General features: G+C 67.4%; 109 protein-coding genes, 2 tRNA genes and 1 other RNA gene (2 of these 112 running past the window's edge). 54 read left to right on the plus strand and 58 right to left on the minus strand.

From position 1 onward, the window contains the following. Positions 1–2,656 carry the 5' portion of a formate dehydrogenase gene (gene fdh, locus A5688_RS18570; protein ID WP_165606904.1) on the minus strand. 614 nt of this gene lie to the left of the window's left edge, so 2,656 of the gene's 3,270 nt are visible here — the first part of the coding sequence; its start codon is at positions 2,654–2,656; the stop codon falls past the left edge of the window. Positions 2,657–2,711: 55 nt separating this feature from the next. Next, positions 2,712–3,713: a selenide, water dikinase SelD gene (gene selD / locus A5688_RS18580; protein WP_431602637.1), complete on the minus strand. Its 1,002-nt coding sequence runs from the start codon at positions 3,711–3,713 to the stop codon at positions 2,712–2,714. A gap of 45 nt (positions 3,714–3,758) precedes the next feature. Between selD and A5688_RS18585 the strand changes: the two genes are divergently transcribed. From A5688_RS18585 to A5688_RS18595, 3 genes are all read left to right on the plus strand, one after another. Beyond that, positions 3,759–3,853, plus strand: a tRNA-Sec gene (locus A5688_RS18585). A gap of 18 nt (positions 3,854–3,871) precedes the next feature. Further along, complete coding sequence (gene selA, locus A5688_RS18590) at positions 3,872–5,173, plus strand: L-seryl-tRNA(Sec) selenium transferase (protein ID WP_067907987.1); 1,302 nt, start codon at positions 3,872–3,874, stop codon at positions 5,171–5,173. Continuing rightward, positions 5,161–6,855, plus strand: a complete 1,695-nt coding sequence (locus A5688_RS18595; protein ID WP_067907990.1) for a selenocysteine-specific translation elongation factor — start codon at positions 5,161–5,163, stop codon at positions 6,853–6,855. Before selA ends, A5688_RS18595 begins: the two co-directional genes overlap by 13 nt. A 9-nt stretch (positions 6,856–6,864) precedes the next feature. Here the strand turns inward: A5688_RS18595 and A5688_RS18600 are convergent, their stop codons facing one another. Beyond that, positions 6,865–7,329 (minus strand): GatB/YqeY domain-containing protein, encoded by a 465-nt coding sequence (locus tag A5688_RS18600; RefSeq protein ID WP_067831941.1) that lies wholly within the window; start codon positions 7,327–7,329, stop codon positions 6,865–6,867. Between A5688_RS18600 and A5688_RS18605 the strand changes: the two genes are divergently transcribed. From A5688_RS18605 to A5688_RS18625, 5 genes are read left to right on the plus strand one after another with little or no spacing between them, the layout of a single operon-like run. After that, entirely contained in the window at positions 7,328–8,704 is a 1,377-nt protein-coding gene (locus A5688_RS18605) for a hypothetical protein (protein WP_207546693.1), read from the plus strand. The genes A5688_RS18600 and A5688_RS18605 overlap by 2 nt on opposite strands. Positions 8,705–8,727: 23 nt before the next feature. Beyond that, entirely contained in the window at positions 8,728–9,381 is a 654-nt protein-coding gene (locus A5688_RS18610; RefSeq protein WP_067907998.1) for a DUF4129 domain-containing protein, read from the plus strand. After that, on the plus strand, positions 9,381–10,520 hold the full coding sequence (locus A5688_RS18615; RefSeq protein WP_067908015.1) for a DUF4350 domain-containing protein: 1,140 nt from the start codon (positions 9,381–9,383) through the stop codon (positions 10,518–10,520). The genes A5688_RS18610 and A5688_RS18615 overlap by 1 nt, the downstream gene beginning before the upstream one ends. Continuing rightward, positions 10,517–11,494, plus strand: a complete 978-nt coding sequence (locus A5688_RS18620; RefSeq protein WP_067831949.1) for an AAA family ATPase — start codon at positions 10,517–10,519, stop codon at positions 11,492–11,494. The genes A5688_RS18615 and A5688_RS18620 overlap by 4 nt, the downstream gene beginning before the upstream one ends. Continuing rightward, the gene (locus A5688_RS18625) at positions 11,494–12,816 is read left to right on the plus strand and encodes a DUF58 domain-containing protein (RefSeq protein ID WP_067831951.1); all 1,323 of its coding nucleotides are present in this window, start codon (positions 11,494–11,496) and stop codon (positions 12,814–12,816) included. The genes A5688_RS18620 and A5688_RS18625 overlap by 1 nt, the downstream gene beginning before the upstream one ends. A 72-nt stretch (positions 12,817–12,888) precedes the next feature. Here A5688_RS18625 and A5688_RS18630 read toward each other — a convergent pair whose 3' ends face one another. Continuing rightward, on the minus strand, positions 12,889–13,881 hold the full coding sequence (locus A5688_RS18630) for a stage II sporulation protein M (RefSeq protein ID WP_067831953.1): 993 nt from the start codon (positions 13,879–13,881) through the stop codon (positions 12,889–12,891). Between the two features lie 77 nt (positions 13,882–13,958). Here A5688_RS18630 and A5688_RS18635 point away from each other — a divergent pair, with 77 nt between their 5' ends. Further along, entirely contained in the window at positions 13,959–14,897 is a 939-nt protein-coding gene (locus A5688_RS18635) for an RDD family protein (RefSeq protein WP_067831955.1), read from the plus strand. Positions 14,898–14,906: 9 nt separating this feature from the next. On the opposite strand, the gene A5688_RS18640 is transcribed toward A5688_RS18635, so the two are convergent. Next, positions 14,907–15,290 carry a hypothetical protein gene (locus tag A5688_RS18640; RefSeq protein WP_067831957.1) on the minus strand — a complete coding sequence of 128 codons (384 nt, stop codon included), beginning with the start codon at positions 15,288–15,290 and terminating at the stop codon, positions 14,907–14,909. A 203-nt stretch (positions 15,291–15,493) separates the two neighbouring features. Here A5688_RS18640 and A5688_RS18645 point away from each other — a divergent pair, with 203 nt between their 5' ends. After that, positions 15,494–16,210: a PadR family transcriptional regulator gene (locus A5688_RS18645; protein ID WP_067831959.1), complete on the plus strand. Its 717-nt coding sequence runs from the start codon at positions 15,494–15,496 to the stop codon at positions 16,208–16,210. Positions 16,211–16,240: 30 nt separating this feature from the next. On the opposite strand, the gene glpK is transcribed toward A5688_RS18645, so the two are convergent. Next, the gene (gene glpK / locus A5688_RS18650) at positions 16,241–17,767 is read right to left on the minus strand and encodes a glycerol kinase GlpK (protein ID WP_067832042.1); all 1,527 of its coding nucleotides are present in this window, start codon (positions 17,765–17,767) and stop codon (positions 16,241–16,243) included. Positions 17,768–17,902: 135 nt separating this feature from the next. On the opposite strand from glpK, the gene A5688_RS18655 reads away from it, so the two are divergent. Beyond that, on the plus strand, positions 17,903–19,375 hold the full coding sequence (locus A5688_RS18655) for a glutamate--cysteine ligase (RefSeq protein ID WP_067831961.1): 1,473 nt from the start codon (positions 17,903–17,905) through the stop codon (positions 19,373–19,375). Positions 19,376–19,385: 10 nt separating this feature from the next. After that, positions 19,386–20,054, plus strand: coding sequence for a class I SAM-dependent methyltransferase (locus A5688_RS18660; protein WP_067831975.1), 669 nt, complete (start codon positions 19,386–19,388; stop codon positions 20,052–20,054). Here A5688_RS18660 and egtE read toward each other — a convergent pair. From egtE to A5688_RS18715, 12 genes are all read right to left on the minus strand, one after another. Beyond that, positions 20,051–21,157, minus strand: coding sequence for an ergothioneine biosynthesis PLP-dependent enzyme EgtE (gene egtE / locus A5688_RS18665; RefSeq protein ID WP_067832044.1), 1,107 nt, complete (start codon positions 21,155–21,157; stop codon positions 20,051–20,053). The two genes, A5688_RS18660 and egtE, sit on opposite strands and share 4 nt — an antisense overlap. A 47-nt stretch (positions 21,158–21,204) precedes the next feature. Beyond that, entirely contained in the window at positions 21,205–22,170 is a 966-nt protein-coding gene (egtD, locus tag A5688_RS18670) for an L-histidine N(alpha)-methyltransferase (protein WP_067831978.1), read from the minus strand. Continuing rightward, positions 22,170–22,892 (minus strand): ergothioneine biosynthesis protein EgtC, encoded by a 723-nt coding sequence (egtC, locus tag A5688_RS18675; RefSeq protein ID WP_067831981.1) that lies wholly within the window; start codon positions 22,890–22,892, stop codon positions 22,170–22,172. The genes egtD and egtC overlap by 1 nt, the downstream gene beginning before the upstream one ends. Next, complete coding sequence (gene egtB, locus A5688_RS18680; RefSeq protein ID WP_067832046.1) at positions 22,892–24,166, minus strand: ergothioneine biosynthesis protein EgtB; 1,275 nt, start codon at positions 24,164–24,166, stop codon at positions 22,892–22,894. Before egtB ends, egtC begins: the two co-directional genes overlap by 1 nt. Before the next feature lie 188 nt (positions 24,167–24,354). Beyond that, complete coding sequence (gene egtA / locus A5688_RS18685; RefSeq protein WP_067831984.1) at positions 24,355–25,677, minus strand: ergothioneine biosynthesis glutamate--cysteine ligase EgtA; 1,323 nt, start codon at positions 25,675–25,677, stop codon at positions 24,355–24,357. A 179-nt stretch (positions 25,678–25,856) separates the two neighbouring features. Beyond that, entirely contained in the window at positions 25,857–26,483 is a 627-nt protein-coding gene (locus tag A5688_RS18690) for a sensor domain-containing protein (protein ID WP_431602638.1), read from the minus strand. Between the two features lie 69 nt (positions 26,484–26,552). Then, complete coding sequence (locus A5688_RS18695) at positions 26,553–28,001, minus strand: catalase (protein WP_067908005.1); 1,449 nt, start codon at positions 27,999–28,001, stop codon at positions 26,553–26,555. Positions 28,002–28,216: 215 nt separating this feature from the next. Beyond that, positions 28,217–28,762: a hypothetical protein gene (locus tag A5688_RS26985; protein ID WP_082955002.1), complete on the minus strand. Its 546-nt coding sequence runs from the start codon at positions 28,760–28,762 to the stop codon at positions 28,217–28,219. A gap of 154 nt (positions 28,763–28,916) precedes the next feature. Further along, positions 28,917–29,345: a hypothetical protein gene (locus tag A5688_RS18700; RefSeq protein ID WP_207546703.1), complete on the minus strand. Its 429-nt coding sequence runs from the start codon at positions 29,343–29,345 to the stop codon at positions 28,917–28,919. Positions 29,346–29,543: 198 nt separating this feature from the next. Next, positions 29,544–30,686 (minus strand): DUF4185 domain-containing protein, encoded by a 1,143-nt coding sequence (locus A5688_RS18705; RefSeq protein WP_068268239.1) that lies wholly within the window; start codon positions 30,684–30,686, stop codon positions 29,544–29,546. 7 nt (positions 30,687–30,693) lie between these two features. Beyond that, positions 30,694–31,728 (minus strand): aspartate-semialdehyde dehydrogenase, encoded by a 1,035-nt coding sequence (locus tag A5688_RS18710; protein ID WP_067831999.1) that lies wholly within the window; start codon positions 31,726–31,728, stop codon positions 30,694–30,696. After that, on the minus strand, positions 31,729–32,994 hold the full coding sequence (locus A5688_RS18715) for an aspartate kinase (RefSeq protein ID WP_067832001.1): 1,266 nt from the start codon (positions 32,992–32,994) through the stop codon (positions 31,729–31,731). Between the two features lie 292 nt (positions 32,995–33,286). Here A5688_RS18715 and leuA point away from each other — a divergent pair, with 292 nt between their 5' ends. Continuing rightward, positions 33,287–35,086: a 2-isopropylmalate synthase gene (leuA, locus tag A5688_RS18720; RefSeq protein WP_067910896.1), complete on the plus strand. Its 1,800-nt coding sequence runs from the start codon at positions 33,287–33,289 to the stop codon at positions 35,084–35,086. Here leuA and A5688_RS18725 read toward each other — a convergent pair whose 3' ends face one another. Together A5688_RS18725 and A5688_RS18730 are read right to left on the minus strand one after the other, a co-directional pair. After that, positions 35,087–36,079 (minus strand): DEDDh family exonuclease, encoded by a 993-nt coding sequence (locus A5688_RS18725; RefSeq protein ID WP_067910900.1) that lies wholly within the window; start codon positions 36,077–36,079, stop codon positions 35,087–35,089. Beyond that, on the minus strand, positions 36,076–36,270 hold the full coding sequence (locus tag A5688_RS18730; RefSeq protein ID WP_067910903.1) for a hypothetical protein: 195 nt from the start codon (positions 36,268–36,270) through the stop codon (positions 36,076–36,078). The genes A5688_RS18725 and A5688_RS18730 overlap by 4 nt, the downstream gene beginning before the upstream one ends. 14 nt (positions 36,271–36,284) lie before the next feature. Here A5688_RS18730 and A5688_RS18735 point away from each other — a divergent pair, with 14 nt between their 5' ends. Genes A5688_RS18735 through A5688_RS18745 form a run of 3 tightly spaced genes read left to right on the plus strand, consistent with a single transcriptional unit; the run spans position 36,285 to position 38,651 of the window. Further along, positions 36,285–37,514 carry a Mur ligase family protein gene (locus tag A5688_RS18735; protein WP_067832008.1) on the plus strand — a complete coding sequence of 410 codons (1,230 nt, stop codon included), beginning with the start codon at positions 36,285–36,287 and terminating at the stop codon, positions 37,512–37,514. 4 nt (positions 37,515–37,518) lie between these two features. Continuing rightward, entirely contained in the window at positions 37,519–38,214 is a 696-nt protein-coding gene (locus A5688_RS18740) for a type 1 glutamine amidotransferase (RefSeq protein ID WP_207546704.1), read from the plus strand. Next, positions 38,214–38,651: a hypothetical protein gene (locus A5688_RS18745; protein ID WP_067907452.1), complete on the plus strand. Its 438-nt coding sequence runs from the start codon at positions 38,214–38,216 to the stop codon at positions 38,649–38,651. Before A5688_RS18740 ends, A5688_RS18745 begins: the two co-directional genes overlap by 1 nt. A 6-nt stretch (positions 38,652–38,657) precedes the next feature. Here A5688_RS18745 and recR read toward each other — a convergent pair whose 3' ends face one another. Together recR and A5688_RS18755 are read right to left on the minus strand one after the other, a co-directional pair. After that, a complete protein-coding gene (gene recR / locus A5688_RS18750) occupies positions 38,658–39,269 on the minus strand; it encodes a recombination mediator RecR (protein ID WP_008263246.1) in 612 nt (203 codons plus the stop codon). A 14-nt stretch (positions 39,270–39,283) separates the two neighbouring features. Further along, complete coding sequence (locus A5688_RS18755; RefSeq protein ID WP_082954993.1) at positions 39,284–39,628, minus strand: YbaB/EbfC family nucleoid-associated protein; 345 nt, start codon at positions 39,626–39,628, stop codon at positions 39,284–39,286. Between the two features lie 98 nt (positions 39,629–39,726). Here A5688_RS18755 and A5688_RS18760 point away from each other — a divergent pair, with 98 nt between their 5' ends. Then, positions 39,727–40,488 carry an Rv3717 family N-acetylmuramoyl-L-alanine amidase gene (locus tag A5688_RS18760; protein ID WP_207546694.1) on the plus strand — a complete coding sequence of 254 codons (762 nt, stop codon included), beginning with the start codon at positions 39,727–39,729 and terminating at the stop codon, positions 40,486–40,488. Between the two features lies 1 nt (position 40,489). Here the strand turns inward: A5688_RS18760 and A5688_RS18765 are convergent, their stop codons facing one another. Next, a complete protein-coding gene (locus tag A5688_RS18765; protein WP_067907447.1) occupies positions 40,490–40,927 on the minus strand; it encodes an SRPBCC family protein in 438 nt (145 codons plus the stop codon). 81 nt (positions 40,928–41,008) lie between these two features. On the opposite strand from A5688_RS18765, the gene A5688_RS18770 reads away from it, so the two are divergent. Further along, entirely contained in the window at positions 41,009–42,412 is a 1,404-nt protein-coding gene (locus A5688_RS18770) for an FAD-binding oxidoreductase (RefSeq protein WP_067907443.1), read from the plus strand. Between the two features lie 5 nt (positions 42,413–42,417). Then, positions 42,418–43,728, plus strand: a complete 1,311-nt coding sequence (locus tag A5688_RS18775; RefSeq protein WP_431602635.1) for a class I SAM-dependent methyltransferase — start codon at positions 42,418–42,420, stop codon at positions 43,726–43,728. Between the two features lie 59 nt (positions 43,729–43,787). Here the strand turns inward: A5688_RS18775 and A5688_RS18780 are convergent, their stop codons facing one another. From A5688_RS18780 to ffs, 3 genes are all read right to left on the minus strand, one after another. Next, positions 43,788–45,689, minus strand: a complete 1,902-nt coding sequence (locus A5688_RS18780) for a DNA polymerase III subunits gamma/tau (RefSeq protein ID WP_068268251.1) — start codon at positions 45,687–45,689, stop codon at positions 43,788–43,790. Positions 45,690–45,885: 196 nt separating this feature from the next. Next, complete coding sequence (locus A5688_RS18785; RefSeq protein ID WP_120312316.1) at positions 45,886–47,169, minus strand: aminotransferase class I/II-fold pyridoxal phosphate-dependent enzyme; 1,284 nt, start codon at positions 47,167–47,169, stop codon at positions 45,886–45,888. Between the two features lie 85 nt (positions 47,170–47,254). Beyond that, positions 47,255–47,351, minus strand: an RNA gene (gene ffs / locus A5688_RS18790) — signal recognition particle sRNA small type. A 75-nt stretch (positions 47,352–47,426) separates the two neighbouring features. On the opposite strand from ffs, the gene A5688_RS18795 reads away from it, so the two are divergent. Next, positions 47,427–47,515: transfer RNA gene (locus tag A5688_RS18795), tRNA-Ser, on the plus strand. Positions 47,516–47,604: 89 nt separating this feature from the next. Further along, positions 47,605–48,411, plus strand: a complete 807-nt coding sequence (locus A5688_RS18800; protein WP_067834287.1) for a hypothetical protein — start codon at positions 47,605–47,607, stop codon at positions 48,409–48,411. Between the two features lie 6 nt (positions 48,412–48,417). Here A5688_RS18800 and A5688_RS18805 read toward each other — a convergent pair whose 3' ends face one another. Next, positions 48,418–49,161: an enoyl-CoA hydratase/isomerase family protein gene (locus A5688_RS18805; protein ID WP_242660416.1), complete on the minus strand. Its 744-nt coding sequence runs from the start codon at positions 49,159–49,161 to the stop codon at positions 48,418–48,420. An 18-nt stretch (positions 49,162–49,179) separates the two neighbouring features. Beyond that, the gene (locus A5688_RS18810) at positions 49,180–49,557 is read right to left on the minus strand and encodes a hypothetical protein (RefSeq protein ID WP_067834389.1); all 378 of its coding nucleotides are present in this window, start codon (positions 49,555–49,557) and stop codon (positions 49,180–49,182) included. A gap of 176 nt (positions 49,558–49,733) precedes the next feature. Between A5688_RS18810 and A5688_RS18815 the strand changes: the two genes are divergently transcribed. From A5688_RS18815 to A5688_RS18825, 3 genes are all read left to right on the plus strand, one after another. Continuing rightward, positions 49,734–50,192 (plus strand): lipoprotein LpqH, encoded by a 459-nt coding sequence (locus tag A5688_RS18815; RefSeq protein ID WP_207546705.1) that lies wholly within the window; start codon positions 49,734–49,736, stop codon positions 50,190–50,192. A gap of 97 nt (positions 50,193–50,289) precedes the next feature. Then, complete coding sequence (locus tag A5688_RS18820; protein ID WP_067914840.1) at positions 50,290–52,014, plus strand: hypothetical protein; 1,725 nt, start codon at positions 50,290–50,292, stop codon at positions 52,012–52,014. Continuing rightward, a complete protein-coding gene (locus A5688_RS18825) occupies positions 52,011–53,396 on the plus strand; it encodes a CHAT domain-containing protein (protein WP_067834391.1) in 1,386 nt (461 codons plus the stop codon). The genes A5688_RS18820 and A5688_RS18825 overlap by 4 nt, the downstream gene beginning before the upstream one ends. Before the next feature lie 3 nt (positions 53,397–53,399). On the opposite strand, the gene A5688_RS18830 is transcribed toward A5688_RS18825, so the two are convergent. Beyond that, a complete protein-coding gene (locus A5688_RS18830) occupies positions 53,400–53,738 on the minus strand; it encodes a hypothetical protein (protein WP_067834293.1) in 339 nt (112 codons plus the stop codon). Positions 53,739–53,782: 44 nt separating this feature from the next. Between A5688_RS18830 and A5688_RS18835 the strand changes: the two genes are divergently transcribed. The 4 genes from A5688_RS18835 to A5688_RS18850 are packed head-to-tail and all read left to right on the plus strand — an operon-like array spanning position 53,783 to position 57,991. Next, on the plus strand, positions 53,783–55,111 hold the full coding sequence (locus A5688_RS18835) for a hypothetical protein (RefSeq protein ID WP_067914838.1): 1,329 nt from the start codon (positions 53,783–53,785) through the stop codon (positions 55,109–55,111). After that, positions 55,108–56,247, plus strand: coding sequence for a hypothetical protein (locus tag A5688_RS18840; protein ID WP_067834295.1), 1,140 nt, complete (start codon positions 55,108–55,110; stop codon positions 56,245–56,247). The genes A5688_RS18835 and A5688_RS18840 overlap by 4 nt, the downstream gene beginning before the upstream one ends. 38 nt (positions 56,248–56,285) lie before the next feature. Then, positions 56,286–57,353 (plus strand): NAD(P)H-dependent amine dehydrogenase family protein, encoded by a 1,068-nt coding sequence (locus tag A5688_RS18845; protein ID WP_067834296.1) that lies wholly within the window; start codon positions 56,286–56,288, stop codon positions 57,351–57,353. After that, complete coding sequence (locus A5688_RS18850) at positions 57,350–57,991, plus strand: cutinase family protein (RefSeq protein WP_082951213.1); 642 nt, start codon at positions 57,350–57,352, stop codon at positions 57,989–57,991. The genes A5688_RS18845 and A5688_RS18850 overlap by 4 nt, the downstream gene beginning before the upstream one ends. Here A5688_RS18850 and A5688_RS18855 read toward each other — a convergent pair. Then, on the minus strand, positions 57,986–59,260 hold the full coding sequence (locus A5688_RS18855; RefSeq protein ID WP_067834298.1) for a serine hydrolase domain-containing protein: 1,275 nt from the start codon (positions 59,258–59,260) through the stop codon (positions 57,986–57,988). The two genes, A5688_RS18850 and A5688_RS18855, sit on opposite strands and share 6 nt — an antisense overlap. 258 nt (positions 59,261–59,518) lie before the next feature. Between A5688_RS18855 and A5688_RS18860 the strand changes: the two genes are divergently transcribed. From A5688_RS18860 to A5688_RS18870, 3 genes are read left to right on the plus strand one after another with little or no spacing between them, the layout of a single operon-like run. Then, a complete protein-coding gene (locus A5688_RS18860; protein WP_067834300.1) occupies positions 59,519–59,692 on the plus strand; it encodes a CsbD family protein in 174 nt (57 codons plus the stop codon). Continuing rightward, on the plus strand, positions 59,692–60,414 hold the full coding sequence (locus A5688_RS18865; protein ID WP_067834302.1) for a cutinase family protein: 723 nt from the start codon (positions 59,692–59,694) through the stop codon (positions 60,412–60,414). The genes A5688_RS18860 and A5688_RS18865 overlap by 1 nt, the downstream gene beginning before the upstream one ends. A gap of 26 nt (positions 60,415–60,440) precedes the next feature. Next, entirely contained in the window at positions 60,441–61,427 is a 987-nt protein-coding gene (locus A5688_RS18870) for an SDR family NAD(P)-dependent oxidoreductase (protein WP_067834395.1), read from the plus strand. A 12-nt stretch (positions 61,428–61,439) separates the two neighbouring features. On the opposite strand, the gene A5688_RS18875 is transcribed toward A5688_RS18870, so the two are convergent. Next, entirely contained in the window at positions 61,440–61,829 is a 390-nt protein-coding gene (locus A5688_RS18875; RefSeq protein ID WP_067834304.1) for a PPOX class F420-dependent oxidoreductase, read from the minus strand. A 243-nt stretch (positions 61,830–62,072) separates the two neighbouring features. Between A5688_RS18875 and A5688_RS18880 the strand changes: the two genes are divergently transcribed. Further along, positions 62,073–63,494, plus strand: a complete 1,422-nt coding sequence (locus A5688_RS18880; RefSeq protein ID WP_067914836.1) for a wax ester/triacylglycerol synthase family O-acyltransferase — start codon at positions 62,073–62,075, stop codon at positions 63,492–63,494. Between the two features lie 11 nt (positions 63,495–63,505). Here A5688_RS18880 and A5688_RS18885 read toward each other — a convergent pair whose 3' ends face one another. Both A5688_RS18885 and A5688_RS18890 read right to left on the minus strand, forming a co-directional pair. After that, on the minus strand, positions 63,506–64,966 hold the full coding sequence (locus A5688_RS18885; protein ID WP_067914834.1) for an aldehyde dehydrogenase: 1,461 nt from the start codon (positions 64,964–64,966) through the stop codon (positions 63,506–63,508). A 31-nt stretch (positions 64,967–64,997) separates the two neighbouring features. After that, on the minus strand, positions 64,998–65,702 hold the full coding sequence (locus A5688_RS18890) for an SDR family NAD(P)-dependent oxidoreductase (protein ID WP_068268243.1): 705 nt from the start codon (positions 65,700–65,702) through the stop codon (positions 64,998–65,000). A gap of 140 nt (positions 65,703–65,842) precedes the next feature. On the opposite strand from A5688_RS18890, the gene A5688_RS18895 reads away from it, so the two are divergent. From A5688_RS18895 to A5688_RS18915, 5 genes are all read left to right on the plus strand, one after another. Continuing rightward, positions 65,843–66,808: a TIGR03621 family F420-dependent LLM class oxidoreductase gene (locus A5688_RS18895; RefSeq protein ID WP_067834312.1), complete on the plus strand. Its 966-nt coding sequence runs from the start codon at positions 65,843–65,845 to the stop codon at positions 66,806–66,808. A gap of 64 nt (positions 66,809–66,872) precedes the next feature. Beyond that, on the plus strand, positions 66,873–67,754 hold the full coding sequence (locus A5688_RS18900) for an enoyl-CoA hydratase/isomerase family protein (protein ID WP_067910347.1): 882 nt from the start codon (positions 66,873–66,875) through the stop codon (positions 67,752–67,754). Then, positions 67,751–69,067 (plus strand): aromatic ring-hydroxylating oxygenase subunit alpha, encoded by a 1,317-nt coding sequence (locus A5688_RS18905; protein WP_067910344.1) that lies wholly within the window; start codon positions 67,751–67,753, stop codon positions 69,065–69,067. Before A5688_RS18900 ends, A5688_RS18905 begins: the two co-directional genes overlap by 4 nt. Before the next feature lie 49 nt (positions 69,068–69,116). Continuing rightward, complete coding sequence (locus A5688_RS18910; protein ID WP_067910341.1) at positions 69,117–69,443, plus strand: hypothetical protein; 327 nt, start codon at positions 69,117–69,119, stop codon at positions 69,441–69,443. A gap of 60 nt (positions 69,444–69,503) precedes the next feature. Continuing rightward, complete coding sequence (locus A5688_RS18915; RefSeq protein ID WP_067834319.1) at positions 69,504–70,061, plus strand: TetR/AcrR family transcriptional regulator; 558 nt, start codon at positions 69,504–69,506, stop codon at positions 70,059–70,061. A gap of 8 nt (positions 70,062–70,069) precedes the next feature. Here the strand turns inward: A5688_RS18915 and A5688_RS18920 are convergent, their stop codons facing one another. Together A5688_RS18920 and A5688_RS18925 are read right to left on the minus strand one after the other, a co-directional pair. After that, positions 70,070–71,272: a cytochrome P450 gene (locus A5688_RS18920; RefSeq protein ID WP_067910338.1), complete on the minus strand. Its 1,203-nt coding sequence runs from the start codon at positions 71,270–71,272 to the stop codon at positions 70,070–70,072. An 11-nt stretch (positions 71,273–71,283) separates the two neighbouring features. Continuing rightward, positions 71,284–72,117, minus strand: coding sequence for a mycofactocin-coupled SDR family oxidoreductase (locus tag A5688_RS18925; protein WP_067910352.1), 834 nt, complete (start codon positions 72,115–72,117; stop codon positions 71,284–71,286). 121 nt (positions 72,118–72,238) lie between these two features. Between A5688_RS18925 and A5688_RS18930 the strand changes: the two genes are divergently transcribed. Continuing rightward, entirely contained in the window at positions 72,239–72,856 is a 618-nt protein-coding gene (locus A5688_RS18930) for a cysteine hydrolase family protein (protein ID WP_067834321.1), read from the plus strand. Between the two features lie 132 nt (positions 72,857–72,988). Then, on the plus strand, positions 72,989–73,816 hold the full coding sequence (locus tag A5688_RS18935; protein WP_082955085.1) for a rhomboid-like protein: 828 nt from the start codon (positions 72,989–72,991) through the stop codon (positions 73,814–73,816). Here the strand turns inward: A5688_RS18935 and A5688_RS18940 are convergent. The 3 genes from A5688_RS18940 to ligD form a co-directional block, all read right to left on the minus strand. Next, on the minus strand, positions 73,757–75,799 hold the full coding sequence (locus A5688_RS18940) for a DUF2961 domain-containing protein (protein ID WP_067910335.1): 2,043 nt from the start codon (positions 75,797–75,799) through the stop codon (positions 73,757–73,759). The genes A5688_RS18935 and A5688_RS18940 overlap by 60 nt on opposite strands. 416 nt (positions 75,800–76,215) lie before the next feature. Next, positions 76,216–76,395 carry a hypothetical protein gene (locus A5688_RS18945; RefSeq protein ID WP_067910332.1) on the minus strand — a complete coding sequence of 60 codons (180 nt, stop codon included), beginning with the start codon at positions 76,393–76,395 and terminating at the stop codon, positions 76,216–76,218. Positions 76,396–76,950: 555 nt separating this feature from the next. Next, on the minus strand, positions 76,951–77,982 hold the full coding sequence (gene ligD, locus A5688_RS18950; RefSeq protein WP_067910330.1) for a non-homologous end-joining DNA ligase: 1,032 nt from the start codon (positions 77,980–77,982) through the stop codon (positions 76,951–76,953). Between the two features lie 26 nt (positions 77,983–78,008). On the opposite strand from ligD, the gene A5688_RS18955 reads away from it, so the two are divergent. Further along, entirely contained in the window at positions 78,009–79,079 is a 1,071-nt protein-coding gene (locus tag A5688_RS18955) for an ATP-dependent DNA ligase (RefSeq protein ID WP_067910327.1), read from the plus strand. A 15-nt stretch (positions 79,080–79,094) separates the two neighbouring features. Here the strand turns inward: A5688_RS18955 and A5688_RS18960 are convergent, their stop codons facing one another. The 7 genes from A5688_RS18960 to A5688_RS18990 form a co-directional block, all read right to left on the minus strand. Beyond that, a complete protein-coding gene (locus A5688_RS18960; protein ID WP_067910324.1) occupies positions 79,095–79,382 on the minus strand; it encodes a CDGP domain-containing protein in 288 nt (95 codons plus the stop codon). A 184-nt stretch (positions 79,383–79,566) separates the two neighbouring features. Continuing rightward, positions 79,567–79,929: a hypothetical protein gene (locus A5688_RS27780; RefSeq protein ID WP_068268245.1), complete on the minus strand. Its 363-nt coding sequence runs from the start codon at positions 79,927–79,929 to the stop codon at positions 79,567–79,569. A 531-nt stretch (positions 79,930–80,460) separates the two neighbouring features. Further along, complete coding sequence (locus A5688_RS18970) at positions 80,461–81,720, minus strand: cytochrome P450 (RefSeq protein ID WP_067910321.1); 1,260 nt, start codon at positions 81,718–81,720, stop codon at positions 80,461–80,463. 34 nt (positions 81,721–81,754) lie between these two features. Then, positions 81,755–82,660, minus strand: a complete 906-nt coding sequence (locus A5688_RS18975; protein WP_067910318.1) for a haloalkane dehalogenase — start codon at positions 82,658–82,660, stop codon at positions 81,755–81,757. Beyond that, positions 82,661–83,146: an NUDIX domain-containing protein gene (locus A5688_RS18980; protein ID WP_067910315.1), complete on the minus strand. Its 486-nt coding sequence runs from the start codon at positions 83,144–83,146 to the stop codon at positions 82,661–82,663. 6 nt (positions 83,147–83,152) lie between these two features. Next, positions 83,153–84,508, minus strand: coding sequence for a WS/DGAT/MGAT family O-acyltransferase (locus A5688_RS18985; protein WP_067910312.1), 1,356 nt, complete (start codon positions 84,506–84,508; stop codon positions 83,153–83,155). Between the two features lie 42 nt (positions 84,509–84,550). Beyond that, positions 84,551–85,627 carry an SDR family oxidoreductase gene (locus A5688_RS18990; RefSeq protein ID WP_067910309.1) on the minus strand — a complete coding sequence of 359 codons (1,077 nt, stop codon included), beginning with the start codon at positions 85,625–85,627 and terminating at the stop codon, positions 84,551–84,553. Positions 85,628–85,935: 308 nt separating this feature from the next. Between A5688_RS18990 and A5688_RS18995 the strand changes: the two genes are divergently transcribed. Together A5688_RS18995 and A5688_RS19000 are read left to right on the plus strand one after the other, a co-directional pair. Beyond that, entirely contained in the window at positions 85,936–86,742 is an 807-nt protein-coding gene (locus tag A5688_RS18995) for a 1-acyl-sn-glycerol-3-phosphate acyltransferase (RefSeq protein WP_067910306.1), read from the plus strand. A 66-nt stretch (positions 86,743–86,808) separates the two neighbouring features. Continuing rightward, on the plus strand, positions 86,809–87,330 hold the full coding sequence (locus A5688_RS19000) for an adenosine-specific kinase (protein WP_067910303.1): 522 nt from the start codon (positions 86,809–86,811) through the stop codon (positions 87,328–87,330). 10 nt (positions 87,331–87,340) lie between these two features. On the opposite strand, the gene A5688_RS19005 is transcribed toward A5688_RS19000, so the two are convergent. Together A5688_RS19005 and A5688_RS19010 are read right to left on the minus strand one after the other, a co-directional pair. After that, a complete protein-coding gene (locus tag A5688_RS19005) occupies positions 87,341–87,727 on the minus strand; it encodes a DUF1330 domain-containing protein (protein WP_067910300.1) in 387 nt (128 codons plus the stop codon). A gap of 8 nt (positions 87,728–87,735) precedes the next feature. Continuing rightward, positions 87,736–88,593, minus strand: a complete 858-nt coding sequence (locus A5688_RS19010) for an SDR family oxidoreductase (protein ID WP_067834352.1) — start codon at positions 88,591–88,593, stop codon at positions 87,736–87,738. Between the two features lie 105 nt (positions 88,594–88,698). Here A5688_RS19010 and A5688_RS19015 point away from each other — a divergent pair, with 105 nt between their 5' ends. The 4 genes from A5688_RS19015 to A5688_RS19030 are packed head-to-tail and all read left to right on the plus strand — an operon-like array spanning position 88,699 to position 91,650. Beyond that, on the plus strand, positions 88,699–89,784 hold the full coding sequence (locus A5688_RS19015) for an NAD(P)H-dependent amine dehydrogenase family protein (RefSeq protein WP_067834353.1): 1,086 nt from the start codon (positions 88,699–88,701) through the stop codon (positions 89,782–89,784). Then, positions 89,781–90,287, plus strand: a complete 507-nt coding sequence (locus tag A5688_RS19020) for a VOC family protein (protein WP_067910296.1) — start codon at positions 89,781–89,783, stop codon at positions 90,285–90,287. The genes A5688_RS19015 and A5688_RS19020 overlap by 4 nt, the downstream gene beginning before the upstream one ends. Further along, complete coding sequence (locus A5688_RS19025; protein ID WP_067910292.1) at positions 90,284–91,057, plus strand: SDR family NAD(P)-dependent oxidoreductase; 774 nt, start codon at positions 90,284–90,286, stop codon at positions 91,055–91,057. Before A5688_RS19020 ends, A5688_RS19025 begins: the two co-directional genes overlap by 4 nt. Beyond that, a complete protein-coding gene (locus A5688_RS19030) occupies positions 91,054–91,650 on the plus strand; it encodes a TetR/AcrR family transcriptional regulator (RefSeq protein WP_067910289.1) in 597 nt (198 codons plus the stop codon). The genes A5688_RS19025 and A5688_RS19030 overlap by 4 nt, the downstream gene beginning before the upstream one ends. 5 nt (positions 91,651–91,655) lie before the next feature. Here A5688_RS19030 and A5688_RS19035 read toward each other — a convergent pair whose 3' ends face one another. The 3 genes from A5688_RS19035 to A5688_RS19045 form a co-directional block, all read right to left on the minus strand. Continuing rightward, positions 91,656–92,645, minus strand: coding sequence for a D-2-hydroxyacid dehydrogenase family protein (locus tag A5688_RS19035; protein ID WP_068268247.1), 990 nt, complete (start codon positions 92,643–92,645; stop codon positions 91,656–91,658). A gap of 37 nt (positions 92,646–92,682) precedes the next feature. Next, a complete protein-coding gene (locus A5688_RS19040) occupies positions 92,683–93,465 on the minus strand; it encodes a DUF4239 domain-containing protein (RefSeq protein ID WP_067910349.1) in 783 nt (260 codons plus the stop codon). A 144-nt stretch (positions 93,466–93,609) separates the two neighbouring features. Beyond that, positions 93,610–95,025 (minus strand): short-chain fatty acyl-CoA regulator family protein, encoded by a 1,416-nt coding sequence (locus A5688_RS19045; protein ID WP_067910283.1) that lies wholly within the window; start codon positions 95,023–95,025, stop codon positions 93,610–93,612. A gap of 118 nt (positions 95,026–95,143) precedes the next feature. Here A5688_RS19045 and prpD point away from each other — a divergent pair, with 118 nt between their 5' ends. From prpD to A5688_RS19065, 4 genes are read left to right on the plus strand one after another with little or no spacing between them, the layout of a single operon-like run. Further along, on the plus strand, positions 95,144–96,649 hold the full coding sequence (prpD, locus tag A5688_RS19050) for a 2-methylcitrate dehydratase PrpD (RefSeq protein ID WP_067910280.1): 1,506 nt from the start codon (positions 95,144–95,146) through the stop codon (positions 96,647–96,649). Next, a complete protein-coding gene (gene prpB, locus A5688_RS19055) occupies positions 96,649–97,563 on the plus strand; it encodes a methylisocitrate lyase (RefSeq protein ID WP_067910277.1) in 915 nt (304 codons plus the stop codon). The genes prpD and prpB overlap by 1 nt, the downstream gene beginning before the upstream one ends. Continuing rightward, positions 97,560–98,687 carry a bifunctional 2-methylcitrate synthase/citrate synthase gene (locus A5688_RS19060; protein ID WP_067910274.1) on the plus strand — a complete coding sequence of 376 codons (1,128 nt, stop codon included), beginning with the start codon at positions 97,560–97,562 and terminating at the stop codon, positions 98,685–98,687. The genes prpB and A5688_RS19060 overlap by 4 nt, the downstream gene beginning before the upstream one ends. 4 nt (positions 98,688–98,691) lie before the next feature. Continuing rightward, complete coding sequence (locus tag A5688_RS19065; protein ID WP_067910273.1) at positions 98,692–102,075, plus strand: pyruvate carboxylase; 3,384 nt, start codon at positions 98,692–98,694, stop codon at positions 102,073–102,075. On the opposite strand, the gene A5688_RS19070 is transcribed toward A5688_RS19065, so the two are convergent. Genes A5688_RS19070 through A5688_RS19080 form a run of 3 tightly spaced genes read right to left on the minus strand, consistent with a single transcriptional unit; the run spans position 102,072 to position 105,538 of the window. Next, entirely contained in the window at positions 102,072–102,983 is a 912-nt protein-coding gene (locus A5688_RS19070; protein WP_067834374.1) for an HpcH/HpaI aldolase/citrate lyase family protein, read from the minus strand. The two genes, A5688_RS19065 and A5688_RS19070, sit on opposite strands and share 4 nt — an antisense overlap. Positions 102,984–102,996: 13 nt before the next feature. Then, positions 102,997–104,181, minus strand: a complete 1,185-nt coding sequence (locus A5688_RS19075) for a CaiB/BaiF CoA transferase family protein (protein ID WP_067834380.1) — start codon at positions 104,179–104,181, stop codon at positions 102,997–102,999. Then, the gene (locus A5688_RS19080; RefSeq protein ID WP_067910270.1) at positions 104,174–105,538 is read right to left on the minus strand and encodes an LLM class flavin-dependent oxidoreductase; all 1,365 of its coding nucleotides are present in this window, start codon (positions 105,536–105,538) and stop codon (positions 104,174–104,176) included. Before A5688_RS19080 ends, A5688_RS19075 begins: the two co-directional genes overlap by 8 nt. 68 nt (positions 105,539–105,606) lie before the next feature. On the opposite strand from A5688_RS19080, the gene A5688_RS19085 reads away from it, so the two are divergent. Beyond that, positions 105,607–106,257, plus strand: coding sequence for a GntR family transcriptional regulator (locus A5688_RS19085; protein ID WP_067834385.1), 651 nt, complete (start codon positions 105,607–105,609; stop codon positions 106,255–106,257). Between the two features lie 368 nt (positions 106,258–106,625). On the opposite strand, the gene A5688_RS19090 is transcribed toward A5688_RS19085, so the two are convergent. The 5 genes from A5688_RS19090 to A5688_RS19110 all read right to left on the minus strand — a co-directional run bounded on the left by A5688_RS19090 (position 106,626) and on the right by A5688_RS19110 (position 111,092). Beyond that, on the minus strand, positions 106,626–107,597 hold the full coding sequence (locus A5688_RS19090) for an LLM class flavin-dependent oxidoreductase (RefSeq protein WP_067908052.1): 972 nt from the start codon (positions 107,595–107,597) through the stop codon (positions 106,626–106,628). A gap of 16 nt (positions 107,598–107,613) precedes the next feature. Continuing rightward, a complete protein-coding gene (locus A5688_RS19095; RefSeq protein ID WP_067836262.1) occupies positions 107,614–108,093 on the minus strand; it encodes a VOC family protein in 480 nt (159 codons plus the stop codon). Beyond that, positions 108,090–109,328 carry an MBL fold metallo-hydrolase gene (locus A5688_RS19100; protein WP_067908055.1) on the minus strand — a complete coding sequence of 413 codons (1,239 nt, stop codon included), beginning with the start codon at positions 109,326–109,328 and terminating at the stop codon, positions 108,090–108,092. The genes A5688_RS19095 and A5688_RS19100 overlap by 4 nt, the downstream gene beginning before the upstream one ends. A gap of 14 nt (positions 109,329–109,342) precedes the next feature. After that, positions 109,343–110,614 carry a sulfotransferase family protein gene (locus A5688_RS19105; RefSeq protein ID WP_067908058.1) on the minus strand — a complete coding sequence of 424 codons (1,272 nt, stop codon included), beginning with the start codon at positions 110,612–110,614 and terminating at the stop codon, positions 109,343–109,345. 91 nt (positions 110,615–110,705) lie between these two features. After that, on the minus strand, positions 110,706–111,092 hold the full coding sequence (locus A5688_RS19110) for a DUF2237 family protein (protein WP_067836271.1): 387 nt from the start codon (positions 111,090–111,092) through the stop codon (positions 110,706–110,708). A gap of 130 nt (positions 111,093–111,222) precedes the next feature. Between A5688_RS19110 and A5688_RS19115 the strand changes: the two genes are divergently transcribed. The 3 genes from A5688_RS19115 to A5688_RS19125 form a co-directional block, all read left to right on the plus strand. After that, the gene (locus tag A5688_RS19115; protein WP_067908061.1) at positions 111,223–111,705 is read left to right on the plus strand and encodes an NINE protein; all 483 of its coding nucleotides are present in this window, start codon (positions 111,223–111,225) and stop codon (positions 111,703–111,705) included. A 231-nt stretch (positions 111,706–111,936) separates the two neighbouring features. Next, a complete protein-coding gene (locus A5688_RS19120) occupies positions 111,937–113,070 on the plus strand; it encodes a cellulase family glycosylhydrolase (protein ID WP_067908065.1) in 1,134 nt (377 codons plus the stop codon). A gap of 110 nt (positions 113,071–113,180) precedes the next feature. Further along, positions 113,181–113,490, plus strand: the beginning of a protein-coding gene (locus A5688_RS19125) for a DUF4185 domain-containing protein (protein ID WP_067836280.1). 1,307 nt of this gene lie beyond the right edge of the window; 310 of the gene's 1,617 nt are visible here — the first part of the coding sequence; its start codon is at positions 113,181–113,183; its stop codon lies beyond the right edge, outside the window.

Genomic DNA, 113,490 nt, shown 5'->3' on the forward strand with positions numbered 1-113,490 from the left:
GCGACTCCTGCGGCTCGTAGTGAGTGGGCAGCGGACCGTCCACCATGCCCTTGGGCGCGAACAGCCAAGCCTTGCCGTCGGCCTGCATGATGAACGGGTCGTCACCCGCCAGCGCATCCGGGCCGCCGACGTCCGGGTCCGGTCGGACGTGCGGGGCGCGATCGACGGGAAAGTCGGGCACGTCATCGCCGACCCAACGGGCCTGTTGTTCGTCCCACCAGATGTAGCGCTTGCGCTCGCTCCAAGGCTTGCCGTCCGGGTCGGCCGAGGCGCGGTTGTACAGAATCCGTCGGTCGGCCGGCCACGCCCAACCCCACTCCGATTGGCTGGGCGACGGGCCGCCGAGCGGCACACGGCGGGCGGCCTGGTTGACACCGTTGCCGTACACGCCGGAGTAGATCCAGCACCCGCACGACGTCGACCCGTCGGCACCCAATTCGGTGTATCCGGGAACGGGTTTGCCTGCTTGGGGCCCGGTCAGATAACAGCCGCTGATCTCGGCCAGCACCGCTGTGGGATCGGGCTCGCCATGCTCGTCGGTGGGATAGTCCCACGTCAGATCCAGCAGTGGCCGGTCGCGTTCGTCGGTGGACCCGGCCAGCCGCTGGCGGATTCGCTTGCCCAGCTCGACGAAGAACTGCAGCTCGCTCTGGCAGTCGCCGGGTGGATCGACGGCCTTGTGTCGCCACTGCACCAGGCGTTGGGTCTGGGTGAACGAACCGGCCTTTTCCACGTGCGTCGCGGCCGGGAAGAAGAACACCTCGGTGTCGATCTCCTCGGTCTTCAGCTCGCCGGACGCGATCTCCGGTCCGTCCTTCCAGAAAGTGGCCGACTCGATGAGGTTGAGGTCCCGCACCACCAACCACTTCAGGTGCGACATGCCCATGCGTTGCATCCGGCCATGTGCCGATCCGACGGCCGGGTTCTGGCCGAGCAGGAAGTACCCGTCGACCTCGTCGTCGAGCATGGACATCACCGTCTGATACGTCCCGTGCGGCCCGGACAGCCGCGGCAGGTAGTCGTAGGCCCAGTCGTTGTCCGCGCGGGCGGCATCTCCCCACCATGCCTTCAGCAGGCTGACCATGTAGGCGTCCGCGTCTGCCCAGAAACCCTTCTGGTTCTTCGGCCCGACCCTTTCGATGTAGTCACCGAACGTGTCGTGCACACCAGCTTTCGGCATCGACAGGTAGCCGGGCAGCAGGTTGAACAACGTCGGGATATCGGTGGAGCCCTGGATGGTGGCGTGTCCGCGCAGCGCCATGATGCCGCTACCCGGGCGCCCCACGTTACCCAACAGCAGCTGCAAAATTGTTGCGGTGCGGATGAATTGGGCTCCCAACGTGTGCTGCGTCCAGCCGACGGCATAGGCAAAACAGGTGGTGCGCTCGCGACCGGAGTTTTCGACGATGGTGCGGGCGAGGTAGTCGAAGTCCTCGAGGCTGATGCCGCAGACGTCCTTCACCATCTCCGGCGTATAGCGGGCGTAATGGCGCTTGACGATCTGGAACACCGAGCGCGGATGCTGCAACGACTCGTCGCGTTGCACGCGAGCATGCGGTAACGGCGGGCCACCGCTGCCGTGCACATCGCCGGCGGCCCGGGCCGAAGCACTGGACCCGTGCTCGATGTCGGCAGCTTCTTCCTCCTGGCCCGCGTACGCCCAGGTGGACAGGTCATACTGTCCCGTCTCGGTATCGAAGCCCGAGAATAGCCCGCCCAAATCCTCTGAATCACGGTACTTTTCGTTGATCAGGGTGGCCGCGTTGGTGTACGCGACGACGTAGTCCTTGAACCACAGGTCGCCAGAGATGACGTGATTGATGAGCGCGCCCAACAGCACCACGTCGGAGCCTGCCCGGATCGCCACGTGCTTGTCGCACACCGCCGAGGTGCGGGTGAAACGCGGGTCGACGTGAATCACCTTGGCGCCGCGCGCTTTCGCCTCCTCGACCCACTGGAATCCCACCGGGTGGCACTCGGCCATGTTGGAGCCCTGGATGATGATGCAGTCGGCGTTGGCCATGTCTTGCAGCGATTGGGTGGCGCCACCGCGCCCGAAGGAGGTCCCCAGACCGGGAACCGTGGAGCTGTGTCAAATACGAGCTTGGTTCTCGATCTGAATGGCGCCGGCGGCGGTGAAGAGCTTCTTGATGATGTAGTTCTCTTCGTTGTCCAGCGTGGCGCCGCCGAGCGCGGCGATCTTCATCGTGCGGCGCAGTGGGTGGCCCTTCTTGTCGATGTCCTGCCAGGCGTGGCGGCGGGCCTCGACGAAGCGATCGGCCACCATGTCGATGGCGGTGTCCAGCTCGAGCGGCTGCCATTCGGTCGCCCGCGGCGCGCGGTAGAGCACCTGCATTTGCCGGCCTGGCGAGTTGACCAGCTGTTCGCTCGCAGCGCCCTTGGGGCACAACCGCCCTCGTGAGATCGGTGAATCGGGGTCGCCCTCGATCTGCACGACCCGCTCGTCCTTGACGTACACCCGCTGCCCGCAGCCGACGGCGCAGTAGGGACAGATGCTCTGCACGACGCGGTCGGCGGTGGTGGTGCGCGGGGCCAGCGTGCGGGTGTGCTCGGAGGTGACGGCCGACCCGCGGCCGAGCTTGTCCGTCGACCGCAGCTGACGCAGAACGGGCCACTCCAGGAAAAGCTTGCGCATCGTCTTTTTCGGGGCCATGCCCCTAAGCCTAGTGCGCGCGGCCGAAACCGCCCGTTCAGCGCACCACAATCGTGTGCTCGCCGCGCGGTACCAGTTCGCCGATGACGGGCGCCCCCGGGATCTCGCCGGCGATCAGCAGACCACCGGAGGTCTGCGCGTCGGCCAGCAACAGGGCGTCGTCGGAGCCCACGGCGGACAGGTCGATGTGCGGCGCCACCCAGTCCAGGTTCCGCCGGGTGCCGCCGGACAGGTAGCCGGCGGCCAGCGCCTCGCGCGCGCCGTCCAGGTACGGGACCGCCGCCGAGTCGACCACCGCCGTCACGCCGCTGGCCCGCGCCAGCTTGTGCAGATGTCCGAGCAGACCGAAACCCGTTACGTCGGTGGCACATTCGACGCCAGCCGCCAGCGCCACCGTGGCCGCGGCGGCGTTGAGCGTGGTCATCACCGCGACCGCCTCCTCGAAGCGCTCCCCGGTGGCCTTGTGCCTGTTGTTCAGCACTCCGACACCGAGCGGCTTGGTCAGCGACAGCGGCGTCCCGGGCTTACCGGAATCATTGCGCAGCAAGCGGTTTGGGTCGGCGATCCCGGTGACCGCCAGTCCGTACTTCGGTTCGGGATCGTCGACGCTGTGCCCACCGGCCAAATGGCAGCCGGCCAGGGCGCACACGTCGCGCCCGCCGCGCAGCGTCTCGGCGGCCAGCTCGAACGGCAACACGTCGCGCGGCCAGCCCAGCAGATTCACCGCAACCACCGGGCGCCCGCCCATCGCGTAGACATCGGACAACGCGTTGGTCGCCGCGATCCGGCCCCAGTCGTAGGCGTCGTCCACCACCGGGGTGAAGAAGTCCGTCGTCGCGATCAGCGCCGTACCGTCCTGAATCCGCACCACCGCCGCGTCGTCGCCGTTGTCCAGCCCCACCAGCAGCTCCCCGATCGCGTCGCGCGGCGGGTTCGATCCCAGCCCGCGGACGACGTCCTCGAGCTCGCCGGGCGGGATCTTGCAGGCGCAGCCACCACCGTGGGCGTATTGAGTCAGTCGGTACGTCACGGCGTCCATGGTGCCCGCGCCGCGGCGGCTGCGACAATTGGCGCCATGGCTCAAGGAGGCGTGTCCGGTCTGGTGACCGGCGCGGTCTTCAAAACCGTGGAACGGCAGGCGCTGCCGTTGGCGGGTTCAATTCCCGTCCGCCTCCGCCATGACCTTTCGGGCCCGGCATGAGCGACCCGCGCCGACGGGTGCCCGGCACCGACACGCTGCTCGCCGATCCGCGCCTGGCCGCCGCGCAGCGCGTGCTGGGCCGCGCACTGGTGAAGTCGGTGATCTCCGTGGCCCAGCAGCGGGCGCGCGCCGGAGAAATTCCACCCGAGCAGGTCGCCGAGCACGCCGTCGCCGCACTTCCCGCCACCGCCTCGAGCCTGCGTCCGGTCATCAACGCCACCGGCGTGGTGGTGCACACCAACCTGGGTCGCGCCCCGCTGTCGCGGGCCGCGCTGGACGCGGTGGTCGCCGCGGGCGGCGCCACGGATGTGGAGTTCGACCTGGCGACCGGGCGGCGCGCGCGGCGCGGCCGGGGTGCGCTGGCCGCGCTGGCCGGCGCGGTCCCGACCGCCGGCGGGGTGCACGTGGTGAACAACAACGCGGCCGCGCTGCTGCTGGCCGCCATGACGCTGGCCCCCGGCAAGGAGATCGTGCTCAGCCGCGGCGAACTCGTCGAAATCGGCGACGGGTTCCGCATCCCCGAGCTACTGGAATCCACCGGATCGCGGCTGCGCGAAGTCGGCACCACCAACCGCACCAGCCTGCGCGACTACACCGAGGCGCTCGGACCGCAGACCGGTTTCGTGCTGAAGGTGCATCCGTCCAACTTCCACGTCACCGGATTCACCTCGGCGGTCGACGTCGCCACGCTGGCGCCGGACCTGCGCAAGCGCGGCGTCCCGCTGGTGGTCGACATCGGTTCCGGCCTGTTGTCGCCGCATCCGGTGCTGCCCGACGAGCCGGACGCGACCTCGATGCTGGCCGACGGCGCCGACCTGGTCACCGCCAGCGGGGACAAACTGCTGGGCGGGCCGCAGGCCGGGCTGCTCTTCGGTCGGGCGGAGCTGATCGATCGGATTCGCCGCCATCCTGCGGCCCGCGCCCTGCGGGTGGACAAGCTGACGCTCGCCGCGCTGGAGGCAACGCTGCTCGGACCGCCCCCGCCGGTCGCGCAGGCGCTGGCCGCCGACGCCACCCGGCTGCGCGCCCGGGCCGAGGCGCTGGCCGCCGGGCTGCCCGCGAACACCGGGGCCGTGGCGGTTGACTGCGTCGCGGCCGTCGGCGGCGGCGGGGCACCCGGCGTCGAACTGCCCAGCGCCGCGGTGAGCCTGCCCGAGTCCTATGCGGCCGCGCTGCGTCTGGGCAGTCCGCCGGTCGTCGGACGCCTGGAGGGCGGCCGGTGCCTGCTCGACCTGTGCACGGTGCCGCCCGAGGACGACGAGCTGCTGGCCGCGGCGGTGCGGGCGTGTTCGTCCTAGCCACCGCCGGGCACGTCGATCACGGTAAATCGACTCTGCTGCAACGCATTACAGGTATGTGGCCGGATCGGCTGGCCGAGGAACAGCGCCGCGGCCTGACCATCGATCTGGGCTTCGCCTGGGCCGAGCTCGAGGGGCGCCAGGTCGCGTTCGTCGACGTGCCCGGCCATGAGCGGTTCGTGGCCAACATGCTGGCCGGCGTCGGCGCGGTCCCGGCGGTGGTGTTCGTCGTCGCCGCCACCGAGGGCTGGATGCCGCAGTCGGAGGAACATCTGGCCGCGCTGGACGCGCTCGGCGTCCGCCACGGGCTGCTGGTGATCAGCAAGGCCGATCTCGCCGATCCGGGTCCGGCCGTCACGCAGGCGTCGGAAAGGCTTGGCACCACCTCGCTTGCCGGCGCGCCCGTCGCGATCGGCACCGACCTCGACAGGGTGCGCGCCGAGCTGGTGGCGCTGACCGACCGGCTGCCCGCGCCGGACCCCGGCGCCGACGTGCGGCTGTGGATCGACCGCAGCTTCACCGTCCGGGGCGCGGGCACCGTCGTCACCGGCACCCTGGCCGCCGGCACGGTGCGGGTGGGCGACGAACTCGAGCACGCCGGGCGGCGTGTCACCGTGCGCGGGCTGCAATCGTTGGGCCGCAACCATTCCGAGGTCGGCGCGGTCGCCAGGGTCGCGCTGAACCTGCGCGGGGTCGACCGGCACGACATCGGTCGCGGGGACACCGTACGCACGCCGGCGGCCTGGCTGGACACCGCGGAGATCGACGTCGCCCTGCGCGCGGCGGGGACTTTGCACCGCCAGCTCGTGCTGCACATCGGGTCGGCTGCCGTGCCGGTGCAGGTGCGCCGGCTAGGGACCGCGTCGGCGCGGCTGCGGCTGGCGAGGCCGCTGCCGTTGCGGGTGGGAGACGTCGGGTTGCTGCGCGACCCCGGACAGCACCGGATCGCGGCGGGAATCGAAGTGCTCGACGTCCGCCCGCCCGGGTTGCGGCGGCGCGGCGCGGCGCGCGTCCGCGCCGCGGAGCTGGCGACCGGGCAGGTGCGGGCGCCGGACTTCGCGCGCGCCGCCGACCTGCGCGCCATGGGTCTGCCGCCGCGCGGGCAGCGGGTGGGCGACTGGGTGGTGGACCCGCAGTGGTGGGCGGCCCGGCGCGAGGACGCGACCGCGGCGGTGCACCGCTGGGCGGGCGATCACGACATCGCGGCGGGCATGCCGCTGGAGACGCTGCGCCAGCGGATCGGGTTGCCCGCCGCCGAACTCGTGCCGACGTTGCTCGAAGGCACCGGTCTGGTGCTGGCCGACGGGCTGGTCCGCCCGCCCGGTGCGGGCCTGCCGGCCCGCGTCGACAAGGCCGTGGCCACGGTCGAGGAGTGGCTGGCCGCCGAGCCGTTCCGGGCGCCCGAGGCCGACGAGCTCGCCGAGCTGAGGCTGGGTCCCCGGGAGCTGGCCGCGGCGGTGCGGGCCGGGCGCCTGACGCGGATCGCGGACGGGGTGGTGCTGGGGCCCGACGCGCTGGACCGGGCCGCCGGCGTGCTGGCGACGCTGCCGCAACCGTTCACGGTCAGCGAGGCGCGCCGCGCGCTGGACACCACCCGGCGGGTGGCGGTGCCGCTGCTGGAACAGCTCGATGCCCGGCGTGTGACGCGCCGCGGCGACGACGGAACCCGGGTCCTGGTCTGAGCGGGGCGGTTACAGCCGCTCTTTGACGGCGGCCGAGAGGCGAGCGCCGTCGGCCTTGCCGGCGGCGATCGCGGTGGCGGCCTTCATAACCATGCCCATCTGTTTCATGCCCGGCCGCTCGCCGATTTCCTCGGCGACCTGGGCGATCGCGGTATCGGCGACGTCGGCCACCTCGGCCTCGGTGAGCGGGGTGGGCAGGTACTCGTCGATGATCCGCCCCTCGGCGTGCTCGTTTGCGGCGAGCTCTCCGCGTCCGTTCTGGGTGTAGATCTCCGCGGCTTCGCTCCGCTTGCGCGATTCCTTGGCCAGTACCTTGATGACTTCCTCGTCGGTGAGGTCTTTGGCCTGCTTACCGGAAACTTCCTCGGTCTGGATCGCGGCGAGCAGCATGCGCAGGGTGGCCGTTCGCAGCTTGTCCTGGGCCTTCATCGCCGCGGTCAGGTCCGCCCGGAGCCGGGATTTGAGTTCCGCCATGGGTGAGACGCTACGCGCCGGGCGCGGGGTCAAGATTGTGAAATGCCCCGACCGTCGACAGGATGGAGCCCATGACGAACGACGCGCCCGGCCGCAGGGCTGGTTTGACGGGCCGCTGCACTCGGTGAGCGCGCCGCCGCCTGGTTATCCGGCCGGTCCGCCACCGGCATACGGCCCACAACCTGAATACGGTCCACCCGCGGCGTATGGCCCGCCATCGGCCTACGGTCCACCACCGGCGTATGGCCCGCCGCCCGGCCATCAGCCGCCGTCCGGCTATGGCCCCCCGCCGGGCTACGGGCCACCACCCGGCTACGGGCCCCCGCCGGGTTACGGGCCCCCGCCGGGTTACGGGCCCCCGCCGGGTTACGGGCCCCCGCCGGGTTACGGCACACCGCCGGGCTACGGAGCCGTCAAACCCGGGATCATCCCGTTGCGGCCGCTGACGCTCGGCGACATCTTCAACGGCGCGGTCGGCTACGTGCGGGCGAACCCGAAAGCGACGCTGGGGCTGACCGCCATCGTCGTGGTGATCATGCAGATCGTCACCAAGGTCGCGTTCTTCGGGCCGCTCGCCGCCGCCGACAGGTTCACCTCCGATCGGCCCGGCGAACTGAGCTCGGGCGCCCTTGGGGCCTGGACCGCGTCGGTGGGCGGCGGCATCCTCGTCGGCTGGCTGGGCGGCATGCTGCTGTCCGGGATGCTCACCGTCATCGTCGGGCGGGCGGTATTCGGGTCCCCGATCACCATCGGCGAAACCTGGCAAAAGATCCGCGGGCGACTGCTGGCCCTGCTCGGTCTGGCCCTGCTGGAAGCCGTTGTGGTGGCGGCCCTCGCGGGGCTGGTCGCGGTGATCATCGGGGTGCTGGCGGCGATCGGCAGTGCGGCCGCGGCCGTGGTGCTGGGCATCCCGCTGGTGCTCGTCGTCCTCGCGTTGCTGGTGTACCTGTACACGGTGGTGCTGTTCGCCCCGGTGCTGATCGTGCTGGAGCGGCTGCCCGTCATGGACGCGGTCACCCGATCGTTCAAGCTGGTGCGCAACGGCTTCTGGCGGGTGCTGGGCATCCGGGTGCTCGCGTTTCTGGTGACTTCCGTCGTCGCCAATGCCGTCGCGGTGCCGTTCAGCCTCGTCGGCCAGTTCTTCCAGATCACCTCGTCGGGCACGGCGTTCCTGGTCAGCACGGCGATCCTCTCGGTGGGGGCGGCGATCGGCGAGATCATCACCGCGCCGTTCAACGCGGGGGTCATCGTCTTGCTCTACACCGACCGCCGGATGCGCGCCGAGGCGTTCGATCTGGTGCTGCAGAGCGGGGCCGCCCACGGGCCCTACGCGGCCGCGTCCACCGACAACCTCTGGCTGACCCGGCCCCTGTAGGCCGAGCGAGGACTGGCTGAGGAATGCCCTCCATCGACATCGACCGCGATGCCGCACACCGCGCCGCGCAGGAAGAGCTCGACAAACCGATCTACTCCAAGGGCTCGGCGCGGGAACATTTCGTCGACTGGCTCAACGACCTGATCTACCGACTGCTGCAGAAGACCTCCTCGATACCGGGCGGATGGCTCACCGCCACCGTGCTTTTCATCCTGCTCGTGATCGCGGTGATCGCCGGCGTCTATCTCCTGCGGCGCACCATGCGCACCCGCCGGGGCGGCGACTACTCGTTGTTCGAAGCCGCCCAACTGACTGCCGCCCAGCATCGTGCGACCGCCGAAAACTATGCGACCGACGGTAATTGGGCCGCGGCGATTCGCCACCGGCTGCGCGCCGTGGCCCGCCAGCTCGAAGAGACCGGGGTGCTGACCGCGGCCCCCGGCCGGACGGCCAACGAGCTGGCCCGCGACGCCGGCGCCGCGTTACCACACCTGGCCAGCGAATTAACGCAAGCGGCAACGGCTTTCAATGACGTTACGTACGGCGAGCAACCCGGTACCCAGGCCGCCTACCAGATGATCGCCGACCTGGACGACCACCTGCGCTCGCGCTGGCAGGGCGGTCCGCCGGAACCCGGCCAACCCGCAGCGCACGAGTCGTGGGCGCAGGTGCGGTGATGGCGACGACCACCGGTGCCCGCCCCGAAACGCCACCGCGCCGCCTGCGCTCCTGGCGTTGGGTGCTGGTCACACTGCTGGTGCTCGCCGTCATCGCCGGCGTCGACGCGTATCTGACCGCGCCGCGGCCCGGCGCCCGCATGGACCCGGCGTCGACCGGCCCCGACGGTGCCCACGCGCTGGTGGAGCTGTTGCGCGACGGCGGAGTCGATGTCGTCGTGGCCAACAACATCGCCGACGTCGAACACGCGGCGCGCCCAGATTCGCTGATCCTGGTGGCCCAGAGCCAGTACCTCACCGACACGCTGCTGGACCGGTTGGGCAACGTCGGATCGGACCTGCTGCTGGTGGAACCGACCACCCGGACCCGCGAGGCGCTGCTGCCTGGCGTACGGGTCTCCGGGGCCAACGGTTTCGACCTCGACCCGAATTGCACTCTGCGCGAAGCCGTTCGCGCCGGGTCGGTCCGGTTCGGGGCGAGCAACACCTACGACTCCGAAGACGGCCGCGCGATGACCCGCTGCTACGACGGCGCGCTGATCCGCTTCCGCGACGGCGGACGCACCATCACGGCCGTCGGCAGCACCGACTTCATGACCAACGGCAGCCTGCTGCAGGCGGGCAACGCCGCGCTGGCGATGAACCTCGCCGGCGACCGGCCCCGGCTCATCTGGTACGCGCCACACCGTGTCGAGGGTGAATCCTCGGCCAACGCAACGCTTTTCCAGCTGATTCCGCCGAACGTCGTCTGGATCATCGGGCAACTGGCGCTGGTGGTGCTGCTGGTCGCCGTGTGGAAGGGCCGCCGGCCCGGACCACTGGTGGCCGAGGAGCTACCCGTGGTGGTGCGCGCCTCGGAGACCGTCGAGGGCCGCGGCCGGCTGTACCGGTCCCGACGGGCACGCGATCGCGCGGCCGCCGCGTTGCGCACCGCCACGCTGCACCGGCTGCTGCCGCGGCTCGGCCTGGGCGCGGGCGCTTCGCCGGTGGCGGTGGTGACCACCGCGGCCCAGCGCATCGGATCCGATCCGGCGTTCGTCTCCTACCATCTGTTCGGTCCGCCCCCGACGACCGACCACGACCTGTTACAACTTGCCCGTGCGCTCGACGACATCGAAAGGCAGGTCGCACACCCGTGACACAACCCTCTACCGCCCAGTCCCCCACCGCCGAATCGGCACGCGAGGCGCTGCTGGCATTGCGCGGCGAGCTCGCCAAGGCTGTCGTCGGACAGGAGGGCGTGGTCAGCGGCCTGGTGATCGCGCTGCTGTGCCGCGGCCATGTGCTGCTGGAAGGCGTTCCGGGAGTGGCGAAGACGCTACTGGTCCGGGCGCTGGCCGCGGCGCTGCAGCTGGAATTCAAGCGGGTCCAGTTCACTCCCGACCTGATGCCCGGTGACGTGACGGGTTCACTGGTGTACGACGCGCGCACCGCCGCGTTCGTGTTCCGTCCGGGGCCGGTGTTCACCAACCTGCTGCTGGCCGACGAGATCAACCGGACCCCGCCCAAGACCCAGGCCGCGCTGCTGGAGGCGATGGAAGAGCGCCAGGTCAGCGTCGACGGCGAACCGCAGCCGCTGCCCGACCCGTTCATCGTGGCCGCGACCCAGAACCCGGTCGAATACGAGGGCACCTATCAGTTACCCGAGGCCCAGCTGGACCGCTTTCTGCTCAAGCTGAATGTGTCGCTGCCGCCGCGGGACGCCGAGATCGCCATCCTGCACCGGCACGCGCACGGCTTCGATCCGCGCGATCTGTCGGCGATCAAGCCGGTGGCCGGGGCCGCCGACCTGGCCGCCGGCCGCGACGCCGTACAACACGTGCTGGTTGCCGACGAGGTGCTGGGCTACATCGTCGACATCGTCGGGGCCACCCGCTCCTCGCCCGCGCTGCAACTGGGGGTGTCTCCCCGCGGGGCGACCGCGCTGCTGGCGACGGCGCGCTCCTGGTCCTGGCTGTCCGGTCGCAACTACGTCACTCCCGACGACGTGAAGGCCATGGCCCGCCCGACGCTGCGGCACCGGGTGATGCTGCGGCCCGAGGCCGAACTCGAAGGGGCCACCCCCGACGGGGTGCTCGACGGAATCCTGGCGTCGGTTCCGGTGCCACGCTAGTGGTCCTGACCGGGCGCACCGGGCTGGTCGCACTCATCTGCGTCCTGCCCATCGCGCTGTCGCCCTCGCCGGCAACGACTTTCGCGGCTCTGCTGATAACACTGGTGATCGCGGTCCTCCTCGACGTCGTGCTGGCGGCCAGCACCGCCCGGTTGCGCTACGTGCGTACCCCGGACCGCTCCGCCCGGCTGGGGCAGCAGGTGGATTGCGGGCTGCTGATCCACAACGACGGGCCGCGCCGGTTCCGCGGCCAGATCCGCGATGCCTGGCCGCCCAGCGCCGGAGCGCGGCCGCGCATCCATCCCATCGACATCCCCGCCGGGCAACACCAGCACGTCCAGACCCAACTACAGCCGGTCCGCCGCGGCGACCAGCGAGCTACCGTGGTGACCGCCCGATCGATCGGCCCGCTGGGCTTGGCGGGACGGCAAGGTTCGCGACCGGTGCCCGGCCAGCTGCGGGTGCTGCCCCCATTTCTCGCCCGCAAGCACCTGCCGTCGCGGCTGGCCAAGCTGCGGGAGATCGACGGCCTGCTGCCCACGCTGGTACGCGGGCAGGGAACCGAATTCGATTCGCTGCGCGAGTATGTCGTCGGTGACGACGTGCGCTCGATCGACTGGCGCGCCACCGCGCGTCGCGCCGATGTGGTGGTGCGCACCTGGCGACCCGAACGCGACCGGCGGGTGGTGATCGTGCTCGACACGGGCCGCACCGCGGCGGGTCGGGTGGGCGTGGACCCGACCGCTTCCGATCCGGCGGGCTGGCCGCGGCTGGACTGGTCGATGGACGCCGCCCTGCTGCTGGCGGCCCTCGCGTCGCGGGCCGGGGACCATGTCGACTTCCTCGCGCACGACCGGGTGAGCCGGGCCGGGGTGTTCGGCGCCTCGCGTACCGAACTGCTCGCCCAACTGGTCGATGCAATGGCGCCCCTGCAGCCAGCCCTTCTCGAATCTGATTGGCGGGCAATGGTTTCCGCCATCACCCGGCGCGCCCGCCGGCGGTCCTTGGTGGTGCTGCTGACCGACCTCAACGCGCCCGCCCTCGCCGAGGGCCTGCTGCCCGTGCTGCCGCAGCTGTCGGTCAGGCATCACCTGCTGCTGGCCGCGGTCTCCGACCCCCGCGTCGACCAGATGGCGGCCGGGCGGTCGGATGCCGCGGCGGTATACGACGCGGCGGCCGCCGAACGCTCCCGCAATGATCGCGGCGCGATCGCCGCCCGGCTGCGCAGCAGCGGCGTGGAGGTCGTCGACGCCCCGCCCGCCGAACTGGCACCCGCCCTTGCCGATCGCTATCTGGCGATGAAGGCGACGGGCCGGCTGTAGTTCGCACCGCGAGACTGCAACTGCCGACGCATTTCCCGAGTACGGCCGTCGGTACTTGCAGTCTCGCGCCACTCAGCCCGTGGGAACCACGTCCGGCGCGTCTTGCATGTCACCGCTTTCGCCGGCCTTCACACCGCGCCGGCCGAAGTAGACGATGTAGGACAGGAACGCCACCTCGGCGAGTACGCCGATGGCGACCCGCACGAACGTCGGCAACGGCGACGGCGTCACCAGCGCTTCGATCAACCCGGACACCAGGAGCACCGCAACCAGACCCACGGCGACCGAGACGACGGCGCGGCCCTGTTCGGCCAGCACCTGCCCGCGGGGGCGGTCTCCGGGCGAGATCACCGACCACCCCAGCCGCATTCCCGTTGCGCCCGAGAGGAATACCGCCGTGAGCTCCAGCAGTCCGTGCGGGAGAAGCAGCCCGAGCAGCAGCGCACCCTTGCCGGCCGGAAACATCAGGCCGGCAATGACTCCCAGGTTGGCGGCGTTCTGAAACAACACGAAGGGGATCGGCAGTCCCAGCACCACCGACAGTGCGATGCACTGGGCCGACACCCAGGAGTTGTTGACCCAGATCTGCAACGCGAACGCTGCGGCGGGATGTTCGCTGTAGTACGACTCGACATCATGATTGACCAATTGCTGGATGTCACTGGGTGTTCCGATGGCGGACTGCACGTCGGGGCTGCCGGCGACCCATAGCGCGACGATCACGACCACGGCGAAGAACGCCGCCGCCGTGGCCAGCCACCACCGCCAGGTGCGGTACGCCACGACCGGAAAAGACACCGTCCAGAACCGGGTGAACGCACTACTGAGCGGCGCGTGGGCGCCGGTTACCGCCGAACGCGCCCGCGCCACCAGACTCGAGAGCCGACCGACCAACACCGAATCCGACGAGGCCGAGCGCAGCATCGACAAATGGGTGGAGACCCGCTGGTAGAGCTCGACGAGCTCATCGATTTCCGCGCCGGACAGCGACCGGCGCTTCCCGACCAATCGGTCGAGGCGGTCCCAGGTCGGGCGATGGGCCAGCACGAATGCATCGACATCCACCCTGGGCAGCCTAATCGCAACCGCGGCCCGGCAAAGTGCGGCCGGCCACACGCGCCCAACCTGTACCGTTCGGAGTTATGTCGGAGGTGGTGACCGGGGACGCTGTGGTGCTCGACGTGCAGATCGCCCAGCTGCCGGTGCGGACGTTGAGCGCGCTGATCGATATCACGGTCATGGTCATCGGTTACCTGCTCGGTCTGATGCTGTGGGCTGCCACCCTGACCCAATTCGATACCGCACTGAGTAACGCGATCCTGCTGATATTCACGGTGCTGGTGATTGTGGGTTATCCCCTGGTCCTCGAGACGGCCACGCGGGGACGCTCGGTGGGCAAGATCGCGATGGGTCTGCGGGTGGTCTCCGACGACGGCGGCCCAGAACGCTTCCGCCAGGCGCTGTTTCGCGCCCTGGCCGCGCTGGTGGAAATCTGGATGCTGTTCGGCAGCCCGGCCGTGATCTGCAGCATCCTGTCCCCCAAGGCCAAACGCATCGGCGACATCTTCGCCGGCACGGTGGTGGTCAACGAGCGGGGGCCCCGACTCGGGCCCCCGCCGATGATGCCGCCTTCCCTGGCGTGGTGGGCGTCGTCGCTGCAACTGTCGGGCCTATCCGCCGGTCAGGCCGAGGTCGCGCGTCAATTCCTTTCCAGGGCAACACAGCTCGACCGCCAGTTGCGTCTGCAGATGGGATACCGGATCGCCGGTGACGTGGTGGCCCGCATCGCGCCGCCACCGCCGCCCGGCGCCCCGCCGGAACTGGTGCTCGCCGCGGTCCTTGCCGAGCGGCACCGCCGCGAACTGGCCCGGCTGCGACCGGCCATGCCCGTGCCGGGGCAACCACCGATGGGACCGGCGCCGTGGCCACCGCCCGGCGCGGCGTACCAGGGCCCCCCAGGCTGGACTCCGCCGCCGGGCCCGGTACCGCAGCCGCCGGCCGCCGGGTGGCCGGACCCGCAATCGAGGCGACCCGGCCCGGGCGACACCGGTACACCGGAGGGTTTTTCGCTACCTCACTAGCGACCGGCGCTAGCCGGCCACACTCGCCGCCATGAGGGCGACGTCGGCAACCAACAGCCCCCAACCGCACAGCGGAACAGCGATGCCGCCGCGGCGCTTGGCGGTGAAAAACGAGATGATGATGACGACGACGGCGACCGTGGGCGCGCCGTAGAACGCGACGCCGAAATCGATCCCGCCGTGGCCCAGGTTGGGGCAGCTGCGATCGCTGCAGCCGTCGGTGCTCATCACGGCACCGAGCGCGAAGAGCATGACAATCGCGGCGGCGGGCACCGTCGCCAGCGCCAGCCCCCAGTTGACCCACATCCAGGTGTTGCGGGGCCGACCGCCATCCAGCCGCCCGGACGCGGCCGCTCCGGCGCTATCGACCTTCAGGTTGTTGTCAGGATCCATCTCCGTAGCTCGTACCCGCCGTTTGGCGCAGGCAAACCGCGCCGCCGGCGACGCCATGGACGAGCCTGGCCCGGATTTCCGCAGCTCACGGCCTCTCACGCGCAACATATCAACATATCCCGTTGCATCGCGTTACTTTCCGATATATCGTGATGTTTCGTAGCGTACGCCCGGTGCGCGACCCACAAACGTAAGGACAGAAAATGAGCAACCCATTCACTCCCCCCGAAGGACCATTCGCCGGCCGGCCCGGCTTCGGATTCGGCCTTGGCTCCGACCCGGTCGACCGCCTGGCCCTGCACCAGGCGCGCCGCCAGGCCCGGCGGGACTTTCGCGAGCATCTGCGCGATCACGCCGCCCGCCACGACGGCCCGCTGGGCTTCGGACCCGGCTTCGGCCCGGGCTTCGGACCAGGCTTTGGCCCGGGATTCGGCTTCGGCCCCGGCGGTCGGCGCGGCGGATGGCGCCGTGGCGGCCCGGGTCGCGGCAAGCGCGGTGACGTGCGCGCGGCCATCCTGACGCTGCTGGCCGAGCGGCCGATGCACGGCTACGAGATGATCCAGCAGATCGCCGAACGCAGCAACGGACTCTGGAAGCCGAGCCCCGGTTCGGTGTATCCGACACTGCAGCTGCTCGACGACGAAGGTTTGATCACCGCGAGCGAAAAAGAAGGCAGCAAGAAGCTTTTCGAGCTGACCGAACCGGGCCGGGCGGCGGCCGAAAAGATCGAGACCCCACCGTGGGACGAGATCACCGAAGGCGCCGACCCCGGTCACATGAATCTGCGGGCGGCCGTGGGCCAATTGTTCGGCGCGGTCGGGCAATCCGCCCATACCGCCTCCGCCGAGCAGCAGCAGCGCATCGTCGACATCCTCAACAATGCGCGGCGCGAGATCTACGGCATCCTCGGCGAAGACTGAGTTTTCCGGCGGGCCCTGGATCAGGTCAGGTCAAGTTACCGAGACCCAATCCAGGGTCCGCTGCACCGCTTTGCGCCAGCCCGCGTAACCCGCGGCACGCTGTTCTTCGCTCCAGGCCGGCACCCAGCGCTTGCCCTCTTGCCAGTTGGCACGCAGGTCGGCCGGATCGGCCCAGAACCCGACCGCCAGGCCGGCCGCGTAGGCGGCGCCAAGCGCGGTCGTCTCGGCGACCACCGGCCGTACCACATCCACGCCCAGCACATCGGCCTGAATCTGCATGCACAGGTCGTTACCGGTGATGCCGCCGTCGACCTTCAAGACCTCAAGGCGCACACCGGAATCCGCCGCCATGGCGTCGACAACGTCGCGACTCTGGTAGCAGATCGCCTCCAAGGTTGCGCGCGCCAGGTGCGCGTTGGTGTTGAACCGCGACAACCCGACGATCGCGCCGCGCGCATCGGACCGCCAATAGGGTGCGAACAACCCGGAAAACGCGGGAACGAAATAGACTCCGCCGTTGTCGTCGACCTGCCGTGCCAGCGATTCGCTTTGCGCGGCACCGCTGATGATGCCCAGCTGATCGCGCAGCCACTGCACGGCCGCACCGGTCACCGCGATCGAACCCTCAAGTGCGTAAACGGGTTTGGCGTCCCCGAGCTGATAGCAGACGGTCGTCAGCAGCCCGTTGTCGGACCGCACGATCGTCTCACCGGTGTTGAGCAACAGGAAATTGCCGGTGCCGTAGGTGTTTTTGGCTTCCCCCTCGGACAGACACACCTGGCCCACCATCGCCGCATGCTGATCGCCGAGCATGCCGGTGATCGGCACCTCGCCGCCGGCCGGCCCGGCCTCCGACGTCACACCGAAGGGCCGCGGCGACGAAGACGGCCCGATCTTCGGCAGCATCGCACGAGGGACGGAGAAGAACGCCAGCAGCTCGTCGTCCCAGTCCAGCGTCTCCAAGTTCATCAACATGGTCCGGCTGGCGTTGGTCACATCGGTGGCGTGCACCCCGCCCCGCGTCCCCCCGGTCAGGTTCCACAACAACCAGGAGTCGGCGGTTCCGAACAACGCGTCACCGCTTTCGGCCGCCTCGCGCACCCCGTCGACGTTCTCCAGGATCCATTGCAGCTTGGCGCCGGAAAAGTAGGTGGCCGGGGGAAGGCCGGCCTTGCGGCGAATGACGTCGCCGCGGCCGTCACGGTCCAGCCCCGACGCAATCCGGTCGGTTCGGGTGTCTTGCCACACGATCGCGTTGTAATAGGGCCGTCCGGTCTTGCGGTTCCACACCAGTGTCGTTTCGCGCTGATTCGTGATACCCAGCGCGGCAAGGTTTTTCGGACCCAAGCTGGCCCGGTTCAACACCGACGTCAACACCGAGGAGGTGCGCTCCCAGATCTCGACCGGGTCGTGCTCCACCCAGCCGGCCCGGGGCAGCACCTGTTCGTGCTCGAGTTGATGGCGGGCCACTTCGGCACCCTCGTGATCGAAGATCATGCAGCGGGTGCTGGTGGTCCCCTGGTCGATGGCGGCGACGAATTCGGCGAACTCGGCCAACTGCTCTCCTCCACCCGTGAGCTCGGACACGTTTGCGTCAAAAGTCCATCATGGTCTACCCGCCGCAGGGACGAGGCGGGGACCACGACTCGTGGGAGCTTGCGTTACGGGCGGTAACCCTGTTGCATCTGCGTTGTGGGCGAAGAGGTCAAGCGCACCACGTACGACAGCGCACATCGGCGGGAATACCGTCGCAAGGTACAGCTGTGCCTGGACGTCTTCGAGACGATGCTGGCCCGGTCGTGCTTCGAGTCCGAGCAGCCGCTGACGGGCATGGAGATCGAGTGCAACCTCGTCGACGCCGACTACCAGCCGGCCATGTCCAACCGCCATGTGCTGGACGCCATCGGCGATCCGGCGTATCAGACCGAATTGGGCGCGTACAACATTGAATTCAATGTGCCGCCGCACGCGCTGCCCGGGCACTCCGTGCTGGACCTCGAGGCCGAGGTGCGAACGAGCCTGAACGACGCCGAGACCAAGGCCGGCGCCGCCGGCGGTGCACACATCGTGATGATCGGCATCCTGCCCACCCTGATGCCCGAGCACCTGGACCACGGCTGGATGAGCGAATCGACGCGATACGCCGCCCTCAACGAATCGATCTTCACCGCCCGCGGCGAAGACATTCCCATCGACATCTCCGGCCCCGAGCCGCTGAGCTGGCACACCGCGACGATCGCACCCGAATCCGCCTGCACCAGCATGCAATTGCACCTGCAGTTGGCGCCCGAGACGTTCGCCGCCAATTGGAATGCGGCGCAGATCGTCGCGGGCCCGCAATTGGCGCTGGGCGCCAACTCGCCGTTCTTCTTCGGGCACCAGTTGTGGGCCGAAACCCGCATCGAGCTGTTCACACAGTCCACGGACACCAGGCCCGAGGAGCTGAAAACCCAAGGCGTGCGCCCGCGAGTATGGTTCGGCGAACAGTGGATCGGCTCGGTCGTCGACCTCTACCGGGAGAACATCCGCTACTTTCCGTCCCTGCTGCCCGAGGTGTCCGACGAAGACCCGGCAGCCGAGCTGGCCGCCGGGCGCGCCCCGCATCTCTCCGAACTGCGCCTGCACAACGGGACGGTCTACCGGTGGAACCGTCCGGTGTACGACGTGGTCGACGGGCGGGCCCACCTGCGGCTGGAGAACCGGGTGTTACCGGCCGGGCCGACGGTCGTCGACATGCTGGCGAACTCGGCCTTCTTCTACGGCGTGCTGCGCAGCCTGTCCGAAGCCGACAAGCCGTTGTGGGGCGGCACGGATTTCACTGTGGCAGAAGGCAACTTCCTGGCGGCCGCGCGCTACGGCATCGACGCCCGGCAGCGCTGGCCGGGGGTGGGTGAGGTGACCGCACGCCAACTGGTGCTCGACACGCTGCTGCCGATCGCCGACGAAGGCTTGCGGCGGTGGGGCGTCGACGCCGAGGTCCGCGACCGGTTCCTCGGGGTCATCGAGGGCCGGGCCCGCACGGGACGCAACGGTGCCAGCTGGCAGGTGTCCACGGTGCGCGCCCTGCAGGACGGCGGCATGAGCAGGCCCGCGGCGCTGGCCGAGATGCTGCACCGGTATTGCGAGCAGATGCACGCCAACGCGCCGGTGCACACCTGGGAGTAGCTTGAAAGGCATGTCGTCTGACCAAGTGATGGACTGGGACGGTGCGTACCGCGAGCAGGCTCAATTCGAAGGTCCGCCGCCATGGAATATCGGTGAGCCGCAACCCGAACTGGCCGCCCTGATCGAGGCCGGCAAGTTTCGCAGCGACGTGTTGGACGCCGGCTGCGGAGTCGCCGAGCTGTCGTTGACGCTGGCCGCGCAGGGCTACACCGTGGTGGGCATCGACCTCACCCCCACCGCCGTCGCGGCGGCCACCCAGGCGGCGGCCGACCGCGGCCTGACGACGGCCACCTTCGTCCAGGCCGACATCACCTCGTTCGGTGGCTACGACGGCCGCTTCTCCACCGTCGCCGACAGCACGCTGTTTCACTCGCTGCCGGTCGAGAGCCGTGACGGCTACCTGAGCTCGGTGCACCGCGCGGCGGCCCCGGGGGCCAGTTTCTTCGTGTTGGTCTTCGCCAAGGGCGCCTTCCCCGCCGAATGGGAAGCCAAGCCCAACGAAGTCGACGAGGACGAGCTCCGCGACGCGGTGAGTAAGTACTGGGAGATCGATGAGATCCGGCCGGCCTTCATCCACGCCAACATTCCGCCGATCCCCGACGGCCCGCAGCACGATCGCGACGAGAAGGGCCGCATGAAGATGCCGGCCTACCTGTTGACCGCGCACAAGGCCGGCTAGCTGGCCGAGGTCGCCGCAGTCGCGGCGATGAGCGCTTCGGCGAAGGTCTCCAGATCTTCGGCCGTGGTATCCACATGCGGCGAGATCCGCAGCACGGGTTCGGTCAGCTCCAGGGGCGCGCGCTGCACCCCGGCGAAGGTGGTCAGAATCCGCCGCTCGGCGAGCAGCCAGGCCCGCACCGCCTGCGGGTCGGCGCCGTCGTTCGGCGCCAAAGTGGTGATGGCACTGGGCTCTTCGACCTCTTCGACCACCGTCCACCCGGCCACATCGGCCAGCACCGTGCGGCTCAGACCGCCCAGCTCGGCCAGGCGTGCGTACACGGCCTGCGGCCCGTACGCAAGGTGCTCGCCCAGCGCCAGCGAAAAGCCCACCCGCGCGGCGACATTGGCTTCACCGAATTCCAGCTGTTCGGCCACCGTCGGCGAGCCGTCTTTCCTGGCCCAGTCCGGCGCGGCCAGCCTGGGGTGCAGGCTTTCCATCAACTCCCGGCGCACCCCGAGCATCCCCACACCGCGCGGGCCGGCGATCCACTTGCGTGACGACGAATACGTGACGTCGGCGCCCACCGCGCAGTCCACCTGACCCAGCGCCTGCGCCGCGTCGACGACGAGCGGCAGCCCCAGTTCCCGGCACAGCTGGGCGATCATCGAAACCGGTTGCACCACACCGGAATGGCTGGCCACCGCGGTCAGGTGCACCAGATCCGGCGGGTCGGTATCCAGGGTCAGCGCCGCGTCGTCCAGCGCGACCCGGCCGTCTTCCAGGGTCGGCAGCAGCTGCCGGTCGAACCCATGCGCGGCCATCAGGGCCAGGTTGGGTCCGTATTCGCCGGGCAGGCACGCCAGTCTTTTTCGGTCCGCCGGCCAGCTGCCCAGCAGAAGATCCAGGGCATTCAGCGAGCCGGTGGTGAAAACCATTTCGGCATCGGGCATTCCGGTCAGCGCGGCGAATGCGACGCGGCCGGCGTCGAGCACCGGTGTGGCGGCCTCCGCCGCGACGTATCCGCCGACTTCGGACTCGTTGCGGGCGTGCTGCGCGGCGGCCTCGATCACCGCCAGGCTCTGCCGTGAACAGGCGGCGTTGTCCAGGTGCAGTCCGGCCATCGGCGGGCGGGCCGACCGCCATTGAGCGGCCAGCGCGTTACCGACGATCACTTCACGGCCAACGACAACCCGAAGTCGCCCGCCTTGTCGGTCCACCACCGGGTGCGACGCAATCCCACGGCGGCCAATTCGCCGGTCACCTTGTCGGAGTGGAACTTACACGACACCTCGGTGAGCATCTCCTCGCCGGCTTCGAAGTCGACGGTCAGCTCGAGCGCGCCGACCCGCACCCGCTGCCGCCGGTCGGACCGCAGCCACATCTCGATGCGCTCTTCGGCCGCGTTCCACCGAGCCACGTGCCGAAAGGCGTCGACGTCGAAATCCGCGTCGAGTTCCCGGTTGACCACCGCCAGCACATTGCGGTTGAACGCGGCCGTCACCCCGGCGGCGTCGTCGTAGGCGCGCACCAGCCGCTCGGTGTCCTTGACCAGGTCCGTGCCCAGCAGCAGGCTGTCGCCGGGCCGCATCTGCGCGGACAGCGCCGCGAGGAATTCCGCGCGCGGTCCGGGCGTGAGGTTGCCGATCGTCGACCCCAGAAATACGAACAGCCGTCGCCCGCCTTCCGGGATCTCGCTCAGGTGCTCTTCGAAATCCCCACAGACGGCCTTGATTTCGACGCCCTCGTACTCCCGCTGGATGGCCTCGGCGGCACTCGACAGGATGCTGGCGTCGACGTCGAATGGGACGAACCTGCGCAGCGAACCCCGTGCGCGCAGGGCGTCGAGCAGCAGGCGGGTCTTCTCCGATGTTCCGCTGCCCAATTCCACCAGGGTGTCCGCGCCGCTGACCGATGCGACTTCGGCCGCACGCGCGCGCAAGATCTCGGCCTCCGCGCGGGTCGGATAGTACTCGGGCAACCGGGTGATCTGGTCGAACAGATCGCTGCCCACGGAGTCGTAGAACCATTTGGGTGGCAACGTCTTTGGAGTCTTCTGCAGGCCATCCAGCACGTCACGGCGCAACGCGTGGTACGCCGAGTCGGCGGCCAGGTGGTTCGACAGCGACAGCGTCATCAAGATCCTCTCGACTGATCCAGCGGCGTCAGCGTGACGCCATTCGCAGTGACTTCGACAAGATGGCGGTCCGGCACGTCCTCCCACTCGGCGTCATTGTCGTAGGGTTCGCTGGCCAGCACCACACCGTCCGGGCGGCGCAGGATGGACAGCGTGTCCCCCCAGGCCGTCGCCAGCATGCGGGAACCGTCGGCCGCCAAGATGTTCAATCGGGCGTTGGCGTCGGCCGCCGCAATCTCGGCGATGGTGTCCCCCAGCGCGTCAAGACCGCGCTCGAAGATGACGGATGCCAATATGGCGCTGTCACAGACTGATTCGGCCCGTGATGTCGTCGGCAACACGGCTCGGTCGACGATTCCGTTGTGCGACAACAACCATTGCCCGTCGGTGAATGGGGCGGTGGCGCTGATTTCGATCGGCATGCCGACGGTGGCCGAGCGCACCGCGGCCACCACGCAGTGGCTGCGCAGCGCGGGCGCGACCGAATCGATCGACACGTCTCCCCACAGCGGCGCCTGGCTGCGCCAGCGGCGCGGCACCCCGCCCTCGGCGGGTGTTGGCGAGGTGGCGTCGAAAAACCCGACACCCCAACCGTCGGCGTTGAGCAGGCAATGCTTTTGCCGGCGCGGCGCATACGACTGCACCCGCAGCCCGAACGGCGGGTCGAGCACCAGCGAGGAGACGGTGACGTCAGCCCCCAGCCAGCCCAGGTGCCGGCACATCAGGCGGAATCCCCGGGGACGTCCCACGCCAACCGGACACCGGAGAAGATCTGGCGCCGGTACGGGTGATCCCAGTTGCGGAAACTCGGCCGCATGATTCCCGGCTCCACGGCCCACGAACCGCCGCGCAGCACCCGGTAATCGCCGTCGAAGAACGGTTGCGAATACCGCTCGTACAGCATCGGGACGAATCCCGGCCAGGGCCGCAGCGGCGAGGTGGTCCACTCCCACACCTCGCCGAGCATCTGCTCGGCCCCGTACGCCGAAGCGCCGGCGGCGTAGGCGCCGACGGGGGCCGGCCGCAAGGCACTGCCGCCCAGGTTGGCCAGCAACTCGTCCGGTCTGCGTTCTCCCCAGGGATACCTTCGCCGCGTGTTGGTGGACGGGTCCCAGGTGCAGGCCTTCTCCCATTCCATCTCGGTGGGCAGCCGGGCACCGGCCCAGGCGGCGTAGGCCTCGGCCTCGAAATAGCTGACGTGCTGGACGGGTTCGTCGGCCGGGATGTCCTCGGCGTGGCCGAACCGGGTGCGGGTCGCCCCGTCGGAACTCCAGAACTGCGGCCCAGTCAGGCCCGCGCCCTGGCGGTGCCGCCAACCGCGCTCCGACCACCAGCGCGGCTGGTCGTAGCCGCCGTCGTCGATGAACTGCCGCCATTCGCCGTTGGTGACCGGGACCCGGCCGATCCGGAACGCGGGCAGGTCGACGACGTGGGCCGGCCGCTCGTTGTCCAACGAATACGGTTCGCTCGCCGCGTCCACACCGAGCACGAATTCACCGGCGGGCACCAGCACCGACGTGCCGGCCAGGCCCTCCCGGCCGGCCGGCAGCACCGACGATTCATGCAGAATCGGTGGGCCGCCGCGCAAGTTCAAGGCCTGCAGCATGGTTTCGTCGTGCTGGTTTTCGTGACTGACCACCATCGCGTACACGAAAGCCGCCTCGTCGCCCGCCGGGTCGTCGGGCAGCGCGTCGAGCGCGTCGAGCACGGCGGAGCGCACGGTGCGGCAATATGCGCGCGCCTTGTCCGGCGACAGCAGCGGCAGGTCGACCCGGCTGGCGCGGGAATGCACGAAGGCGTCGTAGAGACCCTCGACCGCCGCCGGCAACATACCGGGCCGGGTGGCGTCCCCGCCCCGCAGCAGCCACAGCTCTTCTTGCTGACCGATGTGTGCCAGATCCCACACCAACGGGCTCATCAGCGGGTCGTACTGCCGGCAGAGTTCGGCGTCGTCAAACTCGACCAGGCGCAACGTCCGCTCGCGCGTCCGCGCCATGTCGTCGGCAATCCCGTCCCGGCATGACGACCGCAAGCGCGGCGCAGCAAGGCGCAGCGGGTCGGAATCATCAGGAGCCGACGACCGCAAGCGCGGCGCAGCCGGGCGCAACGGGTCGGAATCATCAGGAATCGACGACCGCAAGCGCGGCGCAGTCGGGCGCAGCGGGTCGGAATCATCAGGAGTCGTCATGGCTCGCCTTGTGAGCAACGCGCCGCCTCCGAGACCGCGGCCGCGAGGCCGCGCTCGATCACCCGGTCGGAAAAATCGTCGCCGGGACAGCGGCCCTGTTCGACCAGGCTGACCAATCGCTGCATCGAATCATCGAGTTCGGCGGGCGCTTTCGCAGCGGCGATGGCCATGCACGCGTTGGCCGCGGTGTACAGGCGCCGGTCCCGCAGCCCCACCCGGGCCGCGGCGTCCCAGGCGGTGGCCACCGGCTCGACGGCCTCGGCCGCCAGGTCGGCCGCGGCCGGGTCGTCGAGCAGCGCCGCCAACGTGAACGCCACGGCGGGCCACAGCGCGTCGGGCACGCTGTCCAGGTATCGGATCTCCAACCACTGCCTGGGGCGCACCGGCGGGAACAGCGTGGTCAAGTGGTACTCCAAGTCGGCGACGCTGGGACGGCGACCCCCAAGCAGTTCCCGGCCGTCGACCCAATCGGCGAAGGGCACCCAATGCGTGACGGCTTCGGCGTCGGGGTTGTGCACCAGCATCACCGGCGCCTTGAGCGCATACCGGGCCCAGTCGGTGCCCGGGTCGTCGCCGCTGGCGCCCAGGATGGGCCCGCAGCGCGCCGAATCCATCCGGCCCCACACCCGCTGTCGGCTGGACACCCAGCCGGTGAAGTCGCCGACCAGCATCGGCGAGTTGGCGGTGATGGCGATCATGGTGGGTCCCAAGGCATGCGCCAGGCGCACTCGCGCCGCCCAGCCGTCCCGCGGCCCGGCGTCGAGGTTGACCTGAATCGAGGCGGTGGACGTCATCATCGCCGCGCCCGCCTCCCCCGAGTCGCTGGTGGCGAAGAACCGCTCCATGGCCCGGTAGCGGGCGCCGGGGTTGATGCGTTTGGGCGGCCGCAGCGGGTCGGCGCCGAGGAAGACCAGGCCCAACCCGGCCGCGGCGAACGCCGGCTGCAGGAGGGCCTGATCCCGGCGCATGGCGTCGATCGCGGGAACCACGCCGTCGGCGGGCGGCCCGGACAACTCCACGGCGCCGCCCGGTTCCACGGTGATCCGGCTGCCACCCGGCAACGCGGGGAGCGCGTCGAGCACACCGGCGATTTCGTCCCAGCTGGGTCTGCGGTGCGGGTCGGCCGGGTCGTGGCAATGGGCCTCCAACTCCAGGCCGACACGGCCCAGCGGCGCGTCCACCAGACATCCCTCGGCGATGTATTGCGCGACGGCCGCCGAGTCGGGCAGCTCGGCGATGTTCAGCTCCGGGGCGGGGTCGGCACCAGCCACCCGCGACTCCGAGCGCGAAGCCGCGGCAGTGATCGGCGCGAACGTCATATCACGATCCCTTCGGGCCCGGGCACGCCTTGACGTGCACCCCCGGACCGCTTCCCTGCGCAGCTAATCGAACGATATTCGGCACTACTTCGTCTAGTGCTTCATCTATCAGACGCCCCCGACATATTCCCCTCCCCGCACTTTCGGCTGCACGGGAAAGCGGGTACCCGATCGCTCGCTTACTGACCCAGCGCGTTCTGCATCGCCCCAGCTAGGACGTTCACCGCGGGCCCGGCGTTGCCGGACTGGCACACTTTCGCCTGCAGCAACACGTTTTCACGCAGCCTGGTTTGATTGAAACAGCGCCGATCGGTGCCCGCCTCCTGCTTGGTCCAGTTCGCGTCGGCCGGGCCGGCCGGTGCGCCGTCGAACGACCACACCTGCGTGCTGCCGTTGTCCAGGTGGAGCCCGGTCGTCTGTCCCGAACAGCCGACCGTTCGATCCACCACTCGATGAAAGGCCCGACCGGCGGCCTCGTCGGTGGCGAACACCCCGACGGCCTGCTTGACCAGATGCGTCTGGTCGGTGGCCGATGTCTGGGTGACGGCTCCGTTGAACGAGGCCAGGTCGGGATCGTTGTACACCTCGGGTAGGCCGATGTCGGCCCAGTTGTTGCAGTCCGGCAGGTCCACCCAGTCGCCCTGCCCGGGCTGGGTGAACACCGATTCCCACCCCATCGGCCCGCCGACGATGTTGCCGACCGACCCCTTGCCCAGGACGGCGTAGTTGACCACGCCCGGCTCGGACGGGTGCGCGGCCGCGACCGGAGTCGCGACCGTGCCCACCACAACCAAGCCGACGGCCATCGCGGCCCCGCACCTCCGGGCAACCCGCATGGTCATGCAGCGATCATGCCAAACCGCCCAGCGGTGCGGTCAGCCCCCGTCGCCCCGGACGCCGTCCTCGACCTTCTTTCCGAGATCGGGATCGACGTTGCGCCAGTACTCGAACACCCGAGATAGCACCGGCTCCTTAACACCCTTGGAGACATGGCCGATGATGTTGTGCGCCAACCGATCCCGAGCCGCGTTATCAAGGACTTCGCGGACCATGGTGCCCGCCTGACCCCAGTCGTCGTCCTCGGCATGCAGCGTGTACGCCGAGCGGACCATCTCGCCGTCGGCGTGCCAGCGGATCTCGACGGCGCGGGCCGGATCGGCGTGTGGGCCGCCGTAGGAGTTGGGCGCGTAGACGGGGTCGGACACGTTCTTCATCCGCATGGCCCCGTCCTTGGAGTAGCTGTTGACCTCGACCTTCGGCTCGTTGACCGGGATCTGCCGATAGTTGGTCCCGAGCCGCGCACGATGCGCGTCGGAGTAGGAGAAGCCACGCGCCTGCAGCATCTTGTCCGGGCTCAACCCGGTGCCCGGCACCGTGTTGTTCGGCTCGAACGCGGCCTGCTCGATCTCGGTGTGGTAATCGGTGACGTTGCGGTTCAGCGTCATCTTGCCGACGTCGATCAACGGGTAGTCGCTGTGCGGCCACACCTTGGTGAGATCGAACGGGTTGAAGCGGTAGGTCTTTGCCTCCTCGTACGGCATGATCTGCATCTTCAGCGTCCAGCTCGGGTGGTCCCCACGCTCGATCGCCTCGTACAGGTCGCGCTGGTGATAGTCCCCATCCTCGCCCGCGAGCTGGTCGGCGTCCTCCTGGGTCAAAAACTCGATGCCCTGATCGGTGATGAAGTGGTACTTCACCCAGAAGATCTCGCCGGCGGCGTTGATCCAGCTGTAGGTGTGGCTGCTGTAGCCATTCATGTTGCGCCAGGTCTTGGGGATCCCGCGGTCACCCATCAACCAGGTCACCTGATGCGCCGACTCGGGCGAAAGACTCCAGAAGTCCCACTGCATGTTGTGGTCGCGCAAATTCGTTGCCTGCATGCGCTTTTGGGACCGGATGAAGTGCTGGAACTTCAGCGGGTCGCGCATGAAGAAGACCGGCGTGTTGTTACCGACCATGTCGAAGTTGCCTTCGCTGGTATAGAACTTCAACGCGAAGCCGCGCGGGTCCCGCCAGGTGTCTGGGCTGCCCCGCTCGCCGGCGACGGTGGAAAACCTTGCCAGCATGTCGGTTTTGGTGCCGGGCTGGAACACCGCGGCCCTGGTGTATTTGCTGACATCGTTGGTCACCTCGAAATGGCCGAACGCGCCGCCACCCTTGGCGTGTGGCTGCCGCTCCGGGATGCGTTCCCGGTTGAACTGGGCCATCTGCTCGATCAGGTAGTGGTCCTGCAGCAAGATCGGGCCGTCTGGGCCGATCGTCAGCGACTGATCGTCGCTGGGCGCGGCGATACCGGCGTCAGTGGTCGTGAAACGCTCCGTCATTAGCTCTCTCCTCGTCACCGGGCTGAGGCCGCACCACCCGAGGTCACACACCGCGGTACCGAAACTGCTTACGCATCAAGCATTTTCAGTACGGCAGTGAGGGGCCCCGGATCGTCCGGCCTGCAATCGAGTATTCCCCTTATCTTGATCTGGTCAAGAAATTCGGCAATACCATGTCCTAGTACCCATTTCGGGCGTGACTTAGGCCGGCGCTGTCAGGGGCGTGGCGCGGGCGCGCTAGGGGTCGGGCTGACACCCGGCGGCGGCTGCCCGGGACCGCTGACTCCCGGGCCGGCAACGGGCCCACCGGGACCGCCCGGGCCGCTGGGGGGCATCGGAACGATCAAGCCCGGACCCCCTGGCCCATATCCCCATGGCCCGTTGTCGGATCCCGGACCACCGGGTCCGCCGTACCACGGTCCATAACCGCCGGGACCGCCGTACGCCCCGGGCCCGTTCCCCGGCCCGGGGCCACCCGGGCCTCCCCATGGCCCATTGCCCGGTCCGGGTCCGCCGGGGCGGAACATGCCGTGGTGGTGATGGTGGCAGTAGTAGTTGTGCTTCCAGATGAAGGCGCCGACGAAGAACACCGACGTAAGGATGAAGACGATGCCCGCGACGATCACCACCCAGGCCGCCGCCGTGTACAGCCGCGGCGGCTTCACTCGGTGCGGGGGTGGCGGTGGGGGCGCGGCGACGGGTGCGGCCGGGGACGCCTCGTTGGTCGGCTCAACTCGTGGTGGTTCGGGTGTCTCGCTCATGTCTTGCCATATTGCCCCGCACTTCTGGTCCCTAACAGGTCTGGGCGACAAAAATGTTGTGAATCGAGATGCGGCGGTTAGACGCCGGTGATGCCGAAAGACAGGTGGCCCGGCGCTCGTGTGGAGCGCCGGGCCGCTGGTTGGTAACGGCTTTTCAGTTGGTCAGCACGATGACGCTCGGGACCTGACCCGTCGTGGCCGCCGAGTGGAAGACCGACGGCGGGAGTTGACCGGGGGCCATGCCGCTGGGACGCACGCTCGACGGAGCCGGAGGAGCGGTGGTGGCTCCCGGACCGGTCTGTCCGCCCTGTCCGCCGCCCTGCCCGCCCGGTGCACCCGGGCCGCCGAAGTTACCCGGGCCGCCGGGACCGCGGTGGTGCACCATCGCGTGGTGGTGCTTGTGGTGGTGCCCGTGATGGCCACCGCGGTGGCCGAGGATGAAGCCGGTGAAGAAGATGACCGCGACGATGAACACGATCCCGGCGACAATGGCGACCCACGCGGCGAGTTGGAAGACTCGCGGGGCCCGGTAGGCCGCCGCCGCTTCCGCGGCGACAGGTGCAGTGGCGGTGGAGTGCCGCACAGTGGGGGTTTCAGATGTTTCACTCATGAGACAAATGATGAAGCCGTTAACAGTAGTGACGGCTATGCGCTAGTTATGTAGCAGCTGTGAGCTAAAGCCCCCGCTCAGCGCACGAAAACGCCACTCCTGCAGCCGCTGAATCCCTCCCCGCCGGGAACACGGACCCGATGCGCCTGAACGCGAGCCGAAGCCCGGCCTTCACTCGGGTCGCAGCGGATTCACCGCGAATTGAATCACCCGGTACGGCGCGGCCACCCGTGCGCGAGTGTCCCACTGGCTCACGAAGATTCGCAGCTCGTCGAGCGTAGAACCGGGTGAGATGTAGCCGCCATAGGGTTGCGCGAGCCGGTTGTCGTAGGGCGGCGGCAGGCTTTCCGCCGGCTCGGGCCACTCGTCGTGCTGCACCACCGTGGTGACCGGCGCGTCACCCAGCGTCGTCGGGTCGTCGGCCACCCGGACCTCCATGTTGCCCGTGACGGCGTTGAAATAGGACAGCACCGCCTTGCCGTCGATCTGCCGGACGCACAGCTCGCCCACCGCGTCCGGCCACAGCGGCGTCGGCGGCTTGCCCCAGCCGCCTTGCGGGCCGGCCGCCCAGCCCTGCCACCGCGACCGGTCGGTGAACGTCTGCGGCGTGGCCCGGTACAGCACCACCGGGTCGCGGCGGGTGAAGCTGTCAGCGACCATGTACACCCACCCGGTGGGCGAATCCGGGGTGGGAATCGGGTCGTAGTAGCCGCTGATCTGCGTTTGCGAGCCGCCTTGATAGGAGGCGGGGCGTTTCGATCCCGGTATGGTCTGCCAGCCCGCGCGCGCCGGTTCCGCGGTCACCAGCCGGGAGGTCTGCGGCTCGAGGTTTTTCGTCGTCGTCACCAGCAGGTAGTTGCGCCGGTTGATCTGCACCACCCCGGCGGGTAGCTGCGACGTCCCCGGCGGGGCGGCGTCGGCCAGCAGCGGATTGCTGACCCCGGTCACGCCGGTATAGCGCACCCCGGCCGGGTCGTCGACGGAAGCGGTGTCCACGTGCAGCGCCACCGGCGCGTACCAGCCGCCGAATCCGACTCCCTGGCCCGCGAAACTGTCGCCGCAGACTTGGAGCAGCTCGGTGGGGAACTCGACGAACTCACAGAGGTCGGTCGCGCCGATGCCGTAGTCGCCGGTAGGGGTGCCGGTGCCGGCGGTGGGGCCGATCCGCAGCACCTGCCCGGGCGCCAGCGGCTGCACGATCGGCTCGGGGGCCGGCGCCGGCGGGTCGGCGTGCGCGGCCCAAAACCATTGCGGCGCAGAGAGGACCAGAGCAAGCGAACACCGCGCGACCAGTCGGGTGTGGGCGGTGCTCACCCGCCTATTACAGCTGGGCGGCCAGCAGCTCGGCAATCTGGATGGTGTTCAGCGCCGCCCCCTTGCGCAGGTTGTCCCCCGACACGAACAGGGCCAGGCCGCGCCCGTCGGGCACCCCGGGGTCGTTCCGGAAACGGCCGACCAGGGATTCGTCGACGCCGGCGGCGGCCAAGGGGGTCGGCACGTCGACCACCTTGACCCCGGGCGCGCCGTCGAGCAGCTCGCGCGCACGCTCGGGTGACAGCGGCCGGGCGAACTCGGCGTTGATCGACAGCGAGTGCCCGGTGAACACCGGCACCCGCACGCAGGTGCCGCTCACGGCCAGGTCCGGAATGCCGAGGATTTTGCGGCTCTCATGCCGCAGCTTCTGGTCCTCGTCGGTCTCGCCGGAGCCGTCGTCCACGAGCGAGCCGGCCAGCGGCACCACGTTGAACGCGATCGGCGCCACGTAGGTCTTGGGCGCCGGAAACTCGACCGCGGAACCGTCCTGCACCAGCTGCTCGGCGTCGTCAATGACCGAGCGCGCCTGCGTCGCCAGCTCCTCGACGCCGACCAACCCGCTGCCGGACACCGCCTGATAGCTCGACACCACCAGGCGCACCAGCTCGGCGTCGTCGTGCAGCACCTTGAGCACCGGCATCGCGGCCATCGTGGTGCAGTTCGGGTTGGCGATGATGCCCTTTGGCCTGCGGTGCGCGTCTCTGTCGAAGTTCACCTCGGACACCACCAGCGGCACGTCCGGGTCCTTGCGCCACGCCGACGAGTTGTCGATCACCGTCACACCGGCCGCGGCGAACCGCGGCGCCTGCACCAGCGACATCGTCTTGCCCGCGGAGAACAACGCGATGTCCAGGCCGGTCGGGTCGGCCGTCGCGGCGTCCTCGACCTCGATCTCCTGGCCGCGGAACTCCAGCTTGCGTCCCTGCGAGCGGGACGACGCGAAAAACCGCACCGACGTCGCGGGGAAGTCCCGCTCGTCGAGCAACCTGCGCATCACCTGGCCCACCTGGCCGGTGGCGCCCACGACTCCGATGGAAACCATTTATCTGCCCGTCCCCGCATACACCGTCGCCGACTCCTCGCCGCCGAGCCCGAACGCCTCGTGCAACGCCACGACGGCCTTGTCTAGTTCGGTGTCGCGGCACAGCACCGAAATGCGGATCTCGGAGGTGGAGATCAGCTCGATGTTGACGCCCACCTCGGCCAGGGCCTCACAGAAGGTGGCGGTGACCCCGGGGTGGCTGCGCATGCCGGCCCCGATCAGCGACACCTTGCCGATGTGGTCGTCGTAGAGCAGCTGGCTGAACCCGATCTCGTCTTTGAGCGCGTCCAGCTTGGCCACCGCGGTGGGCCCGCTGTCCCGCGCGCAGGTGAAGGTGATGTCGGTCTTGCCGTCCTCGACCTTGGAGACGTTCTGCAGCACCATGTCGATGTTGACCTCGGCATCGGCGATCGCCCGGAAGACGCGAGCGGCATAACCGGGGATGTCGGGGATGCCGACGACGGTGACCTTGGCCTCGCTGCGGTCGTGCGCGACTCCGGTCAGGATGGGGTCTTCCATGGCTATGTCCTTGATCGATCCGACGACGACGGTGCCCGGGTTCTCCGAATACGAGGATCGGACGTGCACCGGAATGTTGTAGCGGCGTGCGTATTCCACGCAGCGCAGCATCAAAACCTTGGCGCCGCAAGCCGCCATCTCGAGCATCTCTTCGAAGGTGACCGTGTCCAGCTTGCGGGCGTTGTGCACGATCCTCGGGTCGGCGCTGAAGATACCGTCCACGTCGGTGTAGATCTCGCAGACGTCGGCGCGCAGCGCGGCCGCCAGGGCCACCGCCGTGGTGTCCGACCCGCCGCGGCCCAGCGTGGTGACGTCCCGGGTGTCCTGGCTGACGCCCTGGAATCCGGCGACGAGCACGATGCGCCCCTCGTCGAGCGCGGTCTGCAGCCGCCCCGGCGTGACGTCGATGATCTTGGCGTTGCCGTGCGTGCCGGTGGTGATGACGCCGGCCTGCGAACCCGTGAACGAGCGCGCCTGCGCACCCAGCGATTCGATCGCCATGGCGACCAGCGCATTGGAGATTCGCTCACCGGCGGTCAGCAGCATGTCCAGTTCCCGCGGCGGCGGGGCCGGGCACACCTGCTGGGCCAGGTCCATCAGGTCGTCGGTGGTGTCGCCCATCGCGGAAACGACGACGACCACATCGTTCCCCTGCTTCTTGGTTGCGACGATGCGCTCGGCCACCCGCCGGATCCGATCGGCGTTCGCCACTGAGGATCCGCCGTACTTTTGCACGACGAGCGCCACGTTTTTCCCCGCCTTTCCGGCCCTGGACACTTCAAATTCGGAAATAAGTCCACAACAGAATACGTGCCACCGCATGGTGATTTACGTCGCGATACCTGGTAGCCCGGCCTGCGGATTCGCTACGGTCTCGCGGGCATTTTTACCCAGGCGCCATAAGCGGTAAAGTGCAGGACGTGCAGCGGGTGCTCCTCCTCGGACGCCGCGACGGGGTCTGATCCAGACCGGCTTCCCGTCGCGGGTGTTCGCGATGCGCCGGTCTTGAAGATCCCCTTCCCACCCCGGAGCAATCACCGTGACTTCCAATCCCGACGCATTCAGCTCAATACGAACCATCGTCCCGCCCGCGGGCCCACCGGGGCCCGGGCAACCCGCATGGAACCCGCAGCGCGGCTCGTCGATGCCGGTCAACCGGTACCGGCCCTTCACCGAGGAAGTCGAGCCCATCCGGCTGTCCCACCGCACCTGGCCCGACCGCGTCATCGACAAAGCGCCGCTTTGGTGCGCCGTCGACCTGCGGGACGGCAACCAGGCGCTGATCGACCCGATGAGCCCGGCGCGCAAACGCCGCATGTTCGATCTGCTGGTCCGCATGGGCTACAAGGAAATCGAAGTGGGATTCCCGTCGGCCAGCCAAACCGACTTCGACTTCGTCCGCGAGATCATCACCGAGGGCGCCGTCCCCGATGACGTCACCATCCAGGTGCTGACCCAATGCCGGCCCGAACTGATCGAGCGCACCTTCGAGGCGTGCCGGGGCGTGCACCGGGCGATCGTGCACTTCTACAACTCGACGTCAATCCTGCAGCGCCGCGTCGTTTTTCGCGCCGACCGGGCCGCGGTGCAGGCCATCGCGACCGAGGGCGCCCGCAAATGTGTCGAGGAAGCGGCCAAATACCCTGATACACAATGGCGTTTCGAGTATTCACCGGAGTCCTACACGGGCACGGAACTGGAATACGCCAAGCAGGTGTGCGACGCCGTCGGCGAAATCATCGCGCCGACGCCCGACAACCCGATCATCTTCAACCTGCCCGCGACGGTGGAGATGGCCACCCCCAACGTCTACGCCGACTCGATCGAGTGGATGAGCCGCAATCTGGCCAACCGCGAATCGGTCATCCTGAGCCTGCATCCGCACAACGACCGCGGAACCGCCGTCGCCGCAGCGGAATTAGGCTATCAGGCCGGCGCCGACCGCATCGAGGGCTGCCTGTTCGGCAACGGCGAACGCACCGGCAACGTCTGCCTGGTGACGTTGGGGCTGAACCAGTTCTCGCGCGGCGTTGACCCGCAGATCGACTTCTCCAACATCGACGAGATCCGCCGCACGGTGGAGTACTGCAACCAGTTGCCGGTGCACGAGCGTCACCCCTACGGCGGCGACCTGGTCTACACCGCGTTCTCGGGCAGCCATCAGGACGCCATCAACAAGGGCCTGGACCAGATGAAGTTCGACGCGGACGCCGCGGACAGCGACGTCGCGGACATGCTCTGGCAGGTGCCGTATCTGCCGATCGACCCCAAGGACGTCGGGCGCACCTACGAGGCGGTGATCCGGGTCAACTCGCAGTCCGGCAAGGGCGGGGTGGCCTACATCATGAAGGCCGATCACGGCCTGGCCCTGCCGCGCCGGCTGCAGATCGAGTTTTCCCAGGTGGTGCAGAAGATCACCGACGGCGAGGGCGGCGAGATCTCGCCGAAGGAGATGTGGGACGCCTTCTCGGAGGAATACCTGGCGCCGATCCTGCCGCTGGAGCGGATCAGGCAGCGCGTCGACGCTTCCGAGGAGGACGGCGGCGTCACCCGCATCACCGCGACCGTCAAGATCAACGGGGCCGAGACCGAGATCATCGGGGCCGGAAACGGCCCGCTCGCCGCGTTCGTCGACGCGCTGGGCACCGTCGGGTTCGACGTCTCGGTCTTGGACTACTCCGAGCACGCGATGAGCTCCGGCGAGGAAGCTCAGGCCGCGGCGTATGTGGAGGCCTCGGTGGGCGGCCGCACGGTATGGGGGGTCGGCATCGCGCCGTCCATCACCTCCGCGTCGCTGCGGGCGCTCGTGTCGGCGGTCAACCGCGCGGCTCGCGCCTGATCAGAACAGTGCGAGCTGCTGGTCCAGCGTGCTGGCGTCGGTGAATTCGTCCATGCCGGTGCCGCCGATGACGGTGCCGACGCAGGCCATGAACTGGGCGTCGGAGATCACCGGCACGCCCAACTGCCGGGCGAGGTAGCCCTTGCCCTGCTCGGCGGCGGGATCGTTGCAGACCACCAGCGAGGTTTCCCGGTCAACGGCGTCGGTGTAGGCCAGCCCGGCATGCAGGATCCGCTCCACGAGTTCCTCGTGGGTGCGGCCGACCTCGGCGGCCAGCGCCACGCGCATGCCCTGCACCAGCGGTCGGCCGCCGACGTAGGGGCCGGGGTTGAGGTACGGGCAGGGCATCCGCGACGCCAGCACCTTCAGCGGTCGCAGCTCGTCGTGGGTGACCCGGCCATTCGGCCAGCGGCGCCTGGTCACCGGATGCACCGGCAACCAGATGTCGCCCTCGCGGGCGAGCTTGAGCGCCGACGCGAGCACGCCCGTCAGCACCAGCGCGTCGTCGAAGGCGTCGTGCGGCCGCTCCTGGGTGACGCCCCAGTGCGCCGCGAGCGTCTCCAACCGCAGGTTGTCGATCCCGAGGTCCAGCCGCCGCGCCAGCTCCACGGTGCACATGACGCTGTCGACGGGCAGTTCGGTCTCGGCCAGCTCGGCTTCGGCGGCAAGAAACGCGTAGTCGAACGCCACGTTGTGGGCCACCAGCGTGCGGCCGCGCAGCACCTCGGCCAGGTCGCCGACGATGTCGGCGAACTGTGGCTGGTCTTCCAGCATGGCGGCGGTCAGGCCGTGCACGTGGGTGGGACCCGGATCCACCCCGGGGTTGAGCAGGCTGACGACCGATTGCTCGACCTGGCCGTCGGCGTCCAGGCCGAGCGCCGCGACGCTGATGATGCGCGCCTGGCCCGGGCGAAACCCCGAGGTCTCGACATCGACGACGGCCCAGCCGGCGTCCGGCTCGCTGGCCGGCCGACCCCAGGACACCGCGCTCATGCACTGAGGATGACACGGCAGACCGACAACACCTGGGCGCTGCGCGCCGTGTCGGCGCTGAATTCGATGCGGCCGACCCGCCGCGCCCGGCGCACAGCGCCGCCCTTGCGATCACCCGGAATTCGAGGGGCAACGGCCCAGGGCGCCGAGCTCGCGATGACCCGGAATTCGAGGGCGGCGACGGCCCACATTTAAACTCACCCGCGTGATCACCACCCGTGCCCGCCTGGCCCTCGCCGCAGGAGCGAGCGCGCGCTGGGCGTCGCGGGTGACCGGACGCGGGGCCGGGGCGATGATCGGCGGCCTGATCGCGATGACGCTGGACCGCTCGGTCCTCCGGCAACTCGCCTCCGGACGGCGCACCGTCATCGTCACCGGCACCAACGGCAAATCCACCACCACCCGGATGACGTCAGCCGCGCTGGCGACGCTGGGCGCGGTGGCCACCAACGCCGAGGGCGCCAACATGGACGCCGGCCTGGTCGCCGCGCTGGCCGCCAACCGCGATGCCCCGCTGGCGGCCCTGGAAGTCGACGAGATGCACGTCCCGCACGTTTCCGACGCCGTCGAGCCAAGCGTCGTCGTGCTGCTCAATTTGTCGCGCGACCAGCTGGACCGGGTCGGCGAAATCAACGTCATCGAGCGCACCCTGCGCGCGGGCCTGGCCCGCCACCCCCGCGCGGTCGTCGTGGCCAACTGTGACGATGTCCTGATGACGTCGGCGGCCTACGACAGCCCGGACGTGGTGTGGGTGGCCGCGGGGGGTTCGTGGTCGAACGACTCGGTCAGCTGCCCGCGCAGCGGCGAGGTCATCGTCCGCGATAAGGGCCACTGGTATTCCACCGGCGCCGACTTCAAACGCCCCAGCCCGCAATGGTGGTTCGACGACGACACCCTCTACGGGCCCGACGGCCTGGCCCTGCCGATGCGGTTGGCGCTGCCCGGCGCGGTCAACCGGGGCAACGCCGCGCAGGCCGTGGCGGCCGCCGTCGCGCTGGGCGCGGATGCCGCGGCGGCGGTCGCGGCCGTCTCGGCGGTCGACGAGGTCGCGGGGCGTTATCGGACGGTCCGCGTCGGTGCGCACGAGGTGCGCATCCTGCTGGCCAAGAACCCGGCCGGCTGGCAGGAAGCGCTATCGATGGTGGACAAGGACGCCGCCGGGGTGGTCATCTCGGTCAACGGCCAGGTGCCCGACGGGGAAGACCTGTCGTGGCTCTGGGACGTGCGTTTCGAGCACTTCGAGCAGACGGCCGTCGTAGCCGCCGGGGAGCGCGGCACCGACCTGGCGGTGCGCCTGGGATATGCGGGCGTCGACCACACCCTGGTGCACGACACCGTGGCCGCCATCGCGTCCTGCCCACCCGGGCGGGTGGAGGTCGTCGCCAACTACACCGCGTTCCTTCAGCTGCAGCGAGCGTTGGCGCGCCATGGCTGACTCGGTGGTGCGGATCGGGCTGGTGCTGCCCGACGTGATGGGCACCTACGGCGACGGCGGCAACGCGCTGGTCCTGCGGCAGCGGCTGCGGCTGCGTGGCATCCCCGCCGAAATCGTCGAGATCACGCTGGCCGACCCGGTGCCCGATTCGTTGGACCTCTACACGCTGGGCGGCGCCGAGGATTACGCGCAGCGGCTGGCCACCCGGCACCTGATCAAGCACCCGGGCCTGCAGCGCGCCGCGGAGCGGGGCGCACCGGTGCTGGCGATCTGCGCGGCCGTTCAGGTGCTCGGGCACTGGTACGAAACGTCGGCCGGGGAACGCGTCGACGGCGTGGGCATGCTGGACGCGACGACGTCACCCCAGGGGGCGCGAACCATCGGCGAGCTGGCGACCACGCCGCTGCCGGCCGGCCTGACCGAGCGTCTCACCGGTTTCGAGAACCACCGCGGCGGCACCGTTTTGGGGTCCGCGGCGACGCCGCTGGGCGCGGTGGTCAAGGGCGCGGGCAACCGGGCCGGCGACGGCTTCGACGGCGCGGTGCAGGGCAGTGTCGTCGCCACCTACATGCACGGCCCCTGCCTGGCCCGCAACCCGGAGCTGGCCGACCTGCTGCTGAGCAAGGTGGTGGGTGAGCTGCCGCCGTTGCCGCTGCCCGAAGTGGAGTTGCTGCGCCGCGAACGTCTGGCGGCGCGCTGATGCGGGCCGAGACGGCGAAGATCAGGCCGAGACTGGCCGCGGGCGCCGCGCTGATCGCCGCGTTCATCACGTCGTCGACGGCGGCACACGCCAACCCCGAAGTCCTGAACGGCCGGTACAACGTGCTCTACCAGGGCAGCGACAAACCGACCGCCTGGCTTTTCGTGCCGTGCGGATCGGACTGCGTCCTGGCGACCTCACAAGACGGCGGCACGTTCGTCATCAGCTGGGAATTCCACCTCGCCAATGGGCGATGGACGCACAGCGGCACGGCCCAGGCGCCGTGCCCGAACGGCGCATCGGCCCCGGTGACCGTCAACTACAGCTTCGATGCCGTGTCGCTTGCCGGCGAAGCCCAGACGACGGCGTCGCCGGACGCGTGCAGCGGAGAGCCGGGCAATACCTTCACGAGGACGTTCCAATTGAGCAAGGCCTGACGAACGTCAGACCATTGCCCGCCGGCCGGCGAGCGCGCGGCCCAGCGTCAGTTCGTCGGCGAACTCCAGGTCACCACCCATCGGCAACCCCGACGCGATCCGCGTCACGGTCAGGCCGGGGATGTCGCGCAGCATCCGCACCAGGTAGGTGGCCGTCGCCTCGCCTTCGGTGTTCGGGTCGGTGGCGATGATCACCTCGGTGATGTCGACGTCGTCGACCCGCTCCCCGATCCGGCTCAGCAGCTCGCGGATCCGCAGCTGATCGGGCCCCACTCCCGAAAGCGGATCGAGCGCACCACCCAGCACGTGGTAGCGGCCGCGGAATTCGCGGGTGCGCTCGACGGCCTGGACGTCCTTGGGCTCCTCGACGACGCACACCTGCGAGCCGTCGCGGCGGGGATCCGCGCAGATCCGGCACCGCTCGTTGTCGGACACGTTGCCGCACACCGCGCAGAACCGCACCCCGTCGCGGACCTTCGCCAGCACCGCGGTCAGCCGGTCGATATCCGGCGGTTCCACCGACAACAGGTGGAAGGCGATGCGCTGGGCGCTTTTGGGCCCAATGCCCGGCAGCTTGCCGAGCTCGTCGATCAAATCCTGGACGGGTCCTTCGAACATGTCGGCCGCGGAATCTACAGCCCCGGCGCCGGCGCGGGCGGTTGTCCGGGCGGCGGGCCGAAGCCGCCGGCCAGCGACCCCAACCGCTCCTGGGCCATCCGGGTGACCTGCTTGGAAGCGTCGCCCATGGCGCCGACGATCAGGTCCTGCAACGTCTCGACGTCCGAAGGGTCGACGACGGACGGATCGATCTTCACCGCGACCACCTCGCCACTGCCCTTGACGACAACGTTGACCAAACCCCCACCGGCCTGACCCTGCACCTCGGCGTTCGCCAGTTGTTGCTGGGCTTCCATGAGCTTCTGTTGCATCTGCTGCGCCTGGGCCAGCAGCGCCGACATATCGCCTCCGGGTTGCATGACAATCCCCTCGCATCTTGGTCTCGAGTTGGTTTCGCTCGTGAGTCTCCGGCGATTCGAAACACCCAGCGTAGACCGCGCGGCGTTAGCTTTGCGCCGTGGACCTACGACTGAGCAGACGTGTCGGGATCAAAGTGGCGGTTGGTGTGCTCGTTGCCGCTTCGACGGCGATCATGCCGACCGCGACGGCGGTCCCCTCCAACATCGCCGGCATGGTGGTTTTCATCGATCCGGGCCACAACGGCTCCAATGACGGCTCGATCAACCGCCAGGTGCCCACCGGCCGCGGCGGCACCAAGGACTGCCAGACCAGCGGGACCGCGACCAACACCGGTTTCCAGGAACACACCTTCACCTGGGACACCGCACTGCGCGTCCGCGCCGAGTTGAGCGCGCTGGGCGTGCGGACCGCGCTGTCCCGCGCCAACGACAGCGGCCTGGGGCCGTGCGTCGACGAACGCGCGAACGCGGCCAACTCGCTGCGCCCCAACGCGGTCCTGTCCATCCACGCCGACGGCGGCCCGCCGTCCGGCCGCGGCTTCCACGTCAACTATTCGGCCCCACCGCTCAACCAGGTGCAGGCGGGGCCGTCGGTGCAGTACGCGCGGATCATGCGCGACCAGATGCAGGCCTCGGGAATCCCGCCGGCCAACTACATCGGCCAGAACGGCCTGTACGGCCGCTCGGACCTGACCGGTCTGAATTTGGCGCAGTACCCGTCGATCCTGGTCGAGTGCGGCAACATGAAGAACCCGGCGGACTCGGCGCTGATGGAGTCCGCCGAGGGCCGGCAGAAATATGCCGACGCGCTGGTCCGTGGTGTCGCGGGCTTCCTGGCCTCGCAGGGCCAGGCGCGCTAGCTCAGCTTTCGAGTTCCCGTTTCAGGTTGGCCAGCACCTCGCCCTGAATCCTCTTCAGCCCCAACGGCGCAAAGGTCTTTTCGAAGAAGCCCTTCACCCCGCCCGCGCCCGTCCAGGTGGTCTTCACGGTGACGCTGGAACCCGGTCCGGCGGGCGCCACGGTCCAGTTGATCAGCATGGACGAGTTGGCGTCCTTCTCGATGACGGTGTGCCCGGCCAGGTCGACGTTGACCTGCACGTCGCGCACGCGTGACTTGGTGGCCTGCAGCTTCCACTTGGCGACCGTGCCCGGTCCCTGCCCACCCTGTAGCACCTGGTAGTCGCTGTACTGCGGGGAGAGAATCTTCGGGCGGACGTTCTGATAGTCCGCGACGGCGGCAAGTGTTGCCGCGGGCTCCGCGTTGATCAAGATGGTGCTCTCGGCGCTCACCTGTCCCAAGGCGACCCCTCCTCATGGTGATTTCCCCGGCGCCGCCGCTCACGACGGGTGCACGGGCTGTTGTCGAAGACTAGGGTATATGTGGTGCCTGTCCTTGGATCTGCACTCTCGGCCCACAAGTCTGGCGTCGACCGGATAATGGCGAGTTATCGATCCATTCCGGCAACGTCCGCCGTCCGGCTGGCCAAGCCGACGTCAAACCTGTTCCGCGCCCGCACCAAACGTGATGCTCCCGGCCTGGACACGTCCGGGCTGACGGGCGTTTTGAGCGTCGATCCCGAGGCCCGCACCGCCGACGTGGCCGGCATGTGCACGTACGCCGACCTGGTGGCCGCGACGCTGCCGTACGGTCTTTCGCCGCTGGTCGTGCCACAGCTGAAGACCATCACCCTCGGCGGTGCGGTCAGCGGACTGGGTATCGAGTCGGCGTCGTTTCGCAACGGGCTGCCCCATGAATCGGTGCTGGAGATGGACATCCTCACCGGCGCTGGCGATTTGCTCACCACCTCGCCCACCCAGCACCCCGACCTGTTCCGCGCGTTCCCGAATTCCTATGGCACGCTTGGGTATTCAACTCGGCTGCGGATCGAGCTGGAATCCGTTGCCCCGTTCGTGGCGCTGCGGCACGTCCGGTTCCGGTCGCTGCCCGATCTGGTCGCGGCCATGGAACGCATCATCGACACCGGCGGGCAGGGCGGGACTCCGGTCGACTATCTCGACGGGGTCGTCTTCAGCGCCGACGAGAGCTACCTGTGCGTGGGCCGACGGACCACCACCGCCGGCCCGGTCAGCGACTACACCGGAAGAAACATCTACTACCAGTCCATCCGGCACGACGGCCCGGGCGTGGAGGCCACCAAGGATGACCGGCTGACCATCAACGACTACTTCTGGCGCTGGGACACCGATTGGTTCTGGTGCTCACGCGCGTTCGGTGTGCAGAACCCACGGCTGCGACGCTGGTGGCCGCGCCGCTACCGGCGCAGCAGCGTCTACTCGAAGCTGATCGCCGTGGACCGCCGCTTCGCGCTGTCCGACCGCATCGAGACACGCAGCATTCGTTCGCCGGGCCGTCCGGTCCGGGAACGGGTGGTGCAAGACGTCGAGGTGCCGGTCGAACGGACCTGCGACTTCCTGGAGTGGTTCCTCAACGAAGTACCCATAACGCCAATCTGGCTGTGCCCGTTGCGTTTACGTGACCATCAGGGCTGGCCCCTGTATCCGATGCGGCCGGATCACACGTACGTCAACGTCGGCTTCTGGTCGTCGGTGCCGGCCGGCGCCACCGACGGCGCCACCAACCGGATGATCGAAGCCAAGGTGGGCGAGCTCGACGGCCACAAGTCGCTGTATTCCGACTCCTTCTACTCCCGCGAGGACTTCGACGAGTTGTACGGCGGCGAGGCCTACAACACCGTCAAGAAAACCTACGACCCCGATTCTCGTTTACTCGACCTCTACGCGAAGGCGGTGCAACGGCGATGACTTCGATCAGGGAGACCAAAGAACCCCACCGCTCGCCGGCCGGCAAACTCAGCATGGCCGAGATCCTGGAGGTGTTCGCCGCGACCGGGCGACATCCGCTGAAGTTCACCGCCTACGACGGCAGCACGGCCGGGAGCGAAGACGCCGAACTGGGTCTGGACCTTCGCACTCCCCGCGGTGCCACCTACCTGGCCACGGCGCCCGGCGAACTCGGCCTGGCCCGCGCCTACGTGGCGGGTGACCTGCAGGCGTACGGCGTGCATCCCGGTGATCCGTACCAACTGCTCAAAACGCTGACCGATCGGGTCGAATTCAAACGTCCGACGGCACGGGTGCTGGCCAACGTCGTCCGTTCGATGGGTTTCGAGCGATTGTTACCGGTCGCACCACCACCGCAGGAAACCCCGCCCCGCTGGCGCCGGGTCGCCGACGGGCTGATGCACAGCAAGACCCGCGACGCCGAGGCCATCCACCACCACTACGACGTCTCCAACACCTTCTACGAACTCGTGTTGGGTCCGTCCATGACCTACACCTGCGCGGTGTATCCCGACGCCGACGCCTCGCTGGAGGACGCTCAGCAGAACAAGTACCGGCTGATCTACGAGAAGTTGCGGCTGAAGCCGGGCGACCGGCTGCTCGACGTCGGCTGCGGGTGGGGCGGCATGGTGCGCTACGCGGCCCGCCGCGGCGTCCGGGCGATCGGCGCCACCCTGTCGGCCGAGCAGGCGAAGTGGGCGCGGCAGGCGATCGCCGACGAAGGACTGTCCGAGCTGGCCGAGGTGCGCCACACCGATTACCGCGACGTGGGCGAGGCGCAATTCGACGCCGTGTCCTCGATCGGGCTGACCGAACACATCGGCGTCAAGAACTACCCTGCCTACTTCGACTTCCTGAAGTCGAAGCTGCGCACCGGCGGTCTGCTGCTCAACCACTGCATCACCCGGCACGACAACACCTCGACCTCGTTCGCCGGCGGGTTCACCGATCGCTACGTCTTCCCGGACGGGGAGCTGACCGGCTCGGGCCGCATCACGTGCGCGATCCAAGACGCCGGGTTGGAGGTGCTGCACGCCGAGAACTTCCGCCACCACTACGCGATGACGCTGCGTGACTGGTGCCGCAATCTGGTCGAGCACTGGGACGTGGCGGTCGCCGAGGTCGGCTTGCCGACCGCCAAGGTGTGGGGCCTGTACATGGCGGCATCCCGGGTGGCGTTCGAGCAGAACAACCTTCAGCTGCATCACGTGCTGGCGGCCAAGACCGACGCGCGGGGCGATGATGACCTGCCGCTGCGGCCGTGGTGGACGGCATAGCGCGCTAGCCGAAGGTGGCGACCCGCTGCGCCCGGCCACGGCCGCGCTTGCGATCACAACTAGCCGTTGTCGATGGGGCGGGCGCCGAGCTCATTCTGTAGCAGTTCGAGCGCGACCTCTTCGGGGTCGCGGCGTGGCGCCGACGGCTCGTCGCGGACCGCCTCGGCGAGCATGTGTTCCTCTTCGTCGCGGCGCGCGGACTCCACGTCGGGTGCGGGCTCGGCCACATTGGGCATCGCCGGGCCGCTGCCCCCGCCGGCGGGAGGGGGCGTCGCGGCCGACGCCGGCGCGCCGGCCTCACACCGCACCCGCCAGTTGACGCCCAGCGCGTCTTTGAGCGCCTCGGCGATGACGTCGGCGTTGCGCTGTTCACAGAGCCTCTTGGCCAGCGGCGCCGATTCATGGCTGAGCACCAATGTGTTGCCCTCGAGCGCACGGACGGTCGCGCCGGCCAGCATCACCTCGGTGGTACGGCTGCGCTGACGCACCTTTTCGCGCACCGTCGGCCACATGCTGCGTACCGCGGCGGTGTTGAGTTCGCCTGGCGCAGAAGCTGTTTCGGCCGCAGGTGCCGGAGCAGCGGTTGGTTCGGGGGCGGGGGCCGCAGCCGGTACCGGAGCCGGCCCGGGGGCCGGCTCCGGTTTGGGGGCCGGGGCCGGCTGGGGTTCGGGCTTCGGCGCGGGTTTCGGTTCGGGCTTGGCGGCGGCCGCCGCGGACGGCCGGGTGAACCGCACGGGTTGCTCGGGCTCGGCCGGCGCCGTCGCGCCGCGGGGCGCCGCGGCGGTGGCGTCGGAGCCGGGAATGGACATGTCCAGCCGGGTCTCGATCCGCTCGACGCGCTGCAGCAGCGCCGCCTCGGTGTCGCTGGCCGAGGGCAGCAGCAGTCGCGCGCACACAACCTCGAGCAGCAGGCGTGGCGCGGTGGCACCGCGCATCTCCCCCAGCCCCGCCTGCACCACCTCGGCGTAGCGGGTCAGGGTCGCCGGGCCGATCCGGGTGGCCTGTTCGCGCATCCGCTCCAGCACGTCCTCCGGTGCGTCCACCACGCCGCGGCTGGCCGCGTCCGGAACGGCCTGGAGCAGGATCAGGTCGCGGAACCGCTCGAGCAGGTCGGTGGCGAAGCGCCGTGGGTCGTGGCCGGCATCGATCACCGACTCCACCGCACCGAACAGCGCCGCGGCGTCGGCGGCGGCAAGGGCGTCCACCGCATCGTCGATCAGCGCCATGTCGGTGGCCCCCAGCAGGCCCAATGCCCGCTGGTAGGTCACGTGGGCGCCTTCGGCGCCGGCCACCAGCTGATCGAGCACCGACAAGGTGTCGCGTGGCGAGCCGCCGCCGGCGCGGATCACCAGCGGGTAGACGGCGTCGTCGACGGCGACGCCCTCTTGCTCGCAGATCCGCCCGATCAGCGACCGCATGGTCTTGGGCGGTAACAACCGGAACGGGTAGTGATGGGTGCGCGACCGGATCGTCGGCAGCACCTTCTCCGGTTCCGTGGTGGCGAAGATGAAGATCAGGTGCTCGGGCGGTTCCTCGACGATCTTGAGTAGTGCGTTGAATCCCGCCGTGGTCACCATGTGCGCCTCGTCGACGATGAACACCCGGTAGCGGGACTGGGCCGGCGCGTAGAAGGCGCGGTCGCGCAGCTCGCGAGTGTCGTCCACACCGCCGTGGCTGGCCGCGTCGAGCTCGACGACGTCGATGCTGCCTGGCGCGTTGGGCGCCAGCGCCTGGCACGAGTCGCACACCCCGCACGGCGTGGCCGTCGGGCCCTGAACGCAGTTCAACGACCGGGCGAGGATGCGGGCCGAGGAGGTCTTCCCGCAGCCGCGCGGACCGGAGAACAGATACGCGTGGTTGATCCGGCCGGCTTCCAGGGCGATCGACAGCGGTTCGGTGACGTGCTCCTGCCCCACCACTTCGGCGAAGGTTGCCGGTCGGTACTTGCGGTAGAGGGCCACGGTCAGCAGGCTACCGGCGCACGGCGACGACGATGCGGGCACCGCAGGTCCCGCTGTGGAGTCGAACCATCGGCACGGCGACGACGATGCGGCTGGCATTGAGTGTGCAACAGCGGCTTCGAGTGTGAACCCGCGGTGGACTCGCGCGGCGCGGACTCAAGGGGTGGTTTCGCCCTCAGCGCCACTCGGCGCGGATTCAAACTCGTTGGGAAGCCAGCAGCGACTCCGAGGCCGCCAACAACGCGCAGGTGGCCAGGCCGTCGACGGCGTCGCGCAGGTCCGGCAGCGACGGGAAGGTGGGCGCGATCCGGATGTTGGTGTCCTTCGGATCCTTGCGGTACGGGAACGACGCCCCCGCCTCGGTCACCGCGATCCCGGCGTCCTTGGCCAGCGCGACGGTCCGTTTGGCCGTGCCGGGCAGCACGTCGAGGCTGATGAAGTAGCCGCCCTTGGGATCGGTCCACGACGCGATCTTGGAGTCGCTGAGCCGCTGATCCAGGATCTCGGCCGCCAGCGCGAACTTCGGCGCCAGGATCTGCTGGTGACGCAGCATGTGCAGACGCACTCCGTCGGCGTCGCGGAAGAAGCGCAGGTGCCGCAGCTGGTTGACCTTGTCGGGTCCGATCGACTTCTTTCCCGCGTACTGCAGGTACCAGGCGATGTTGCCCAGCGATCCGCCGAAGAAGCTCACGCCGGCGCCGGCGAAAGTGATCTTGGACGTGGACGCGAACACGTAGGGCCGATGCGGGTTGCCGGCCGCGGACGCCAACCCGAGCACGTCGACCTGCCGGATGAAGTCGTGCGTCAGGGTGTGCACCGCGTACGCGTTGTCCCAGAACAGCCGGAAGTCCGGCGCCGCGGTCCGCATCTGGACGAGCCGCAGGACCGTGTCCCAGGAGTAGGTGACCCCGGTCGGGTTGCCGAACACCGGCACCGTCCACATGCCCTTGATGGCAGGGTCCGCGGCGACCAGCTCTTCGATCAGGTCGACATCGGGCCCCTCGGACAGCATCGGGACGGGGATCATCTCGATGCCCATCGTCTCGGTGATCGCGAAGTGGCGGTCGTAGCCGGGCGCCGGGCAGAGGAACTTGATGCTCGGTTCGTCCTTCCAGGGCCGCAGCGAGTCCACGCCGCCATACAGCATCGAGAAGGCGACCAGGTCGTGCATCAGTTCCAGGCTGGAGTTGTTGCCCGCGATCAGGTTCTGCACCGGGATGCCGAGCAGCTCGCCGAAGATGGCCCGCAGTTCGGGCAGGCCGTGCAGGCCGCCATAGTTGCGGGTGTCGGTTCCCTCGCTGTCGCGGTAGTCGTCTCCGGGCAGGCTCAGCAACTGGTTGGACAGGTCGAGCTGGGCGGGAGCCGGCTTGCCGCGGGTCAGGTCCAGGGAAAGCTTCTTGGCCTGCAGTTCCGCGTAATCCTGCTGGTGGCGAGCGTTCGCGGCCGCAAGCTCGGCCGGGGTGAGGGACTCCAGCGACACCATGAACCCTTTCGCTGTCGAAGGCGGGAAATCAGTGGCGATCGCAAGCGCGGCGGAGCCGGGCGAAGCGGGTCGCCGCTCATGGATATAGGGGACCCCGCGCACCCGACAGAGCCCATTGACCCTTGCTGCCTTCCGGCCCTGGGGGAGTTCACAGGATAGACGCCGCGCGGGGTCCAGCGACGAGTCTAATACCTGCCTCCGAGTCGACGACGAGCACTGGCGGGGGCCGGATGGCCCTCGGTTACCATGGCCACGGAGGATTCGCCTAGTGGCCTATGGCGCTCGCCTGGAACGCGGGTTGGGTTAACAGCCCTCGCGGGTTCAAATCCCGCATCCTCCGCCATTGGTCCGCCCCGCGGACAGGTACGAATTGATACGGGTTCGAGTCGGCCGCCTTTAGGCTGGCGTGGACCCACCAGCATGAGGAGGGGTATGGGGCGCAAGATTGCCGTGCCATGGCACCTGCTGTTCTCGCTGGTTGCCGGCGCCCTCTACTTCTTCTTTGTGTTGCCCCGCTGGCCCGAGCTGATGGGTGACACGGCGCACACGTTGGGCACGGTGCTGCGCATTGCGACTGGGGCCCTGGTCGCCCTCGCGGCACTGCCCGTGGTGTTCACCCTGCTGCGCACCCGCAAGCCCGAATTGGGGACCCCGCAGCTGGCCCTATCAATCAGGATCTGGTCGATCGTCGCCCACGTGCTGGCCGGGGTGCTGATCATCGGCGCGGCGATCAGCGAGATCTGGCTGACCCTGGACGCCGCCGGCCGGTGGTTGTTCGGGATCTACGGCGCTGCCGCCGCGATCGCGCTGCTCGGCGTTTTCGCCTTCTATCTCTCCTTCGTCGCCGAAATGCCCCCGCCACCGCCCAAGCCGATCAAGGCAAAGAAGCCCAAGAAACGCCGCGTGCGGCGCAAGAAGGGCGACGAGGCCGACGAGGACGACGCCGAATCGGCCACCGGCGACGAGGCCGACGAGGACGAGGCCGAAGAGACTGAGACCGCCGCGGCGGAGGCCGAAGCAGCCGAGGAAGCCGAGCAGGCTGAACCGGCGGCGGAACCCGCCGAAACCGCCCCAGCCGAGGCGGCGGCCGTCGCGGACACCGCCGAACCTGCCGGCCAGGGCGACGAGCCGAAGGCCAAGTTGCGCAACCGGCGCCCGACGGGCAAGGGATCGCACCGGATGCGGCGCAGGAGCACCGGTGCCGGCGTGGCCCTGGACGAATCCGGCGACGAGGACTAGCTGTCGTCAGTCTTTGCGGCGCAGACCCTCCACATAGGCGGCGATGCGCTGCTGGATCTCATCCGACCCCCACATCCGACGGACCTCGTCGTCAGCGATGCCCGCCTCGCGGATCCGCGCCATCGTCGGGGCGTGCAGCTGGATTTTCGTGTGGCTGTAGGCGTCAGCCGGGATGTCGCCCAGGTCTGACGCCTCCGCCACGGCCGCCTCGAGGAGATCCTCAGCGACGACCCGGTCGGCGAGTCCGCCGGCAACGGCCTCCGGACCCCGGTAGGTGCGGCCGCCGAGCAGGACCCCGTCGGCGTGGCGTCCGCACGCGTGGCGCATGACCTCGAGCGCGGCCACCGGAAACGGCACCCCGACGCGCACCTCGGCGGCGCCGATCTGGGCGTCGGGACTGATCAGCCGGCGGTCACACGCGCACGCGAGCACACACCCACCCGCGATGGCGGCGCCGTTGATCGCGGCCACCGTCGGCCCCGGGTAACTGAACATCGCCTCGAAGGCGGCCGAGAGCGCCGGGACCAGCCGGTCGGTGTAGTCGGCGCCGCCCTCTACCACGCGGTTGAGGTCAACCCCGGCGCTGAACACGCGGCCCGCCCCGGTGATGACCAGCGCGTGGGCACCGGCACCAGCCATGTCGCGCAGCGTCGTGGCCAGCTCTTCGAGCAGCTCGACGTCTTGGGCATTGACGCGCCCCGACGACATGGTCAACACCTGCACTGTCCCTGCAGCGTGGATTTCGATCACGGTCCCAGTCTTCCCCTGTCAGCTCGACGCGGCGAGGACGACGGGGATGTCCGTGTTCTCGTCGGTGTGGTAACTCGCGCAGACGCGGTGATAGCCGTCGGCGATCTGCAATGGAATCCCGGTGGTGAAGTCACCCCGCACCAGCAGGATCGGTGAGAGCGGTAGGCCCTTCTCGATCTTGGTCAGGTCGGCCGCGACGTGCGGATTGTCCACCGGCAGCAGGCTCAGCTGCGCCGCCCGCAGAATGTCTTTGGCCTTTCGGTGCGTCACGGTCTGGGACTTCAGCTTCTTGATCACCTTCTTCACGGTCTGCCGGCTCGCGAGCATGGTCAGATAGTCCGCCGCCGCCGGAAAGTCATGGGCCTCAGGCTTTTCCAACCACTTCACGCTCAGCATCGCGTTACTCCTCTCGGCGGCTCCGACATCGACGCAGCCTACCGCCTCGGCGCCGCGAAATTTGGGATCGGTAGCAACCGCGGCGGCCTGTACTTGCGCCAGGACGACGCCATCGGGGCGGCGCTCGAAGGAAGGAACCACAAGTGAAACGTCTTCTCGCAGCTGCGATTGGGACCCTGGGCTGCGCCGCGGCTTCAGTGGCCCTGGTGGGGTGCTCGGGCGGCGGCCACACGGCCGCACCGGCATCGAGCACGACGCCCAGCGCCTCCACGGGTACCAGCGCGCAGGTCAAGGTGGGCGGTACCGACCTGGCGGGCGTGAACCCGGCGTCGGTGACCTGTGTACGTACCGGCGGCAAGATCAACATCGGCAGCGGCTCCACGGGCGGTGCCCAGCAGGCGCTGGCCGTCGTGATGACCGACGAATCCGCCCCGAAGGTCCAGTCGCTGGCCCTCGTTGTCGACGGCAACGCCCTGGCGGTCAGCGACAACATGGGCGCGAAGGTGGGCTCGGCCAACGTCGCGGTCGACGGCAAGACCTACACCATCACCGGCCAGGCGCAGGGTGCCGACATGAAAAACCCGATGGCCGGGATGATCACCAAGGACTTCAGCATCAAGGTGTCCTGCGGCTGATCGGTTGTGGCCCTCGAGCGGCGGACGTGCTTCACTCACGCGTCCGCCGCTCGCGGTTTGGCCGATAAGACACCGCCGGCGGACTTATGATGCAGCCGTGTCGATCCCGGACGAATTGGAGAAAGCGCGCCGTTTGGCGTTCGCCGCCGACGAGACCGGGGCCCGTGATCTGCTGATGTCGTTGATTCCGCAGATCCAGCGGGACGACCGCGACGACCTCATGCTCGAAGCCCTTGCGCAGCTTGGCGAGATCTACCTGGTGCGCGGGGCCTGCGACGGGGTCCGGGAATCCGTCCGGCGCATACAAGAGTGTTTGGCGATCTACGCCGGTATCGCCGCCGGAACGAGCGTCGAACAGGTGCGCCTGGACGAGACCGCGATCGCCCGGATGGTCTGCCGATACTCCCGGCGCGCCCGGTTCCTGCAGACGGGTCTGGCCGCGGCGATGGGTGATCACGAAGGCGCGGCGGCGGAGCTGGAGTTGTTGTGCGACACCGATTCCGGGTCCGGATTCGCTGACCTCGCCGACGAACACCGACACCTGTGCACCCACGCGCAGGTCCTGTGTGCCACCGCCCTGTGCGATGACGACCTGCATGTGCGGTCAGTCCCATTGTGGGAAAAGGTCGTTGACAGTCTCGGTGCCGCCGGCGGAAGCGCCGAGCACGCCGACTACGTGTGGGTCGTCGCCGCGACCGGGTACGGCAGGTTCTGTGTGGAAACCGGACGATTGCCGGAGGCTGAGCCGTGGCTGCGCCGCGCCGAGGCGCGCGCGGAAGCCAGTGGTTGGGAATTGGCGACGGCCAGAGCACAATTGGAGCGCGCGGCGGCGCGTTGGGCGGCCAACGACCATGCCGGCACCGAAGAGTTGGTCGGGCGCGCCTATCCCATCATCGCGCGCCACGAACGCGCCCACGACGTCGCCCGGTGCTGGCTGTACATGGGACTCACCCGGCTGGGGGCCGGTGCCCTCGAGGCCGCCGACGAATGCTGGGAGCATGCCGAACGACACTGGCGCGACTTGGGAAAGCCGCTGCCCCTGCACCGCATCCTGTTGCAGCGCAGCTGGATCGCCATATTCTGGAGCCGCTTTTCCGACGCGGTCGAGCTGATCGCGCAGGCCCGGGATCTGCTGGACTCCTCGCCACGCAGCAGCTGGTTGCAGTACGCCCAGCTCGACAATCATCTGGGAACGGTCTGGCGCGCGGACGCTTTGGCGGACCTCGGTTTCGACAGCTCGGGCGATCCCGACGAGACGCTGCAGGAGACCGAAGCTCGTCAGGCGGAGGGGCTCGGCATCCTGCGCGGCGAGGTCGGCACGCCGGAGTACTGGCGCGGAATGGCCAAACTCGAACAAGCCGCCGAGCTCAAGGTGCCGGCCGCGCTCGCGGTCGACTCGGTGCGCTATTCGATCGCCGACGCCGACGCCAGGGCACGCTGGGCCACCGGCATTTCGGCGCCTATCCTGGCTGGCGCCTTTGCCGTGGCCTGGGAGTGGGAGAACACCGCACTGATCAGCGAGCTGGTCGAATACCACAGCGCACGAGGGACTTTCGAGGGTCTGCAGCGGCCGCAGATCGGCGAGTGGGCATCGACGGCCATCGCGTCGGTTCCCGTCGACGCGGATGCCGAACCCGTCGCGCTGGCGGCCGCGGGTCCGTCGGTAGCGGGCGGGGCGTCGTTGACCCGGCTGGGGCCGTTGCCGCCGTTGCAGATGCAACCGGGGGCGGCGCCTATCCTGAGCGACTATCGAGCGCTGGCCTTGCAGCGCTACGGGCGCGCTGTCACCGCGGCCGAACCCGCCTGGTCGACGTGGCCATGAGTGAGACCGACCGGCCGACCCTGGTACTGCGATACGCCGACCTCGGGATCGCCACCTACGCCAGTCTGCGGATCGTCGGAGAGCCGGACCGAACCGTCACGTGGGTGCTGGAAGAGCCACTGCTGTTGGCCGCGCTGCAGGAACTCACCGCCGCCCTGCCCGAACCGCACGGGACCGAAAGCCGCCGTGACGCCATCGAACGCGCGCTCAGCACGGGACCATTCGCCAAGCCGGGCACCGAACTCACGGTCGCCTACATCCTCGGTGTGTTGCTGATCGGTGCGCCCGGGTGGCGGCTGCTGGCCGAATGCGTGGACTCGCCGCGGGCCGTGCTGTTCGTCTCGCCCACCGCACGGCTGGCCCGGGTGCCCTGGGGATTACTGGCGATTCCGAAATCGGGACCGAGCAAAGAAGAACTGGTGCGTGCTCGCCAGGACGCGATCACCGCCAGCGGCCGCTCCGCGGCTCAAATCCCTTGGCAGCTCGACAATATCGACGTGCTGACCGACGGCCATCGGCTGATGGAATTGGTCGACGTGCTGATGGCGGTGCCGCCCAATATCGTGCACTCGCCGCGAACACCCGCAGGATGGGACGCTCGGCAAGCCGGGCCACCGCTGCTGGTTCTCGATCCTCGGGTGCCGGGACAACGACCGGACTCCGCGCTCGGATCGGTGCTGGGCCGGCCCTCCCCCCGCACGCCCGTGGCGCAGCACTTCGCCGAAGCCATGGAACGACGTCCCGTCCTGCCGCAGGCCGACACCGTCGTCGACCTGTTCCGCCGCCCGGATGCCGACCGCGCATGGCTGGCCGAGATGCTGGCTCAAACCCCGTGCCGGTTGCTCTACGTCGGCCATGCGAGTTCGGCCGATGACCACCACGACCGGGCCCCTCGCGCGGACCGGGCCGCCCTTCACCTGGCCGATACCGCGGATATTCCCGGCGACGCCAACGCAATCGGCGATCACCGCCCGTTGACCGCCTCGGACCTGATGGGCCTTCGGTTGCCGATGCCGCCACGCGTCGCGCTGCTGGCCTGCGGATCGGGTGGTGACTATCAATTCGACGAGGCGACCGGACTGGTGGCGGCGATGATCCTGAACGGCGCGCAGTTGGTGACGGCCACCCTGTGGTCGCTGCCGACGACCGCCGCGTACCGGCAGTTCACCGGGTGGGCCGGTGCGACCGACCGAGATCCGCCCGATCCGATGGCCGCTCTGGTGGCCGCCGTGGACACCGCGCACGATGCCGCCGAGGACGCCGGTTGCGCGGTGAATCGGTGGCAGCGCGAACAGATGCGGCGCTGGCGCGACGGGGATCTCAGTGCCAGCCCGCTGTATTGGGCCGCCCTGGTCACGTTCGCCGTGGACGGCGCGCGGTAGCGCTCACAGGGAGGCCACCCAGGCCGCGTGAACGGCCAGCACGTCGTCGGGCAGCGAAAGCTCTTCGCGGGCCGTCGGATCGAAGGCCACCAGCACGACGAGGCCCGGCCGCAGCACTGATAGGTCCGGGCCGCCGTCGCAGCGCGCCAGCTTGCCGATGAACGTCTCCCCCGACACCGCCACCACCTCGATGAAGACCTGGCGCTTGACCTTGCGCACGGTGCCGACCCCGACGGTGCGGTTCCGGGCATCCCGGTGGCGGCGGGACCTGAGCCATTCGGCCAGCAGCAACAGCTTGTTCATGCGATCAGGGTCCGGCCGGACACCGGCTACCGAACCCAACTTTATGGCTGCCACAAACTTTGCGTTGGCCCTATTCTGTCCAGATGAGCGCCGACCCGCAGGTAGTGACCGCCGTGGGCGGTGAGGTGGTGGGGCATCCGCGCCGGTTGGTGATCGAGGCGGCGTGGCGGGCCATCGGCCCTGGTGTGGAGGTGCTCAGCGGTGACGACGGCGGCCCGTTGAGCCGGACCGTCAAGCGCATCATCGATCCGTTGGTGCTGCGCCTACGCTCCAACCCCGCGTATTCGACCCCGGTGGTCACGCCCGACACCGCCGCGGCCATGCACGACCTCATCGTCAACAGTGGTGACGAATTGCGCTCGGCCGCAGCGTGGTTCGAGGCACTCAAGCTGGAGCGCCGCCGGCAGCGGATCCGCACGGGAAACGCCCAGGAACTGTATTTTCCGGTGTGCTTCGAACTCGCGGTGACGAAAGGCCCACCGACGCCGCAGGATTCCCAGACGGCGGCGGCGGTGCTCGGCGAAATCCACCGGGACCGCGATCGCACCGGCATCGAGGCCCTGCATCGATACGTGGCGGATGCCGATGTCGTTGCCACGCTGGCCAAGCAATTGGAACGCAGTTGGGGTGACATCCGCGCGGGCGAGGTCGTCATCGACCCGTTCCGGGCCGAGCTCGGCACGGTGTTGGGAACGGTGAGCAGCCATGGCGCCGCGGCGGCACGCCAGCGCGTCTGGTCGGCGATGATCACCGATCCCACCCCGTATAACCTGGGCGCGCTGGCACATACCGAGACCACCCGGCTGCCATGGTCGATCGTCGAAATCGGTTTGAGTTCGGCTGCGCCGCAACACCCCCCGGCGGTGGCGCAGAGCGCCGACGGCGAGCGTCCGTTGGATCGCAGCGTGGTGGACCGGGTGCGCGCGACCCTGCGCCGCGCGCTGGATCGCGACGCGTTGCCCGAAATCCCGTTGCTGTGTGAGGAAGAAGTGGACCGGGCCTGCGCGCCGTGGGGGTTGCTGGCCGAAGACAAACAGGCCACGCTGGTGGCCGGCATCGAGGTCGCGGTCCAGCTGGCTCCGCTGGATCCGTCCGCGTCCTGCCGCTACGACTTGGCAACGCAGATTCAGGCGCGGCTCCGTAAGGAAGCCTATGTGTTGCATGCCCGGCGCTACCTGGCCGAGAACGGCCCGATCCATCCGCGCCAACGGCAAGTGGTCGACGACCTCGCCGCCTACGCGCAGCCCTACCTGAGCCGGCTCTGGGCGCGGCTGCACGGGCGTGACGTTTGGCAGGAACCGTGTGCGGATGTCGATGACGTACGGGCGCTGCTCGACGGGGTGGCGCGGTCGGTGAGCCTCGACCACCGGCAACGGATCAAAGCGATGCTGGAATTGCAGGTGGCCGGATGAGATTGGTTGCCGATTCCGGGCTTTGGAGCACCGGCCCGGTAAATCCCACGGCCGCACTGCCGTTGGTCGCGCTGCTGGAAGTCAGCGGCGCGGTGCTGTCCTGGACGCTCGACGATCCCGACGATGCGGCCCCGCACATCACGTTTACCGATGTGTCGCGTGCCGACTGGTTGTGGCGGATCCTCGGCGAGGGCGGACACGTCGCCCTGGTGGCGGCGGTGGACGGCGCGGCCGGCCGGCCGGCCGGCATCGAGCTCACCGGCGTCGACCTGGTGCCGGGCTCGGTCGCCCCGCTGCGCAGGCTGGCTACCGGCCATTGGCTGCGCCGGTGGTGGCCGGCCAGCAGACAGGACGGCATCGTCGGCCTGGACCGTGCGCTGCTCGACGTCGAGGTTGCGTTGCTGACCGCCGGGGCGCAGAGCTTCTTTCCCGACGACACGCTGGACTCCGATGTGGCGCACCTGCTGGAGCCGCACGCCGCCGCACTGATAAGCCATGTCCGCAGCGACGATTCGCGGATCGTGGACCTGGTGCATGCGGGCGCCGAACTCGCCACCGAGCTCGGTACGGAGAACGATCGGTGGCCCGAACTCATTGTGGCTCTGGATGATTCGAGTCTGGTCCGGACGTTGCCGAGCGATCGCCGCGATGACTACGCGCTGGCCGCCGGCGCGGGCGCGGTTCCGCGCGGCGCGGGCACGATCGCCCGGGGCGTCACATCCATCGCATGGAGCGGGGTTCCGCCGGCGATCTTCGATGCCGCTGAAAACACCGTCGACTGGAGCGTGGAGGCCGGCGACTCGACCGTCGTCGCCGTCGTGCACGCGGCGGTGATCGGCCCGGACCCGGCGACGGGCATCGCGGTGCGCCTGCGTTCCGCGGCCATCGACGGCACCGGCACCCTGGACGCGACCGGGCGCGCCACTTTCCCGCTGGAAGATGGTCAGGGCCGTCCCCTCACCGAGTCGGGAGCATGGCACCACGACTGGTCGACGACGTCGGTGCTCGTGGGCGTCGAAACGGCGGAGTCCGCCGAGATCCGGCAGCGGGTACGGCGGTGGGTGCGATCACGGCTGGACATGCCGCCGCACGACGCCTTCCTCGCCGAAATATTGGCCTCGGAATCTGCCTATTAGGCCTACTAAGAACCCCGGCCATTCCCTATGCTGAGCGAGTGCCAAACACCTATCGCGTGGTTCAGTGGAACACCGGAAACGTCGGCAAGAGCTCGCTGAAATCCATCGTCACCAACCCCACCCTGGAATTGGTCGGCTGCTACGCCTGGTCGGCGGAGAAGGCCGGGCGCGACGCCGGCGAACTCGTCGGGATCGAGCCGCTCGGTGTCACGGCCACCAACGACATCGATGAGCTGCTGGCGCTGAAGCCGGATTGCGTGGTCTACAACCCGATGTGGATCAACGTCGACGAACTGGTCCGCATCCTGTCCGCGGGCGTCAACGTGGTGACCACGGCCTCTTTCATCACCGGACACAACCTGGGCGACGGCCGCGACCGCATCTTGGCGGCCTGCGAGAAGGGCGGCTCCACGATCTTCGGGTCCGGCGTCAGCCCGGGCTTCGCCGAACTGCTGGCCATCGTGTCGGCGATGGTCTGCAACCGGATCGACAAGGTCACCGTCAACGAGGCCGCCGACACCACCTTCTATGACTCGCCCGAGACCGAAAAGCCCGTCGGCTTCGGCCAGCCGATCGACCACCCCGACCTGCCGGCGATGGCCGCCAAGGGGACGGCCATTTTCGGCGAGGCCGTGCGGCTGGTGGGCGACGCCCTGGGCGTCGAGCTCGACGAGGTGAAGTGTGTGGCCGAGTTCGCCCAGACAACCGAGGACCTCGTCATGGCGTCGTGGACCATCCCCGCCGGCCACGTCGCGGGCACCTACATCAGCTGGCAGGGCATCGTCGGCGGCAAGACGCTGATCGATCTCAACGTCCGGTGGAAAAAGGGACAGACGCTCGAGCCCGACTGGAAGATCGATCAGGACGGCTGGGTCATCCAGATCGACGGACAACCGACGGTCACCACGAAGGTCGGCTTCCTGCCGCCGCCGTACTTCGAGGCCACCACGCTCGAGGAATTCATGGACCTCGGCCACATCATGACGGCGGTGCCGGCCATCAACGCCATCGCCGCCGTCGTCGCCGCGGCACCGGGAATCGCCACCTACGCCGATCTTCCGCTGACACTGCCGCGCGGCAACGCGTATGTCAGCATGGATCGGTGAGTGCGCGCTGCATCATTCGCACCCTCGGCGTTGCAGCCACGACGGCATCGACGTTGGTGAGCGGACCGCTCGGCATCCCTGCGGCGCATGCCGATCCGTGCCCGGACGTCGAGGTGGTGTTCGCCCGCGGCACCGGCCAGGACGCCGGTGTCGGCCACGTGGGTCAGGGCTTCGTCGACTCGCTGGGCTCGCAGATCAACGGGCGTTCGATGGGCGTCTATCCCGTGAATTACCCGGCGTCAGCGGCGTTCGCGTCGAGCGCTCGAGCCGGCGCCGACGATGTGGTCGCTCACGTCAACGACATGATCGGGCGATGCCCCGGCACGCGACTGGTGCTCGGCGGCTTCTCGCAAGGGGCGGGCGTGATGGATCTGGCCACCAGGGCCTTGCCGCCGCAGGCCATTGATCACGTGGCGGCGATCGCCACCTTCGGCAATCCCACCAGCGAGCTCGCCGGCAATTTCACCGGCGCCGTTTTCTCGCCGATCGGCCCGCCGTATGCCGCCAAAACCATCGACATGTGCGCCGACGGTGACCCGGCATGCTCCCCCGCCGGCGGCAATCTGATGGCGCACGGCTCGTACGTCCAGTCCGGGATGACCGCCCAGGCCGCCACCTTGGTCGCCGGACGGCTATAAGGCGGCGCGCCGCCGAGCGGGTTTGGCGTAGGCGGCGCCCAGCGCCGGCACCGCGATCGGACCCTGGTCGCGGACCGCCTCGATGGCGTTGCGCAGCGGACGGGCAAGGCCCGCAAAGGATCCCATGTCGAAAAGCAGCGGCGTCAGCAGCCGGTTGTGGACGAAACCGAAGGAGCTGCCGGTCTCGGGGTCGGCCCAGCCGAGCGTTCCGCCCAGGCCGACGTGACCGAAACCGTGCAGCAGACCGGGAACCGGCGACTCGTGGTAGCCCAGGTGAAAAGGCATGGGCACCACCATGTTCGCGTCGGGCCACTTGCGCCGCGCCTGCCCGGCCAGTCCGCGCGCGAGCTCCTCGGACAGGAACTTCTTGCCGTCCATTCGGCCGTCGTTGGCCAGCGCGCCGAACATCTTGGCCAGCGCCCGGCCGGTCACCACGCCGTTGGCGGCGGGGATCTCGCCGTCCAGGAACGGGGTGTCGCCCTTGATCAGCGAGACGACGCCGGGAAAGTACATCGCGCCCAGCGCTCCGGAGAACGGCAGACCGGCCACCCTCGGCGCGATGAAGTTGAACACCGGCGCGCGCAGCCGTCCCTGCGGTATCAGGATCTGCGCCGGCGTGGTCGGTGAGCCTTCCGGTGGGCGGCCCAGATGCAATCCGTCGGTGTTGAGCGGCCGGGCGACCTCCTGGCGAATCAGCTCGCGCATGCCTTTGCCGGTCACCGCCCTGGCCAGACCGGAGAGCAGCCACCCAAAGGTGAGCGCGTGGTAGGCCTGCACGCCGCGCAGGTGGTCGACCGGGGCCGCCGCCAGCCGCTCCTCCATGAGCAGGTGGTCCATCAACTCTGTCTTTGTGACGCCCCGCAGGTGCGACAACCCGGAACGGTGCCGCAACACGTCGCGGACCGTGATCCCGGCCTTCCCGTTGGCGGCGAATTCGGGCCAGTATTCGGCGACGGGCGCGTCGTAGGACAGCAGGCCACGATCGGCCAGCCGGTGAATCACCGTCGACGCGACGCCCTTGGTCGCCGAGAACACCATGGCACCGGTGTCCGCGGTCCAGCGCTGGGTGCCGGCCCGGTCGGACCACCCGGTCCAGACGTCCACGACGGGCACCCCGTCGACGTAGACGCTCAGGGCGCCCCCGCCGAACCGGCGGCCGGGAAACAGCTGGGAGAACACCTTGACGGCGCTCGCGAAACGCGGGTCGGCAGCACCGGACACACCGCGTGGCAAGCCATCGTCGGTGACCAGCAGAGTCGACGGCGTCACTGCGTCGCGACGCCCCGAGCGTTCACGAGGATGAAGCTATCAGCCGGACTGCTCCGGGGGCTCGGGTTTTATGTCGGGGGGTTGAACGGGGGGTGAGTCCCTCAAATATCGCCTCAGCCGCAGTAGCTGGTTGACCACCATGCCGATGCCGAGGAGCATCAACCCCGCGACTACTGCCACCACGATTGCGGTGCTCACGAGTCCATGATGACAGGGTCGGGGTTTTGATAAGTCCTGCTGAGGGGTAGTCAGCACGCCATGAGCGCCGAAGACAAGATGAAAAACAAGATCGAGGACGTCGGGGGCCGGGCCAAGGAAGCCGTCGGCAGGGCCACCGGGAACGCCGAGACCAGGGATGAGGGCCGGGCCGATCAGGCGAAGTCGGCATTGAAAGATGCCGGCGAGAAGGTGAAGGACGCTTTCAAAAAATAATGACCATTCGCAAGGTGTTGGCCGTCGCGCCGGCGCGCCGACTGTCGGTTTCTGCGCTGTCCGCGGCGGCGGTGTTCGGCTCGTTGCTGTCGAGCGCGCCGGTTCCGTCCGCGGCGGCCGAGCCGTGTCCCGATGTCGAAGTCGTTTTCGCCCGGGGGTCCGGGGAGCCGCCCGGTGTCGGCGGGATCGGCCAGCCGTTCGTCGATTCATTGCGCTCGCAGCTCGGCGGCAAGTCGCTGACCGTGTATCCGGTCAATTACCCTGCCAGCACTGACTTTTCAAGCCCCGACTTCCCGTTGACCGTCATCGACGGCATCCGGGACGCCAGTTCGCACATCGAGTCGATGGCGGCGAATTGCCCTAACACCAAGGAGGTGCTCGGCGGCTATTCGCAGGGGGCCGCGGTGGCGGGCTACACCACTTCGGCCGCCGTGCCCCCGGGCGTGCCCGCGTCCGCGGTGCCGCCACCGATGCCGCCGGACATCGCGAAGCACGTCGCCGCCGTGACGCTGTTCGGAACGCCGTCGGGTCAGTTCCTGCAGAAGTACAACGCTCCGCCGCTGGCCATCGGGCCGCTGTATCAGCCCAAGACGCTGGAGCTGTGCGCGCAGGGCGACCCGATCTGCGGCACCGGCAACGGCAACGATTTCGCCGCGCACACTTCCTATCCGGTTAACGGCATGACAAACCAAGCCGCCAACTTCGCCTCCAGCCACCTCTAGGATTTGCGGTCTTGCAGAATGAGGCCATGCGGGTTCTGATCACGGGCGGTACGGGTTTTGTCGGCGGGTGGACCGCGAAGGCCATCTCCGATGCGGGGCACTCCGTCAGGTTCCTGGTCCGAAACCCCGACAAGCTGAAGAACACGGTCGCCAAGCTCGGTGTCGACACCTCGGACTTCGCCGTCGCCGACATCACCGATCGGGTCGCGGTCCGTGAGGCGTTGCAGGGTTGCGACGCCGTCGTGCACAGTGCCGCCCTGGTCGCCACCGATCCACGCCAGACGGCCGAGATGCTCGCCACCAACATGCAGGGCGCCCAGAACGTGCTGGGCCAGTCCGTCGAGCTAGGTCTGGATCCCATCGTCCACGTGTCGAGCTTCACCGCGCTGTTCCACCCGGACCTGGAGACGCTGACGGCCGACCTGCCGGTGGTGGGCGGCGCGGATGGATACGGAACATCCAAGGCGCAGGTCGAGATCTATGCCCGGGGTCTGCAGGACGCGGGCGCGCCCGTCAACATCACCTATCCGGGCATGGTGCTCGGTCCGCCGGTCGGGGACCAGTTCGGTGAGGCCGGCGAGGGCGTGCGGGCCGCCCTGCAGATGCACGCGATTCCGGGTCGCAGCGCGGCGTGGCTGATCGTCGACGTCCGCGACCTGGCGGCGTTGCACGCGGCGTTGCTCGAACCCGGGCGCGGACCGCGCCGCTACACCGCCGGAGGCCATCGGGTGCCCGCCGCCGACCTCGCCAACCTGCTCGGGCAGGTTGCGGAGACGCCGATGGTGGCCGTCCCCATCCCGGACACCGCCCTGCGCGTTGCGGGCGCGGTGCTGGATCGAGCCAACCGTTTCCTGCCCTTCGAAACGCCGTTCACCTGGGCGGGAATGCAGTACTACACGCAGATGCCGGCCTCCGACGATTCGCCGAGTGAGCGAGAGCTCGGCATCACCTACCGGGATCCGCTGGAAACCGTGGCGGACACCTTCGAGGCCATCCGCGCCGAGAGCGGCTAGCCGCGGTGCGCCTTACGCGGCGGGTTTGATCTCCAGTCCGACGTGCACCTTGTCGATGCCGCCGCGGACGATCGAGTGCACGTAGAACCAGGGCGCGTGGTACCAGTACCGCTTGAGGACGGCGTTGTAGACCCGCCGCGTCTCGGACTTCGGTAGCACCCGGGCGACGGCTTCGATCTCTTCGCCCTTGGGCTTGCCCAGCGCCCCGCTCTTGGCGATCGTCACCCTGGGAGTGTTGTTGATGCGCTTGGTTTTCCACGACCCGTCGTCGGTGATCACCAACAACGTGTCGTTGCCGTCGGGCACGCCCCAGATCGGTGTCGGCTTCGGACGGCCGTCCTTGGTGAATGTCGTCAACAGCAAGTACTTGGACTGAATCACGTCCTTGAAGCTGGGGGCCACGCGTGTTCCTTATCTGTGGATGGTTGCCCCATCCATTCCCAAATCGCCAGGTTCCCAATCATCGCGTGGGTCACCCGGATTTACCAGCCCGCGGATTCTTCTCGCCGAGGACTTACGACTGCCGCGGCAGGGTCCTAATGCCCTCGTCGCCCTGGGTCTGCGGAGCGACCATCTCCGTAACGGCCCGGAGTTTTCGAGATACCCATCTCCTCTGTCGGTCATACTTCGGATTGGAGATTCGCTATGACCAAACCAATTCCGCCGCTTGACCTTTCATGGCTGCTGATCGAATCACCGGCCGGCACGACGCACGTCGGCGCGATGTTGTTGTTCAAAAAGCCGGCCGGCCGCGGGCCGATCGTCCGCGAGATCGTCGAGGCGTACCGGGCGTGCGAGCCGGCGCCACCGTTCGACTATGTGCCGGAGATCCTCGGTCGCGGCGCGCCCCATTTCCGGGAAGTGACGAGCTGGGATCCGCACTACCACGTCGGACACCTGGCGCTGCCCGCCGGCGCCTCTTACGACGACCTGTTGCGGCTCGTCGCCGATCTGCACGAGCCGCAACTCGATCGCGACCGGCCACTGTTTCGCTGCTGGCTGATCGACGGGGTGCCGGACCGAATGTTCGCGATCTACACCAAGACCCATCACTCGATCATCGACGGTGAATCCGGCCTGAAGCTGCTGTACGCGGGCCTGAACAAGTCCGATCAGCACACCATCCCCAAGCCCGCCTTCGCGCTCGGCGCTCCGGCACCCGCACCGCACCCGCCGACGCCGCTCGCAGAGCGGATCGTCGACTCGATGCGCGGGGCCATCACGCAGGTCGAAGCGCTCAACCAGGTTTCGTTCGGCGCATTGCGCAAGGTGTTCGCCGGTCTTGTCGGATCGCATCTGGAGGGCAGCCTCCCGTTCACGGCGCAGCACGCGCCCACCAATGATCCGCTCAAAATCGGGCGAAGCTTCGCGACGCTCGCGCTGCCGCTCGACGAGATGCGCGAGACCGGCCGCCACTTCGGGGCGACCCTCAACGACGTTGCAGCCACCATCATCGACGGGGGGTTGCACGCATACCTGCGCGAAACCGGCCGCGCGTTCGCGCACCCGTTCATCGCGATGTGTCCGGTCTCGTTGCGCGCCGCCGACGACATGGCGATCGGCACCCGGGTGTCGGCGATGTTCGTACGACTCGGCGAGCCCGGCGCGAGCATGCCGGAGCGGATCCGCCAGGTGGTGCACTCGGTTGCCGCTGCCAAGCAGGAAGTCGGCGACATGTCCAGCGAGGCGGCGATGACCTACGCGGTTGGCCTCGTCGCGCTCGCGGGCCTGGGCGCCTCGACGCACCTGGACCGCATCGGGCACCCGGCGTGCAACCTCGTCATCTCGAACGTGGCGGGCGCCAAGGAGACCCGATATCTCGACGGTGCGCGTCTCCTCGGCATCTACCCGGTCTCGGCGCTCGCCGCCTCGATCGGGCTCAACGCGACGCTGGCGTCCTATCACGGCAGTGTGGACTTCGGCTTCGTCGCAAACGCCGCGGCGATCGATGACGCAACGCAACTGGCCCGCCACACGCTGCGGGCCTATAAGGAGCTGAAGGCGGCGGCGAGAAGCCGGCCGGCGCACCCGAGGCGCGCGTCTTCCCGCCGTGTCAACGTGTCCTGAGCCGGCTCTGATCAGTTCGTTGCGGCCGCGACCGAGATGGATTGGCTCACCGTGTAACTGTCGATTCCTTCGGTACCGAGTTCGCGGCCGTACCCGCTGTTCTTGACGCCGCCGAACGGTGCCGCCGGATCCATGATGTAGCCCTCGTTGACCCCGAAAGTGCCCGACCGCACCCTGGCCGCGACGCCGTAACCGCGCTCGACGTCGGCGGTGAACACCGATCCCGCCAGGCCGTACTCGGAGTCGTTGGCGATCCGAATCGCCTCGTCGTCGTCCCGGTAGGAGATGACGGTGAGCACCGGGCCGAAGATCTCCTCGCGGGCAATCCGCATGTCGTTGCCGGCATCGCCGAACAGCGTCGGCTTTACGTACCAACCGGTTTCGAGTCCGTCGGGCATCTCGCTGCCGCCGGTCACCAGGCGCGCCCCTTCGCTTTTGCCCGCTTCGATGTACCCGCGGACCCGCTCCTGCTGGCGCTGCGCCACCAGCGGCCCGATCTGGGTGTTGGGGTCGGCCGGGTCACCCACCGTCATCGAGCGCATGCCCGCGGCCAGCGCCTCGGTGAACTCGTCCTTGCGCGCTTCCGGCACCAGGATCCGGCTCAGCGCATTGCATACCTGGCCGCCGTTGGCCAGGCTGGCCATCTGGATCGCGGAGGCGGTCGCGGCGGGGTCGGCGTCGTCGAGCACGACGGCGGCCGACTTGCCGCCCAGTTCCAGGCTCACCTGTTTCAGCCCCTGAGCGCATGCCAGCGCCACTTGCCGCCCGGCGCCGGTGGACCCGGTGAACGAGACCTTGTCGACGCCGGCGTGGCCCACCAGCGATTCACCGACGTCGCGGCCACCGGGCACCACGTTCAGTACGCCCGGCGGAAACTCCGCTGCCGCAACGAGTTCGGCGAGCAGCTGCGCATCGAGCACGGATTCGGGGGCGGGCTTGAGCACCACCGAACAGCCGGCCAACAGCGCCGGCACGATTTTGCACATGGTGAGAAACTGCGGCATGTTCCACGGCACCACCGCGGCCACCACACCCACCGGCTGCCTGCGGATCCGAATGTTCTTGCCGTACAGGCCCGGCCGATCCTGTTCCCACTGGTAATTCGCCGCCATGCCACAGAACGCCGAGATCATGGTCAGGGGAAGGCGGACCTGCGCCATTTTGGCGAACGTGATGGGTGCGCCGATCTCGGCCGAGATCAGCGCTGCCATGTCGGCTCGTCGCTCCTTGTAGAGGCCGGCCAGGCGGGTGATCGCCTCGATCCGGTCGGCGGCGTCCATGCGTGGCCACGGACCGGCATCGAAGGCCGTACGCGCCGCGGCGACGGCACGGTCCACATCCTCCGGTCCCGCGGCCACCGCGTGGCCGATCACCTCCTCGCTGTGCGGCGACACCACCGAGATCACGTCGCCGCGTCCAGAAGCCGGTGAGGTCCACACCCCATCGATGAAGAGCTCATCTCTCTCGTACATCAATCTCCTTGGGGCTCTGCGGGTTGAGCGGTCAGGTATTGCGACCGCCGTTGACTCCGAGTATCTGGCCGGTGATGTAGCCGGCCTCCTCGGAGACGAAGAAGGCGCATGCCGCGGCGATGTCCTCCGGCTTGCCCACCCGGCGTACCGGGGTGCGCTGAATGTGATCCTCGACCGTGCCACCGAGCAGGTGCCGCCGTTCGGCACTGCGCAGCATCGGCGTGTCGACGAAGCCCGGCGGAACCGCGTTGACGGTGATTCCGGCCGGTCCGTATTCGAGGGCCAGCGACTTGGTCAGGCCGTTCACCGCGGACTTCGCGGCCACGTAGTGGGCCATGAACGGCTGACCGGAGTGGGTGCTGGACGACGAGATGTTGACGATGCGACCCCATCCGGCCTCGACCATGTCGGGCAGCACGGCCTGAACGGTGTGGAAGACACCGTTCAGATTCACGTCGATCACCTTGGACCATTCCTCGAAGGACATGTCCGAGAACTTCTTGAAGCCCTCCACGCCCGCCGCATTGACCAGCACCAGAATCGGTCCGTACGCCGCGCGGATCTCGGCTACCGCGGTGTCGACCTGGGCGCGGTCGGTGACATCGGCGACATAGCCGAAGCCGTCATCGGTGGGAGACAGATCGACGACGGCCACCCGAAATCCGTCGCTGCGTAATCGCTCGGCGACGGCACGGCCGATCCCCGAAGCGCCACCGGTCACGACCGCCGTCTTCACGCGCGCACCACCCCAACTTTCCTGAGCGACCGCCCAAATAATGGGCTTCACATGCCTATCACCCGGCCTCGGCCACGGTCAAGCACGAGGTGGGCGATTTCGCCTTGATTCCGCTCAGGCGCCCTGCTTAGGGTCCGTGGATGGACAGACCCCCGTTCCGTTTCGGAGTGCAGGCCACCAATGCCGCCGGGGCACGCGCGTGGCGCGACACCGTTCGTCGGGTCGAAGATCTCGGGTACTCAACGCTTTTCCTCGCGGATCACTACCTGGGCCCGGGGCCCGCGCAACGCGAAGCGCGCACCCCACGCCAAGACCTGGCACCCATTGCGGCGATGGCGGCGGCGGCCGCCTGGACCGAGACCTTGCGCATCGGTTGCCGGGTCTTCTGCATCGACTACCACGTGCCCGCGGTGCTGGCCAAGGAAGCCGCGACACTCGATGTGCTCTCGGACGGGCGTCTCGAATTCGGCATCGGCGCCGGCTGGAGCGGAGTGGAGTACGCGGCGATGGGGCTGGAGTTCGACCGGCCGGGTCGGCGAATCGCCAAGCTGGCCGAGGTGGTCTCGCTCATCAAGGCCCATTGGCGGGGCGGGGAACTGGACTACTCGGGCGAGTTCGTCGAGGTGCACGGTTATGCGGGGCGGCCACGGCCGGTGCAGCAACCCCATCCGCCGATCATGATCGGCGGGGGTGGCCGGCGCGTTCTCACGCTGGCCGGGCGCGAGGCCGACATCGTCAGCATCTCGAGCGTGCCGTTTGTGGAGCGTGACGCCGAGGGCTTTGACCCACAGGCGGTGGCGGAGCGCCGGATCGGCTTCGTGCGGGCCGCCGCCGGTGAGCGCTACGGCAGTCTCGACGTCGAAAGCTCCCCGTACTTCACCGAGATCACCGACGATCCCGAGACCGTACTGGCGATGCTCGAGAAATCGACGGGCATCGCGGCGGACCTGTTGCGCGACCACCCGAATGTGCTGATCGGCTCGGCGGAACGCGTTGTCGAGACGCTGCATTCGCGGCGGGAAACCCTCGGCGTCAACTACGTCACCGTGCAGCAGGGACAGATCGAATCCTTCGCGCCGGTGGTGGCCCGCCTGCACGGCCGGTGAACCTTGACCACCGCGAGCGGAGGTGGGATATTTGGGCGATCGCTCAAGGGAATGAGACAGGCCTATGGCAAAGCGCACCAGATTCGGCGAGTACCAGAACAGCTATGCCAACTACAAGTTCGAGCTCACCGACGACGGCATCCTGTTCATGCAGTGCCATACCGACGGTGACAGCCTGGTGTGGAGCTGGAAAGCGCATGACGAGATGTCGGACGCGTTCGCCGATATCGCCGGGGACCGCGAGATCAAGGTGCTCATCCACACCGGAACGGGCGAGAACTACAACGCCAACTGGGGTCGCCTACCCAACGGCGAGCCGCCCGAACATCCCATCTACCAGGCCATGCCCAATGACCGCGGGACGCACAAGCTCGACGAGAAGGCCTGGTACGCACGCCATCTCATCTTCAATGTGCTCGACGTCGACGTGCCCATGATCAGCGCGGTCAACGGTCCGTGCAACATGCACTCCGAAGTGCCGATCATGGGCGACATCGTGCTCGCCTCCGAGGACGCCTACTTTCAGGACGCCTCCCACTTCCCACGCGGGCAGGTGCCCGGCGACGGTCAACATGTGATCTGGAGCGTGCTCGCCGGGCACAACCGCGCGCGCTACTTCCTCCTCACCGGCCAGAAGCTCAGCGCGCAGGAAGCCAAGGAGTGGGGCGTGGTCAACGAGGTGCTGCCCAAGGACAAGGTGTTAGACCGGGCTTGGGAGCATGCCCGCGAACTGATCAAGCGACCACCGCTGACCCTGCGGTACACACGACAGTTGTTCACCAACCCGCTCAAGCGGGCTTTCGTCAACGAGCTCGGACACGGCCTCGGACGCGAAACCTACGCCCAGCGCGTCTTCTTCCCGTTCGGCGGCGAGATGGCACCGCTGGACCGGGCCTGGGACGCGGAGCCTTGGTCGACACCGACGAACGACGGAGTCCGATCATGACCGGCATCCAGCAGCGCCTGTCGACCGGGCGGGGCAAGTTCACCACCGACTATCCCGAACTCGGGACCGGACCCGTCAGCTACGAGGACTCGATCTCCGAGGAGTTCTTCACCGCCGAGCGCAAGGCGGTCTTCGAGCGAAACTGGTTGTGCGTCGGACGTATTGAACGCCTCCCCCGCAAGGGCTCGTACTTCACCCGCGATCTGCCCGGAGGCCTCGCTTCGATCGTGATCGCCCGCGACCGGGACGACACGGTGCACGCCTTTCACAATGTGTGCGCACACCGCGGCAACAAGGTTGTCTGGCAGGAGCACCCGGGGCGGGAATCGTCGGGCACCTGTCGCGCGTTCGCGTGCAAGTACCACGGTTGGCGCTACGGCTTGGACGGCAAGGTCAACCACATCACCAATGAGGACGAGTTTTTCGACCTCGACAAGAGCGCGCTGCGGATGCCGCCGGTGCACTGCGAGGTCTGGGCGGGTTTCATCTTCGTCAACCTCGCCTCGGAAAAGGACGGGGTCGCGGTGCCGTTGCGCAGTTTCCTCGGTGACGGGCTGCTGGGCATCGAGGCCTACCCCTTCGAGAAGATGACGCAGCATTACGGGTTTTCCACCCGCATCAACGGAAACTGGAAGCTGGCCGTCGACTCGGTCTGCGAGTGGTATCACCCACCGTATGTGCACGGCCGCTTCATCGACCCCGACGTCTCCAAGGCCGAGAAGATGGTGCCGCCGGTCGACTCGTATCACTACGAATTGTTCCGGCCGCACATGCTCACCTCGGTACCGGGGCCGCCGCCGCTACCGCCGCGCGAGCCGGGCACCGCGGAACCGGCCCGCCAAGACCAGCGCTGGGTCTACAAGCTGTTCCGCGCCGGGTTGTTCGGGCCCGACGATGTCCCCGACCTGGGCTTCGAGGGACCACAACCGGGCTTCCTGAACCGCGGAGACATCGCCTCGTGGGGCAACGACCAGTTCTGGGTCTTCCCAAATATTTCGATCCAGATCTGGGCGCGGGGGTACTACATCACCTACACCTATTGGCCCGAAACCGTCGACTCGCACATCTACGAGATCGACATGTACTTTGTGCCGCCGGCCAACGCCGCCGAACGCCTCGCGCAGGAACTGGTGGTCGACAGCACGATCGAATTCGCGATGCAGGATGTCAACACGATCGAGGCCACGCATTCGGCCCTGAAGACGCGCGCGCAGAACACCTTCCACCTCAGCGACCAGGAATTGCTGATCCGCCAGTTCCACACCGTCATCCGCGACACGGTGGATGCCTACCGGGCCGGGGAGTCGTCATGACCCGCGTCGGCGACGATGCAGAGCGAAGCGATGCTGAGGAGCGGCGCTCATGACACTTCCACAGGGGTTCGCCGACCTCGAACCGTTCGTCGCCGATTGGGCGCTGCCGACCCGGGCGCAACGCTACGAGGCGCGGCTGTCGAAGCCCTACGACGAACTCGTCGAGTTCTACGACGCCATCGCACCCAGGGCGGAGCAAGCGATCGCCTACCTGAATGAGCTCGACATCAACGCCTTACGGGACGACGCGACCAGGCTGCTGCACCTGCTGTATTCGATGATCCTGGTCTCCTATGCCGTCAACGTGTTCAAGCAGAACCGCATCCCGGACTCCGGTGCCGCGTTCTTCGACATGGTCGCCGAACCGGCCGTGTGATATGACCACACTGTGACCGCATCCCAGCGACCGAAAGCGCGCGACTCCACGACGCGCGACATGCTGGTGGCCGCGACGAGTCAGATCATGCTCGAGGAAGGCTATGCCGCGGCCACGTCGCGCCGCGTCGCAGCCAAGGCCGGGGTCAAGCCGGCGTTGGTGCACTACTACTTTCCCACGATGGACGACCTGTATCTGGCCGTCTTTCGCCGCGGCGCCGCGATTTACCTGGAGCGCCAGCAAAAGGCGTTGGCCTCCGACCGGCCACTGCACGCATTCTGGGCCACGCTCACCGAGCCCAAAGACACCCGACTGCTGCTGGAGTTCATGGGACTCGCCAACCATCGCAAGGAGATTCGGGCCGAGATCTCGGCGTGGTCGGAACGCTGGCGCGAACAGCAGATCACCGCACTGAACTTCATCGTTCGCGAACACGAACTCGACACGGACGAATTCCCGCCCGCGGCCCTCGCTGTCGTCATCGCCTCCATCGGCCGCACCCTGATCCTCGAGCAGGGACTTGGTACCCACGGTGGACACGACGAGGCCGTCGCGTTGGTCAACCGATTCCTGGACCGGTTCGAGATGCCCACCCCGAAGAGTCGCCGGAGCACCTGAGACGGCGCTCAGGGCAACACGACGCGCAGCCGCTCCCAGCCGCGAACGGTCGACGTCGACGCCAATTGCGCGGTGTCGTAATCGATGTCCCATTCGGGCCACCGGTTGAGGATCTCGTCCAGCGCGACGCGGCCCTCGAGGCGCGCCAGGTTGGCACCCAGGCAGTAGTGCACACCCTTTCCGAAGGTGATGTGCGAGATGTTGTCGCGACGGATGTTGTAGGTGTCCGGATCGGCGTAACGGCGGGGATCCCGGTTGGCGGCGCCGAACAGCAGCAGCATGGCGCTACCCGCCGGGACGGTGGTGCCGTAGCACTCGAAATCCGTTGCCATCCAACGTGCAACGTGTGGGCCGGTGGGTTCGAATCGCAATGTCTCGTCGACGGTACGGGTCAACAGTGACCGGTCCTCGTAGACCTCGCGGCGCTGGTCGGGATGCTCGGCGAGCACCTTGGCCAGCCAGCCGATCAGCCGGCCGGTGGTCTCGTTGCCCGCCCCGGCGACCACCTGTGTGTAGTGCAGCACCTCTTTGCGGGTCAGCTTGCGGTGCACGCCGTTCTCGTCGTCGAATTCGACGTTGAGCAGTGTGGTCATCAGGTCGTCCGACGGGTTCTTGGATCGCCATTCGACGTAGTCGGCGTAGATCCGGCCGTCGGCGATGGAGTCGGCGTTCGCGACCTTCAGCGGCGCGCCGGGCTTGGTGCGCAGGTTGGCGTCATTGGCGTCGCGCACCGAGACCTGTTCGGACTCGGGGATTCCCAACAGCATCCCGATCACCCGCATCGGCATCATCGAGGCGAGTTCGGCGATGATGTCGAACCCTCCGGAGCCGACGAGGGGGTCCAGACACCGCACGCAGTATTGCCGAATCTGGTCCTCGAGGGCCGCCATCCGGCGGGGCGTGAACACCCGCGACATCAGGCCACGCAGCCTTGAGTGTTCGGGCGGATCCTGAAACATCATGACACCGCCGGGCATGTCGAATTTCGACTGGATGAGCTCGAGGATGTCGCTTCGCCTGTTGGAGAAGGTCTCCCAGTTGGCCAGCCCGCGCTCGACGTCGGAATGCCTTGACAGGGCCCAGAAATCGTAACGCTCGTTGTAGTAGATCGGCGCCTCTTCGCGCAGCCGCGCGTAGATCGGATAGGGGTTCGCATTGATGTTGACGTCGTAGGGGTCGTAGTAGACGTCGGTGTCGTTGGCGACGGTCATCGATGCCTTCCTTACTTCAAGCAGCTGCCGGCATCCACCGGCAGCGCAACACCGGTGATGTATCGGGCTTCGTCGGACGCCAGGAACAGCACAGCGTTACTGATGTCCTGGGCTGTCACCCACGGGATGGGGAGCGTGTGGAAGGTTTGGCAGATCGGCGCGAGGTCGTCCGGCCCGGGGTTCTCCAGATCGGGGCGGAAGGCGTGAAAGGTGCATTCGTTGATCAGCAGCGGCGTGTTCACATGGGTCGGCAACACGGCATTGACCCGGATCATCTTGTGGCCCAATTCAACCGCGAACGCGCGCATCAGCCCGATCACCCCGTGCTTGGCCGACGTGTAGTGACCGGTGTGTAAGTAGGCCTTCCTACCCGCGACCGACGACGTCAAGATGATCGAACCGCCGCGGTCTCCGTCCAGCATGTGCGGGACACCGGCTTTGACCGTCTTCCACACTCCGCTGAGGTTGACGTCGATCATCTCCTGCCACAGCGCCTCATCGGTCTTGTGCAGCTTGCCGGTCATCGTGCCGATGCCCGCGTTGGCGACGATGACATCCAGCCGTCCCAGCTGTTCGACGCCGCTGTCGACCGCCGCCTTCAACGCGTCGTAGTCGCGCACGTCGACTTCGGCGGTGACGACGCGAGCGCCCGCGTCCTTGACCATGCCGGCGGTGACGTCGAGGTCTTCCGGCGTAGCAGCGGGAGCCGGGGATCCCTCGAATCCGCGGCAGATGTCAACCGCGATGATGTCGGCGCCCTCCTGCGCGAGCCGGACGGCGTGACTTCTGCCCTGCCCCCGTGCCGCACCGGTCACGAATGCGACCTTGCCGTCCATCCGACCCATGGCATCCTCCACCTCATCGACATTGGGCGATCGCCCAAAAGTGTGGCGCAGGCCATGTCTAGCAGCATCCCGACGAGTCCGTCAAGAGAGCGCAGGACGGCATCCGGGAGATGATGGTCGGGTGGCGTATGACAAGGCGGCGACCGGGATTCTGCTGATCGATCCCTACAACGATTTCATTTCTCCGGGCGGGAAAGTGTGGGATCGGTTGCAAGGCGTCATCGAGAGCAACGACTGCGTTACCCATATGAAGCAGGTGCTGGACGCCGCCCGCGGCGCGAATCTGCGCGTCTTTTATGCGCTGCATCGTCGGTACCGGCCGGGCGACTATGAGACGTGGAAATACGTCGCGCCGGTCCAGCGGGCGGCCTGGTCGCGCAAGACCTTCGAATACGGCACCTGGGGCGGTGAGATCCGTGCCGGGTTCGAGCCACGACCGGGCGACATCGTCGCCCACGAGCATTGGTGTTCCAGCGGTTTTGCCAACACCGACTTGGACCTGCAACTCAAACGCCATGGGATCGAGCGGGTCATCGTCATGGGTTTGATCGCGCATACGTGCGTCGAGGCGACGGTCCGGTTCGCCGCCGAGCTCGGTTATGACGTCACAGTGGTCGGGGATGCCACGGCCGACTACTCGGACACCGAGATGCGCGCCGCCCTCGAGGTGAACATGCCCAACTACGCTTCGGCCATCGTGACCACCGACGAGGCCGTCGCCGCGATCGCTTCTCTTTAAATAGAGGTCACGGGGCCGCCCGGATCCGTGAAGATTTCTCGCACGGGTGTGAAGGCTTCGTTAAGAACGAGGCACGCCACCCGCCCGACCAGCACCGTAGAGCCATGACGCCCTTCGAGCTGCCGGCGAACCATGCCGCCTGAGGCCGTGGCCCGGGACGGCACACTGTGCTGGGCTCAGCTGCGGACCGTGCCCGGCGCGGCGTCGGTTCGAGTCACGGCCACCTACGCGGTCCTTTTGCTCGTCATCTATCTCATCCTCGCCGCGCTAGGCCCGCACGCACACGCGGTCGCCGTAACCCGAATGAGCACCAACGTCCACAACCTCGGGCGGGGACAGCTGGGCACCCTGATCGGGAGCGCGTTCGTCAACGATGGCGGTGATCTGTTCTTGTGGCTGCCGGGGCTGGTCTGCCTCCTGGCTCTGGGGGAGCTCATGTGGCGCGGCAGGGGACTGCTCGTCACCTTCGCGGTCGGCCACATCGGCGCCACGCTGATCGTCGCGGTGGGACTTGTCGCGGCCATCGAAACGGGGATGCTGCCGGTCTCGGTCGCCCGCGCCAGTGACGTGGGAATCAGTTACGGCGCGGTTTGCGTGCTCGGTGCGCTCACGGCGGCGATCCCGGCGCGCTGGCGCGGCGTCTGGGCGGGCTGGTGGCTGGGGACCGCGGTCGTGGCGGCCGCGGCCGCGGATTTCACCGCCGTCGGCCACGTGGTGGCGCTGCTGCTCGGCGTCGGATTGTCATTGCGGCTGCGCTCGGTGGCCTCCTGGACTCCCATTCACCAGGCGTTGCTCATCGTCGGTGTCACCTTCGGCTATCTCCTGCTCGCCGGGCCTTCGCTGATGGCACCCGCCGGTGGGTTGGCCGGTGCGCTTGTCGGGCTGGCCACCAATCGCTCCCTAGTCAGAGGGCCCCGTCAGTGTGTCGACGTGGTAGCGGCCGGCGGTCCAGGGCGGTGAATCGGCGGTAGGCGTCAGGCTGATCGTCACCTGCGCTTTGCCGGCGGTCGCCGACGGCGGCACCAGGTAGCTGTCGTCCAGCCACCGGTGAAACGTGTTGCTGCGCGGTTGCAGCCAGTTCCCCGCGGGCACGCCGTCCACCGCAACGTCGGCCGATTGGAATCCGGTCGCTTGATCCGATGTGCGACGCAGCACGATGCCGTGATTGTCCGGATCGATCTGGACGTGAAACGTGATCGCGCCCTGGCCGGTACGGACCGAGCCGACGACGGGCAGGGTGTCCTGAGTGCCCTCGTACTCGCTGACCAGTAGTTGATCGATGCCATCGGAGTCGGCGTAGCCGTGCAGCACTCGATTGATTGGATCGGTGGGGTTGACGTCGTCGCCACCGGTGACGCCGGCATCCGGCTGTGTGTAGAGGAATGCGGTTGAGCTGTAGTCGGGTTGGACCATGTTCCGTTTGCCGTGCTCGATGCCGAATCGGAGCGCGGAGTGATAGCCGATCGCGTCGGCCAGCATGATCCGGTAGACGGCGACGCAATAGTCGGCGCATCCGCCCGTGGCCGTGCGTTGATCGGGTTGGCCGTTGAGTGGATCGCTGAAGTGTGTGCCGTTCTTGAAGTACCAGCCACCCTCGTACAGGTCCTCGGTGCCGGTGCCATACCACTGCGGCGACGCGGCTCCGTCGGCGTAGACCCGCTCGGCACCCTCGAGAAAGTAAGGGGCATCGTCACTGAACGCCGTTTTGGTCCGGTAGCCGTGAATGGTTTGACTGATACCGACGAATTTGCCGCGTCCCTGTTCGTCGGCGAATAACCAGTCCTGACCCGGCGCCGTCGGTCCGGCATGGGAGCGCGCAGTGAAGTACCCCGCACGTCCGCTGGTGAGTGCAGGCGCCCACTGGGCGTCGGGTGTGGTGGCGATGTCGCCGTCTATCCCCGACACTCCCTCGGTGCTCGCGTTGACCAGTGTGATACTGGCCGAGTGCGCGAAAGGCATTGGCCACCAATCGCATAACACCACAGACCCGTCGGGTGCCGGGATGCTCGCGAACATCAGCGATCGCACGGTGTTGACGCCCAGTCCGGCGCCGAAGAATTCCCCTAGCGGGGAGTCGACCAAGGTTCGGCCGTCGAAATCGATCCGCAGCCACAACCCGGTCAACTGCCGGACTGCCGGTTCGGGCAGCCGCAGCCGCAACGCCGAGATGCTCGCCGAGCCAGTCGATTCGGCGATGATCCGCTCCTCGCCGGGGGGTATGTCGATGACCCGCTTGCTGTGCGTCGCACCGGCCGCGTCCGGTTTGGGGTCAACCGTGCCGGCGGAGCCGAGCGTCTCCAGCACATCGAGCGCGGGATCGTTTGGCGAGAACGTGTTCACCCCGTCGGCGTTGGGAAATTGCCGATAATCCACGTGGTAATACTCCAAATGAGATGCGACGCTGACGCGCATCGACCGGCGATAAGGCATCGGCACTTTGATGTAATCGCCTCCCGGCGACTGAGTGGCATTGGCCACCAGCGGCCACACGAACGGGGCCCCGAGCTCGCCGTCGACCAACGACTGCAACGGTGTATCTACGACGGTCTGCCCGTCCAGCTCGATGCGGAGGTTTCCGACGGCGCGAACATTTCCGCCGTCGCGGGTCAGCCAGATCGAATCGATTTCTCCGGCACCGTGATCCTCCGCGATGACACAGCCGGCGCCCCCTGGCGCCAGGCACCCGCCGCTGCCGTTGCGATTGCCGGTGGAAATGTCGAAATCGCCGCCGCTGCGATCAAAACTCGAGACCTGCAGGGTCTGCGAGCCGGGGTTCAAATAGGGCAACCGGTCCAAGCGACGGTAGGTGTCCCACCCGACTATTCTTTCGCCGGGCTGAGTCGTGACGGGTGCAGCCGGCTCTGCGCCGGCCGCCCCGGCCCGGGGAATTGACAACAGCAGCAACGCAAATACCGTGGAGCACACCCGCGCTGCCACCGACATAGCAACTGAGCCTACTTTTGTCGGTGTCCTTGGCGGCCCCGGCGGCCAGCGCCGCGCAACCAGAACGCCTACCCCGTACTTGCAGTTAGGTGTAAAAAGGGATTCCGTACCCGAAGTCGGGTTTAAGCCGGCGCAACAGAGTTGGATCCTCTTTTAACCATTTTTTGTAAGTCATTCCCACCAAATTCCCCGGCCGCTCGAGCAAAACATCGCGTGTTGATTGCGCCGATTACCCGCCTTGCGACGCAGTAGGACTCGATTTCCCCCCAAAGATATCCGGAAACACCCGGCCACGAGGATTCAAAATTCAAGATCGTTCTCTACCGACTTTCAGTCAGGTGACGTATTTGAACGAAATTTACTCCATTTCCATAGCTTGCCCAGTTGTCACCGCGTAATATCACTTCCCTCGGGCGTCAGATTTCTCCCAAGAACGGAGTGGTCATGTCTGGATTGAAATACAAAGTAGTTCTCGGTTTACTCCTCACCTTCACCGCCATCACGGCTTCCGGCTGCACAACGCCGATCACCATTGACTGCGGACCCAACCTGACCTGCACGATGTAGGCCTGCCGGGCAACCGGCAGGGTCCCCACTACTCGCACCCATTACTCGGTACGGCTCATATTCGAGCCTATTGAGTAGCTCATTTGATTGGCATTGGGTGCCAGTTTTTCGCACGGCGTTACGCCCCTGCGTGCCGACGTAGCGGCCGACGCCGTGACGGCAACAGCCGAGTCAACTTGAGTGTGAAAACATCTGGTTACCAAGGCTTTTGCCGACCCAGTCGGCTCTGTTCCGGCTATCCTGCGACGCCGGCACACGAGCAACGCAAGGGCGTGCACACTCCTCGGGCCGTGCGCACGCCCTTCGCGGAAATACCTGCTGGCGTTTGCCCGCATCGGCGGTAAGCTTGATTGCCTCAGCGAAAGCGCTGAAAGCGGTTGGCTCCGGCGCCTCGGCGGTTCGGGCGGGGGCGTCGTGTGATCGAATCCGGTTGGCAATTCCGCGGTTACAGCGGATTGCCCCCGGTGTCACTGTGACAAATCGCCCTAAGTCACTGCGCGGCAGGAAGAATCACCACTCCCGCGCGGGTGCACCGAGTGATACGTTGAGGTCCTCACGTGGGCACAGCGCCTGATCGACGCGAGCTAGTTTGATCCGTTCTTGAGATCTCGATCCCGGCTGGGCTGAACGCGTTTGGGCTCACCGGGCATTTTCGGGTAGTTCGGCGGATACGGCATGTCGCCCAGGCCGCGCTCTTCGTCGGCCTTAGCCTTTTCCAGCAACGGTGCGATCGACTGCGCCACGTCATCCATTGCGGCCCAGGGATCCTCACGCCGCCGTACTAGCTCGGGCACGGTCGCCATGGTGTAGTCGTCCGGTTCGGCGCCGGCCAGCTCGTCCCATGTCAGTGGCATCGACACCGTCGCGATCGGCGTGTTCCGCACCGAGTAGGCCGACGCCATGGTGCGGTCCCGGGCATTCTGATTGAAGTCGATGAAGATGCGCTCGCCACGCTCCTCCTTCCACCACGACGTCGTGACCGCCTCCGGTGCGCGCCGCTCTATCTCGCGAGCCAGCGCGATGCCGGCGCGGCGCACCTCGGTGAAATCCCAATCGGTGGCGATCCGCAGAAAGACGTGAATCCCGCGGCCACCCGACGTCTTCGGATATCCCACCAGACCGAGCTCGTCGAGCAGCGGCCGCAGCACGTCGACCGCGACGGTGCGCGCCTGCTCGAAGGCGACGCCGGGCTGCGGATCCAGATCGATCCGCAGTTCGTCGGGATGGTCGGTATCCGGGCACCGCACCTGCCACGGGTGCAAGGTGACCGTGCCCATCTGCGCGGCCCACACGATCGCCGAAGGGTGGGTGACCTTCAACGCGTCGGCGGTCCGCCCTGATGGAAACGTCACCCGGCACGTCTGCAAATAGTCGGGATGGTGCTGGGGAATCCGCTTCTGGTAGATCTCCTCGCCGTCGATGCCGTCCGGGAAGCGCTGCAGGTGGGTGGGGCGGTCGCGCAGTGCGTCGAGCATCGGACCGCCCGCGACGGCTCGGTAATAGTCCACCAGGGTCCGCTTGGTGCCTTTCGATCCCAGTTTGGGGAAGTACACCTTGTCCGGACTGGTCAGGCGCACGGCAATGCCGTCGACGTCGAGCTCTTCTGCAGCACCCATGACTCCGATTCCAGCACAATCGGGCTATGGACCTCCCTGTCATGCCGCCGGTGTCGCCGATGCTGGCCAAGTCGGTACGCACGATTCCCCCTGATTCGTCCTATGAACCCAAGTGGGACGGTTTCAGGTCGATCTGTTTCCGCGACCACGACGATGTCGAGCTGGGCAGTCGCAATGAACGGCCGATGACGCGCTATTTCCCCGAGCTGGTGGCGGCGGCCAGGGCCGAGCTGCCGGAGCGTTGCGTGATCGACGGCGAGATCGTGATCGCCACCGACCACGGGCTGGATTTCGAGGCGCTGCAACAACGCATTCATCCGGCCGATTCGCGGGTACGGATGCTCGCCGAGACCACACCGGCGTCCTTCATCGCGTTCGACTTGCTCGCCCTCGGCGACGACGACTACACGCGGCGGCCCTTCAGCGAGCGGCGTGCCGCCCTTCTCGACGCTTTGGCGGGCTCGGGCCCGTCGATCCATGCCACGCCGGCGACGACCGATCTGGATACCGCGCAGCGCTGGTTCGGCGAATTCGAGGGGGCCGGCCTCGATGGCGTGATCGCCAAGCCGCTGGACATCACCTATCAGCCGGACAAGCGGATCATGTTCAAGATCAAGCACGAGCGGACCGCCGACTGTGTGGTCGCCGGCTACCGGGTGCACAAGTCCGGCGCCGACGCGATCGGTTCGCTGTTGCTGGGCCTCTACCAGGACGATGGCCAGCTCGCGTCGGTCGGTGTAATCGGCGCGTTTCCCATGGCCGAGCGGAGGCGGCTGTTCGACGAATTACAGTCCCTCGTAACCGATTTTGAGGACCACCCGTGGAATTGGGCGGCGCATGAAGCCGGCGAGCGGACGCCTCGTAAAAATGAATACTCGCGTTGGAACGCCGGTAAGGATCTCTCGTTCGTGCCGCTGCGGCCCGAACGGGTGGTCGAGGTCCGCTACGACCACATGGAGGGCCGGCGGTTTCGTCATACCGCGCAGTTCAATCGCTGGCGTCCGGACCGCGACCCGCGCTCGTGTACTTACGAACAGCTGGAACAGCCGGTGACTTTCAGCCTCGGCGATATCGTGCCGGGACTTGGCTCTGGCTAGTCGGCGCCTTTGCGCTCAGCCGTCGATGTGCGTCGGTGGGTCGGCGAAGCCGAGATCCGGGTTCTGGCCGGGACCCATCACGCCGCAGTGGTTGTCCGGCACGAGGTAGGAACTGGCGCCGTTGGGAACCAACCGGGTGACCGCCACGCAACGCTGCCAGGTGCCGTCAGGCTGGACGGGCCCGTCGCACTTGCTGAGGACGGGCCCTCCGTACTGGCAGCCGGCGCCGGCCGGCGGCGATTCGGCGATCAGCCCCGCGGCCATCAGCAGGGCGGCCAATCCTCCGACGATGCACCGCTTCATGGCCGCCTCCCGTCACAGCGCCGCTGGGGCGTTGCCGAGCGCTCGGGGTGGTAATCACCGTCGACAGCCCAGCCCGCAATCACTGACGCTACCGCGTATGCCGTCGTGAACCCACCCTTTGGCCGCTTTTGACCGGGACCCGAAGCGGGCATGTGGCCACCATGAAGGCATTACCACCAGACCGTTACGGGCGCGGCGGTGTCGGTGTCGCCGAAGGCAATTGCCGAGGACCCATCGGCCCGCCGGGTCCCATCGGTCCTCCGGGCCCCATCATTCCTCCCGGCCCCATCATTCCCCCGGGCCCCATCATCGGGCAGGTGCCGGTATCCCCGCCGCCGGAACCTCGGCTGAAGCCATGTTGGTCACCGGAGGACCAGCCCAAGAAGAATCCGGAAAAGAAGACCACGGCGACGACGAACACGCTCCCGGCGACGACGAGCACCCACGCCAGGAGTTGACTGAGCCGCCGGTGCCCGTTGAATCGATCGCCGTCGTATTGCCGGCTGACGTTTGTCGGTCCGGCCGCGGGTTCAGGAGTCTGCGTCATGATCCGAACGATGCCACTCCCATACCCCGCTGGGGTAGGGACCATTGGCCTCAATGGGGGTTCGGGTGACCCTAGACCCTACCCCTAGGGGGTAGGGGTAGCCGAAGCTGTCAGTGCAGGACCATGCGGTGGATACGGAGGGTCCGATGAAGCCTCGAGCCAAAGCAACGGCCACACTGTTCGGCGGGTTGGCGCTTGGCATAACGGTCGGATTGGCCGGAGTCAGCGAATTGGGAAGCGATACCGGCAAGCCAATGACGACTCCGACTTCCAGCGTGACGCCAGCACCCCCTTCCACAGCCGCTCCCGACGCACCCGCGACGGATGAAACCAGTAGGCCCTTTCAGGGCCCCGGTGGCATCAACGGTTGCATTCCTCATGTGAATTGTTGAATGCCGCCGCGCGGGACTCGGACATGAAGTTCGACGTTGACGACCCTTCATTTCGTCGCCGAGGGTCCAGGGCGGACCCGGCGACAGCAAAAGCGTTGCAAATACCGGCAATTCGTAGCAACATCGCAGCGCCGACGGACTAGACCGTCACGATGAGCTGCGACAGGCCGCGTAGCGTGACATTGGCCTTGTACCGCGGCTCACCGGCCAGCCGGGCGTTCGGGAAACGCGCCGTCACCGCCGACAGGGCCACACCGGCTTCCAGCCGAGCCAGTGGCGCGCCCAGGCAGTAATGCACTCCGCGGCCGAAGCCTAAGTGCCGCACACCCTTTCGATCCGGATCGAAGACGTCGGGATCGAGGTATGCGGCGGGATCGCGCTGGGCGGCGGCGGTCAGCAGCATCATGATGTCGCCCGCGGACACGTCGATGCCCCCAATTGTCATGTCGTTTCCCGCAGTTCGGGCGATCATTTGCACCGGCGGGTCGTAACGCAGGGTCTCCTCGATGACCGCGGGGGCGCGGTTGGCGTCGGCGCCGAGGGCGGTCCATTGGGACGGTTGGCGCAGCATCGCCAGGACCGCGTTGCCGATCAGGTTCACCGTGGTCTCGTGGCCGGCGACCAGCAGCAGGACGCAGGTGGAGACGATCTCCTCCGCGGTCAGCTGGTCGCCCGACTCTTCCACGGCGATCAGTCCGGACATGAGATCGTCGCCGGGTCGTGAGCGTCGCCGGTCGATCAGACCATGCAGGTACGCCCGCAGCCACATCCCGGCGTCCATCCGCTCTTTGAGGTTGTCCGAGGGCGTTCCGGTGAATGCGACGAACGGGTCCAGTGATTGGGCCAGCAGCGCGGACACCCGGCTGAATTGCGGCTCGTCCTCGAGGGGTACGCCCAGCAGTCGGCAAATGACCGCCACCGGCAGTGGATAGGCGAGGTCTTCGACGACTTCGAACCGCCCCTTGTCGGCGATCCGGTCCAGCAACCCGTCCACGAGTGCGGTCAGGTCGGGTTGCAGCGCGTTCACCACCTTCGGCGCAAACGCCTTGCTGACCAGTTTGCGCAGCCGGGTGTGGTCCGGCGGGTCCTGAAACAAGAACCCAGGCGGGGTCTGCGGTGGCGCCTCGGCGCCCGCCTCGATGAGCTGCCGGGTCTGCGCCTCGATCTGCGCGCGGCCGGCGGTCGACTTGAGCCGGTCGCTGCTCGACGACGGGTGGCGCAAGGCTTCGTCACAGTCACGGTAGGTCGAGAACACCGCGAGGTTGCCCGCCGGCACGGCGAACGATCCGCGTTCGCGAAACTGAGCGAACAGCGGGTAGGGATCGGCGCGGACTTCCGGGTCCAACAGGTGCACCAACAATTCGTCGGGCTTCGCGGGCTCGGTAGGTGCGGTCGTCATCCCAATAGTGTGCCCCCCGCCGGGCGACCCCTGGTCAGCGGCGTAAGAACGCCACGATGTGACCGGCCAGTTCCTCCCCCGCGTCCTCCTGCAGGAAATGCCCGGCGTCGCGGATCACCGGGTGCTCGATTCCCTGTGCGCCGCGCATCTCGCGCTGGAAGATGGCCGCCATCGGCCCGGTGATCGGGTCGCTGTCGCTGAAGGCGACCAGCATGGGGGTCGGACTCACCGAAAGCTTGGTCCACGCGGTCTTATTGGCCGCCGCGGCCGGATCATCGGGTGACGTGGGCACCAGGCCGGGCATGGCGCGCGGCCCGGCGCAGTAGTCGTCGGCGGGGAACGGCGCGTCATAGCCCGCACGTTCCTCCTCGCTCATCGGCCGGCGACAACCGCCCTGCACGAACGCTCCGATGTTCAGCGTCGGCGCCGACGTGATGGCCTCACGGAATCGCCACCAGACGTCGGCCATGGGCTGCTCGCCATTGGGCAGCCCGGTGTTGGCGACGACCAACCGGGCGAACCGCTCGGGATGCTCTGCGGCAAGTCGCAATCCGATCAGCCCGCCCCAGTCCTGGCACACCAGGGTGACCCTGCGCAGGTCCAGCACATCGAAAGCCACCGCCCGCATCCACTCGACATGACGTGCGTAGCTGTGGTCTTCGCGTCGGGTCGGCTTGTCCGAACGGCCAAACCCGACCAGGTCGGGGCAGACGACTCGATGACCGGCGGCGACCAGTATCGGGATCATCTTGCGGTACAGATATGACCATGACGGTTCGCCGTGCAGCATCAAGATGGGATCAGCGGTTTCCGGTCCGCCCTGGACCCAGGCCACCCGGAGCACACCGCCTTCATCGTCGGGCACCTCGCAATACCTTGGGGTGTAAGGGAAATCGGGGATCGCGTCGAACCGCTCGTCGGGTGTCCGCAGCGTTTGCATTCAGTTCCCTTCCGATAGCCCGGCCGAGCCCAAATCGGTCATCAATCGATCGAGAAAACCGTGTTGGCTCTTCAGTAGTTTGACGCGCGCAGTTGCCACCGCGAACCAGCCCACCCGGTCGACCTCGGGGAACTCCCGCAGCGTGCCCGAATTTTTTGGCCACTCCAGTTCAAAAGTGTTGCTGCGCGCATGAGTGACGTCGAGGTCGCTCCGCACGGCGAAAACGGTCACCACCTTGCCGCCGGATTGTTTCAGCTGACCAAGGTCGATGCGCGGCCCCGCCGGCACCGATAGTCCCAGCTCCTCGGAGAACTCACGCTGCGCGGCCGCCCACACATCCTCACCGTCGGCGTACTCACCTTTTGGGATCGACCACGCGCCGTCGTCCTTGCGGGCCCAGAACGGCCCACCCGGATGCGCGATCAAGACCTCGACGACGCCATCGCAGGTCCGGTACAACAGCACACCCGCACTCAACTTTGGCATTGATTTTTATTCTCCCACAGCGTGTTCCAGGTCCTTGAGGGAGGATTCCAGGTGCGCGAGCAGGCGCTGCAGGTGCGGCACGCTGCGCCGGCAACCCACCAGACCGAAGTCCAGATTGCCGGCGTTGGTGGCCAGCGTGATGTTCAGCGCCTGGCCGTCCAGCGCGATGGACAGCGGGTAGTTGCCGTCGAGCCGGGCGCCCCCGTAATAGATCGGCTGCGTCGGTCCCGGCACGTTCGAAATGATGATGTTGAACGGGGGTGACGTCGATGCCACCCACCCCGGGACCGCCGCCAACGCCAACGCCGACGTATTGACGGCGGACAGCGCCAGGGCCTGGAACCGCGGCAACTCCGAGAACACCTTCTTGTTGCTGCGCATCGATTCGCTGATGGTCAGCAGGCGCTGCGCCGGATCACCGATATCGGTCGCGAGGTTGCACAGGATGGCGCCTACCAGGTTGCCGCCCGCGTCGGCCTCTTCCTCGGTGCGCAGGCTCACCGGGACCATCGCGATCAGCGGCGTGTCCGGCAACGCGCCTTGCTCGATCAGGTAGTAACGCAGAGCGCCCGAGCACATCGCCAGCACGACGTCGTTCACCGTGACACCCGCCGCCTTCTTCACGCTCTTGATGCGGTCCAACGACCAGGACTGCGCGGCGCAGCGGCGAGCGCCACCGATCTTGACGTTCAGCATGGTCTTCGGCGCCCCGAACGGCAGCGTCAGTTGCTGTTCGAGCAGGGCGGCGCGCGCCAGTCCTAATGTCGAAGGAGCAAGCGCCGCAATGGATCCCGCCGTTCGCGCCAACGAACTCAACGGAGATGACGGGGTGCTTTTGCGCTTGGGTTTGCGCAGGGTCCACGGGGCGTGGATCTCGGAGTCGTCGGGGTCGGTGGACAACGCGCGCTGCATCAGCTTTTGCGCGGAGACGCCGTCGATCAGTGCGTGGTGAACCTTGGTGTAGATGGCGAAGCGGCCGTCCTTCAGGCCTTCGATTATGTGCGTCTCCCACAATGGTCGGTGACGGTCCAGCAGGCTGCTGTGCCACCGCGACGTGAGCTCGAGCAATTCGCGGACGCGTTTGGGCGAGGGCAGCGCCGAGCGCCGGACGTGGTAGTCGATGTCGACGTCGTCGTCGTATGTCCAGCCCAGGTTTGCGATTCCGCCGACAAAGCTCGCGGGATGCTTGCGAAACGTGGGCTGGAAATCCCGCTGCGAGGCCAGACTCTTGTAGAGCTCACGCACGAAGCCGCGGCCCGCGCCCGGCGGGGGCTCGAACAACTGCAAGCCGCCGACGTGCATGGGATGTTCGCGGGATTCTCCCAGGAGAAAGATCGCGTCGGTGGGCATCATCAGTTCCATCCACCCATTAGACCGCGACTGACGCCGGGGCGACGGCGCTCGTCAGAACATCGCCGCCGAACCGGTGTCCGGATGGTTGCGCATGTAATCCACGAGCCGATCCACATAGCTGCGGAACGCGGGCGGTTCGATCCCACTGCCGGCGAGGTCGGCTCGGCAATGATCGGTCGAGTAGAAGGTGGGTTGGGCGAAGTAATCGACGGCCTCAGGAGGGATCCGCATCCAGCGGTAGAGCCCCGGTACGTGCGCCAGTGAGGCTTTCGTCAATTTCCGGGGCAGCGGGATCTTGATGAGTTCGCGGCCCGTCGCCTGGGCCAATGTATCCGTCATCTCATCGACCGTGAGCGGACGCGGATCCGCCAGCTGATAGGTGCGTCCCTCGGAAACGGGCAGGCCGCTCAGATATCCGACCGCGTCGACGACGAAGTCGCGGGGGACCACGTTGACGCGCGTCATCGCGGGGTCACCGACCATCGGGAGGATCGCGTGCCGAGGCTGTCGCAGCAGCCACTGCATCACGAAGTAGGGTCCGTCGAATTTTTGGGTCTGCCCGGTGCGGCTGTCGCCGACGACAATCGACGGGCGATAGATCGTCGCGGGCATGCCCGCCGACATGTGCCAACGCACGTCCGCCTCCGCGAGGTGCTTGGTCTCTTCGTAATGGTTGTTGAACGGCGCCCCGACTTCGAGCGCGTCCTCGCTGAACGGGCCGGCATAGCGGCCGCTGACGTAGCAGGTGCTGAAGTAGTGCAGGCGCGTCAGGGAGGGACAGCGCTGGAGAACGTCCAGGACGTTTCGGGTGCCGTTGACGTTGACCCGAACCGCCACGTCGCGGGGAACCGCCAAGTCATACGCCGCGGCCAGGTGCCACGCCTCGGTGACTTCGGCCAGGGTGTCTGCTCCGACACCGAGACCGGGCTGGGTGATGTCGCCTTCGACCAGCTGAATCCGCCCCTCGAGGAAGGGTTCCGCAGAGCTCAGCTCCGCCACGCGTCGCTGAGCCAGCACGCCGAATTTCCGTTGCACCAGACAGATCGCCGAATCGCCAGTGCGCTTGAGGATGCCTGGCAGCAACGCGCTACCGAGAAAGCCGGGGAACCCGGTCATCAAAACGGTCATGGCTGCACTCCTTACCGGGTCGTTTTGTTGTCAAAGTGGTTGCGGTGGGCAAATTTTGCGGCCCCGCGGCGCACGCGTGCGGAGCGCCTTTCTCGATGAGAATGGGTAGGGCGTTCATCGCTCTCTCCCCTACCGAAAGGGTGCCGTAGAAGAGAAGACGCTATCGACTCCGGGCGGGTGTTAGAGCGGGTCTTTCGACCCTCCCCGACGGCCATTGGTCCTCAGGTTGGACTGACCGGCACCCGGCCGGCGCGCAATCGCAGATACTGCTGATCAGACGTTTCACCTGAAGACAGCGCAGGGCAGTCATGAACGGCAACGAGGCCGACCAGCTTGAGCTGGCCAGATGGGATCCGGTCTTCACCGAGCTGATGATCAACCTGGTCACCCCCGTCATCACGAGATGGTTTCGGTCGGAGGTAAGGGGCTTGGATTCCTTCCCGCCGAACGGCGGCGCCCTGCTGGTGTCCAACCATTCCGGCGGTGTATTGACGCCCGACTGGAACGTGCTCGCCCCCGCGCTTTACCGCAGGTTCGGCTATGACCGCCCGTTGTTCACCCTGGCCCACTACGGGGTGTTCTTCACACCGTTCCGCGCAGCGCTGAGCCGGCTCGGCGTCATTCACGCCACCCGGGAGAACGCGGCCGCAGCGTTGCGTTCGGACGCGATCGTGCTGGCTTTCCCCGGCGGGGACTATGACGCGTTCCGGCCGACCCTGAGGCAGACCGTCGTCGATTTCGGTGGCCGGACCGGATACGTCAGCACCGCCGTCAAGGCCGGCGTGCCGATTGTGCCCGCCGTTTCGATCGGGGGTCAAGAAACCCAGTTCTTCGTCACTCGGGGCAACGTGCTGGCGAAACGGTTGGGGCTCAAGCGGTTCCGGATCGAAATCCTGCCGGTTACCATCGGCATCCCCTTCGGGGTGACGATGTTCTTCCCGGCCAACATCCCGCTACCCGCCAAGGTCATCTATCAGATTCTGCCGCCGATCGACGTCGCCGCGCAGTTCGGCAAGGACGCCGATGTCCACGAGGTCGACGCCCACGTGCGCGCGGTGATGCAAACCGCTCTGGACCGGCTGGGCCGCGAGCGCCGGTTACCCGTCGTGGGTTGAGGATCGCTTACGTTGAAGATGCCTTTCGGCCCGGCATAAGGGACGAAAGCCTTTAGCCTTCGGGCCATGGCCGGGTGGCAGCATGGGTTGGTGACGACAACATCGCTGAAATGGGAAGTGGTGGCCGTTGACAAGCCGGACGATGTCAACGTGGTCATCGGCCAGGCGCACTTCATCAAGACGGTCGAAGACCTGCACGAGACCCTGGCCGGAGTGAGCCCGTCGCTGCGGTTCGGTGTGGCCTTCTGCGAGGCGTCCGGACCGCGGTTGGTTCGCCGCAGTGGCAACGACGCCGATCTGGTCGAATTGGCGACACGCGCCGCGCTGGCCATCGCGGCCGGACATAGCTTCGTGATCTTCTTGCGCGAGGGCTTTCCGGTCAATGTCCTCAATCCCGTGAAGGCGGTGCCGGAAGTCTGCGGAATCTACTGCGCCACAGCGAATCCGGTCGATGTCATCGTTGCGGTGTCCAAGCGCGGTCGCGGCATCGTAGGCGTGATCGATGGGCAGCCTCCCTTGGCGGTGGAAGGCGATAGTGACGTGGCCGAGCGCCACGATCTGCTGCGCATGATCGGTTACAAACTCTGAGTGGGTCGAGTCAGTCGACCGCGATCGACCATACCGACGTCGCGATCAGGTCCCCGCGCTCCAACCCCGCGGCGCGGTGCTGGTGAACCTCCGCGTACTCAGGGGTGCTTACCATGTCGATGAATGCCTGCGGCGTCGGATACTCGACAATGAGAATCGCGTCCCACCACGGCTGTTCGCCATCGCCTATGACGAACGCCGGTGCGGTCCCCATGTACCGGACGGTGGCACCTACGCGCTGCAGGTGCGGTGCGACCTCACGCCCATAACGCCCGTAAGACTCCACCCCACCCGAGGTTTTGAACTTCAACAGGTTGACCATCACGACCGGCGCGTCGCCGGGCCGCGCGGCCAGGGCCGCGAACTGTTCGGCGGTGGGCTCCAAGGAACTGCTCATGGCGACGATTAGAGCAGATCGGTGATCGTCTTGAGGCCCGCGTCGTAGAGCACGCCGGGCAGCATCCCGCCGTCGCATTCGATGGTGGTGCCGTTGACGAAGTCGGCCTGTCCGCCGGCCAGGAAAACGCAGACCCGCCCGACCTCCGCCGGTTCGCCGGCGCGGCGCAACGGGACGGCGGCGAAATACTTTGCGCCATCGGGGTCGTCCTTGGGCAGCACGAACGACCGGAAGTTCTCGGTCATCGTCGGTCCCAGGGCGACGCAGTTGACCCTCACCCTGGGACCCCACTCTTCGGCCAGCGAACGGGTGAGATGGTTGAGGCCGCTCTTGGCCGCCCCGTAGGAGACCAGGGTTGGCGATCCCGCCGGATGCCCGGCGCCGCTGGAGATGTTGATGATGCAGCCGACGCCGTCCTGGGTCTGCATCTGCCGATACGCACGGATCGCGAACCACAGCGGGCTGATCAGATTCATCTGCACGGCGAACGCGTGAAACAGGGCGGTGCGCGCGTAGTCGTCATCGTCGGCGGGTGCGCCCTGAATGCGTTGCACCAGTTCGGGAATGCTCTCTGCATGCGGCGCCGGAACGGTGCCCCCGGCATTGTTCACCAGAATGTCGACCCGACCGTGGGTGGCCGCCACGTCAGCGACGAACGCGTCGATCGAGCGGTAGTCACCCTGATCGCACACCTTCTGGGAAGCCCGTTCCGCCCAGTCCGGTTCGATCCCGGGAATGGTGTCGAGCCGTGATCGTGAGCAGCCGATCACGGTGGCACCGGCACGCAGCAGCTCATGGGCGATGCCAACACCCACCCCGCGACTTGTGCCGGTGACGATCGCGATCTTGCCGTCGAGAACGCTCATGATCAGGCCTCCTAGCCGGTGCCGTTGTTGACAGTCACTGCCAGCGGGTCATACTGTGCCATTTCGGTCGTTGACGTGTAAAGGCGCGCAATCGAGAGGACACCGATGAGTAGTTCGTCCAAGCTTCGCGTAATCCAGTGGGCGACCGGGGGCGTCGGTAAAGCCGCCATCGCGTGCGTGCAGAATCATCCTCAACTCGAGTTGGTCGGCTGCTGGGTGCACAGCGCGAACAAGAACGGCGTCGACGTCGGCCGCATCATCGGGACGCCGGATCTCGGCGTCACCGCCACCACCAACATCGACGAGATCCTGGCGCTGGACGCCGATTGCGTCGTGTACAGCCCGCTGATACCCAACGACGACGAAGTGATCGCCATCCTGCGGTCCGGCAAGAACGTGGTCACACCGGTCGGCTGGGTCTACCCCGATCCGGCCAACAAGCGCCACCGGGCAGTCGCCGACGCCGCGACGGAAAGCGGTGTGACGTTGCATGGTTCGGGCATTCACCCCGGTGGCATCACCGAGCGATTCCCGCTCATGGTCTCCTCGCTGTCGTCGGCGGTCACGCATGTTCGTGCCGAGGAGTTCTCCGACATCCGCACCTACAACGCACCGGACGTGGTGCGTCACATCATGGGCTTTGGCGGCACTCCCGAGGAAGCGACCCAAGGGCCGATGGCCGGCCTGCTCGACGCCGGCTTCAAGCAGTCGGTGCGGATGATCGCCGATCACATGGGATTCCGCATCGATCCCAACATCAGGACCATCCAGGACGTCGCCGTGGCGACCTCCGACATCGACTACGACCCGTTCCCGATCACGGCCGGCACCGTGGCGGCACGCCGGTTCCGCTGGCAGGCGCTGGTCGATGGCGAGCCCGTCATCACCGCGGCGGTCAACTGGCTGATGGGCGAGGAAAACCTGGACCCCGCCTGGAATTTCGGCGAGCGGGGTGAACGCTTCGAGGTGGAGATCACCGGCGACCCCGACGTGAACCTCACCTTCAAGGGCCTGCAACCGGAGACGATCGCGGAAGGCCTGGTGAAGAATCCGGGTGTCGTGGTCACCGCCAACCACTGCGTCAACGCCATCCCAGACGTCTGCGCCGCCGAGCCGGGCATCAAGACCTACCTCGACTTACCGTTGTTCGCCGGCCGCCCGGCCCCGGGGCTCGCCGCGGACGGGACATGACCCAAAAGAGCGTGCTCGACGACGTGTCGTTCTGTCACCTTGTCGTCGGAGTCACGGACATGGAACGCGCGCTGGCGTTCTACCGCGACGTGCTGGGCATGGAGGTCGTCTTCGAAACCCTCATTTCCGGAGAGCCTTTCGACGCGGCATTGCACGCGACGCGCAAGCAGGAGGGACGGGTGGTCGGCGGTCTGCTGGGCGGGTTGATGATCGAGCTGTTGTCGATCGGGGCCAATCCACCGGGCCAGCGGCCGACGCGGCGCGGCATCACCGGCATCCACAACGTGTCGCTGTCGGTGACCGATCTCGACGACACCCACCGCCGCCTGAGCAACGCCGGCTATACCCCGGATCAAAATCCGTTCGAGATCGGTGGTGTGCGAATGTTCTTCGTCAAGGACCCAGACGGGACACCGGTGGAGTTCATCGAACTTCCCGACGGAGCGCGTAGCACGTACGAAATGCACCGCGGTGTGCAGCTGCAGATGGGACCGGCCAGATGAGCTACAGCCACCCTGAGTCGATGTGCGGACACGTCGCGATCGTTACCGGTGCCGCCCAAGGCGTCGGTAAGGGTGTCGCCACCGCGTTGCTCGAACGTGGTGCCGCCGTGCTGCTGGTCGACATTCAAGCCGAGGTCCTCGACAAAACCACCGCCGAGCTCAGGACGCTCGGGCGCGCGGAACAACTCGTCGCCGATCTGCGCGACCCGGACAGCGCACAACGGATCGTCGCCGCCGCGGTCGACGCCTTCGGCACGGTGCACGGCCTCGTCAACAACGCCATCGCCACCAACGAGCCCAAGGCATTCGTCGATATCACCACCGAAGACCTCGCCCTCGGCTACGACGTCGGCCCCCGGGCGACCTTCCTGTTGATGCAGGCCGTGCACCCGTTGATGGTCCAGGCCGGCGGTGGATCGATCGTCAATCTCGGGTCCGGGACGGGCACCGGCGGCGAGCCCAAGTGGGGCGGTTACGCCGCCGCCAAGGAAGGCATCCGCGGGCTGTCGAAGGTCGCCGCGTTGGAATGGGGGCGCGACAACATCCGCGTCAACGTCATTTGCCCCTTCGCCGAATCCGACGGCGTCAAGTTCTGGAAGTCCTTCGCGCCCAAGGAGTACGACAAGGCTGTGGGCCGTGTTCCAATGAAGCGCATCGGCGATGTCCGCACCGACGTGGGCGCGCTGGTGGCGTTCCTACTCGGCAGCGACGCGACCTTCATCACCGGACAGACCATTCACGTCGACGGCGGGATCGGCTGCTTCCGATGACCGGCGAGTCGCTCCGCGACCGGCAGCGCGCACAGATCCGCGCCGATCTGCGGCGTGCGGCGTTCCGCCTGTTCGTCGAGCGCGGGTACGACGCGGTGACCACCGAGGAAATCGCCACGGCCGCGGGCGTTTCCCCACGAACGTTCTTTCGGCACGTACCGGCGAAGGAAGAACTTCTCCTTGCACCCGTGCGGTACGGCGGGGCCGCGATCGTCAACCTGCTCGAAGGGCGACCCGCCGGCGAGTCTCCCGATGTCGCGCTCATCAACGCCATCATCACGCGGACTCGCTCGTTCGAACAGGCCGACACCGAGGAATGGCGCGAGGCCCTGCTGGTGGTCCCCGACCTGCTCGACAAGGTGACCGTGCACCGGCCCGCCGACAAGGAGCGCGCGACCAAGCTCATCGCCGAACGGATGGGCGTCGATCCGGATGCCGATATCCGCCCCGGCCTGCTGGTCCAACTCGCCTTCGCCGCTGCGGATTTCGCCTTTCAGCGATGGGTGCGGCAAGGCGGCAAGCCTCGGCCGCTGGATCGGTACGTCACCGACGCCCTAGATGCGGTCAAAAGCCCGCACTGGAAACGGCGGTGAGTGTTTCAGCGCGGCTGCACCGCTTCGGGATTGGCGATCCGGATGGGCGTCCCGTCCAGCCAGGCCACCACTGATTCCACCGTGTCCGAGTAGAAAGCACCCAGCATTTCGCGAGTGACGTACCCGAGGTGGGGCGACAGGGTCACAGTCGGAAGTTGCCGCAGCCGATGCTTTTTCGGCAGCGGCTCGGTGTCGTAGACGTCCAGCCCGGCCCCGGCGATGCGCCCGGCTTCCAGCGCGGCGATCAGCGCGGCGTCGTCGACGATCGGGCCCCTGGAGGTGTTGATCAGGTAGGTGTGTGGCTTCATCAGTGCCAGCTCGGCCGCGCCGACCAACCCGCGGGTGCGCTCCGACAGCACCAGATGCACCGAGACCACGTCCGAGGATTCGAACAGCGACGCTTTCTCCACCCGGCGTGCGCCCACGCTCGCGGCGGCTTCCTCTGTGAGATTCTGGCTCCACGCAACGACTTCCATGCCAAAGGCGTTGGCGTATTCGGCCATCCGTCTGCCCACCCTGCCCAGCCCGACAAGTCCGAGAGTCTTTCCGGACAGTGTCATACCCGCGCTGCTCTGCCACCCGCCACCACGCATGTTTCGATGCTCCTCGGCGAGATGGCGCACCGTTGCAATCATCAGTCCCCAGGCGAGTTCCGGTGTGGCGTCGCGCATGGACCTGAATCGGGGATGCGCGAAATCCGAATGCGCCACCAGGATTCCGTGTTCGCTGGCCGCGGCCGTGTCCAGGTTCGGCAGGCTTCTGCCGACGATGGTGATCAGCCTCAGGTCTGGCAACCGTTCGATCAAGGTTCGCGGGAACGCCATTCGCTCACGCATGGTGCACACCACATCGAATGGCCGCAGCGCGTCGGCCGCCTCGCCCTCGGCAAGGTGCCGGTCGAAAACGGTCACATCGGCCCGTTTTTGCACGGGCGACCAGTCAGCAACCTGAAGGGCCACCCCGGCGTAGTCATCGAGGATCGCTACCTTGGGCATACGGTCTCCCCATTCCAGTGCATGGCTCACTGGAACATTACGTCGCGGGCCCCGTCAAGACCGCGACGACGTTGCGCAGCGGCTGCGGCGAGGTGGCGACTTCGCCGAGGTATGGGTGCGCAAGTTCCAGGATGAGAAACAGGTCGGCGGCCACCAGCACACCTACCGTCGCGACCATGATGTAGTCCATCCGCGGTTGCTTGACACCGTAGATGACCGAGCACCCGACGACCATCCCGGCGGTGAGCAGGATGACCGTCCATATCGACCATGGTGGGCCGCTGTTGGTTTGGGTCTCGATGACCCGGGCGGTGCGCGCTTGGCTGGCCCGATCGAGATTCGCCAAAGACGTGGACAGAAACGCCTTTTGGATGTCGGTGTGCGGCTGGACCTGCTGGTATGCGAGATAGACGCGGTGCAGCGCGGTATCGGCCTCGGGTGACGCCGCGCGCCCGTCGGCGACGACCGGCCATTCGGCCAGCGCCGCGTGTTCGTATTCCAGCAACGCCTGGCGGATTCGATCGCTGTCGGGCTTGTCGAACACGGTGCTGTCGCGCGCCAGCTGCACCGCGGCCGCGCCTTCGGTCCGCACCTGCTCGTCTTCGGCGTTGATCTGGCTCCACAATCCGGATGCCATGAAACCGACAAAGAACGCATACACCAGGCAGATCACGCCGAACGCGAATCTGGTGGCGTCGTTGTGCGCGTCTGCGGCAAGTCCGGGGTAACGGCGCCGCACGATTATCTGGGCGAGGACCGCTCCGCCGGCAACAATGACAAGGAGACCCACTAGCACCAGCCACGCCGGCAGGTTGCTCACGATCCAACGGCCCAAAGTTCACACTCCTACCGAGGGAGCCGAAAAACTCTGGATCGACTGTACCGGCGGTCGACCAAATGTGAGCGGATCCTTGGACGTCGCCGGGGTCGGGTTCGTCGCTAACCGGGCGCAGACCGACCGCACTCAGGACGTAATCGCCGGCGGGTACGGCAGATCGGTGCTGCTGTGCGGGTCGACGTATACCGGCTGACCCAGATACGGGAACGCGCGTTGCGCGCAGGCGGGCCGGTCGCAGATCTTGCAGCCGGCGCCGATCGGCACGATCGATTCGGCGCTGGTCGGGTCGATGCCGACGGAGTAGATGAGCTTCCCGGCGTGGGCGACATCGCAACCCAGCCCGATCGCGAAGCTCTTGTCCGGACCGAGGTAGCGGCTCGGTTCCGTCGTGGTGGTCCTGGCGATCCAGAAGTACGTGCGCTCGTCGGGCATCTGCGCGACCTGCGTAAGAAACTGCCCGGGCCGGGAAAACGCGTGGTGCACCACCCATAGAGGACAGTTCCCGCCGACGCGGGAAAAATGAAATGCCGTGGCGGACTGGCGTTTAGAAATGTTTCCCGCGCTGTCGGTGCGAACGAAGATGAAGGGGACACCCCGGGCGTTAGGGCGCTGCAGGGTAGACAGCCGATGGCATATGGTTTCGAACCCCACCTCGAATCTCCTTGCCAGGTGGTCGATGTCGTAGCGGACGCTCTCGGCGGCATCGAGGAATCGAACGTAGGGCAACAGCAGGGCGCCGGCGAAATAGTTGGCCAGACCGATGCGGGCCACGCCGCGCGCGTCGTCGCTGAGCTGGTCGTCGCCGGCGATGATCCCGGTGATCAGGCCGGCCTGGGTGAGCAACGCGATCTGGGTGGCGAGCTGAAAGGCACGCTGGCCGGGATGCAGCCACCGGGCCACATACAAGGTTTTTGATTCGGGCGCAAACAGTCGTCTGGAGTTGGGGTTCAACGCCTGGCCATCGTCGATCACCACCGTGACGCCCAGCTTGTCGGCGAGTAGCTCCGCCAGCTGGCCGTCGAGACCGCCGATGCGTAAGCGGTTCTCGTTGAACAGGGCTTCGGCCGCGACGTCCAGCTCGCCGATGTAGTTCTTGCGGTCGTAGAAGAAGTCGCGCACCTCTTCGAAAGGCATGGGCCGCTGCGATAATGCCCACGCATCGACATTGGCGCGACTGTGCAGCGTTTCGAGGTCGGCGGTGGTGTCGTGCAGCCGCCGGTGCAGATTGACCAACGTCTGACCGATCGCCGGCATGCGGGCGACCAGCTCCTCGAGTTGTGCGGCCGTGACCGACGTATCGGCCAGCACCTCTCGCAGATCCGAAACCAGCCGGGCGTCGGATTCTGGCGCGAAGTAGTGCGTCGGCAGGTCGAACCGCTCCGTGAGGGTGAGCAGCACCGGAACGGTGATGGGGCGCTGATCGTTTTCCAGCTGGTTGACGTAGCTGGTCGACAACCCCAGGGCGCGCGCCAGCGCCACCTGGGTCAGCCCCTGCTCCTCGCGCAACCGCCGTAACCGTGCGCCGGCGAACGTCTTCGCCACCCGTCACACAGTACGCCTGCGCCTTTCACAAGGTTCGCAAACTTCTGCGGATATGGACACACAATTACGCTTATACAGGGCATTTACCTCTCATCCGGGTTTGCGTACTGTGCGGCTTATGCGGATTCATGACGTTCGAACGCGGCGCAGCGCCGAGGACTTCCCTCGTGCTGAGCACCTGGCATGGAAGATCGCCGAGGTCGCGGCCGACCCGGTCGCCGTACCCGCGGACACCGAGGCAATGGTGATCAACCGCATCATCGACAACGCCGCGGTCTCGGCCGCCTCCTTAACCCGCCGTCCGGTCGCCGCCGCCCGCGCCCAGGCGCAGGCGCACCCTAACTCCGTCGCGGGAGCCAAGGTTTTCGGTATCCAGGGCGACTACTCCCCGGAATGGGCGGCCTGGGCCAACGGCGTCGCCGTGCGCGAATTGGACTTCCACGACACCTTTTTGGCCGCCGAGTACTCCCACCCGGGCGACAACATCCCGGCCCTGGTGGCCATTGGCCAGCACCTCGGGATCAGTGGAGCCGATTTGATCCGGGGCATCGCGACCGGCTACGAGATCCAAATCGATCTCGCCAAGGGAATTTGCTTGCACGAGCACAAGATTGACCACGTCGCCCATCTTGGCCCGTCGGTGGCCGCCGGCCTGGGCGCCATGCTACGTCTGGACAAGGAGACCATCTACTCCGCGATCGGGCAGGCGCTGCACCTGACGACGTCCACCAGGCAGTCACGCAAGGGCCTGATCTCGAGCTGGAAGGCGTACGCGCCGGCGTGGGCCGGCAAGGTCGCCATCGAGGCCGTCGATCGCGCCATGCGCGGCGAGGGCGCGCCCGCCCCGATCTGGGAAGGCGAGGACGGAGTGATCGCCTGGCTGCTCTCGGGCCCGGAGCACACCTATCACGTCCCGCTGCCCGAGGCGGGCGAGCCCAAGCGGGCCATCCTGGACAGCTACACCAAGGAGCACTCGGCCGAATACCAGAGTCAGGCGCTGATCGACCTGGCCCGCCGGATGCGCGAGAGCATCGGCGATCTGGACCAGATCGCGACGATCGAGCTGCACACCAGCCACCACACCCACTACGTGATCGGCACCGGGGCCAACGACCCGCAGAAATTCGACCCGGATGCCTCGCGCGAAACACTGGACCATTCGGTCATGTACATCTTCGCGGTCGCGCTGCAGGACGGAACCTGGCATCACGAACGGTCTTACGCGCCGGAGCGGGCGCACCGGCCCGACACCATCGAGCTGTGGCGCAAGGTCTCGACGGTCGAAGATCCCGAATGGACCCGGCGCTACCACTCCCCGGACCCCGGCGAGAAGGCGTTCGGCGCCCGCGCCGAAGTCACTCTCAAAAGCGGTGAGGTCATCGTGGAAGAGATCGCTGTCGCCGACGCACATCCGTTGGGGGCCAGCCCATTTGACCGCGAGCAGTACATCGGAAAGTTCACCGGACTGGCCGAGGAGGTCGTCACCGATACCGAACGGCAGCGCTTCCTGTCGGCGGCCCAGTCCCTTGCGGACCTGCGGGCCGGCGCGCTGGGTGCGCTCAACATCGTGATCGGTCCGGCAGTGCTGGCTCACGCGCCCACGATTCCCCCGGGGATCTTCTGATGAGTGCACTGATCGGCGGCGCCGTGGCCGCGGCGACCAAGCGTGCTCAATTCCGCGCCGGGCTGGAAACTGGTCGTCTGCAACGGTTTCCGGGCGCCTTCTCACCCCTGGTCGCCAGGCTGATCGCCGAGCTCGAATTCGACGGGATATATGTGTCCGGGGCGGTGCTGTCGGCCGACCTCGGTCTGCCCGACATCGGCCTGACCACCCTGACCGAAGTCAGCGGCCGCGGAGCGCAGATCGCTTCCGTCACCGACCTGCCCACCCTGATCGACGCCGACACAGGATTCGGTGAGCCGATGAACGCCGCGCGCACCGTGACCGTGCTCGAGGACGCCGGCCTGGCCGGCTGCCACCTGGAGGACCAGGAAAACCCCAAGCGGTGCGGGCATCTCGACGGCAAGGCCGTGGTGCCGGCCACCGAGATGATCCAACGCCTGCGGGCCGCCGTCGCCGCCCGCAGGGACCCGAACTTCATCATCTGCGCCCGCACCGATGCCGCCGCGGTCGAGGGCGTGCCCGCGGCGATCGAGCGCGCCAAGGCCTACGCCGACGCGGGCGCCGACCTGATTTTCACCGAAGCCCTGCACACTCCGTCCGAATTCGAGCGGTTCCGGGCCGCAGTGGACACGCCGTTGCTGGCCAACATGACCGAGTTCGGCAAGTCGGAGCTCCTGACCGTGCGGCAGCTGTCCGACATCGGCTACAACGTGGTGATCTACCCGGTGACCGCGTTGCGGTTGGCCATGCATGCGGTCGAGGTCGGCCTTCGTGAAATCGCAGACAACGGAACACAATCCGGTCTTTTAGACCGCATGCAACACCGTAGCCGGCTCTACGAGCTGCTGCGGTACGCCGACTACAACCAATTCGATTCCGACATAAGCTTCGCCGTCCGAGGAGTCGCGAAATGAGCACCGTCGAGGACAATCAATCCCGCATCTACAAGGGCCTGGCCGGTGTCATCGTCGACACCACCGCCATCTCCAAGGTGGTGCCGGAGACCAACTCCCTGACCTACCGCGGATACCCGGTCCAGGAGCTGGCGGCGAAGTGCAGCTTCGAACAGGTCGCCTACTTGCTCTGGCATGGCGACCTTCCCGACGAACAACAGCTCGCGCTGTTCACCCAGCGGGAACGGGCGGCCCGCCGGCTGAACCGATCCCAGCTGTCGCTGTTGTCCAAGCTGCCCGAGACCTGCCACCCGATGGACGTGGTGCGCACCTTCATCAGCTCCATGGGTGCCGAGGACCCGGAGGAGGACGACAGCAGCCCAGCGGCGAATTACGCCAAGGCGCTGCGGATGTTCGCGGTGCTGCCCACCATCGTCGCCGCCGACATGCGCCGACGGCGCGGCCTGGACCCCATCGCCCCGCACAGCCACATGAACTACGCGCAGAATTTCCTGCACATGTGCTTCGGCGACGTCCCCGAGCAGGTGGTCGTAGACGCCTTCGAACAGTCGATGGTCCTCTATGCCGAGCACAGCTTCAACGCCTCGACCTTCGCCGCGCGGGTGGTCACCTCCACCGGATCCGACATGTACAGCGCGGTCACGGCCGCCATCGGTGCGCTCAAGGGTCCGCTGCACGGCGGTGCCAACGAGGCCGTCATGCACGACATGATCGAGATCGGCAGCGCGGACAAGGCGGCGGAATGGTTGCAAGGCAAGATCACTCGCAAAGAGAAGATCATGGGCTTCGGCCACCGGGTCTACAAGAACGGCGACTCCCGAGTGCCGACCATGAAGGAAGCGCTCAAGCGCGTCGCGGCCGCCCGTAACGGTCAGAAGTGGCTCGACATCTACGGAGTCTTGGAGAAGGGGATGGCCGAGGCCAACGGAATCAAGCCGAATCTGGACTTTCCGACCGGGCCGGCCTACCACCTGATGGGCTTCGACATCGGAATGTTCACACCGATATTCGTGATGAGCCGGATCACCGGGTGGACGGCCCACATCATCGAACAGACCGCGTCCAATGCGTTGATCCGCCCGCTGAGCGAATATGTGGGGCCTCCGCAACGCACGCTATCGTAAAGCGATGTTCGGGAAAGTACTGGTCGCCAACCGCGGCGAGATCGCGATCCGGGCGTTCCGCGCCGCCTACGAGCTGGAACTCGCCACCGTCGCGGTCTACCCGTACGAGGACCGCAACTCCGTGCATCGGTTGAAGGCCGACGAGTCCTACCAGATCGGCGAGGAAGGTCACCCGGTCCGCGCGTACCTGTCGGTCGACGACATCGTCGCGACGGCACGGGCTTGCGGAGCGGACGCAATTTACCCCGGCTACGGGTTCCTGTCGGAGAATCCGGACCTGGCGGCGGCGTGCGCCGCGGCGGGCATCACCTTCGTCGGCCCGAGCGCGGAGGTGCTCGAGCTCACGGGCAACAAGTCGCGGGCCGTCGCCGCGGCGCGGGCAGCGGGTCTTCCGGTGCTGGCCTCTTCGGCACCCTCGACCTCGGCGGACGAACTGCTGGCGGCCGCCGAATCGATGACTTTCCCGCTGTTCGTCAAGGCGGTCGCCGGTGGCGGTGGACGCGGGATGCGCCGGGTGGCCGACGCCGCCTCGCTGGCCGAGGCGATCGAGGCGGCCAGCCGCGAGGCCGAATCCGCATTCGGGGATGCGTCGGTATTTCTCGAGCAGGCGGTGATCAATCCACGGCACATCGAGGTCCAGATCCTGGCCGACACCCGGGGCAACGTGATGCACCTCTACGAGCGGGACTGCAGTGTACAGCGCCGGCATCAGAAGGTGGTCGAGATCGCACCGGCGCCCAACCTGGATCCTGAACTGCGCCAGCGGATCTGCGCGGATGCGGTTGCTTTCGCGCGGAGCATCGGCTATACGTGTGCGGGCACGGTCGAATTCCTGCTCGATGAGCGCGGCAACCACGTGTTCATCGAGATGAACCCCCGCATCCAGGTGGAGCACACGGTCACCGAGGAGATCACCGACGTCGACCTGGTATCGGCGCAACTGCGGATCGCCGGCGGGCAGAGCTTGGACGACATTGGCTTAAGCCAGGATTCGATCGTCCCGCACGGCGCGGCGTTGCAGTGCCGGATCACCACCGAGGATCCGGCGAACGGCTTCCGCCCGGACACCGGCCGGATCACCGCCTACCGCACCCCGGGTGGCGCGGGAATCCGGCTGGACGGCGGCACGACGCTGGGCGCCGACATCAGCGCGCACTTCGACTCGATGCTGATCAAGCTGACCTGCCGGGGCCGCGATTTCGCCACGGCGGTGCGCCGCGCGCGACGCGCGGTCGCGGAATTCCGGATCCGTGGTGTCTCGACGAATATCCCGTTCCTGCAAGCGGTTCTGGATGACCCAGACTTTCAAGCCGGCCGTGTCACGACGTCGTTCATCGAGGAACGCCCCCAGCTGCTCACCGCGCGCAGCTCCGCCGACCGCGGCACCAAGATCCTCAACTACCTGGCCGACGTCACCGTCAACAAGCCGCATGGTGAGCGTCCGTCGGCGGTGTACCCACACGACAAGCTGCCCGACATCGACCTGTCGACCGCCCCGCCGGCGGGCTCCAAACAGCGTCTGACCGAGCTCGGTCCGGAGCGCTTTGCGGCCTGGCTGCGCGAGTCGCGCGGCGTCGCCGTCACCGACACCACGTTCCGCGACGCACACCAGTCCCTGCTGGCCACGCGGGTCCGCACCAGCGGCCTGATCAAGGTGGCGCCCTACATCGCCCGCACCACACCGCAGCTGCTGTCGATCGAATGCTGGGGCGGGGCGACTTACGATGTGGCGCTGCGGTTCCTGAAGGAAGACCCGTGGGAGCGGCTGGCAACGCTGCGCGAGGCGCTGCCCAACATCTGTTTGCAGATGCTGCTGCGCGGACGCAACACCGTGGGCTACACCCCGTATCCGGCGACGGTGACGACGGCGTTCGTCGAGGAAGCCACGGCGACGGGCATCGACATCTTCCGAATCTTCGATGCGTTGAACAACGTCGACTCGATGCGACCGGCTATCGAGGCCGTGCGGGACACCGGGGCGGCGGTGGCCGAGGTGGCAATGTCCTACACCGGTGATCTCAGCGATCCGGCCGAAAAGCTGTACACGCTCGACTATTACCTGAAGCTGGCCGAACAGATCGTCGAAGCTGGCGCACACGTGCTGGCGATCAAGGACATGGCCGGCCTGCTGCGCGCACCCGCGGCCGCGACCCTGGTCTCGGCGCTCAAGTCCCGGTTCGACCTGCCGGTCCACGTGCATACCCACGACACCCCGGGCGGGCAACTCGCCAGCTATGTGGCGGCCTGGCACGCCGGAGCCGACGCCGTCGACGGCGCCGCGGCTCCCCTCGCGGGGACCACCAGCCAACCGGCGCTGTCGTCGATCGTGGCCGCGGCGGCCAACACGACCTACGACACCGGGTTGTCGCTGCCGGCGGTATGCGACCTCGAGCCGTATTGGGAGGCGCTCCGAAAAGTGTACGCGCCCTTCGAGTCCGGGCTCCCCGCCCCGACCGGACGCGTCTATCACCACGAGATCCCGGGCGGCCAGCTGTCGAACCTGCGCCAGCAGGCCATCGCGCTGGGACTCGGCGACCGATTCGAGGACATCGAAAATGCCTACGCCGGGGCAGACGCCATCCTGGGGCACCTCGTCAAGGTGACGCCGTCCAGCAAGGTGGTCGGCGATCTGGCGCTGGCGCTGGTGGGCGCGGGCGTCAGCGCGCAAGAATTCGCCGACGACCCCGCCCGTTACGACATCCCGGACTCGGTCATCGGCTTCCTGCGCGGCGAACTCGGCGACCCGCCGGGCGGCTGGCCTGAACCGTTGCGCACCAAGGCATTAGAGGGGCGCGGTCCGGCGAAGCCGGAGCAAGCGCTGTCCGCCGAGGACGAAAAGACGCTGGGCATACCGGGCGCCGACCGCCAGGCGGCGCTGAACCGGCTGCTGTTCCCCGGGCCCACCAAAGAACTCGAGGAACACCGTGAGACGTACGGCGACACGTCTGGGCTGAGCGCCAATCAGTTCTTCTACGGGCTGCGTCAAGGGGACGAACATCGCGTCGAGCTCGAACGTGGTGTGGAGCTGCTGATCGGGCTGGAGGCCATCTCCGATGCCGACGAACGCGGCATGCGCACCGTGATGTGCATCCTCAACGGACAGCTGCGGCCCGTCGTGGTGCGAGACCGCAGCATCGCCTCGGATGTGCCCGCCGCCGAGAAGGCCGATCGCGCCAACCCGGATCACGTCGCCGCTCCCTTCGCCGGCGTCGTGACGGTGACCGCCGACGTGGGTGAGGAAGTCGAAGCCGGCCAGACCATCGCGACGATCGAAGCGATGAAGATGGAGGCCGCCGTCACCACCCCGAAGACCGGCAAGGTCGCGCGAATCGCGGTCTCACAGACCGCGCAGGTGGAGGGCGGCGACCTCCTGGTGGTGATCGACTAGCGGCTGCTCTTGATCAGGGCGGCGCGTGCGAGCGTCTGTTCCGCCTGCTTCACGTGGGCCGCGTCCACCAGGACGCCATTCACCCCGACGGCGCCGCGACCCTTGGCCTCGGCCTCCCGATACGCGGCGACATTGGCTTCGGCCCGGGCGATCTCGTCGGCGGTCGGGGCATAGACCTCGTTGGCGACGGGCACCTGGTCGGGGTGGATGGCCCACTTGCCGGTGTAGCCCAGTAGCGACGCCCGCCGCGCGTCGCGCTCGTACCCCGACAGGTCGCGGTAGTCGGGATACGGCGCGTCGATCGCGTCGATGCCGGCGATGCGAGCGGCCACGATCACCTTATTGCGCGCGTAAGCCCAGAATTCGCCCGGATATTCGCCGAGCGGGACGAAGTTGGTGTCCACCCGGGCGCCCTGGGACAGCGAGAAGTCGCCCACCCCGAAGATCAGAGCGTCCAGGCGCGGGCTCGCCGCCGCGATCTCTTCGGCGTTGGCCAGGCCCTCCACCTCTTCGATGAGGACCTCGAGCCGAATCGGTTTGCCCAGGCCGAGTTTTGCCTCCAGCTGGGTGAGCAGCACGTCAACCCACCAGACGTCGCGCGCCCGGCGGGCTTTCGGAATGATGATCGTGTCGAGGTTCCGGCCGGCCTTGCTCACCACGTCGACGACGTCGTCGTGACACCACTGGGTGTCCAGGCCGTTGATTCGGATCGCGCGCGCGGTGCGACCCCAGTCGATGTCGTTGAGCGCGGCGATCGCCTTGCCTCGCGACTCTTCCTTGTATGCCGGTGGCACCGCATCCTCGAGATCGAGGAACACCAGATCGGCGCCGCACCGGGCACCCTTCTCGAACATGTTGTCATTGCTCGCGGGGACCGCGAGTTCGGAACGACGAAGCAGATCGGTCATGGATTTCCTTCTGTCACAACACGCCGCGGGCGCGCAGGTCGTCAATGTCGTTGGGAGTCAAGCCGAGTAGCTCGCCATAGACCTCGGCGTTGTGTTCGCCGAGGCGGGGCCCGAGCTGGCCGACCGTGCCGGAAGCCGATGAGAAACGCGGAACGGGGGCCTGTACCCTCATCGCCCCGAGCTGCGTGTCGTCGACGGAGATGAACACCTCACGGTGCACCAGCTGCTCGTCGGCGACCAGATCGGCGATGTCATAGACCGGGGCCGCAGCCACCTCATGGGCGTCGAAGACCTCCATCGCTTCCGAAAGCGTCTTGGTGGCAACCCAATCGGCGACCAACTCGTCGACTTCGCGGGCCCGGGCCAGCCGCCGCTGCGGGTCGGAGAAGTCCGCGTCGTCCAGCAAGTCATTGCGGCCGATCGCCCGGAACACCCGCAACGCCAGCGCCGGTGAACTGCCAGACATGGCCAGCCACTTGTCGTCTGCGGTGCGATAGGTGTTGCGGGGCGCGGAGATATCCCACCGGTTGCCGGAGCGCTCGGGCACCAGACCCAACTGGTCATAACCCAGCAGCGTCTGTTCCAGCAGCCGGGCCAGCGGATCGATCAGGTTGACGTCGATCAACTGCCCCGGGCCGCCGTGCACGTCGCGGTGATACAGCGCCATCATCACCGCGTAAGCGGCGTTCAGTGACGCGACACCGTCGGCCAGCATGAACGGCGGCAGCGTGGGAGGACCGCCGGCCTGGCCGGTGATGTGCGCGAATCCGCTCATCGCCTCCCCCAGCGTGCCGAACCCGGGACGCTGACTCTTCGGCCCGCTCAATCCGTAACCGGTGATGTGCAGCATCACGATCCGGTCGTTGACGGCGCGCAGGCTCTCGTAATCCAGGCCCCACTTGCGCAAGGTCTGGGGGCGGGTGTTGAAGATGGCCACGTCGGCATGCTCCGCCAGGCGGCGCACCAGCGCCTGGCCTTCGGCGCAGCGCAGGTCCAGCGTGATCGATCGCTTGTTGCGCGAGATCGACTTCCACATCAATCCGACGCCGTCGCGCTGATTTCCCCAGCCGCGGATCGGATCGCCATGCCTGGGTTCTTCGACCTTGATGACGTCTGCGCCGAACTCGCCCAGGTAGGTCGCCACCAGCGGGGCGGCGGCCAGGGTGGCGAGGTCGAGCACCCGCAGGCCGTCAAGCATTCGCACCGGCGCCCGCCAGGCTGTTCGAAGGCCGTTGCAGCCCAAGGTGTCCCCGCAACGTCGACGATTCGTATTCGGTGCGGAACAGCCCGCGGCGCTGCAGTTCCGGGACCACCATGCGGACGACGTCTTCGAATGCCCCGGGCAGATGCGTTGCGGCCAGGACGAATCCGTCGCAGGCGCCGCTTTCGAACCAGTCCGCCATCTGGTCGGCGACCTGTTCACCGGTTCCGACGAAACGCGGCCCCTGTAGCAGGGTGGCGCGATGATTGGCGAGGTCCCGTAGCGTCACCGTGTCCCCGCCGATATGCGTGCGCAGGTTCTGCACCAGCCCGCGGATGCCGGACACCGAGTCCAGCAGGTCGTCGGTCACCGGGTCGTCGAGATCGTGTTGCGCGAAGTCGTAATTCATCAACTCCGACAGCAGGGTCAGGGATGCCATGGGATGAACCAGATCGTTGAGGAACATGGCTTCGCGCTCCTTGGCGTGGACTTCCGACTCGCCGACGACAGCGTATGCCATGGGGCAGATGCGAACCGCGGCGGGATCGCGGCCGGCGTCGGCGATACGGCCCTTCTGATCGGTGTAGTGGCTGCGCGCGACGTCGATGCCCGGGTCGCCGGTGAAGATCAATTCGGCCCAGCGCGACGCGAATTCGCGCCCGCGACCCGATGATCCGGCCTGGATGATGACCGGGCGACCCTGCGGCGTGCGCGGCACCGTCAGCGGGCCGCGCGCGGAGAAGAACCGGCCGGCGTGCCCCAGCTCGTGCACCTTGCTCGGGTCCGCGTAGTGCCCGGACACCCTGTCGTGCAGGACGGCGTCGTCCTCCCAGGTGTCCCAGAGGCCGGTCACCACATCCATGAATTCGTCGGCGCGGTCGTAGCGTTCGTCGTGGCCGAGGTGTGCGTCGACGCCGAAGTTCTGCGCTTCGCTGTCGTTGACCGAGGTGACCACGTTCCAGGCGGCGCGGCCGCCCGAAAGGTGATCCAGCGACGCGAAGGTTCTCGCGACGTGGAACGGCTGGTAGTAGGTCGTCGAGTAGGTGGCGCCCAGCCCGATCTTCGAGGTGGCCTGCGCCAGTACCCCGAGGATCACGCCGAGGTCCAGCTTGACCGGGCGGGCGCCGTACTGGACGGCGTCGTCCACGGATCCGCCGTAGACCCCCGGCATCGCCAGGCGGTCGTCGAAGAACATCAGGTCGAAGCAGCCCTCTTCGAGCTGACGGCCGATTTTGGCGTAGTAGGACGCTTCGAGGTATCGGTGCTCGGTTGCGGGGTGCCGCCACGAGCCCGCGTAGACCGAGGTGCTGCCGGCCTGCATGAAGGCGACGAGGGCCATTTTGTCGGTGCGCATGGTTGAAACTTAACATCTGATATTTCAGATATCAAACGTTAGATCTGTGGTTTTGGTATCGTCTGCTGGTGGCCGCGATCGACATCTCCGGGACGGTCCGGGAGCGCGCCGCCCGCGAGCTGCGCGATCGGATTCTCACCGGCGCCTTGCCCGCCGGATCACGCGTTGACCTCGATGCCATCACCGAGGAATTCGCCACCAGCCGCACGCCCGTGCGGGAGGCGCTGCTGGAGCTGTCCTTCGAGGGATTGGTCCGAGTCGCCCCGCGCAGCGGTGTGACGGTGATCGGCATCAGCCCCGAAGACGTCCTGGACAGCTTCACCATTCTCGGCGTGCTGACCGGGCAGGCAGCGGCGTGGGCCGCGGCGCGCATCGAGGCGCAAGAGCTCGAGACGCTGCGGGAGCTCGCGGCCGACGTCGTCGCCCGGTCCGGCGACGACAGCATCGGCGAGGCCAACTGGCACTTCCATCAGATGATTCACCGGGCCGCTCACTCGCCCCGGCTGATGAATCAGATCAAGCAGGCCGCCCGGGTTGTGCCGAGCAATTTCCTCACCTTGTTCCCCGAGCACGAGAAGCACTCACTGGACGAACACCAGGAGCTGCTGGACGCCCTCGGCGACAAGGACGCCGAGCGGGCGCGCACGATCGCCGAACGTCACGTGCTGGACGCCGGGCGCTCGCTGGCCGACTGGCTGGAGCAGCGCCGCGACGGTTAGCCGTTGTTCGATCCGCTCAGCCGCCGCCGCCAGCTCCTCCGCCTGCGGCGCCTCCGCCACCCGTGCCCGTTCCGCCAGTGCCGCCGTTGTAATACGGCGCTCGAGGCGCGGCCGGCGGTGGTGAGGGCGGCGGCGGTGCGGGGTTCGACGACGTGGGCGACGGCGGCGCCGCGGGGTCGTTGCTGGCCGATGCGCCTGGGGCGACACCACAGCCGACCGCCAAAGCCAGCGCGGCGCTGCCGCCGAGTATCGCGATTGCCCTCTTGGCCTCGGATCTCATTGAATCTCCCGTTCCATAAGTTCAGCTTGGACTGTGGCCGCGTACCCCTAATTCGGATTCGCAATCGGGAGTGGAGAATTCGACGTGGTCAGGTCAGCGCGGGCAAAACCTTGTCGGTGAACAACTGGACCGACTTCCACGCCTCGTCGACCGGCATGCCGCCGACCAGGGGATGCATGACGAGCGGGCCGTAGTTCTCGGCATCCCGCACCTCGGTGATCAGCTGATCGGGAGTGAGGAAGCGGTATCGTCCCGATGCCCTGACCTGGTCGAGTGTTTCGACACCCGGCAGGTGCATGAGCGAGCGCTGGTCGGTTGACCATCGTCCGTAAGTGACCGCCTCCCAAAGGATGTGATCACCCAGCTCCGCCCATGCCCGATCCGGATCCTCGTGCAGGTAGATCATTCCGCGGTTGATGGGCCCCGGCATCAGGATGAACGGCGACATGCCGGCCTCGGCACACAGCCCGCGGTAGTAATCGGCGATGTCGGGCAGGTGGTCGGCCAGGCTGAGCGGCAGCCGGAACCGGGCCGCGCGGCGCGCTGTGGCCCGCGCGCCACCACCGACATACAGCGGTGGATGCGGTCGCGTCCAGGTCCCGGTGCAGATCCCGTTCTCCGGATCGCCGCCGGACCAGACCGCCAGCATCCGCTCGAGGAGGTTGTCCATCAGCGCGCCCCGCCCACCGAAATCGGCTCCGAGAGCGTCATATTCGACGGTGCGATACCCCAGACCGACCGTGGTGTGCAGGCGGCCGCGACTCATGTTGTCGACGAGCGCGATGTCTTCGGCGAGCCGCACCGGGTTCCACAACGGCCCCAGTGCGCAGTCGACGCTCGCGATCAGCGTCGAGGTCCGGGCCAAGAACATCGCCGCGGCCATGATCGGATTGCAGCTCCACCCGTGCCCGGTCGCGTGATGCTCGTCGACGCTGATGGACGTGATGCCGTGGGACTCCCCCCACTGCCCCAGCTCGAGCGCCGCGGACAGGAGCTTGCCCTGTGTGCGCGGATCGCCTTGGGGCGAGGCAAAATTGAAGCGCAGCACGGTTAACAGCATTTGTGGCCTCGCCTGACTATGCTTCCGGGCCGGCCGCCGACTGCAGGAACGCCGGAAAGTCCGGGAACAGCGCGCGGTCAACGATCTCGATGCGGGTTCCGGCCGCGTCGAGGTAGTAGGCGAACAGCGCGAGTTCGGGCGGTGCGGTGTCGGCGGTTGCTTCGAAGCTGAAGCCGTTGTCTTCCAAGATCTTCGCGCTCTCGGCCAAGTTGTCGGTCCAGTAGCCAAGGTGGTGAATCGCGTTGCCGGGCGCCGCCGTCCAGGCCGTCCCGGGTACCTCCTTGATCAGTTCGACGTGCGGAGCCTGCAGCGAATAGACGAAAGTCGAAGTGACCTCCTGGGTCCCGCTTGTCGTGCGAAACGGCAAGGTGTAGCTCACCGGCGTGATCCACCGGTAACCGGCCAGCGCACTCAGCCGGGCCATCGCTTCGTCGAGGTCAGGCACGATGATGCCGGTGTGATAGAAGTCCTCGGGCCGCAGTGCGAACGCCGTCATGAGTTCCTCGCTATCTGGTCGCGGAGCCAGGCACTTTCCCAGAAATTCGTGCTGTCCGCCAGAAGCTTTTCATGGGCTGCTCGCAGCACGTCGCGAACCCCCGGATGATCCGCCGGAACGAGCTCGGCCAGGTGGATGGCCTGCACCGCGCGACCGGCGCCCAGGTGTGCCCGGGCCCGATCCAGCAGCGCGTCGGCGCCGGCCAGCCCGACCACATCGGCGGCGACGGAATCGAATCCGACCGGGTAAAGCTCGGTGGTCGATTCGTGATGGAACCAGCCCGAATAGTTCTCCCAGACGGCCCGCACATCCCAGGCGACTTTGCCGTAGCCCTCGCCCACTTCGCATTCCGTGGGCAGAGAGATTTCCCGCATCAAGGTGCGGACGTCTTTGCCGGCGTTCATCCCGGCGACGGTCTGGTCGTGGATGTACTCGATGGCGTCGCGCAGCCGGGTCAGCTCTTCATTGATCCGTTCGGCGCCCCTGACCGGCTCGAAGTGACCGGTCACCAGCAGGTCGGCCTGCAGATCGCGCACCCTGTCCACCGATGCGATGGCCGTCAACGCGTCGCGGTACCGATCGCCCCGCATGGTGACGAGATTGGGAACATGTCCGATCAGCGGACCGAAAGTGTTTCCGCACAGACAGATCCGTTCCTCGGGCAGCCAGATCACCAACGAGTCGGTGGTCTCACCGCCGGGCACGGAAATCAGTTCCAGGCGCCGGCCACCGACCTCCAGGCGGAGGGTGTCCTGGAAGTCGAGGTCGACGACGGGCACACTCTGACCGGCCAGCCGCGTCGTACCCAGGCGACGCTGGATGGCTTGGATGCCACTGGCCAGTGTGTCTTTGAAGGCGAATGCGCTGCGGCTGGCCCGGTACGGGATCAGCCGATCGTTGTCGTCTCGCCAGGCCTTCCAGTTCGCTTGCGCGACAACGGTCGTCTCGGGATCGCGCACACTGTCCAGGCCGCCGACGTGATCCACGTGTCCTTGCGTGAAGATGATGTAGCGCACCGGTGACGGGTCGACGGCATCGAAGTTGGCGCGATGCACCGGGCCCTCGAAGCCCATGCCGGTGTTGACGATCACCCGGCCCTCGGTCGTGGTGAGCAGATACGAGTTGGACAAGCCCGGCGAGCACCATAATCCCGGGGCGATCTCCTCGGCCCTCTCGGCGGACGCCGGGCACATCGCATCGGCACCCGGCCTGCTCCGATAGACGGGGTCGGACATCGCTGGTGGCTCCTTTATTCGGGACGGACGTCGAACTTGTCGAAGTAGAAGCCGAACCGGCCGCGCAGTTCATCGGCGGAGATGCCGAAGTGCCGTTGCAGTTCGTAACGGATACGGCCGTGTTTGCCCCGCGGATTGCCCTCCAGGTAGCGCTTGAATTGTTCGCGCACCTTGGGCGGCAAGTCGACGCCGGCGCACCGGTAAAGCCGTTCGAGCACCGGCACCTCGTTGCCGCCCAAGTCGTGGAAGTCGATGTCGATGCTGCGTTCGGCGGGCACCAGGTCGCGGTCGCGTACGCATGCGCTGAGCAGTCGGTATACGCGGTCGCTCCAATAATCCAGCAGCCACTGCGGGTCAATGCTGTTGCGGCGCAACCGATCCGAATAGGCCATCATGGTGATCGCCGACTGAATCACCGCGACTGGGTCGCGGTGGGTGAAGGCCACCGTCGCGTCGGGGAAGGTCGTCATGAGCGGGCCGAGCTGTTCGCAGTGCTGCGGACTCTTGAGCACCCAGGTCCGCGGCCCACGCAGGAAGGTCAGCGCCTGCAGCACCCTCTTCATGTAGGCGTAGTGCCGGCTTTGGTCCAACCCCAGGTAATAGTCGCGCCAGTCCGGCACGCGCGCATGCCATTCCAGCACGTATGAGGCCAGATCGAGGTCGAGCAGCTCCACTTCCTCCTCGATCGCCTCGGGAAACCGGTCGTGCATGGCGGCCACCACGGGCGCGCTCGCCATCAGCGCGTCGTGCTCTGCCTTGGCCCGGGCGTAGCGGGGGTCGACGCCGAAGATGTCGGGGCCCTGCCCGCGCGCGGGGATGGGATCCTGGCTCTCCCAATACGGCAGGGCGCGCCGGCGCGGGTCGGAGGCAATGAGATTCACCAGATGCGTGGTGCCGGAGCGCGGCATTCCGACGACGATGAATGGCTTTTCGATCGGGATCGACTCGATCTCGGGATACCGCCGGACGAGCTCGGTGAGCGACAACCGGTTGCGCAGCAGGCGCACGATCCGCTGCCGCAGCGAACCCCGGGTGAGCTGGCGCAGGCCTTCGTCGGCCTCGATCGCCGCGACGTGTTTCCGCAGGCGCTCGGCGTACCCATCGGTGTCGTCGAGGTCGGCCGCTCCGGCCGGCAGACCGGTCTGCTCGACGGCGTCCGCGAGCATCCGGTCGATGTCGAGGTCGACGGGCCTGGCTTCGGTGAATTCCAGGATCTGGCGCTGCACGTCGGTCAGTTGCGGCGCGGTCAAGTCGTCGAAGTCGATGTCGTCAACCGCAGGACCCACTCCGAACCCCTCTTCGACGCGTCAGGTGATATGACACAGACGCTAGCCGCGGTGGGGAGGCATCGTGCATCCACCTCTCGGTGGGCCGGCGCTACAGGTTGGCCAGATCGTCGGGAACGTCGACCTTGTGTTCCTGCAGCGCCTCCAGGGGCACCACCTCGAGGGTGCTCTCGTGCGTCGCCGCCAACACGACCGGCGCGGCACAGCCGTCGTTGTGAGCGCGCAGCCAGTTCAGCGCGGTCACGCACCAGCGGTCGCCCGGCAGCAGGCCCGGGAACCGGTACTCGGGCACCGGCGTCGACAAGTCGTTACCGATGGAACGCTGGTGCTCCAGGAACTCGGCGGTCATCACCGCGCAGATCGTGTGCCGCCCAAGGTCCTGAGGGCCGGTCGAGCAACAGCCGTCGCGGTAAAAGCCGGTCAGCGGGTCTGAGCCACACGATTCCAGCGGACCGCCTAACACATTTCGATCAGGCACCCGTTCAGTATTGCGCCCCGAGGGGTGAAGTTTGAAGACCTTTGCAGACTGCGTCGTCGGGTTTTTCGCTTACCGCCACCGTCGACCGCCGGTGTGGACGCCGGGACGTCGGACGTGTTAACTCGGTTTGATGTCGACGCCGCCCGACCAACCCGGAAATCCCCCCGGTGAGCCACCCTGGGGTTGGCAGCCGCCCGGTTACGGATCGCAGCCGAACCCGCACACCCCACCACCGCCGCCGGGATATCAGCCCCCGCAGGCCTACCCCGGGTACTCCGGTTATCCGCGGTACCCCGGCTATCCGGGATACGGTGACCCGCAGGCGCCCTACGGCCGCGATCCCGCTACCGGGTTGGCGCTGTCGGACAAGTCCGCCACCACCGCCGGCTTGCTCCAGCTGTTCCTCGGGTTGTTCGGGATCGGCCGCTTCTACATCGACTCGACTCAGATCGCGGTGGCGCAGCTGTGTTTAGGTCTGTTCGGAGTTCTCTTCAGCCTGTTCTGTTTTCTGGGTTTCCCAGTCCTGCTCGGCGGCATCGTCTGGGCCATCGTCGACGCGATCTTGATCTTCACCGGCAGCGTCAAAGACAACCACGGTCGCAAGCTGCGATGAGTCCCCAGCAGTCAGCCGGCGCCGGACGCCCTTGATCGGTTGTCCGACAATGCGTTTGGCGTAGGGCGGGGCCGATTTTAACCTGACCGGCACGCGTGACCGCCGGGCTCGCCGGAGGCCAATGGTCACGGATTGGTCACGATTACCGGCCGGTAACAATTGTTGCCTCGACCTGTTGCGACGCGCTGAGCAAATCCCAGGGAAATCGCCCCGAAAACTTATCGTCACATCGTGGAACGACGTACGGCCCTGAAACTCCCTCTGTTACTGGCGGCAGGGGCCGCAGTTGCCCGGATGCCCCGGGCTTCCGCGGAGGAAGCGGGCCGGTGGTCACCCGAGCGCGCCAACCGGTGGTATCAAGCCCAGGGCTGGCTAGTTGGCGCAAACTACATTCCGGCGAACGCCATCAACCAGCTCGAGATGTTCCAGCCCGACACGTTCGACCCGCGGCGCATCGACACCGAGCTCGGATGGGCCCAGTTCTACGGCCACAACACCGCACGGGTGTTCCTGCACGATCAGCTCTGGGCGGCCGATCAGCGCGGCTTTCAAACGCGCCTTGGGCAATTCGTCGACATTGCGGCGCGTCACCGCATCAAACCGCTGTTCGTCTTCTTCGACTCCTGTTGGGATCCGCAACCCCGCGCGGGACGCCAGCGCGCGCCGAGGCCCGGCGTGCACAACTCGGGCTGGGCGCAGAGCCCGGGCGCCGAACGCCTCGGCGACCCGCGCTACGTCCCGGTGATGCGCGACTACGTCACGGCGGTGATGACCCAATTCCGCAACGACGACCGGGTTTTGGGCTGGGACCTGTGGAACGAGCCGGACAACCCCGCACGCCAATACCGCAACGTCGAACGGAGCGACAAGGAGCAGCTGGTCACCAACCTGCTCCCCCAGGTCTTTCGCTGGGCCCGGGCGGTCGAGCCCAGCCAGCCGCTGACAAGCGGTGTGTGGCAGGGGCATTGGGGACAAGCGCAGGGCCGCAGCGCGATCAGCGACATTCAGCTCGCCAACGCCGACGTGATCACCTTCCACTCCTACGCCGGGCCCTCCGGGTTTGAGAACCGGATCAACGAGCTCACCCCGCTGGGCCGGCCGATCCTGTGCACGGAATACATGGCGCGGCCCCAGGGCAGCACGGTCGAATCGATCCTGCCGGTCGCGAAGCGCCACAACGTCGGCGCCGTCAACTGGGGCCTGGTCGCCGGCAAGACCCAGACCTACTTCCCCTGGGACTCATGGGATCACCCCTACACCTCGGTCCCGAAGGTGTGGTTCCACGACCTGATCCGGCCCGAGGGACGGCCGTTCCAAGACATCGAAGCGCTGACGGTGCGCAAGCTGGCCGGCAGCCAGACCTGAACCTGAAGATCGACAACACCAATCCGCCACAGGCCTTCCGCTAGTAGGGTTGTAGCTGCTCAGAAGGGGGCGGCGATGCTCGTCGGTGTTGGTCGGCTGCTGGCGGTGCCATGACGCTGACCAACCTGAACGAAGCGGAACTGATCGCGTCGGCCGGTGGCGATCCGTGGGCGATCAACCAGAGCCTGCAGGCCGGCAGCCCGTTTCAGGTATCCCAGCTGGCCGAGGCCTTTCATGGCGCGGGCCGGCACACCGCCGAAGCCGACCATGCCTTCGAGGACGCGCGGAAACGCTTCGCCGCGGCCTGGAACCACCAGGATGGTGGCCACCCCATCAACGACTCCGAGGAGGTCCGACGGCTCACCAAATCCCTTGGCGCTCAGTCCGAGCAGTTGCCGAAGATCGGTGCCGAGCTGGAGT

The sequence above is a fragment of the Mycobacterium mantenii genome (assembly GCF_001667865.1).
In the GTDB taxonomy this organism is placed as follows: domain Bacteria; phylum Actinomycetota; class Actinomycetes; order Mycobacteriales; family Mycobacteriaceae; genus Mycobacterium; species Mycobacterium mantenii_A.

What these genes read in the sequence shown, in the direction of transcription:
- selD (WP_431602637.1), bottom strand. Translation starts at nt 3,713, where the DNA reads ATGGACGCCGTGACGTACCGACTGACTCAATACGCCCACGGTGGTGGC.
- selA (WP_067907987.1), top strand. Translation starts at nt 3,872, where the DNA reads ATGAGCGACCCGCGCCGACGGGTGCCCGGCACCGACACGCTGCTCGCC.
- A5688_RS18605 (WP_207546693.1), top strand. Translation starts at nt 7,328, where the DNA reads ATGGGTGAGACGCTACGCGCCGGGCGCGGGGTCAAGATTGTGAAATGC.
- A5688_RS18600 (WP_067831941.1), bottom strand. Translation starts at nt 7,329, where the DNA reads ATGGCGGAACTCAAATCCCGGCTCCGGGCGGACCTGACCGCGGCGATG.
- A5688_RS18610 (WP_067907998.1), top strand. Translation starts at nt 8,728, where the DNA reads ATGCCCTCCATCGACATCGACCGCGATGCCGCACACCGCGCCGCGCAG.
- A5688_RS18615 (WP_067908015.1), top strand. Translation starts at nt 9,381, where the DNA reads ATGGCGACGACCACCGGTGCCCGCCCCGAAACGCCACCGCGCCGCCTG.
- A5688_RS18635 (WP_067831955.1), top strand. Translation starts at nt 13,959, where the DNA reads ATGTCGGAGGTGGTGACCGGGGACGCTGTGGTGCTCGACGTGCAGATC.
- A5688_RS18640 (WP_067831957.1), bottom strand. Translation starts at nt 15,290, where the DNA reads ATGGATCCTGACAACAACCTGAAGGTCGATAGCGCCGGAGCGGCCGCG.
- A5688_RS18645 (WP_067831959.1), top strand. Translation starts at nt 15,494, where the DNA reads ATGAGCAACCCATTCACTCCCCCCGAAGGACCATTCGCCGGCCGGCCC.
- A5688_RS18660 (WP_067831975.1), top strand. Translation starts at nt 19,386, where the DNA reads ATGTCGTCTGACCAAGTGATGGACTGGGACGGTGCGTACCGCGAGCAG.
- egtE (WP_067832044.1), bottom strand. Translation starts at nt 21,157, where the DNA reads ATGGCCGGACTGCACCTGGACAACGCCGCCTGTTCACGGCAGAGCCTG.
- egtD (WP_067831978.1), bottom strand. Translation starts at nt 22,170, where the DNA reads ATGACGCTGTCGCTGTCGAACCACCTGGCCGCCGACTCGGCGTACCAC.
- egtC (WP_067831981.1), bottom strand. Translation starts at nt 22,892, where the DNA reads ATGTGCCGGCACCTGGGCTGGCTGGGGGCTGACGTCACCGTCTCCTCG.
- egtB (WP_067832046.1), bottom strand. Translation starts at nt 24,166, where the DNA reads ATGGCGCGGACGCGCGAGCGGACGTTGCGCCTGGTCGAGTTTGACGAC.
- egtA (WP_067831984.1), bottom strand. Translation starts at nt 25,677, where the DNA reads ATGACGTTCGCGCCGATCACTGCCGCGGCTTCGCGCTCGGAGTCGCGG.
- A5688_RS18690 (WP_431602638.1), bottom strand. Translation starts at nt 26,483, where the DNA reads ATGGCCGTCGGCTTGGTTGTGGTGGGCACGGTCGCGACTCCGGTCGCG.
- A5688_RS18695 (WP_067908005.1), bottom strand. Translation starts at nt 28,001, where the DNA reads ATGACGGAGCGTTTCACGACCACTGACGCCGGTATCGCCGCGCCCAGC.
- A5688_RS26985 (WP_082955002.1), bottom strand. Translation starts at nt 28,762, where the DNA reads ATGAGCGAGACACCCGAACCACCACGAGTTGAGCCGACCAACGAGGCG.
- A5688_RS18710 (WP_067831999.1), bottom strand. Translation starts at nt 31,728, where the DNA reads ATGGTTTCCATCGGAGTCGTGGGCGCCACCGGCCAGGTGGGCCAGGTG.
- A5688_RS18725 (WP_067910900.1), bottom strand. Translation starts at nt 36,079, where the DNA reads ATGAGCGCGGTGTCCTGGGGTCGGCCGGCCAGCGAGCCGGACGCCGGC.
- A5688_RS18730 (WP_067910903.1), bottom strand. Translation starts at nt 36,270, where the DNA reads ATGTGGGCCGTCGCCGCCCTCGAATTCCGGGTCATCGCGAGCTCGGCG.
- A5688_RS18745 (WP_067907452.1), top strand. Translation starts at nt 38,214, where the DNA reads ATGCGGGCCGAGACGGCGAAGATCAGGCCGAGACTGGCCGCGGGCGCC.
- recR (WP_008263246.1), bottom strand. Translation starts at nt 39,269, where the DNA reads ATGTTCGAAGGACCCGTCCAGGATTTGATCGACGAGCTCGGCAAGCTG.
- A5688_RS18755 (WP_082954993.1), bottom strand. Translation starts at nt 39,628, where the DNA reads ATGCAACCCGGAGGCGATATGTCGGCGCTGCTGGCCCAGGCGCAGCAG.
- A5688_RS18800 (WP_067834287.1), top strand. Translation starts at nt 47,605, where the DNA reads ATGGGGCGCAAGATTGCCGTGCCATGGCACCTGCTGTTCTCGCTGGTT.
- A5688_RS18810 (WP_067834389.1), bottom strand. Translation starts at nt 49,557, where the DNA reads ATGCTGAGCGTGAAGTGGTTGGAAAAGCCTGAGGCCCATGACTTTCCG.
- A5688_RS18825 (WP_067834391.1), top strand. Translation starts at nt 52,011, where the DNA reads ATGAGTGAGACCGACCGGCCGACCCTGGTACTGCGATACGCCGACCTC.
- A5688_RS18835 (WP_067914838.1), top strand. Translation starts at nt 53,783, where the DNA reads ATGAGCGCCGACCCGCAGGTAGTGACCGCCGTGGGCGGTGAGGTGGTG.
- A5688_RS18840 (WP_067834295.1), top strand. Translation starts at nt 55,108, where the DNA reads ATGAGATTGGTTGCCGATTCCGGGCTTTGGAGCACCGGCCCGGTAAAT.
- A5688_RS18860 (WP_067834300.1), top strand. Translation starts at nt 59,519, where the DNA reads ATGAGCGCCGAAGACAAGATGAAAAACAAGATCGAGGACGTCGGGGGC.
- A5688_RS18865 (WP_067834302.1), top strand. Translation starts at nt 59,692, where the DNA reads ATGACCATTCGCAAGGTGTTGGCCGTCGCGCCGGCGCGCCGACTGTCG.
- A5688_RS18870 (WP_067834395.1), top strand. Translation starts at nt 60,441, where the DNA reads ATGCGGGTTCTGATCACGGGCGGTACGGGTTTTGTCGGCGGGTGGACC.
- A5688_RS18880 (WP_067914836.1), top strand. Translation starts at nt 62,073, where the DNA reads ATGACCAAACCAATTCCGCCGCTTGACCTTTCATGGCTGCTGATCGAA.
- A5688_RS18885 (WP_067914834.1), bottom strand. Translation starts at nt 64,966, where the DNA reads ATGTACGAGAGAGATGAGCTCTTCATCGATGGGGTGTGGACCTCACCG.
- A5688_RS18895 (WP_067834312.1), top strand. Translation starts at nt 65,843, where the DNA reads ATGGACAGACCCCCGTTCCGTTTCGGAGTGCAGGCCACCAATGCCGCC.
- A5688_RS18900 (WP_067910347.1), top strand. Translation starts at nt 66,873, where the DNA reads ATGGCAAAGCGCACCAGATTCGGCGAGTACCAGAACAGCTATGCCAAC.
- A5688_RS18905 (WP_067910344.1), top strand. Translation starts at nt 67,751, where the DNA reads ATGACCGGCATCCAGCAGCGCCTGTCGACCGGGCGGGGCAAGTTCACC.
- A5688_RS18910 (WP_067910341.1), top strand. Translation starts at nt 69,117, where the DNA reads ATGACACTTCCACAGGGGTTCGCCGACCTCGAACCGTTCGTCGCCGAT.
- A5688_RS18915 (WP_067834319.1), top strand. Translation starts at nt 69,504, where the DNA reads ATGCTGGTGGCCGCGACGAGTCAGATCATGCTCGAGGAAGGCTATGCC.
- A5688_RS18920 (WP_067910338.1), bottom strand. Translation starts at nt 71,272, where the DNA reads ATGACCGTCGCCAACGACACCGACGTCTACTACGACCCCTACGACGTC.
- A5688_RS18925 (WP_067910352.1), bottom strand. Translation starts at nt 72,117, where the DNA reads ATGGGTCGGATGGACGGCAAGGTCGCATTCGTGACCGGTGCGGCACGG.
- A5688_RS18935 (WP_082955085.1), top strand. Translation starts at nt 72,989, where the DNA reads ATGCCGCCTGAGGCCGTGGCCCGGGACGGCACACTGTGCTGGGCTCAG.
- A5688_RS18940 (WP_067910335.1), bottom strand. Translation starts at nt 75,799, where the DNA reads ATGTCGGTGGCAGCGCGGGTGTGCTCCACGGTATTTGCGTTGCTGCTG.
- ligD (WP_067910330.1), bottom strand. Translation starts at nt 77,982, where the DNA reads ATGGGTGCTGCAGAAGAGCTCGACGTCGACGGCATTGCCGTGCGCCTG.
- A5688_RS18955 (WP_067910327.1), top strand. Translation starts at nt 78,009, where the DNA reads ATGGACCTCCCTGTCATGCCGCCGGTGTCGCCGATGCTGGCCAAGTCG.
- A5688_RS18960 (WP_067910324.1), bottom strand. Translation starts at nt 79,382, where the DNA reads ATGAAGCGGTGCATCGTCGGAGGATTGGCCGCCCTGCTGATGGCCGCG.
- A5688_RS27780 (WP_068268245.1), bottom strand. Translation starts at nt 79,929, where the DNA reads ATGACGCAGACTCCTGAACCCGCGGCCGGACCGACAAACGTCAGCCGG.
- A5688_RS18970 (WP_067910321.1), bottom strand. Translation starts at nt 81,720, where the DNA reads ATGACGACCGCACCTACCGAGCCCGCGAAGCCCGACGAATTGTTGGTG.
- A5688_RS18975 (WP_067910318.1), bottom strand. Translation starts at nt 82,660, where the DNA reads ATGCAAACGCTGCGGACACCCGACGAGCGGTTCGACGCGATCCCCGAT.
- A5688_RS18980 (WP_067910315.1), bottom strand. Translation starts at nt 83,146, where the DNA reads ATGCCAAAGTTGAGTGCGGGTGTGCTGTTGTACCGGACCTGCGATGGC.
- A5688_RS18985 (WP_067910312.1), bottom strand. Translation starts at nt 84,508, where the DNA reads ATGGAACTGATGATGCCCACCGACGCGATCTTTCTCCTGGGAGAATCC.
- A5688_RS18990 (WP_067910309.1), bottom strand. Translation starts at nt 85,627, where the DNA reads ATGACCGTTTTGATGACCGGGTTCCCCGGCTTTCTCGGTAGCGCGTTG.
- A5688_RS18995 (WP_067910306.1), top strand. Translation starts at nt 85,936, where the DNA reads ATGAACGGCAACGAGGCCGACCAGCTTGAGCTGGCCAGATGGGATCCG.
- A5688_RS19000 (WP_067910303.1), top strand. Translation starts at nt 86,809, where the DNA reads ATGGCCGGGTGGCAGCATGGGTTGGTGACGACAACATCGCTGAAATGG.
- A5688_RS19005 (WP_067910300.1), bottom strand. Translation starts at nt 87,727, where the DNA reads ATGAGCAGTTCCTTGGAGCCCACCGCCGAACAGTTCGCGGCCCTGGCC.
- A5688_RS19010 (WP_067834352.1), bottom strand. Translation starts at nt 88,593, where the DNA reads ATGAGCGTTCTCGACGGCAAGATCGCGATCGTCACCGGCACAAGTCGC.
- A5688_RS19015 (WP_067834353.1), top strand. Translation starts at nt 88,699, where the DNA reads ATGAGTAGTTCGTCCAAGCTTCGCGTAATCCAGTGGGCGACCGGGGGC.
- A5688_RS19020 (WP_067910296.1), top strand. Translation starts at nt 89,781, where the DNA reads ATGACCCAAAAGAGCGTGCTCGACGACGTGTCGTTCTGTCACCTTGTC.
- A5688_RS19025 (WP_067910292.1), top strand. Translation starts at nt 90,284, where the DNA reads ATGAGCTACAGCCACCCTGAGTCGATGTGCGGACACGTCGCGATCGTT.
- A5688_RS19030 (WP_067910289.1), top strand. Translation starts at nt 91,054, where the DNA reads ATGACCGGCGAGTCGCTCCGCGACCGGCAGCGCGCACAGATCCGCGCC.
- A5688_RS19035 (WP_068268247.1), bottom strand. Translation starts at nt 92,645, where the DNA reads ATGCCCAAGGTAGCGATCCTCGATGACTACGCCGGGGTGGCCCTTCAG.
- prpD (WP_067910280.1), top strand. Translation starts at nt 95,144, where the DNA reads ATGCGGATTCATGACGTTCGAACGCGGCGCAGCGCCGAGGACTTCCCT.
- prpB (WP_067910277.1), top strand. Translation starts at nt 96,649, where the DNA reads ATGAGTGCACTGATCGGCGGCGCCGTGGCCGCGGCGACCAAGCGTGCT.
- A5688_RS19060 (WP_067910274.1), top strand. Translation starts at nt 97,560, where the DNA reads ATGAGCACCGTCGAGGACAATCAATCCCGCATCTACAAGGGCCTGGCC.
- A5688_RS19065 (WP_067910273.1), top strand. Translation starts at nt 98,692, where the DNA reads ATGTTCGGGAAAGTACTGGTCGCCAACCGCGGCGAGATCGCGATCCGG.
- A5688_RS19070 (WP_067834374.1), bottom strand. Translation starts at nt 102,983, where the DNA reads ATGACCGATCTGCTTCGTCGTTCCGAACTCGCGGTCCCCGCGAGCAAT.
- A5688_RS19075 (WP_067834380.1), bottom strand. Translation starts at nt 104,181, where the DNA reads ATGCTTGACGGCCTGCGGGTGCTCGACCTCGCCACCCTGGCCGCCGCC.
- A5688_RS19080 (WP_067910270.1), bottom strand. Translation starts at nt 105,538, where the DNA reads ATGCGCACCGACAAAATGGCCCTCGTCGCCTTCATGCAGGCCGGCAGC.
- A5688_RS19090 (WP_067908052.1), bottom strand. Translation starts at nt 107,597, where the DNA reads ATGCTGTTAACCGTGCTGCGCTTCAATTTTGCCTCGCCCCAAGGCGAT.
- A5688_RS19095 (WP_067836262.1), bottom strand. Translation starts at nt 108,093, where the DNA reads ATGACGGCGTTCGCACTGCGGCCCGAGGACTTCTATCACACCGGCATC.
- A5688_RS19100 (WP_067908055.1), bottom strand. Translation starts at nt 109,328, where the DNA reads ATGTCCGACCCCGTCTATCGGAGCAGGCCGGGTGCCGATGCGATGTGC.
- A5688_RS19115 (WP_067908061.1), top strand. Translation starts at nt 111,223, where the DNA reads ATGTCGACGCCGCCCGACCAACCCGGAAATCCCCCCGGTGAGCCACCC.